Here is a 115,343-nt window from a genome sequence, read left to right as displayed (position 1 = left end):
GGCGCCTCATATGTAGACGCGTACTTTAGTAGCGTCGTGCTTTAACTTGCAGCGTAAGTTTAGCCTGCCTGTACGCGGTAAATCTTGGCCCAATCATCAGGCGGGGTGGTATTCTGCCCGTTATCAACGAGACCGACGATATCGGTGGTACGCAGGAAGATGGCTGTTTCCTGCTCCATCGGTAGCCAGGCAACATCGTTCACAAGCTGTTGCTCGGCCTGCTGGTACGCCTGGAGTCGACCACCTGCATTGGTGAGGCCATCGGCCCGGGTGAGCTGGTCCTGTAACACCTGCTGTTTGGCGGCCGTCGGACCAAAGTTCTGGCCATAGTTCATATTGTTGTTGACTGTGCCCTTCCCAAACTGATAAGAGAGCCAGTCCTGTGGATCAGGATATTCACCAATCCAGGAGAGCGCCCACAACTGTAGCTCCTGGTTATTCATGGATGAGGCCGTTATCTTGTCCAGGAGGGTATTGTAATCCATGGGGTTTGGTTTCACGGAAATATTGAGGACTTTCTGCCATTGCTGAATGGTTGCCTGGATCTCCTGTGCGATGGTAGGAACCCCGGTTGCGTAACTTAGCTCGATATCTGGTAGATCGGAGACGCTGGCAATATTCTCCTCTTTGAGTCCCTCTTTGAGCAAGGTTTGGGCCAGCTTGGGGTTGCCAGAGAGCTTTTGCGTCTGGTCTGGACCAGTGAGTTTCTCATTATATCCGGGCATACCCTGAGGGAGAATATGATTTGTCGGGAGTGCGGTCCCTTTCCAAACGTTTTGCACGATGGCCTGTTTATCAATGGCCAGGGCAAAGGCCTGGCGAATTTTCACGTTATCGAAGGGCTTGGTCAGGTAGTTCATGGTGTAGTAGTTGATCCAGAGCTGTGGAACCTGGTGAAAGTCCTTCTGTTTGCGCGCGTTTTGGTAGTTGGCCAGGGGCACGCTGGCGGTATCGATCTGGCGATTGGTATAGGCTTTATAGGCTTCCTGGGCAGTCTGGTAGAAGCGATAGGTTACTTTTTGTAGCTGGGGCCTGGCATTATAGTAGTGTGTATTGGGGGAGAAGGTAATGGATTGCCCATGTTTATAGTCTGCGACGCGAAATGGACCCGAGACCCCTCCCTGGCTTAAATGGTCAGTAAATTGGGCGCCATACTTTGTGACCATACTTTTTTCAACCACGTAGGCGCAATTCATGCTCAGGCGCGCAAGCAAATACGTGGCGGGCTGCTCTGTCGTAATCATGATGGTATTGGCATCTGGCGTCGTAACGCCTGTGCCGATGATAGATGCACTGCGGCCCGCGATGACCTGGCTTGCACCCTTGATAATATTGAGATATAACGGTGCGACCGTCGATTGGGTCGCGGGGAGCAGCGCTCGGTTGAGGCTGTAGGCGACGTCAGCAGAGGTGAGCGGTGTGCCATCACTAAACGTCAGGTGTGGCTTGAGTTTAAAGGTCCAGGTGAGTCCGTCACTATCGGTCTGCCAGCTCTGGGCGAGCTGAGGTACGACTTCGAGTTTATCGTTGAGCTGTACCAGGCCCGTATAGAGCATCTGGACAGCATGAATTGAGGCATCATCATGCGCCAATGCCGGATCAAGAGTATCAAGATCGGTAATCCCCACCTGAGGAATGACATAGGTCTGCTTGTTCGCAGGAGCCTTGACCATGTGTGGTGAAGCATCCCCAAAGAGACTACACGCGCTGAGTAGGACGAGTAGTAGACAGAGCCCTGGTAGATAGAGGTATTGCCTGGTGAGATCGGTTTTCCTGGTAGGAAACATAAAGCGTGTCTCCTTTAACGCTTGTGATTGTGTGAAAGAGGCTGGACAGCGAAAATAAAGGCATATGGTGCTGGATTGCTCGCAATAAGAGAGGGGCACGGGTATTTAACGCGCGTGCCCCTTATACTCTAATAACGTCGTAGGCATGTCACTTCTCACATACCTGGTCGTAAATTGCTATTCGCTGCGAAAGAGGCTTGCCTCCTCTCCTCTATACAGGAGCTTCTTGGATGCAAGCTCTATGCCTCTACCCGGCTAGAAGCGTACGCTTATCTCGTCGAGAGGCCCCCCAACGATAGCGCGCAAGGCGACATGGAGGAAGGCATCGGCACTGGTTGTCGCCAGCGCTTTAGGCCAGGCCATATATGATTCCGCTGCCGCCTGAACAATCTGCAGGGTGTGTCCCTGATCCCTGGTCGCGTCGATGTGGCCAGCGGCGATTGCGATAGCTCCAAAGAGCGCGCGCGGATCATGACCAACTTTCAGGTAGCGCTGGGAGGTCGCCAGGGCGCCAGCGAAGTCTTTATTTTTGAGCTGCTCCTGAAGGGTCTCAAGCTGAGAGCTGGCGATAAAACCGCCGCCAGGAATGGTACCGGCCGCTGTCGGCTCGGTTTGCTTGAGTGGTGAGCTGGCGATCTCCTGGCGCAACGCGCTGACATAGGCTGCGGAGGTATAGAGCAGGGGCAGAGCCTCTACATCCTGCACGCGGCGCATAACCTGGTGGACGGCGGAGGCGAAGAGTAGGCCATGGGCCGCCTTGATATACTGCTCATGTTCGGCGTTGTCGAGGGTACACAGTAGCTCAGCGGCTGAGAGCGCAATGACCGCAGCCGTGGCGACAGGTGAGGTCTCGCTCTTGATCACCGTGTTGTAGACACCCTGGCAGACCTGGATTGTATCCGAGGTGCTATTGACGAGCTTATAAAGCTCCAGCGCATTCTCATCTTTGGGCGTGGAGAGACGCGTTCGTACACTCTTCATGCTATTTTCGGGCTTGGAGGCAAAATCGCGTACGGTGCGCGCCCAGGCTGGCTCATCGCTGCTTGATTGGAGGGGCAGATGGGGCGCGAGCCAGTGCAAGATGTTGGGAACGCGGTCGCCCCACTCAACGGCATCAAGCAACTGAAAACCACGCACGGCGAAGATGAGTGGGTGCCCACCATGTTGGAAGGTGTCGGCAACGGCCTCAAATGCCCGGACCTCCATCGTGCGGTAATCCGCGCCAGTGCCATAGAGCCCAAAGAGCAGGCGTTCTACGGCCAGGACATCGTTGCTGTGCACTGCTTTGCGCAGAGCCTCGCCAACAGTCGTATTTTCGCCAAGATCGCTGGGGAAGAGTGGCTCAGGATAGTTAGGCTCGACGCCAGCGCCCGCGCGCAAGGCGGTTCTGGCTAACCTGGCCGCCTGGAAAAAGAGCGGCAAGGCACGCTCTTTGACAGGAACAGTCGAGTCCACTGGTTCTGGAAGAAAGTGAATCAGGCGGCTCAGCATGGCCGCGGCAGCCAGCACGGCGGCGGGATGCCCATCGCTGTCCCCGTGAACGGTTATCATACCCAGGCGTCCCAGGAGGACATCGGGTGAGTTGGTGTCATGTAAAATGTCACGCACAGAGGCGATTAATTGTTCTGTATTGCCCTCAATCGCTGCGCTAAGCACGTTTGAGAGGTCTACCCTCATTTCAACTTGTGCCATGGATAAGCTCCTACAAGAAAATATATTTTGTAAAGATAGGTATGATACCTGCATCATAGCATAGCCCATGAGCAATGCTATGGGTATGAGTGCGGCAGGAGGCGGGCTGCCAGAAGCTAGCCCGCGTCCTTTAATTCACGAATGTCTCGCTCAATGCCGGGAATATCTGCGTATTCCTCGTCGAGGAGTTTATATGCTCGACTGAGGTAGAGACCAGAGAGCCTGGCGCCACGCTCGTTTGGCGAGACAGCTGCGGTAACAAGCTCAGAGCCGCGATACTTCTCGGCCAGGGTGCCCGCAATGCGTTGCATCTGCTGCTCTGTCTCGCGTAAGAGTTGCTGATCGTGCCCCTCGATGGCGTACCGGGCTGTCCCAATGAGTTTGCCCAGCTCAGCCAACTTCTGCCTTTCAGGCATGGCATGAAAGACGAGGGAATCGGCATCCAGTTCCTTCACTGAAAACTGTTGCGCCTCGCGTTTCCTGGTCTGGATAGTGGCAATGTACGAGGTGTACAATTGCCCATATTCCTGACATGCCTCGGCCGCCAGGTTCATGCGTGCCATGTCATCCCTGGAACTGACGCTACCAATGTCGCAGAGATCATCATCGCGGTGCTCCGCCAGGAGCTGCATATATTCCAGGGTCTGGCCCTCTTCCGGAATGGGAGGAATCGGCATGCCAGAAACCGTGTCACTGTCTTGCAGCTCCTCCGTAGGGAGATGGGCCGCTAGCAGCGGTGGAATATATTTCGCAATGGACATAGGGATAGGGGGTATGATGCAATAGGTGCAAAAGACATTGCTGGCATCGTTGCGATTGCGCACAACAAAGATGGCATGCCCCTTGGGTGCTTGTGAATTACCGCGTAGGAATTGGATTGCCATAACGATGATTTCCTCCAATACAGGGCAGTCCGTCATGTCGATGCATGTTTCTTGCCCCCCTCTATATCAACTGTTCAACTTCCAGCGTCTGTTCTGTCGTGACAGGATGCCTCTCTATTTTCGCATGATCAGCCCTCTTTGTACAAACTTTTATTTAAGGCCCTTATAAAGTTGCCCAATACGTCGTACCAGGTCTTTATTGGCCTGTATCTCCTCGTTGGTGAGATCCTCACCGCTGGTGGGGATAGCGCTTTCAAAGCCCTGAAGATGCTCGATGATCCCTTGGCTGCCTGCGATACGCGCAAAGTTTTCGACGAGAATACGCGCCTGTTCGTCGTGATCCTGGCGTATATCAGTCAGCGCGGTCAGCGCGTAAAGATCGACATATTGACGCAGGAAGAGGCTCCAATGCTCTGGCTTGCTCAACGTATTCATGACTCGCTCAACCTGGGTGATCGCTTTACTTTCTTCATCGCGAGCACGGTCGAACTCGTTACGTCTAAAGTAGATGCTTGCGCGGGCTGAACGCGTGTCGACCACGCCTAGTGGCTGGCGTGTCTGGTGGTACAGGTGCAGGGCCTCTTCAAAGTCGCTGAGTGCTTCGTCTAGCTCGTCTTTTCCGCGCCTGGCGAGGCCGCGACTCAGGAGTGCATCGGCATGGCCTGGCGTGTGTCCTGCCTGCTTGAAGCGCGTGATTGCGGCCTCGCTATTTTCGCTGGCCTCATCCCAGGCGGATTTGGCGATGCTGACCTGGGCCAGGCCAAGGACCGCTGAGCCATCACCGACGAGGCTCTCCAGGAGCTGGAACTGACGACCAGCTGCGAGCAACGTCTCGGTCGCGGCATCCAGCTCAGCCTCTGCCAACTGTTTCTGCCCTAGACCAAGCAGGGCCTGGGCTGCTACCAGCGGCTCCTGCACATGCTGAGCCTGATTTTTGGCCTGCTCGAAAAACATGCCAGCCTGGGCAAAGTCGCCGCTCGTCAGCGCATATTTTCCCTGGATCAATGTGACCTGGGGCTGGATACGCTGTGCCAGGAGATTTTGTTGTATGGCCTCCTGCGCCCTTTGCAGGCTACGCTCGGCCTCGTGTAGATCACCACCATAGATGGCCACCTGGGCCTCTCCAACTGCGACCTGGGCACGCAGTGTTGCGCTGGCGACCGGGTCGATCTCTTCGCAGCGATTAGAGGCATCAGCATAGGCGCTCTGAGCCTGTTGCAGCTTCCCCATGTGCAGGTAGGTATTGGCGATCCCAACAATGGCACGCCCCTCGACCAGCACATTCTGTAACTTATGAGCCTGCGCCCGTGCATCGTCGAAGGTGGTAAGCGCGCTTTCCGCGAAGCCACGACGATATTGCACCTCACCCAGGCTGGTGGTTGTTTCGGCCTGCCCCACACGGTACGCAATGGCTTTGTAGGTGCGGGCAGCGCGTTCGAGCAGGGAATTGGCGAATGTGAGCTGACCACGGCGGGTATTTACTTCGCCCAGTACACGATTGGCATTGGCGTTGCCCAGGGCGTTGTGCTGTTTGGTGTAGAGATCGAGCGCGGTCTGTGCGCCTGTTAAGGCCTGGTCAACTTCGTTGCGCAGGAGCATCGTCTCGGCCAGGCCCAGGTTGGCGTCGGCCTCGCCCAGCTCATACTCAAGCGCGCTTGATGTTTTGTAGGCCTCAGCGAACAGGTTGGCGGCTGTCTCAAGCTCTTCGCGTTCCAGGTAGATGCGTGCCAGCCCGAGTTGAGCATCAATGGTACCAAAGATATCATTGGTGCCCTGGTAGATATTCAGTGCCTCTTGATAGCCCTTCAGTGCCTCATCAAATTTGCGCTGCATACGCTGGACATCCGCCAGGCTACGACTGGCATCTGCAAGATTGATGCGGTCGTTAGACTCTTTGTAATAGTGGACGGCATCCTGGTAGTGTTCAGCGGCATAGGCGCTATTGCCGCGCTGGAGCTCGATGTGTCCAAGGGCGAGCTCGGTGTTGCCCAGCCCCTGAGGGTATGTATGGGCGCGATAGATCTGTTGTGCCTTCTGATAGGTGTCCTGAGCGCGATCCAGGTGTGCAAGCTGGCGTTCGAGGTGCCCGATAGCGAGTAGACCGCCAGCTTCGCTGAGCGGATGGCCTGAGTCGCGGTAAAATTTGATTGCGCGCTGATAGCTGGTAATGGCCTGTTCCGGGGCATTGTTTTCGCGCTGTACCTCGGCGATGAGCATGCGGCTATCGCCTGCGCGTTTAAACTCTCCAAGGAGGCGAAAGCGTATCTCTGCGTCGCCAAAGGCGTCAGAGGCCTGGTCAAGTTTGCCTTCGTTATATGCTTCCAGCCCTGCTTGCAGACGTTTTTCTGCCTGTTGGCGATCCTTGAGTTGTTTCTCTGTATCCTGTGTAGACATCGTATATCTATTCCTCAGACGGTGAGTCAGTGGATGTAAATTGAATAGGCTTATTTTTCTAGATTCATTGTAGTGCCTGAGGTCCAGAAAGTCAAAAAGTCAAAAAGCTATGAAGCAGGTGACCAGCGCGCAGGAATGTGATAGAATACCTGCTACGATAGTAAAAGAATCAGGCAAGCATTGAGCCGTCTTTTATGTACCGGGTCAAATACGTTGCCGAAGGAGCCGTAAAACCATGAAAGAAGACATCCTCTCGCGTGTAGACCTTTTTTCCACTTTAAATAAGAAAGAGTTGCAAGAGATTGCAAAGAACTGCCAGGAGCGCACATTTAGCGCGGGTTCCACATTATTTTCGCAAGGTGATCCTGGGGTTGCCCTGTATGTATTGACGCAAGGCAATGTGCGTATCAGCCAGGCAAACAATTCCGACCGAGCCGAAGAGGTTATTGGCAGCGCAGGTGTCGGCGAAGTTTTGGGCGAGATGGCACTTCTTGATGAATTGCCACGCTCGGCGACGGTTGTCGCGGCAGAGGATGTGACGGTACTCGTATTGCCCGTGTGGGAGTTCCGAAGTATCTTACGCTCACACCCCGATATTACCTTGAAGTTGTTGGCTGCCCTCAGTCGGCGTCTGCGCAAGGCAGAGGCGCGCCAGCACGATTAAGTGACGCCATTGGGCCAAACTATTTCTAGGAGGTGAAGTGATGGGTCCAGGCAACCACAGGCTGCCTGGACCCATCACTTCACCGTACTCTATAGCTTATTTTTGTCGAGATTGATCCTGCGTATCAGTCTGTGGGGTTGTGTCGCGATGCAACAGCTTTTGCATCTCTTCAAACATTGTTTCTACATCGGTAAATGAGCGATAGACGCTGGCAAAGCGAATATATGCGATTTTATCGAGATGTTGCAGGTGCTCCATAACCAGTTCGCCGATAACGCTACTGGCAACCTCTTGTTTGCCGGAGCGATCAAGCTCCTGTTCAATTTCTTCGACCGCTTTCTCTATTTCGCTAGCTGGTAGCGGTCGTTTTTCACAGGCTTTGCGCAGACCTGCATAAAGTTTTTGTCGGTCGAATGCCTCACGTCGCTGATCGCGTTTGATGACCATCAAAGGTACTTTTTCAACCCGCTCATAGGTGCTGAAACGCCCTTTGCAGTGCTCGCATTCGCGGCGTCGATGAATTGCGTCACCGATGTCACGAGAGTCTTTTACGCGAGATTCGCCACATCCGCAATAAGGACATTTCATGGTATGTCCTCCAATACTATTTTGTGTGTAATAGGCATATTTTATCACAACCTGGCGCATTGGAGGATATGCTTAGGAGACATTCCTTAGCGAGAGCGGGCCGTAGCCAGTTTTTGCAGACGTGTGTCCGCATTTGGCACGTTTGACTCAGTCTGTTCATCAGGTTGCTGCTGTTGTAATTGAGGATGGACCTTCCCCACATAGCCTGAGCGTAAGCGCGAGCCCTCACGCCAGTAGGCATACCAGTAGGGACCATGGCCAGGGCCATTGCGACAGGTGCTGCACGAAGCTTTGCCACATTTACGATACTGCAACTGATAGGTAATATGCTGATCGTTTGGTATAGCTTTCATTGATCAACGCGGCGCTTCACCCCCTGCCACCGGTGCTCCCTCGCACGTAAACGAGAGACATCTCCTCTTGATCGTTGTCTATCAATCTGGCTGGGCGAGCGCCGCCTCTCCTTTCATGACACATAGACCATCGCTATGATGGCACACCTTTTGCCACGTTTCCGAAAAAATCGCCAAATGTGTATGTAAGTCTTTAATATAATAACATCATGCCCTGAACATTGTATGAATTTATGCCGTGCAAATATGAAACATCGTTCATCAAATGTTCTGCGATGGAAACGAATTATAGCATGAGAAAAGTGAAAATATATTAAAAGCCTATAGATGTTTGTTACATTTTTTTTAGCATTGCTCCAGGGGAGGGCGTGAGCGGAAGTTCTCGTGCTTGCGGGGCTCTCGGAATTGAGAAAAGCTACGTTTAGCCTTTTAAAAGGCTCCTTGGTGATTTTGCTGCAATGTGTTTCTTTTCTCTTTGGGAAATGATGTATAATATGTCTGTACATCTACCTTCGGCGAGAATCTTCTGTTCCGTTTGTTGTGTTGTGTTGTAGGATCGGAAAGAGGAAGGACACTATGCAGATCATCATCAAAGGCCGACAGATGCACGTCTCCTCACAGTTGCGCCAGCGTATTGAGCGCAAAATTCAGCGCCTCTCCCGCTTAATTGATGAGGACGTACTTGTGCAAGTTACGGTTGCGGAAGAGCAGACCAAAAGCGCACAGGATCGCTTCTCAGTACAAATCTCCCTTCCCGCACATGGACATGTGCATGCCGCGCGTAGCGAGGAACGCGCCCCCACCGCAAATGCAGCGCTCGATATTGTTATAGATAAAATCGAGTACCAACTTGGTCGTGAAAAAGATCGTTTGACGCGACGTCGCCAGCACCAGACGCCTGGCATCAAGACGCTTGAACTTTCACGTACCGGGCGCCTCTCTTCGCTTGAAGAGGAGCTACACTCTCCTACAGAGGAGCCTGCTATTGACCAGCTCATGATGGAGGAGCAAGAGAACGAGCAGATCTGGTCAAAAATTGTTGAGATCAAGAGCCTACCAACCAGGTCGATGACCGACAAAGAAGTAATTGCGCTGATGGAGAAGGATGGCGCTTCGTACTACCCGTTTTATAATGAGGAGACCAGTAGCGTTAATGTGATGTATCGCCTGGAGCAGGGCGGCTATGGCTTGTTAATTCCAGCTATGGAATAAGGGCTGGTCAGTGCCATATACAAAGGCTTTACATTCATGGGCCAGAAAGCCCCTGTGATGTATCCAGGAGATGAATGGCCCTTCCCTCTTGCTTTTGATGAGAACATCTGATATACTCATCAATACAAATGAAGCTATTGCAAAGAGATTCGTCTTGTAGACGATGAGGCACGATACCCACCTCACGGTTGGTTTAGCTTCATACACCACAAGAAACGTGGTTGGTACCGTAGGGCATGCGGAAACCTGAGAACTTCGGTTCTTGCAACGCTTCTGGACAGGCGGACCTCTACGCTCTGAGGAGCGATCCTCAGAGGGCAAGCCCTCTGGATGAAGGAAGAATCCCCTGGATGTATCCAGGCGGAGTGTCAAAAAATCTACTTTCAACGTACGTTTTCGCGCCTATGGCGCTTACTACTTATCCGAAAACCCTGAGCGCGAAGCGCTAGACACGCAAGTGGCGTTGGGTTTCGGAATAAGATCTTACAAGAGCAAAGGATGTGGGTGTGGTGAGGGGCAATTGCCCCTCACCACACCCACATCCTGTATTTAGCAACCTCGGGTCTCTAGGGAATGTGGACTTCAAATTCCCAGGGAGGCAGAATTGGCGTCTCGAATTGACCAAGGGGATCGGCTGCTCGCACAAGTAGCTGCTTTACCTCTGGCTCTGGGAGCGGGCGGAAGCGCGCACTTCCCTGGTACACGGTATGCTCTGGATCATTGCCCAGGTCTGTGCGGGCCACGATCATGCCCCCACGATCTCCGGCCCACTGCGCGCCAGTGTCGGCATGCAGCGAGAAGATGAGGCGTGGCACAAAGGCGAAGCCAGCAGGGAATGGAGGGCGAATCCAGAGATAATGGATTTCAAAGTGTTGCGCATAATAGCAGAGTTGCTGGAGGAGCAGCGTCATCCCCTGCTGCTTTTGCTCAACTTCGAGCGTGATGACGCGATGTGGCTTATGCTGGGGGGCAGGCGGAGCGCTCTCCTTATCAGGAGTGGGCGTGGTTTGCGGGGCAGCAACGACTACTGGAGGGCGCGAGGCCAGTTCCAGGGCTTGAGGCGAGAATGGAGCAGGGTCCTTCAATATTTCATTACACAATTGTAGGCATTCATCGCAGATGTAGGCTGCTCCAGGTCCTGCGACAAGATGCTTTACCTCTGAGGCATGGCGTCCGCAAAACGAGCAACGCGCCAGAGACCGATCTGTGCTCATAACTCCATCCTTAGTGACGAGGAGAAGCACCTACTCCTGTATATGGGCGCGTATGGTGGCTGCGGCGGCATGATGCAGGCCAAGGCGCTCAAGAATATAGGCGTGGGCTTCCCACTCCAGTCTATCATCCAATGGTGCGAGTTGGAAGGAGGGAGGCGAGAGCGGTTCCTCCTCCATAACTGCCGTCACCATTATTGATTCTCCAGATGTTTCTCCAGACTTTTCAGGGAGAGTCGCCGACGAATAGCCATTGCTCGCGGGAGGAGACTCGGCTACAACGCGGTAATATTCGCCACCATATTTACGTTTGAGTGCCAGTGAGAGTAAATGGTCCGCGAAGTGCGGATTTTTGGGCAGGAGTGAGCCATGCAGATAGGTGCCATAAGCGTTGCGGTAAATGGCTCCCTCGGTATGATCCTCGGCGTTATTGCCAGAGCCTTTGAGTACTTTTCCCAGGGGTTTGGCCGTACCCAGGTAGGTGCGACCACCATGATTCTCAAAGCCCACCAGTGTGGAACCATTCCAATTGAGAGCAATATCGCCAATACAGCGAGGGACGCGTTTCCCCTTGTGCAGGGTCCAGGCATCAAAAACGCCCAGCCCACGCATGTCTGGCCCCTCCGCGGGTCGATAGTAGTGCGCCAGCAGCTGAAAGCCGCCACATACCGCAAGAACAGGCATATCATCTTCTACGGCCGCCCATAAGCCGATGCCTTTGAGATCATAGAGATCCTGGGCAACGGGCGCCTGTTCTTTATCCTGCCCGCCCCCGATAAAGAGCATATCATACTCATCGGGAGCCAGGGCATCTCCAATGCCCAAGCCAACAACGCGAAGTTCAATGCCGCGAGCCTGGCACCGGCGTTGAAGCGTCATAATATTGCCACGGTCACCATACAGATTCAATTGATCTGGATAGAGGTGCCCGAGGGTCAGCGTGAGAGGCTTGACGGAAGCGTGCGTCATGCGTCTCTTCCTTCCCAGTAGCGGGGTGCGAGGCCCTGCTCTTCTAAAAGACGATGAATTTCTAATAATCCGGTATACGTTGGAACTACAAACAATGTCTCCCTCTCGGGTGTTTGCTCCAGGGCAATGCGTATCGCTTGTTGAACACCATAGACACGTGTGGAGGGGCCAGCAGGGTAACTCTCGCTCCCTTCTGCCTGTCCTTTCGCACGTGAGCGTTTGCGCCTGGACATATGTTTCTCACGCTCCGCGCGTAGTGGCGTGGAGGGAATAAGCCGCATCTGCGTTTCGGCGATGCCAGCGTACTTGAGACGGAGCATCAGATCGCGTGCGCGCGTCCCTGAAATGGTGACTGAGGCAACATTGCCCACAGCCCTCTCAAAATCTACGTCCCAGATCCAGGAAATATCTCGCCCGTCCGCGGTGTTATCATTGAGCACAAAGAACACATGTCTCTTATCTGAAGTTGGTAAAGAAGTCACTTCAGTTGGCTTCTCTGGCTGGCTGGATTCAACAGTGGTGCCAGTTGTTGTTTCGCCCGCGTGTGTGGCGTGGGTTATGCTTACCTCAGTAGTAAGTGCCGTATGCTCCTCTTCTCTTGTAGGACTAAAGAGGGTTCTCAGCACCTCATTGAAACCCGTTGGATTTTTGGCAAGCAGCAAGCGAATGGTGCGTCCTTCGACATCAATGCTTTCACCCCGGCCAAAGACCGGCTTGAAGCGTTCAATACCCGTTTGCATAGGTATCCAGGGTAACTTGATGGCCTCGGCAACTGCGATGGCGCCTAGCGTATTATAGATATTGTAAATCCCAGGCAAGGGTACGACAAGTTCATGTTCTATGTCACCAATGGCGATATGTAAACGCTGGCGGTCGAAGCTTTCGGGCTGGATTTTTGTGACCCGTACCTGTGGCTGCGGACGCGACCAGTCCCCATTAGGGCAATGGTAGTGCCCAATATGGCTATAGAAACGTGCGTCATAGACATATTCCTTGCCACACAGGGGGCAGGTGCGGCTATCAATGACCTGGTGTTGCTCATCCTCCTGCTTGTGGCTCAGGTCCAGAGAGAGATCATCAACTCCATAGTACACGACCTGTCCCGCGAAATCTCTTCCCAACTGCGCCGTGGTTGGGTCGTCGGCATTTAAGACCAGGATGGTACTTGTGGGCAGGTTTTGCAGCGTCTTCTGCCACTGACTGGAGATGCTGTCAACCTCGCCATAGCGGTCCAGTTGATCGCGAAAGAGGTTGTTAAAGAGGAGTACACGCGGAGTGATGGCCTGTGTGACCTGGGGGAGCGTGGCCTCATCGACCTCCAGAATGGAGATAGCCTTGCCAGAGCGTTTGAGCTTTCCGCTCGGGAGGGCACGGATGACCAGGGAACTGGCGATGCCGCGCATCAGGTTGGAGCCTTCTTTATTGTGCCAGACGCGCAGGCCCGCATCGCGGATGATGTTCGCGATGAAGCCACTCGTCGTTGTCTTACCATTAGTACCAGTGACAATGATACTGCCATGTTCAAGCTGGGTTGCCAGGTGTTCTACAATACCTGGATACATCCGCTGAGCCACGATGCCAACAATGCTCGTGCCTCCACCGACATGGAGACGGCGACTGAGGGCGCCCGCGGTGCGGCCCGCGACCACGGCCAGTCCTGCGCGTAATTGCTTACCCTGAGACCTGGTTGATAGCTGACTCTGTAGGTTACGCCGGGTCCGGGTAAGCGATGTGCGATTCGCGGTCTCTTCTCTTTCCGATGTGTTCCGCTCCTGTTCCACTGGCTGAGACGATTTATTCTTTCGCATATTCTCCCTCCGAGTCAGCGCTGTGTATTGTATCTTATTTATAGTATGGCTGAATGCAGAATAGCATGTAAGTTCCGTGGGGGTCAAGAGATGGCCCTCTTGCCAGAATGTGGTATGCTTCTTAAGAAAATTTTTGCGGTTACCCGACGATTTTGCTAGTATAGGGTAGCGACTTGTCAGACTATGCTATTCTATGCTTTGGAAATATTCATCAGGTATTTGCGTGTTTCGACTGAAGGAAGATTGTTGTGCATGGTTTATGGTAGTCAAGCTGAGAAATAACGAAGGTCGGGGATAAGGTCGATGGCAAAGAAATTAGTGATTGTAGAGTCGCCAGCCAAGGCAAAGACTATTGAAAAATTCTTGGGGCGAGACTTCGAGGTCCGGGCCTCAATGGGCCATATTGTTGATTTGCCGAAAAAGGGGTTGGGAGTTAATACGCGCAAAGACTTTACGCCCAAGTATGAGGTGATCGAGAAAAAAGACCGCCTGATCGATGAGCTTAAGGCGGCCTCCAAGCGCGCGGATGAAGTGTTCCTTGCGCCCGACCCGGATCGTGAAGGCGAGTTTATTGCCTGGTCACTCCAAAATGTATTGGGCTTGAAAAATCCTCATCGTGCGGTCTTCCATGAAATTACCAAGCGCGCTGTGCAAGAAGCTATCAAGCAGCCGCGCCGTATTAATGAAGATCTGTTTAACGCCCAGCAGGCGCGACGCGTGCTGGATCGCCTGGTCGGGTATAAAATTAGTCCCCTGCTCTGGCGGCGTGTCCAGTCGGGTACCAGTGCTGGCCGTGTCCAGTCAGTCGCCCTGCGCTTGATCTGTGATCGCGAGGCCGAGATTCAGGCCTTTGTGCCTGACGAGTATTGGAGCATTATTGCGACGCTCAGTAAACAGCAGCGTCCCGAGCGTTTCGAAGCATCATTGATCGCGCGCTTAAATGACCTGGAGGCCTTGAATGCCTCTGAGTCGTCAACTGAGGGCGAGGAGAGTCCTGCCGCTGCCAGTGGCAGCAAGGTTGTGAAGAAAGGCCGTATCAAGGTCTCTTCTAAAGAGGAGGCCGATACGATTCTCTCCGATCTCAAGGGCGCGACCTATAGTGTCCTGAAATATGAGGAGCGCGAGCAGCGTCGCCAGCCACCTTTCCCCTATACGACCAGTACTATGCAGCAGGATGCCTCTTCGCGTCTCTATTTTAAGCCGAAGCGGACGATGAGCCTGGCACAGCAGTTGTATGAGGGTATCGAACTGGGCGAGCGTGGGCACCAGGGCTTGATTACCTACATGCGTACAGACTCAACACGTATCTCTGACGAGGCGCAGAAGATGGTGAAGGGCTTTATCTCGCAGGAATACGGTCAGGAGTATGTTGGCGGAGGGCGCACCAGCAAGGCCAAGGCCACAACGCAGGACGCGCACGAAGCCATTCGCCCAACCGATGTCTCGCTGACACCAAAGAGCGTGAAGTCCTACCTCTCGCCCGAGCAGTATAAGCTCTATACGCTGATCTGGAATCGCTTTGTTGCGAGCTTTATGGCTCCCGCCATCTTTGATACCGTGCGTGCGGATATCGGTGCCAGGCAGTACGTCTTCCGCGCGACGGGTTCGAACTTGAAATTTCCGGGCTTCTACGCCGTCTGGCCGCGTGAGGAGGACGAGAAACTCTTGCCAACTATGAAGGTTGGCGAGGACCTGGATTTTCATGGGCTCAAACCGGAGCAGCACTTTACGCAGCCCCCGCCCCGCTTTACCGAAGCTAGCCTGATTAAAGAGCTTGAGGAGCAAGGTATCGGGCGTCCAAGTACCTATGTCCCGATCATTAGTACGCTTCAGGATCGTGGCTATGCGGAACAAGAGCAGCGACGCTTCATGCCGACCTGGTTAGGTGCGACGGTCAATGAGGTGATGAATAAACACTTCCCCGACATTGTCGATACCAACTTTACCGCGGATATGGAGCGTAAACTCGACGATGTAGAGGAGGGACGCCGTTCCTGGATCGAGTTCCTGCGCAACTTCTATGGCGATTTCAAGGTCACCATGGAAAAGGCCGAAGCGGAGATGGATAGGGTGCAGGCCCCGGTTGAGGAGATGGATGAACTCTGCCCCGACTGTGGGCGTCACCTCGTCATTCGTAACGGGCGCTTCGGGCGCTTCATCTCTTGCTCTGGTTTCCCTGAATGCCGCTATCGTCGCTCGTTTGTCAATAAGACTGGGGCGCTCTGTCCCCAGTGTGGTGGCGACCTGGTAGAGCGCAAGACGAAGCAGCGCAAGCGGCTCTTCTACGGGTGCAACAATTACCCAACCTGTAATTTTGCCATCTGGGAGAAACCCGCGCCCAATCCCTGTCCCAACTGCGGTGGCCTGATGGTAATACCGAAGGTTGGCCAGGACCCTGTCTGCTATAACGAGGTCATCCTGCCCCAGCGGAAGACGGAAGAGCAGCCTACACCCGATGGCTCAGCCGCCAAAAAGACGACTGCGACGCGGAGTAAAAAATCGGCTGCCAGTGCGGCCTCGACTGAGGATGAGGCGCAGGCGAGCGCTAATGGCAAGACTGCCACGCGCAAAAAGACCTCGGCGACAACCACCAGGAAAGCTACCAGCACAAGCAAAAAGACGAGTACCACCGCCAGTGTGAAGAAATCACCGGCTAAGAAAGCCACAACCAGGAAAACCGCTGCCAAGAGTACCACGGCCAAGAGTACTACGACCAAGCGTGCCACTGCGGCCAGCAAAAAAACAGCGACCCTCCCCACGGAGTAGCCAATGTATACCACGCCCCCAGGAGCAGGCGGACACCTGCTCCTGGGGGCGCTTTCTTTTTTATAGGCGTGTGGACGGCACTCGTCAGCCTTCCCCCGAGCAGGGTATGCATGACTTTTGTGCGGCCTTGATGGCCATTTTGCCTTTCATACCAGAGATCGCGTAAAAGTGATATAATCACAGAAAGTTGACATATTTTGTGGGATAAGATTCCACCTTTCTGGATGGCATTTTTGTGGAGGACTATTCATGCCCATGCCGCACACCGTAACCTTGATACCGGGGGATGGCACAGGTCCGGAAATTACAACAGCTACAAGGCGCGTGCTCGAGGCCACCGGGATCGAATTTGAGTGGGATGTGCGTCAGGCTGGAAGCGAGATGCTGGAGAAGCAGGGGACGGTTCTGCCTGATGATGTGCTGGAATCGATTAAGCGGACGAAGGTGGGATTAAAGGGGCCAATCACTACCCCTGTGGGGCGCGGTCAACGCAGCGCGAACGTGACGTTGCGCAAGAAGCTAGATCTCTACGCGAACTTGCGGCCCGCCAAGACCTATCCTGGCCTGCGCTCGCGCTATGAGAATATTGATCTCGTCATTGTACGCGAGAATACGGAGGACCTCTACGCGGGTATTGAGTTTCAGCGTGGGACATCACACCAGGAAGAACTATTAGAGCTTATTGAGCGCACCACAGGTCAGAAACTCGATCCCCATTCCGCGTTGAGCATCAAGTATATCTCTGTGCTGGCGACGCGACGCATTGCGCGCTTCGCCTTCGACTATGCGCGTGCCAATGACCGGCGCAAGGTCACGATTGTGCATAAAGCAAACATTATGCGCCTTTCTGATGGCCTCTTTCTCGCGACGGCTCACGAGGTCGCGAAGGAGTATCCCGATATCCAGCACGAGGATCGTATCGTGGATAATATGTGCATGCAACTGGTGCAGAAGCCAGAGATGTATGATGTGCTTGTATTGCCTAACCTGTATGGTGATATTATTTCAGATCTCTCGGCAGGCTTGATTGGTGGCCTGGGAGTGGCTCCTGGGGCGAATATTGGGAGCCAGTACGCGGTGTTTGAGCCGGTACATGGGAGTGCGCCTAAGTACGCGGGTCAGAATAAGGTCAACCCGATGGCGATGATGTTTTCCGGGGTCATGATGTTGCGGCACCTGGGTGAGAAAGAGGCCGCTGTGCGCCTGGAGAAGGCCTTAATGCAGGTGATCGCGGAAGGAAAGTATGTGACCTATGATCTCAAGCCGCGCCCAGACGATCCCACGGCGGTGGGAACATCACAGGTTGCCGACGCCGTCATTGAGCGTTTGCGCCGCCTGTAGAGGTAAATGAGTATGAGACGGCCTGGCGGCCTTCGGCCGCCAGGCCGTCTCATACTCACAACTTTACTGGGCCTGGCTGGATTTGCGCCACTTGTGGCGGGCCTGGATATAGCGAACCGTGCCAGAGCGGGAACGCATCATCACAGAGGAGGTACGTGCGCCCCAGCCGAAATACTGGACGCCATCGAGCAGTTCACCAGTGGTAATGCCTGTGGCCGCGAAGGCCACGTCGTTGCCCTTGACCAGGTCATCAGTGCGGTAGACCTGGCTGAGATCAATACCATCGGCCTTGAGCTTCTCACGCTCCTGGTCGTTGCGTGGCCAGATCTTACACTGAATCTCGCCCCCGATACATTTAATAGCAGCCGCGGCGAGAACCGCTTCAGGCGCGCCACCAATACCCAGCAAGACGTCGATACCGCGGTAATCTTCCATCGCGGCCTGGATGGCGGCGGCGACATCACCATCACCAATAAGGCGAATGCGAGCCCCCACTTCGCGTACCTGGCGAATAATCTCAGAGTGGCGCGGGCGGTCCAGGATGGCCACTGTCAGGTCGTCGATGCGTGCCTCGCGTGCGCGCGCGATCCTGTCCAGGTTGACTGCGACGGGCGCATTGATGTCGATAGCGTTGCGCATGGCGGGTCCGACCGCGATCTTCTCCATGTAGAAGACTCCAGGAGGGGCAGAGTACATCGTGCCACGTTCCGCTGTCGCGACCACGGCCAGGGCGCCAGGCAAACCGAGCGCCAGCAGGCGCGTGCCATCGACGGGATCAACGGCGACATCTACTTCGGGCTTATGCCCATTTCCGACGTGCTCGCCGATGTAGAGCATGGGGGCCTCGTCTTTTTCGCCCTCGCCGATGACGACGACGCCGTCCATATCGACACCATCGACGGCATGACGCATGGCATCGACGGCTGCCTGGTCTACCATCTCTTTATTGCCTTTACCCATCCAGCGACCAGCGCTCAGGGCAGCGGCTTCAGTGACGCGTATCAATTCCATGCCCAGGTTGCGTTCGCGTGTCCCGGACTGTTCAAAACGTTCTTCCAAAGCAATCCTCCTTCTATTGTCAGGTGCTAAAGCGTGACATATCTGGGTTGTGTGCGACAGTGCTCAGCAAGTATAATGGCGCGTACCTGCTCGACAGCTTTGTCTAGATATCCCTGGCGGTTCTCTACGACGTAGTCATAGTGATTGCGTTGTGCCAGTTCTGTTTGAGCATCAAGAAGACGACGTTGTCTCTCATCCTCTGTCTCTGTCTGCCGCCTGGTCAGGCGGTAGGCAAGCTCTTCAAATGAGCCGGGAACCAGAAATAGAAAGATTGCCTCAGAAAGCTTGTGGCGAATGGTTGCCGCTCCCTGAACATCTATCTTGAGCAGGACATCACGCCCTTGACTCAGATGGTCGCGAATCTGTTGCTTGGGTTGTCCGTACCAGTTACCATGTACGTTGGCATACTCAAGTAATTCATCATTGGCTACCAGTTGATCAAATGTGTCTTGGTTCACAAAGTGATAAGGGTTGCCCTCGCTCTCCCCGGCGCGGGGAGCACGTGTGGTAACGGACGCCACCACGTGAAAGTCCATCCCTTGCGCTTTGAGCGCTTGAATAACCGTATCTTTTCCTGTCCCTGAGGGGGCTGAAAGCACAAACAGAAGACCACGTTTATGAGAGGTATCGAGATGTGATTTATCAGATGGTTGAGGTACGGTAGAACCTGTCTCAATATGCATGTTTCTCTTCCCGGCAGATCTGGATGTTTTGAGGGTTGATGTACGAACAGCCAACACTTTGTTATACTGTGGTGCATCAGCGAGCGTATTTTGACAGTGGTGTCTCTACCCCTCTACAATAGCTATTCGGCAAGAGGCGATCACCACTAAAGTGCAACGCTCATTACTACTGATCCGACACCCTGAGCGCGCGGCCGCTTGCCCCCGAATGGGGGTTAGGTGGTTCCCGAATGGGGAAGCGTTAGTCACGCCAGTGACGTTGGGTCTCGGAATAAGAGCTTAGTGATATTGTACAACACGAAGCAGGCTGCACCAAAGCAAAAATGTGCTTGCCTGTTCATTGCTGCTTGCTTGTTTTTACGCGCAGCAAAAGTCTAGATTGGAACGTCTTATGCATGTAGATGCCATGACCCTGGCGGCCGTCGCAGATGAGTGGCGTATGCTGCTGATGGGGGCGCGTATCGATACTATCATTCAGCCTACTGAGTATGCGTTGGCGTTGCAGTGCTATGCCCCCCGTCCCCAGGGGGAGGAGCAGGGAGGCGGACGCAACTATTGGGTCTATTTCTCTGCCCATCCCCAACTGGCGCGTGCGCATATCACGGCGCGTAAACCCCCTCGCATCGCCAGCGAGCCGCCTGCGTTTGTGATGTTGCTGCGCAAATACCTGGAAGGCGCACGTATTGAAGCGGTCAAGCAGCCACGTGGCGAGCGCGTGATTGAGATTATTGCGGGCTATCGCAGCTCGCCCGAGAGCGAGGAGCGTACGCGCTTCCGCCTGATCATTGAGATTATGGGGCGTATCAGTAATATTGTCTTCTGTGACGAGGGGGGGATGATCCTGGGTAGCCTCAAGCGTGTAAGCGCGGAGGTGAACCGCTATCGCGTGATCACGCCGAATGTCCCCTACGTCGCCCCACCACCCCAGCAGCGCACCCTGGCGGGCCAGACGTTGCCGCGCCTCGATCCTTTGACCGTGACGGCGGCCCAACTGGCGATCTGTGCCGCTGAACAGCCAGAAGAGGCGAGTACAGAGCCGCAGAAGAAGCGTAAGAAGGGGCCAGCGAAGGCGACACTCTGGCAATTGCTGACGCGCCACCTGGAGGGATGTAGCCCGCTGCTGGCCCGCGAAATGGTCTACCGGGCGGCAGAGAACGCCGAGCTGCCGGTCGAAGAGGCCAGTGAGGCAACCTGGGAGGAGCTGGCCTGGGTCATTCGTGATCTGTCCTCGCTCTATGAAAGCCATCAGTGGCAGCCGCAACTGGTGGTGCGTGAGAAGGCAGGCGAGGGGCTGGAGGCCCGCGAAGAGGTTCTGGCCTTTGCCGCCTATCAACTGGAGCAATACGCGGCCCGTGAAGATGTCACCTTCCGCTCGTCGCCCTCGATCAATGTCGTGCTGGATGACTATTTCGCGCGCGCCGAGTGGCGGGATGCCATGGATGGGGTACGCTCACCGGTGCGCAAGATACTCCAGACGCAGCGTGATCGCTGTATGCGTAAGGCCGAACTCCTACGCCAGGAGATGGCCTCCTCCGAAGAGGCGGCGCGCTATCGCCTCCAGGGTGAATTGTTGCTGGCCCACCAGCACGAGGTGGTGCAAGGCCAGGTGAATGTCGAGCTGGAGAACTATTTTGAAGAGGATGAGAGCGGGAATGTACCCAGGGTGAGTATGACCCTGGACCCCCGTTTTGATGCTGTAGGCAACGCCAACCGCCTCTTCAACAAGTATCACAAGCTCCGACGCGCCCTGGAACTCCTGCCGGATCAGATCGAGCAGAACAACGCGGAGCTGGCGACCATCGAACAGCTCTTGCTGGATCTCTCGCTGGCTGAAACGCCCCCTGAGGTGGCCCTGGTGAAGGCAGAGGTCCAGGCGGCGGGCTACATTCGTGGAAAGGCTGCCCTGGACAAGAAGGCCTTGAAGGCGGCGAAGAAAGGCAAGCCTGCCAAGGGAGGTAAAGGCGCCAAAGGAAAGACCGCCGCACCCGGTGGCGGTGTGCCGCTCTCTTTCCAGAGCCGCGAAGGCTTTACGCTCCTGGTTGGGAAGAACAGCCGCCAGAACGAGGAGGTCACCTTCCACCAGGCGAGCGGCAATGATGTCTGGCTGCACGCGCGTGGTGTGCCGGGGGCGCATGTCATTGTCAAAGCGGCCGGACGTGAGATCCCACGCAGCACGATTGACCAGGCCGCGAGCCTGGCGGCATATTATAGCCAGGCGCGTGGTATTACCAATGCCCCGGTCGACTACACGTTGCAGCGCCACGTGCGCCATATGAAGGGTGGTGGTCCCGGCATGGTTGTCTATGAGCGTGAGCGAACGCTCTACGTCGATCCTGAAAGCGCTCAGGGATTGCTCGAACGGGTGAAGTGACGAGAGCGCCACATGCAAACGTATTCAGGAACCCGGCATTCATAGGTTCTTCACGGGAGCGCGATTGCGCTCCCGTGAAGAACCTATACCCATCTCCTCGCGATACTTGGTTACGGTACGCCGGGCCATGGGAATACCCTGAGCGGTCATCAAACGAGCCAGCTCATCGTCGCTATAGCGGTGGCGCGCCTCCTCAGAGTGAATCAGTTCGCGTAACATGTCCTTGACTCCCAGCGAGCCATCGAAAAAGTTTGCCAGGGGGAACAGACGCCCATTAGGGAGCAGGGCGTATTTATTAGCTGTCGCGCGGCTGACGGTGCCCTCATCCAGGCTTAAGCGCGTCGCGACCTCTGCGCGTGTGAGTGGCCGGAGGTAGCGCACCCCTTTCTCGATAAATTCGCGCTGGTAGTTGACGACCAGCTCTGCGACGCGGCGCAACGTTTGCCAGCGGCGTTGGACGCAGTCAATAAAGAACTTTGCGCGGTCGTTATGGTAGTGTATGTAGCGTTGCATATCGTTGCTGGGGGCCTCGCTGGTTGGGAGGGGATAGCGTGAGCCAATCGAGAAGTGATAGCGTCTCTCTTCCACCAGCTCAATTTCAAGACCATTCTCTCCCTGGCGAATGATGATGTCAGGACGAATATAACTTGTGCCATGACTTGAGCGTCCATAGCTTTGGGTCACGCTATAGGTCTGTGCCGGATAGGGGTGGAGTGTGGTGCGGATATAGTGATAGGCCTCTTTGACACTCTCCTCGGGAACCTTAAGCTGGCGCGCAATCTCGTGAAACTGGTTATGGGCCAGTTGGTCAAGATAGTGGGTGATCAGCGTCTGGGTTAGGGCGGGTGCATCATCGACCTCTGCCAGGGCCTCCAGTTGTAGGAGAAGGCATTCGCGTAGATCGCGGGCGCCAATTCCCAGTGGTTCGAGTGTCTGAAGCTGTTTGAGGACATAGCTCACGCGCGTTACAGGCACTTCGAGATGGGTAGCGATCTCCTCAATGGAGACCTCCAGGTAGCCTCGCTCATTCAGATTGCCAACAAGCTGCTCGGCGATTAAGGCATCCTCAGGCGCGATCAGTGCCTCTAGCTGTTGCAGGAGGGTCTCGCTCAGGGATTCATTGGTCGCGATCCTTGCCATGGGATCAAAGGCGTCCTCGTCATCAATGGCCACGAAGCCGTAGTTATCAATATCAAAGAAGGTATGTTGTTGATAATTCCAGTGGGCGCTCTCGGGCGAAAGAAGAGGTCCCTCGGTCGTGGTGGAGGGTTGCTCCTGTTGTATGAAGTTGCCACACGCGGCGCATACCTGCCCATACTGGCTATACAGGGGGGTGCCACAGGAGAGGCAGATGCGTTGTTCTTTCACCGAGAGTGCGGGATTCTCTGCCTGTTCCTGACTGACTGCATGTTCAAGCTCTTCAGAAGAGAAATGTAAAATTGTGCTGGATGTGATGAGCTTTGCGTTGACGCGGACGACCTGTTCTGGCCTGGGTGTCGGCTCTAGTCGCATACTCTGCCCTACTTCCCCTCTTACTTCTTATCCGAACACCCTGAGCGCGCTTGTCCCCGAATGGGGGAAGCGCTAGACACGCAAGTGTCGCGCGCCCCCGAATGGGGGTTGGGTTTCGGAATAAGATCTCTGTCCGGCGACGGACGGGACATAGCACGTACCTCTGCGCTTCATTGCGCCCTGGATGGGTAACGGACTGACTGGTTACTTCGCTATGAGATCCATCCCCGGCTGAGTAAAGCCTGGCGTGCGGCCTCTTGTTCCGCAGATTGTTTATTGCGCCCCTGGCCTCGTCCCGCGACCTGTTCACCAAGGAGTACCTCGATAGTAAACTCGCGGTTGTGGGAAGGACCTTCCTGATTGACAAGACGGTAGGATGGGGTAATACCGTCATGAGCCTGCGCAAGTTCTTGAAAGAGCGACTTATTATCCTTAAAGAGGCGATTCCTGACGATAGTGTGAGCCAGAGGTTCAAGACGTTTGAGGAGGAATGTCTGCACTGCATCCAATCCCTGATCGAGATAGATCGCGCCTAGTAGAGCCTCGAACGCTGAGGCAAGGACGCGTTGACCTCCACCGCTATGTTGCTCCCCTTTGCCCATAAGCAGGAAATTGCTCAGGTTAATGTCGCGCGCAAAGTTCGCCAGCGTCTCGGTGCGCACCAGGACTGCACGAGCATCGGTCAATTCGCCCTCCGCCAGGTCGGGAAATGTGCGGTAGAGAAAGTCCGCGCTAATGAGAGCGAGAATGGAGTCTCCCAGAAACTCCAGGCGTTCATTTGAGCTTCTCCCTTCACCCGCTGCCTCATAAATATAGGAGCGATGGGTGAGGGCAAGGGTGAGCAGATTGGGATTATGAAATTGTATATCGAGAATAGCTTCCAACTCTTCGTGCATTCATATACCTCTAGCAACACTTGAGCCTCATCATGCACTTTTGTATCAGTATCGCGACGATGTGCCAGAATGAAACTTTGGGGACCAGGGACTACGATATCCGGGTCCCCTATATAATAAGTTATTCACCGCTGACATTTTAGCGCGTTTTGTGCCAGTTCGCAATGCTGTTCAAGGCACGCTATCCCCATGGTCGTCATCTTAACTATGCTTGTAGTAAGGCTTCTTTGCCTTCTAAAAAGAGCTTTGTATCTACCTGTCTGTATATGACTGATATTGCCATTCTCGATTGCGCGGGAAATTCCTCTTTCACAGAAGTACCTTCGCGCCTGCGGCGCTCAGGGGTAAGGGGTATGGGCGAAAAACGGCAAACATAAGTCATCCCGAATTTTTTGAGGATGAGCTTGCCAAAAAGCCCTCCAGAGAGAAACTTGAGGAAAACACCCTTTACCACCTCAAGAACTCAACTGGAGGGCTCGACATGTCAACGCATTCTCTCATATGGCAAGAGGGTCCGCAAGTGTGGGCCTTTGACCCCGAACTGATGTCAGAGGCGCTCTTACGCCTGTTAGCTAAGCACCTCATGCCCCTGCTCCTGCAGCTGGATGCCCAGCTAGACAAGCGCCTGGTGCGCACCTTTGCGCGGTTGGTGCAAACCATCATCACTTTTCGTGACCGGGTCAATGCCTTGCTCTTGACCGAACTGGGTGAACACCTGGGCTCAGCTCAGCAGACACCCGCTGCTGTCAAGCGCATCAGCCATCTGCTGCGTTCTCCCAAGTGGTCGAGCTCCCTCATCCGTGAGTATCTCTTGCAACGAGCGCACGAGCGCCTTGAGCAGTGGGAAGCCCAGCAGCTCATCGCGCTCCTGGTCTGGGATAGCAGTCAGCAGGAAAAAGCCGAAAGCATCCACAATGAGGAGTACTGCGCAGTGCGCTCGACGAAAGCAGCGCGCTTGAAGCGGATCAAGAAGGGCTTCTACACGCCTCCCAGTGGTCCCGTTTTTGTCCCCGGGCTTCACTGGGAAGGCGTCCTGCTGGTGGGTCTCTCCACCCGTCAGGATCCTCCCCAGGTGGCCGCCATGCGCTGGTGGACGAGCCGGGGAGTGCATGCCTCCTTCCAACGCGATGAACAAGGCAAGCTGCTCGTTGAGCTCAAGGAGCGCTTTGGTCGCCGCGTGATTCATATCTTTGACTCTGGCTTTGCAGGCAGCTTCTGGCTTGGGGTGCTCCTGGGCTTGGAGCTGCGCTTCATCATGCGCTGGAAGAGCAGTTACAAGCTCCTTGATGAGCAGGGGTGTCTGCGCAAAACCTGGGAGATCGCCCGCGGCAAACCGAGTTGGGAGAAGATGGCCATCTGGGATGCGCGCAAGCAGTGCCTCGTGCCAGGAGGGATTGTGGCCTTTCCCGTTCGCCATCCTGACCACCCTGAGCATCCCCTCTGGTTGGTGGTCTGTCGCTCCCAAGATCGTGAGCCCTGGTATCTCTTGACGGCAGAACTTGCCAGCACTCCCACGCAGGCTTGGCCCACCTACTGGGCCTACGCCCGTCGCTGGCAGGTGGAGGAGGAAATCAAGGATCAAAAAAGTGAGCTCGGCTTTGAGAGTCCACGCGTGCAGGCATGGGAGACGCGCGAAAAGCTCTTGCTGATCGCGACGCTGGCCTACGACTTTCTGCTCTCGTTGTTGCATCCCTGGCTTGAGCCGCTGCGAACCTGGTGCATCGAGACCTTTTGTCCGCGCACGGGTCGGCACTTGCGCCTGGTGAAGCATCCCTTCGTGCGGCTGCGAAAGGCCGTACGAGCGCTTTGGCAGGCCTATCCACCCCAGGCGTTGCTCCCTCGGGAGCCCCCTGTGGCCGGGCGCGTCATCGTCACGGAAGAAAAAGCATCCGTCTAAAGCCACAAGCACCTGCGTGCAAGCGTAAGCGGGAAAACGCAGCAGGGGACGCGTTGGCTTCGTATACACAGGGACAAGCCGCCACACGAGATCATGGGGCAAGGCGTGCACAAGCTGTGCTCCCCTGGCCGTGGCACGGGGGAAATGGCAGGCCGGTACCTGTCTCCTGCACAAAGGAAGAGATCCGGGGCCTTCTCCGCACGTGGAGAAGGCCCCGGATCTCTTCCTTTTCCTCAAAATTTGGGATGACTTATGTTTGTGCATATTATTGCCCTCTGGACGATCCAGGAGAGATATGGTACTCTGTACGACGGTGGATTTGAGGAAGCCTGGCAATCGCGTGTAGCATACAGCTATGCGAGGAAAGTCCGAACTCCACAGAGCGGGATGCTGGCTAACGGCCAGTGGGGGTGACCTTAAGGAAAGTGCAACAGAAACATACCGCCTGTGCTCAGCGCATATGTGAGGGCACAGGTAAGGGCGAAATGGTGAGGTAAGAGCTCACCAGCAGCCGGGTGATCGGCTGGCTGGGCAAACCCCATCCGGAGCAAGACCGAGCAGAGGGGATAGTTTCCTCGCACGTCGAGGAGGCTAGCAGGCGGCTCGTCTGTCAACCCTCGGGTTGGTTGCTTGAGATGCTGAGTAATCAGTGTCCCAGATAGATGATTGCCACCCGTGTAATCGAGAGGTTGCGCGGGAACAGAATTCGGCTTATGGCTTCTCTCAACTCCACACGCACAAAACAAGAAGGCAGCGGAGATCATGTCTCCGCTGCTTTTCTTTGCGTTCTAGGAACTATGTATCCGAAATCCTGAGCGCGAAGCGCTTGTCACGAGAGTGACGTTGGGTTTCGGAATAAGAAGGAAGCAAATTTATGATGAAAAGCCGCGCCCTGATCGTAACCAGACCTTTAGCGACTCATACGGTTGTGTTCGAGTAACCAGCGAATAAAGTTGAGGCGCCGACTCTCTTCAAGCATCTCGCGGTACTCAATCTGCTCATCAACATGCTCACGCATGAAGAGGAGCTTACGGGCCTCGGCTTCACTGAAACCGGCAGACAATAGACGCTGAATATCCGAAGCACGTGTGGTGTAGGACTGTTCTGGCATAACATGCTCCCTCAATCAATAAGGACAATGGGACAAACTACGATGGCGAACATTCCTGGTTGGCATCGGCCTCTCTGTTCATATTACATTTCGTCGACCTCATCGAGAGATAAGTGGAACTTAGTGAGGCTAATGATAATAAAAAGAACAATACAACTAGAAAATGTGTACGTATACGAGGGATACCTCATTGTACCACGATTTTGCTTTCTTGTAATAAGACGTTCACAAACCAGTAATTTAGTAATAGCAATTTGTAATAGCAATTTTGAGATCCGTTCCTGGTATTATTTTTTCGCGGATTCTTGAGCGGTTCGGAAGAGGCGGAGGGCGCGTTCAGTCGCCTCCCGTGCCAGCTTATAGGCATGCTGCATCGCATATTCAAGCGTCATGGGGCCATCAGGAATAAGTATCAGGCCGTCTATGCCAAGCTGATAGACCTCTTGATAATTTTCGCCCAGACCACCTGCCAGGACAAGCACTGGGAGATGATAGCGTTTCGCCAGTTGGGCGACCGCACCTACGCTTTTTCCGTATGCTGTTTGTCCATCAAGGCGCCCCTCGGCGGAGATGACAAGGTTCGCAGTGGGGAGACGCTGCTCTAAAGCGACCGCCTCCAGGACAATCTGTGCCCCTGGACGCAAGCGCGCCTTCAAGAAGGCGACCAGCCCCGCGCCCATGCCCCCGGCTGCGCCCGCGCCAGGTAAATCCTTTACTCTGATGCATAGATCACGCTCGATGATCTCCGCATAGTGTGCTAACGCGTCGTCAAGTTCCTCAACCATGGCGGGATCGGCACCCTTCTGTGGACCATAGATCGCTGAGGCCCCCTCTGGCCCACAGAGGGGATTGGTGACATCACAGGCCACATCAAAGGTACATTCCTGTAGGCGCGCATCCAGGTTCTCAATATCAATATGATGTAGCCGCCGAAGTGCAGCTCCGCCATAAGGAAGCTCTTGTCCTTGCCTATCCAGTAAGCGCACGCCCAGGGCCTGAAGCATGCCCGCACCTCCATCGTTGGTGGCGCTTCCCCCCAGACCAATAATAAAATGGCGGCAACCCGCATCGAGGGCTGCACGAACCAGCTCCCCCACACCATAGGTTGTCGTGATGCGTGGATCGCGTGCCTCTGCCGCAACCAGGGGCAGGCCCGCGCTGGCGGCCATCTCTATTACCGCAGTCTCCCCATCGCCCAGTAACGCGTAAAAGGCCTTGACCGGAGCACCCAGTGGACCAGTCACAGTGCGCTCTATGATGCGGCCACCCGTTGCATCGGCCAGCGCCTGGGCTGTGCCCTCGCCACCGTCCGCGATGGGAATAATCTCGATGCTGGCCTGGGGATAGATGGCTTGCGCGCCTTCTGCAATGGCTTGTCCGGCCTCAATAGCGCTCAGGCTCCCTTTAAGGGACTGTGGTGCGATTACAATATGCATTATTTTCTTTCTCCTCTGGTGCCTACCTCGGCTCGTTGCGTGAGAACTGGGGAATGTATTCCCAGAATTTGCATGCACTATGTGTCTGCACTATACTACGAGGTGGTGCAGACACGTCGTTCTGTTGCTAGATGTTAGCTTTCTGGAGATTTCTCATAATGGCGCAAGCATGGTCCTGGAACATTCCTGCTCTCTGTATTCTGCTTCTTCTCACGATATTCTATGTTGTAGGCGTGGTACGTCTACGACGTCTCTCTTTATCTGAAGCGCACGCCTCTCCGGTCAAGGCGCGCCATATCATCTTTTTTGTGCTGGCATTGGCCTGTTCAATCGGAGCGTTCTTTTCGCCCATAGATGCTATCGCGCGTACGCAGCTCTTCTCGGTGCATATGACCCAGGTGGTGATCTTGATCACTCTCTGCTCGCCGCTTTTTATGGCGGCCTGCCCCGAAGAGATGTTGCGTCTCCTGTTCGCATTGCCTCCTATGCGCGTGCTGGCGCGGGTTCTCTTGCGCCCGCTAACGGCTTCGATTCTCTTCAACCTGATCTTCTTATTATGGCATACACCGCTCTTATATAGCAGGAGCGTGACCAGTGCTGGGGTCTACCATGGCTGGTTGACCCTGGTTTTTGTAGCCTCGTTCTTAAACTGGTGGCCCCTCATTGGTCCCATGGTGGGCCAGCGTGCTTTAAGCCTGCCTATGCAGATGTTGTATGTCTTCCTGGATGGGCAGCCAGTCGATATCCTGGCCTTTCTCCTGGTGGTGACCGAGGTCCCAATCTACTCTCACTATATCATCCCCTATCAGCTTGGACTCTCGCCCTTTTCAGACCAGGCTGTAGGCGGCTCGATCTTGCTTATCCCAGGCATTGTCGACTTAATTGTGATGTCGCCGCTCTTTATCCGCTGGCTTAAGACGATCGAGCAGCGCGCGCGCGAGCGGGATCTGCAACGCCAGGCTGAAGAGGAAGAGTTTGAATACGTGGAGGAGTGGGAGGAGGAGGACGAGGATGAAGCTGGAGACGTGGCGCATAGCTCGTCACGCCTAGCGGAGTAAGGGCGTGACGAAAATGACGGCTGTATTTGCAACATGCCTACCGTTGCCTGCGTATGTATGGAGGACACAGGAGATTCCCTTGAGATCATGAGTGTGTCCCCCTATTTTCGTGGAGGATTTGCATGTACCAGGACCCAGCCAGCCAGTCATCGGCGCAAGACATAAATATTCACCATTATGTGACAACAGGTTTCGAACTCCCCAATCATCGCATCGTGCGTACACTTGGGATTGTACGTGGTATCATTGTTCGCTCGCGTAGCGTAATAGGCACCGTTGGCGCCTCCTTTCAGCAGTTAGTTGGTGGAAACATTTCATTATATACGGAGCTTTGCGAGGAGACGCGAAACGATGCCTATGAATTGATGATTCAGCATGCACAACAGGTTGGGGCCAACGCGATTATTGGGGTGCGCTATGACGCGACCGAGATTACGCAGGGGGTAACCGAGGTGCTGTGCTATGGCACAGCGGTAGTGGTAGTATCCCAGGACCAGGGGTAATATGCTGGTTGAGAGAAATAGTGAAGGCCATAAACGAGAGCCCCTTCGAGAAGCAATACTTGGAGGGCTCTCGTTTATGCGTACCATCTATCTAGCGTGCAAAGTGCTGCAGATAGTTGGTCCCGGCTTGATGCTCTTGAGCAGCGCGATATCCTGCTGGTTGAGCGGCTTGAGGCCAGGTTCCAGGTCAGATAACTACTTGTGAAAGTTTGGTAAAGTTCCCGTGTCCCGGTACCGCCGCGCTACGCCAGAGATAGAAATGACCCATGCCAAACGAGTTCCAGAATGGGATCGTTGCGATCAGATCATAATTTCTGGTCGCGATCATCTGTTTTGCAATGAAAGTTGCCTCATACGGATAGTAGTTAAAACTGAGTTCGATAACCGCGAAATAGCGATCTTTGATCGCCTGCGTTAGCGCTGGATCACCGAGGAGAGGCTGAGCACCGGGAGGAGCGTAATAAAAGTAGTTGACGCCGTTCCATTGCCAGGGCTCTGTAATATCTTTCGCATCGTAGCGAGACACTTCAATATCCTCAGCCAACAGGCGTCCACCTCCATCACGGATCTGGGTGTGCAGTTCTCTGCTTAACCCCCCTGTATGAGCCCACTGAGTATAAATGGTCTGGGACTGCTGCGAGCCTAACATAAAGATGAGCAGGATCACTGATAAGCCTACGAGCCAGTGACGACCCTTGACCCGAGCAAAAGAAAAAGAATGCTGTACGTGACCTGATATCCAGGCTAGGGCAAATCCTGCCAGAGGCGCGGCAAAGAATAGACCAAAGGCAAGATGCTTATCGAATGAAACACCTTCTTGCTCGTAGATATGATACGCTGGCACTAGCCAGGACGAACCAAAGAGCAAGAGAGCTGTCAGACGAAACCGCTTATCCATCCGGAAGATAAGCACTAGTGCAACCAGCGCGGCTGCCCAGACAAGACCCCCCATCTGGAGCGCATGTAAAAATAACTCGAGGCGTGGCTTGATAATCTCAGCAACTCGGTTGGTAGTTGTGCCAGAGATGGCGTGAAAAGCCGATTTATCCACAAAGTAATAAGTTGTCACCATGCTGCCAGCCAGAGAAATCAGTGCCAGAACCAGGCGCAGGATCATCCGCCACCAGCCCAGAAAGGCCAGGCTAGTGAAGACGAGAACACCCAGCACTGGTAGCGAAAAGAGCATGGCAGCGTATTTGGTTAGAATTGAGAGCATCAGCAATGGCCCGATGAGTAGTGCCAGCCAGCTATGACGGCTCGTACCTATTTTAATGGCCAGACCAGTCCCCAGGGCGATTAAGAAAAGGCACATGGCATCAAACGTTGCCAGACGACTGAGATAGAGAACGGTCCCCAAAGAGGCGTAGGCAGCCGAAGCAAAGATCGCCGCCGGGCGCTGAAAAAATTTTTTTGTGCAAAAGTAGACGATCGTGTTCACGCCCATCATACAGAAGAGGCTATACGCCCGAGCTAATTCCAGCCCACCGACCTTATCTAATATCCCTCCGATAACTGGATAGACCCATGGATAACCTGAGAAGTAAAAGGCATAGTTCTCAAGCGGAGCCGGGCCACCCATCCAGTAACGGAAAAGTTGCTGCCCCGCATAGATGTAAAGGCCCTCGTCCTGGAAAGCCGTGTTGTGTAACGTTGCCAGCGAAACAATGGCTTGCGTAGCCAGGATGAGAAACAGTGGCCAGGCGGTCGGAGGGGAAAGAGTCCAGGGCTTTTTTCTTGTAATACTTCTGGTTATTGCTTTTGTTGTTGATGTTGATATTACTGCCATATATTGAGACTCCTATACTCCCGCATATCGCTGTTGGAGTTGAGATGCAAGCTGGCTCATCACAGCAAGCGAGTTGGGATCTGAGGTTATCGACCATTGCTTATCTAGAGCCTGGTTCGGCTTAAGGGCGGGAGAAGCATCGTGGTAGATCAATGCATATACCACGTGATTTGTCATCGCGGTAACGCCGATCTCAGAGAGCCAGGTTGATTTCTGGTCGGCCCGTCCAGAGGCGCTCACCTTCAGGATAATCGGTTTGCCGGGAAAGTGCAGGCCCGCCTCTTGTACAAGTGTCTCTGGATCACCCCAGTCAGTCCCAGGATAGTGAATCAGGTCGAGCACAACAGCACTGATGGAGCCCAAAGGTGGCTCATAAATTTGATCATTCAACGGATCAGCTGGCTCCCAGAGCCAAGAAACGTTGTTCGTCCCAAGTTGTTTGAAAAGAGACACAGTATGTAGCCAGGCGGGAGCCACATCCTGCGGGATACTACCGTTGGCGACGGCCGAGGTGAGTGCCCAGTTGCGATCAACTTGGAGCAAAATGGTAATCAAAACCGGCTTATTGTACGCGCGGATGTCCAGAGCCCAGCGAGTAAGGTCGTTGTCGTGCAAGCCATGACTAATGGATAGTAAGCCAGCATCGTTAGTGGGTCTGCCATTGGCCTGAAATCGCCCGAACTGGAGCGTAACCCAGGGAATAGCGTGATGTGCGGCTAGATTGTTGGCCCAAGAAAAATCGAATTTATCGGTCACGCTCTGAGTACGCCCGATGATTGCAAAGTTGGCCTTCAGTTCTTTCTCTGCTGCGGTTGGACGCGTCTTTAAGAGAGAAAATGGCAGGTCTAGCCCGAAATAGGGTGCGCTCCCAGCTGGCAGGACAAGCGGATAAGCCCGTGATGGCGCTCCCATCCAGTGATATGTGCCCGTAAGTAAGAGCAAGCTAGCTAGACCAACCGAAACTACTGCATTGCGTAGCGAACGCAGGCCGCGCGCGCGTTGAGGGACACGAGCAGTATAGGAAAATTGCTCGGATTGAGCAGATCCCGTCGCCCTGCGTTCAGCCCTGTGTTTTCGCCAATCCAGGAGATAAAGCGCGAGGAAACTGAACAACATGATCAGTGTATAGGTGACCCACATCAAGCTGATGAACAGTGCGGTGTAGACTTTTGCCTTGGCTTGCGAAGAATAAGCCAGCGCAGCCAGGCAAAGTACAATGAAAAAGATGTACACCCAGAGATACCTGCTCGCTTTGCTCGAGCGTTTCTTCGAGGTGACGGCGAAACCGACCTTACGTCGAAAGATGACTGTCATCAGGCTCTCGATCAAAACTGGGAAGCTTCCAAAGCCTATGATTATGCCTCGGATACCCGTGATGCCACGGCCAGCATACCAGATCGTCGCAGCACTGACCAGGAAATAGGGCAAGAAATGCAGCAGAAAGGAGTTTAAGGTCGAGCCCTGAACAGCTGGTACGCCCGTAAAAATGAAGAGGATAGGGCAGAGCAGGTAGAGCAGGTCGCGTAAGCCACATAAGTAATGCGTGCAGGCCAGAAAGTATTGCAAACGCTGGCCGATTTGCAAACCATTCTTTTTTGGCAAGAAGAGATCTCGCCAGTGCGTACGTAGGACCCCGATCGTACCTGTCGCCCAGCGGCGCTGCTGTTTCAGATACTCTGATAGATCCATTGGCCCCAGTCCAGTTGCTAGTACATCAGACACATAGACGCTACGCCAGCGCTGATGGAGCGTAATCGAAGCAGCAAAATCTTCCGTCACAGAATCCTGGGGAAGGCCGCCGATTTCATCCAACGCCTGCCCGCGAATCACCACATTGGTGCCGCAGATAAAGGCCGAGTTCCAGGTAGCTTTCCCGGGACAGAGTAGGTTATAAAACAGAGACTGCTGATCGTCAGCCCAGCGGGTTACTGGGTTATCCAGATTGCGATAATATTGGCCAGTCTGCACCCATCCAACCTTTGGATCGGCCAGATTTGGTACCGTTTTGAGCAGGAAATCTTCCGTAGCTACCTGGTCGGCGTCAAAGATCACAACCAACGCATTGCCGGTAGCTCCAACAAGCTGACGAGCATTTTCTATATTTCCAGCTTTGGCTCCTCCGGGCGTCTTACGAGTTACGCACACCACGCCCATTCTAGCGGCCAGTTCTTCAACTGTTTGCCAATCTGGTATTTGTGCGACATAGCCATCGTTGCAGATGACAATGGTTACCTCACCCCAGGGATAGTGCGAAAGATAGTTCTCGCGAGCTGAGAGCGCTCCTCGGATTGTTGGTTCAAGGATAGTCACTCCTTCGTTGACAGTGGGGATAAAGATGAAAATCGGGGCATGGGTCGGATTGACCGCGTAGTTTAATTTAGGCTGAGCACGAGGCCAGAACGTAAACTGCAAGCCCAACGTATGCAGCGCACCCAGGAATTCCGCAAACAAGAGTGGCAGCGCCAACCACCAGCCCGTCCAGTTAATGACCTCAACACGCCAGCTCATATAATCCATAAAGGTGATTGCCATGGATATTCCGAGCAGCATAGTAATCACCTTGTGCAGATCTATTTTTTTGCGCGTATTGGCTGTTATAATACACGCACCCAAAGTCATTGTTGCCAGTACTACCCAGACATTGGGAATCGTATATGCCGTCATATCAAGCGCCATATATCCCACTACTCCTAATGCCATCAGTACCAGCAGAAACGAGATCATCATAAACACCCTGTTCAGCCTGACGATCCTGTTGACACGCTGCCGCGCTGATCGAGGTTTGCGTGCAAGAGTTTTAAGCGGTACTGTGGGCGTCTCAGGCAGAAGTGCAGGTAAGGTTGCCACGACTGGCATCGGCAGCGTTTTCAACTGGTCCACAGACATACGAACATGATTTAGTTTTTTGGTGCTCAGCAACGCCTCTTCTGTCGGTGGAGAAACGAGCGCGTTTAAAACCTGGTCTATGGACGTCAAAGCAGAAGACGAATCCTGCTCCACCTGAGAAAAAGGATAAATCGCTCGGTTTAACAAAAAGAAATTGAACAAAGCCACAAGCGCAAAAACAGTAAGGCTAAAAGGTACCCACGGTTCGACCCCCTCTAAAATAGGCAGCGTGAATGGCTCCCAGAAACCGAACACTATGGGATAGAGGATATAGAGTACCGCCATGACCAGAATGTTGCATAGGACCAATGCGCTGATCTTCCAGATACGCCCGGCAGCTGGAACCTCGCGAAAAAGGCGTGCCATGTGCTTTAAAGTCATGAGTCCCTGACGCAAATCTGCCTTGCTCTGTCCATGTTTGCGCTGCTGAAAATGGTAGGGAACCTCAACTAGATGTTGCCAGGGACAGCGCAGCAGAATCTCCAACAAAATTTTATAACCGATAGGGCGCAAGATCACCTTTTGAAGAATAGATCGTTTGAGCAGAAAACAGCCGCCTAACGGGTCAGAGATGCGAGAAAGCTGCTCGGGAAACAGACTTTTGGCCAGCCACTTGAGCCCAAGCGAAAAGAAGAGGCGACTGAACCCATTCAGACCTCCACTGCTCCCGCCTTTTATATATCGGCTCGCCAACACCAGGTCCACCTGCTGGGCCACCGCTTCCTCGTAAAAAGTGCGCAATAGCTCCGGTGGATGCTGGAAATCTGCGTCAAGCACTGTAATATATTCGGCCTTTGCTAAGTACAAACCCTCTACCACTGCAGTTGCCAGACCTCCCGAGCGTGCTGGCCCAGGTAAACGATGCTCCAACTGGATAAACAGCCTAAGCGAATTCATTGCTTCTGCTGCGTTCCTAATTATCTGTGGCGTATCATCATCGCTATCGTCAACAAAAATCACCTCAACGCTCACATTATCCAGTACTTGCTCCAGAGTTGAGAGCAAAGGGACGACGTTGTCCCGCTCGTTCCTGGTCGGGATTATGATACTCAGGTCATATTTCGCTGAACTATTGACGTGTAAATGAGGGTCGCTGTCACTATGTGGCTCCATTTGAATGTTTTGACTGCTATACATACTATTACTCGGAGTTGTGTTCTTAGACTCTTCCATCTCATCTAATAATTTTCGGCTCGCTATTGTGTGTTCATCATGGCTATCAATCGTCATGTAAAGCTCCACTTTTTTGAAATGCCAGAAAGAAAAGGAGGGCGACAGTACTGGTGAGGAGTCTACAACGATCCCTTCGACTGGAGTATAGTGAAAATGTTGAGGTAAGGATAAGCTGCGAAAGTATCAGAAAAGGGCTCTATCGTATCTTTGATTTTTCATCTCCTGAAAAGCCTTCACTAAAACGCAGGATTTTTTTAGATATCGATGCTCACAAATTGGCTCTATAGGCTGCACGAAAAGCCATCCTCTATTGTGCTTATCTGTACCATTACCCCGAGGGAAATCTCAGTCAAAATTTGCATTTGGTCAGGTAAATATGTACCATTACCCTTACTTTATAGAATTTTTAGAGCCATAGCCATATATTCGTTCAGTGGTTTCTACAAATTCTCTTTACTTACACTCTCTTTATCATCATATGTATTTTCTAATTGCTCATCATTGACGAAGAGGAGATGAGTTGTTTATGAAGCAAAAGTCCGATCCAAAGAAGCTTCTGGCCTTTTGTGTTGCCCTCATAACGTTCGCAAGTAACCTGCTTTTCGCACTTGAAGCAACATTGCACGTATATGCACAGGCCTCACAGATCGCAGGTATTAGTAGCCTGAAGACCTATAGCACTCCCGGCAATGATCCCTGGGGAACAGCATTCGATAGCAAAGGGCGCATCTGGGTGGCGTTGCCAGGTTGTGATATTGGCTCAACCTGTTCCAGCACATCCGCCCCCGGCAAAATCGCGCTCTTTGATCCCTCTACAATGAGTTGGGTCTCGGTGGTCACGCTGCCCACAGGATACGGTCAACCGCTTTTTATTACGGCCGATCCATCTGACAATGTCTGGTTCAGTATGCCGGTGACCAACACGATCGGGGAGTATATTCCTTCAACTACCAGTGTAGCCCAATGGGCTGTGCCAACAGCTGGCTCAGGCCCATGGGGGATCGCATCGGATTCAAAAGGCAAAATCTGGTTTGCCGAACATTATGGCTACAAAATTGGCTCGTTTAATCCTACAACTCAGGCCTTTCAGGAGATTGCTACCCCTGCTACCAATAGCCAGCCATATGGCATTACGGTGGATAATTCCAATAATGTCTGGTTTACTGAAAATGCGGATTCTGTTGCCTTGATTGGAGAATACACCGCTGGCGGAACATTGCTGGAATATAAAATCCGCAACACTGCTACATCTGGTACTGGCCTGACACCTCATTTGATCACCATCGATCCAAATGGCAACCCATGGTGGTCTGAAGGGTGGGTCGGTGGTGTTGGCAGGTTAAATCTTGTCTCCGCTCTGCCTGGCACAAATAACGGTGTGACTGAATACTTTTATCCCCATTGCAATGGGTGCTCGTCGCATACCTCTGGGGTCAGTACTGATACACTGGGCGATGTCTGGATCGATGATTCTATACTCAACCAGTACGGCTACATGCCGCTGAGTGGGGGAGCGTTCTCTCTCTACTACGCCGCTCCCGGCAGTCATCCCCACGATGGCCTGAGAGTCGACTCCCAGAATAGAGCCTGGTTTACAGCAGAGTTTGCGAATACACTCTATCTCGCTATCCCTTCAACTGGCTCATCGACTCCCACTCCCACGCCGACTAGCACGCCTACAGCAACCGCAACAAGCACATCTACACCCACGCCAACCAGTATGCCTACATCCTGGACTACCCAGGCGAGAGACACCTTCCAGCGTGCGAATCAGGGCCTCTGGGGGACGGCGTCGGATGGGCAAACCTGGGGTGGCGACGCGAATGCGCAGAACGCCTTTTCCATCTCCGGGAACGCTGGCCTTGTCACTAATACTGGCAGCAATTCCTACAGCGCGGTTCTCGGGGCGAGCGAGACCAACGCAGAGGTGTACCTGACTGGCTCGCTCAGTGCCTTTAGCAATAGCAACTTTGGCAGTGTCCTGCGCTGGACCGATGGAAATAACTGGTACAAGGCCTATATCGATGGTTCCCAACTGATCATCCAGAAAAAAATCGCTGGTGTAACCACGCTCCTGGCCAGCGTTCCTTTCACGGCCACCGCTGGTACGCTGTATACCATCCACTTCCGCGCTGTTGGCACAACGCTGAGCGCCAACGTCTGGGCCTCATCTGGCAATGAGCCGAGCAGTTGGATGGCAACGGTGACCGACAGTAGCCTGACTTCTGGTTTCTCTGGTCTGCGCGGGCTTACCCAGAGCGGCACGCTGATGGTGACTTCGTTCACCGCCAATGCGCCCTCCAGCACAACCCCAACGCCAACCTCGACACCAGCACCAACGCCTACGGCCACGGTCGGAGTAACTCCAAGCGCTACGCCAACATTTACGCCGACGCCAACCTCGACACCTGGCACGACGGTGGCAACGGATACCTTCCAGCGTACGAATCAGAGCCTTTGGGGGACGGCGTCAGATGGGCAAACCTGGGGTGGCGACGCGAATGCGCAGAACGTCTTTTCCATTTCCGGGAACGCTGGCCTCGTCACTAATACTGGCAGCAATTCCTACAGCGCGGTTCTCGGGGCGAGCGAGACCAACGCAGAGGTGTACCTGACTGGCTCGCTCAGTGCCTTTAGCAATAGCAACTTTGGCAGTGTCCTGCGCTGGACCGATGGAAATAACTGGTACAAGGCCTATATCGATGGTTCCCAACTGATCATCCAGAAAAAAATCGCTGGTGTAACCACGCTCCTGGCCAGCGTTCCTTTCACGGCCACCGCTGGTACGCTGTATACCATCCACTTCCGCGCTGTTGGCACAACCCTGAACGCCAATGTCTGGGCCTCATTCGGTAGCGAGCCGAGCAGTTGGATGGCAACGGTGACCGACAGTAGCCTGACTTCTGGCTACGCTGGTCTGCGTGCGCTTACCCAGAGCGGCACGCTGATGGTGACTTCTTTTGTAGCGAAGCAGGATTAGGGTTCTTCCTTTCTGTTTGGGTACGAAGGATGCGAGCCCACGTTCTTCGTGCCCAAACAGAATAAGATGGCTTGGAGAAAGGGAAAATGATGGTTGTCAGACGGTTTATCTTGAGTGGACTCTGTATCATTGCACTTTTGGCGCTGGCTGCCTGCAACTCTGGTGGAGACAACGGTGCCTCCGCTCAGAGTTCAAGCTCTGCGAACGCTGGAGCAACGAAAACGCCGCTGTTGGTGACACCCAAAAGCAGTAGTGGCAAACCAGGACAGGGGGCGCAAGTGATTGCTACTCCGTCGCCAGTGTCTGGAGGTCCGAAAGGAAGTCAGGAGGTCGTCTTGGGCGATCGCACCCTGATCATTTATAAAGTGAGTAAACAGAAAAGCGCGAATGCGAATTCCACGTTCGTCAAACTGGATCTTGCCATAATGAACGCGAGCGAGAAAGAGATACAGAATCTGCCCGCTTTCTTCCAGTTAATCGGACTCGAAGGAGATATTTTCTCATACCAATACAACAGCACTGATACCTTTTACGGCTCGGTCGCTGTTCACACAACTGCTACTGGTTCGATTGTGTTTCAATTGCCTACAGCAGCCGCTACGGGATTGAATTTACTCTATCGTCCTGAAGTTGCGCAGGAGACGGTGATTGTCCCTTTAACCATCACTTGATGGCTTCTCGCAAAAATGATACGTTCGTATCTCTTCCAGATACCATTGCCCGTTGAGAAGAAAGCGGTTCTTTTGTTACCTTCTTGTTCAGATGGCCAGTAAAAACTGCGGGAAAGGGAAATATTGGGATCTCTATTTGAGCCTCATTTATTTCGGCCACTGATAGCCCGCCTGTGTTTGTGAATAATATGAAGAAAGAGAATACCTGATTATGGTAGCAACACAACCCCATACAGTTACTGATACCATCGCAATTACTCGCACTTTTGATGGCATTGAGGAGGCGGCTCACCGCGTTATCGCTCAGGCAGGTGGTATGGCTTCTGTGGTTAAAGATGCTCATATGGCGATTCTCAAACCCAATTTTGTGGCTGGTCGATCCGCTGAAACGGGTTCTACTACCAGCTTTGCCCTCCTCAAGGCAGTTGCTGAAGAGGTACGTGCCTGCGGAGCTGAACCAGTGCTCTGTGAAACCCCTGGGACCGAGTTTGATCGCGAGGCGACTTATACTATCCTGGGAGTGGAGAAATTCTGTACAGAGAACGGCATCCGCATTGCGCGTGTAGATCCCGAGGGAGGTGAACAGGATTGGCTGACTCTTCATCCTGCTGGCGCCAAACGTCTGCGCCGCTTCCATATCCCTAAGTTTATGCAAGACGCCTGCTTTATTAATCTACCAGTGCTCAAAACCCACGTTGTTTCGGCCATGACCCTGAGTATGAAAAATTCAATGGGCATCCTGCCCCGTCCCGACCGGCGCGCCATGCATACCTTTGGCATCGATCAGTCGATTGTCGATATGAACCTCGGCATCAAGCCCGATCTGATCATTGTCGATGGCAGTGTTGGACAGGATGGCGAGGGGCCGCTCTATGGCGATAAGGCCGATTTGCAAGTCCTGGTAGCCGGACATAATAGCCTGGCCGTCGACCTGGCCTGCTGCAAACTCGTGGGCATTCAGCCGGGCTTGATCCCTCACTTGAGGCTAGCTCTGAAGCAGATGGGCATGCCTGAGTGGCGCGTGGTAGGAGAAGATCCAGGGCTGATCAAGCAGTTCCGCTTGCCAGAGCAAAAGCAACTCTACCGCTTTATATTCTGGCTGATGTATCCCCTGGACTATCCATATACCTGGATCACGGAGCGCGGAAAGCATTTCTGCACAACTCTCTATGGCACAGGCCTGGTTGGCAATCGCCCGCAAATCAAAGTTGACAACTGTACCCACTGCGGCAAATGCGTCGAAGCCTGTCCACTCCCGAATGTGATCAATCTCCAAACATTGAAGGTGAACTACAAGACCTGCCAACGCTGCCTGCTGTGTTTTGAGGCCTGCCCCGAGGACGCGATCAGCGTCAAAGGCTATTCGGGACTCAGAAAAGCCTGAGTTATATCAGTAAACTTCAGACAACTATGAACTTTACAAATCAAAGTATACACGCAATCAACTTGTGGATGCTTTACAAGAGTGGGAGAAATGAAATGAAAATTCTAATGACCGGTGCAACAGGCTTGTTGGGAGGACATCTGGTGCAATCGCTCCAGCAGCGGGGTGAGCAGATTCGCGCGCTGGTGCTGCCGGTGGAAAATGTCTCGAAGTTGGAAGCACAAGGCGTTGAGGTAGTACGCGGCGATGTGACGGATGCCAGTACCCTGACTCCTGCTGTGAAGGACGTCGAGGTTATTATCCACCTCGCGGGTATGATGGGCGTGAATCGTCCTCTGGCGGATTATCGCCTGGTGAACGTGACGGGCACCGAAAATCTCTATCGCGTCGCCCAAGCCGAGGGTGTGCGTCGTTTCGTTCATACGAGCTCACATACGGTCTACGGGCTCGGCCACGGACGCTTTATGACAGAAGAAGATCCGCTGAAACCCGATCCTGATCCTTACGGGATCACCAAAGCGGAAGGCGATCGCTTGCTTCAACGCTTGCAGCAGGATAGCAAGGTAGAGACGGTTATTCTGCGCCCCGGCACATTCTTTGGACCCGGTGACCGCTTGCATTATGGGCGCATGGCGCAACGGGTCAAAGCTGGCAAAGGCGTGATCATTGGACGCGGCAACAACGCGCTGCCTTTCTGCTACGTCACCGATATTGTGCAGGGGTTTCTCCTGGCCACCTATCACAAGAACGCTCCTGGTAATATTTATAACATTACCAATGATCATCCCATGACTCAGTTGGAGATCTTCAATGCCATCGCGGATGATGTCGATGTGCCACATCCGACACGGCGCCTGCCCTATCTCCCCATCTATTACGGCAGCATGGGCGCGGAAATCATCGCTAAGATCACTGGCACCAAACCGATCGTGACCCGTTTAGGCGCGTTGATGTTCGGCTCGGATAACAAACATAGCGTCGAGAAGGCCCGCCGCGAGCTAGGCTACGAACCGGCGGTCCCGCTACGCGACGGTCTGAAACTGGCAGCCGCATGGTTCAACTCAGGCGGTATGGATCAGCCGCTGGTCACACAGGCCAGCCAGTATGCTCCGCTGGGAGGAGCCAGAAACTAAGTGTCCCTGTCTGGAGAGATCCGTATCTATTCTTAAGAAAGCGGAAAGAGTACATATGAAAGCACTCGTAACAGGAGCAGCTGGTTTTCTCGGCGGTCATCTCGTGGAAATGCTGGTCGAACGTGGCGATGAAGTGCGCGCGTTTATTCAGCATGGTCAGGACCCAACATTTTTGCAGACCCTCTCCGGTGTTGAGGTCATTCAGGGCGATTTGACGGATCGTACCTCCCTCAAATGTGCTGTCCAGGGAATACAGCGCGTCTATCACGTGGCAGCTAAAACGGGCCCGTGGGGGCCCGAAGCAGCCTACGAGGCAGTCAATGTCCGGGGCGTGCTTGACCTGATTGCAGCCGCTATGGAGGCTGGGGTACAACGCATTGTGCATACCAGCTCAATTACTGTGTATGGCCATCATCTGCGCGGCGTTATCACCGAGGACAACCCCTATCACGCCGAGGACAACCCCTATAGCCGCACCAAAATCTCCAGTGAGCACCTGATCTTCCAGCGCGTCAAAGAGCACGGTGCGCCCGTCGTGATTATACGTCCCGCATGGATCTACGGGCCGCGTGATACAGCCAGCTTTGGTCGTTTCGTCAAGCTCGTCGAATCCGGCAAAGGCTTCATTCTAGGTAATGGAAGAAATATTGTACCTGTCGTGTATGTACGTGATGTGGCTCAAGGCCTGATCAAAGCCGGAGACGCTGGTAATCATGCCGTTGGACGAGCATATACCATCGCCAATGATCAGCGGGTAACACAGGAGGATTACTTGAACCTCATTGCCGATGAACTCCATGTGCCTCATCTCACGCGTCAATATCCTTATTCAGCCGCGTATTTGGCGGGCAGGATTGCCGAAACAATCTGGAAAGTCAAAGACCCTCAGAGGCAAACACCACCGCCAGTTTCCACCTATGGGATTACCCTCTTAGGCGGGGATCAGCGATTTTCTATTGACCGGGCGCGGCAGGAATTAGGTTATAATCCCGAATTCGATGTAAAACGTGGTGTAGCTGAAGGAGTCGCCTGGTATTTGAACCGGGAAAGTCGCACGACCAGACAAAACGAAGCTGTTTCGTCTGGAACTTGAAACTCACAGTAAGCATGTAGGAAAACTCAAGATACGATAGTACGCTTGATGCGATACCTTTGTCGCTAGTCTTCTTCCCCAGGTTTTAATACACTACGAGAGTGAGAGACAAAATCGTCGCTGAAAATCTTTTTATCTAACCTGTGTTTTGTTGAATGCGCGGGTTGAGCATAGGGTGGGGTCTGCAAATAACTGATTACAGAAGCCGCTGGCTTGCTCTAGATTGTCGTGGATAGAGGCAAACAAGGAATTTGACCAGTTTAACAGGGAGAAAAATATGCTCGAAGTATTGCCTAAAATAGCAAAGATGCAAGCATCGTATGCACTTGGAAAGCCGCTGGCGCTTCCTATGAACTATACTATCAGCGTCAGCTACCGCTGCAATTCACGCTGTAAAACATGTAATGTTTGGCAAAGACCGAATGATGATTTCACGCTGGAAGAATATGAAAAAACATTCGCATCAATTGGCAGAGATGCCTACTGGTTTACGTTCAGCGGTGGTGAACCAACCCTGCGCAAAGATCTGCCAGATATGGTAGCCTCGGCCTATCGCCATTGTCGGCCCGGCATCATTAATATCCCAACTAACGGCATTCAGGACAGTATCATCCCTGGTCGCATCGAACAGGTCTTGCTGGCTGCGCCAACTAGCGAAGTAATTATTAACCTGTCCCTGGATGGCGTGGGCGAAAAGCATGACATCATCCGAGGTGTCAAAGGAAACTTTGAGCGGGCCATGCGCACATATGCAGGTCTGAAGAACTTGAAGGGGCGCTATAAAAACTTCACGCTGGGCGTTCATACGGTTATCTCAAACTTTAATGTGCATGAATTTGAAAATATCTATTCATTTGTGCGCGACGAGCTCAAGCCCGATTCGTTCATCAGCGAAATCGCGGAAGAGCGCGTTGAACTGGACACAGTAGGCATGGGCATTACCCCTCCGATCGAGAAGTATCAGCCGGTGATCGAGCGCTTGCAGCAGGGCATTCGTAATGCTGAGTTCAGCGGCGTCTCCAAGATAACGCAGGCCTTCCGGGACCGCTATTACGATATGGTGAAACGCACTCTGGTTGAGCAGCGCCAGATCATTCCCTGCATGGCTGGTGTGGCATCCGCGCAGATTGCCCCGAACGGTGATGTCTGGACCTGCTGTATCCGTGCGGAGTCGGTTGGCAACCTGCGCGAACACAACTATGATTTCCGCTCGGCCTGGATGACCAGCAAGGCCAATGAGTTGCGCCAGAGCATTAAAGCTGGTGAATGCCATTGCCCTCTAGCTAACGCAGCCTATACCAATATGGTCTGCCATACTCCTACTCTGGCCGGCGTGGCCACACAGGTCGGCAAAGAGATTGTCGCCGAAAGGCTCCCTGGTAGATCTTCCAGCAAACGACGCAGCCTGCCAGTGCTCAGTGCTACCGATACAGCCGTGGCAGTCAGCAGCAACGGCAACGGCCATCGCGCTCCACGTAGCCTGCCGATGCTAAACGCCACTGACGTACAGGATGGGTGTGCCAATGATTAGCGAGAACGCTATTATATCGTGTCTTTTTGAGGATGAATAGTGAGATTTAGAGGCTGAATCATGCAAGACCAGTATGTATTCCAAAATGACGAAACTGCTGGCATGAAACAAGATGAGGACGTGTGCAGTTGTAGTGTCGGTATCATGGCTTACAACGAAGAGGCCAATATCGCCCACACTATCAATCTGGTTCTGGCGCAGCAAGGTCCAGCCCTGCACATCAAAGAAATCATTGTTGTGGCCAGTGGATGCACCGACCGTACTATACCGATTGTCATGGAAATTGCCCGCACAGAGCCACGCGTACACTTGTGTATTCAGGAAAAACGTGAAGGCAAGGCTTCTGCGATCAATCTATTTCTCAAACAGGCAAAATGTAAAATAGTCATTCTAATAGGAGCAGATGTTATTCCAGCTGATGGCGCATTGAATAACCTCTGCGCACCACTCAGAGACACGACTATCGGCATGGTTGGAGGTCGCCCAGTCCCGGTAAATGACCAGGAGACTTTTATGGGCCATGCCGTCCATCTGCTCTGGCGTCTGCACGATCGCATGGCGCGAATCCAGCCGAAGTTGGGCGAAGTAATCGCCTTCAGAAACGTCATTTCGGGCATTCCAACCGGTAGTGCTGTTGACGAAATATCGATACAGGCGCTCATTTCTCAGCTTGGGTATAAGACGATCTACGAGCCTGGTTGTGTTGTCTATAACAAGGGTCCGCTAAATATGTACGATTTTCTAAAACAGCGCCGCCGCATTTACGCGGGTCATTTGCAGGTGCGCGATCAGCAGCATTACGAAGCTTCGACCATGAAAACCGCCTCGATCTTCCGCGAGTTGCTGCGGCATCGCGATTTTACGAGGAGCGGTCCCAAACAGATGCTCTGGACGCTGGGAACAATATGTCTCGAAGGCATGGCTCGTCTGCAAGGTTACTACGACTACCTGCACAAGCGGGAGCATCATATCTGGCAAATGGTGGAATCCACCAAGGACCTGGATGCAGATAAACGCATGTTGCGACGCTTGAGTGACGTTGTGAGTGTGATTATCTTTCGCTTCATTCTAGATGACCCTGAAGGTAACCTCCTGAATCCTGATAGCAATGACCGCGATGCCACAGAGGCGGTACGCAAACTCTTTCCTGTGCTCCGCAGCCAGGTACACTCCGTCGGCAAACTTGCCCTTTCGATCAGCGAAGCTGGTATCCTGACCGCCATTATCCGGGCTGAACAAAGTGAAGTGGAAGAGATCTCCAGGCAGATCCAAGAAATCGTACAAAGCACGCCTGTGCGCATTAGTACACACGGACGAAAGGTCAAGATGATGGCCGTGTATAGCTCTCTGACATTTAAGGGGAAACACAACAATATAACCATAACAAGCCCGCTGGTAACCGAGACACGAATTGCTACGGGTGTGGGCGAAACGATTCTCTAAATAAATAGAAAAGTAGAAGAAACAAAAGGCATGAAGGCGATCTTCGAAGCGCTTGTAGCAGCTTGTGAGCAGAAAGTAAGGAGTACCGTATGACGATCCTGGTGACAGGGGCCACCGGCTTCTTAGGCAGCGCATTGGTGGTCGAATTGATCAAGCGCCAGCAAAAAGTGCGCGTGCTCGTTCGCGATTCCAGGAAAGCGCGTGAGCAATTTGGCGAGAAGGTGGAAATCATATCAGGGGACATTACCAACGCCAGACAGGTGCAGCTGGCGGTTGGAGGCGTTGATACACTTTATCACCTTGCTGGTCGACTCTATCATCCCGCGACTCCGGCAGCGCTCTATTATCAGACGCATGTCGAAGGCACACGCACATTACTCAACGCATGCCAGAGCCAGTCAAGCCTACGAAAGATTGTTCATGTCAGCACTACCGGCGTCCACGGTGTCACCGGGCCAACACCTGCGGCTGAAGATGCTCCTTTGGCGCCTACCAATCCCTATGAGCGTACAAAACTGGAGGGAGAGCAGCTGGCGCTTAAAGTTTTTCAGGAGCAAGGATTGCCGGTCAGCGTCGTTCGGCCGGGGCTGGTCTACGGTCCTGGCGATCTCCACCTGCTCGGTTTTTTTCGCACTATTCAAAAAGGTTTTTTTCGTGTAATTGCTGGCGGGAAATCGTGCCTTCATCCAGTCTATATCGATGACATGGTCTCCGCTTTTTTGCTAAGCGCCGAATCCGAAAAGTCACTCGGGCAGGCCTACAATATCGCTGGTAACCAGGTTGTGAGCATGCACCAGCTGGCGACCGCGATAGCAAAGTCGATGGATCGCAACCTGCCTGGGGGAAGTATTCCGCTCTGGCTGGCTAGGCTGGCCTCAGACATCTTCGCTATTACTCCTGGTTTGCAAGGAGAGAAAGCTCCCCTGACGCGCAGCCGAGTCGAGTTCCTGACGAACAGCCGCGTCTATGACATCAGCCGGGCCAGGGCCGAGTTGGGATACTCCCCCAGAGTGGAACTCGAAGAAGGTCTGAAACAAACTGCTGCCTGGTATGAAAAACACGGTCTTTTAGCAAGCTAAACATTATGTTATCTTGTTTGCATAATGAGAAAGTAGATAGGCATGAAACGTGCGCTAAACTCTCCTGCTGTCAAAGTTATTATTGGTCTCTTGATAGGCGTCGCCTTATTATTGCCAATTTCTCGCTTTGTCAATCTGGCTTCGAGCCTCTACCTGGTTCAGCAGCATATTATGACCCCCGCCGGCATAACCTTCACTCTCCTCTCAGGCGCCTTCTTCATCCTGGCCTTCGCCATTCGCGGCGCGCGTTGGAAACTCTTCCTGAATCCGAATGACCAGGTGAAAACTAGCACGGCTGTGCGCCTGGTCCTGGTGAGTACTTTTATCAACTTCCTGCTGGTGACTGGAAGTGGCGAACTGGCGCGCTCGCTCATTCTCAAGCGCACACACAATATCCCTGTGAGTAGTTCGCTGCCTTCGGTCACCGTGGATCGATCCCTGGACCTGTTGCCTGCACTGATTATTATGATCATTGTGCCATTCCTCGGTCTGCAAATGGATCTCAAACTCTGGGTAATCATGGGCACCGTCGCTGGCGTCTTTGTCGGCCTGGTTGCTTTTGTCGGCCTGACTATCTGGAAGCGTGCAACTGCTATCAAGCTGCTCCATGCCACTTTAGGCTTGCTTCCCAGAAAATTTTCCAGCAAGATCGAGGCCTTCGCAACCAACCTGGTCGACTCATTGATTGTTGCCGCCAGTCGCCCCAGGATCTTTCTCCCCGCAATCTCTCTGACCTGTGTGGCGGTAATTTGTGATGGCCTCTTTGCCATGTTTGTCTTCTGGGCCATTGGCCTGCCAATGTCGTTTGGGGCTGCCATCTTCGGCTATACCGTCTTCAATATGTCCTTCATCCTTCCAACTACACCTGGCCGTGTTGGCAGCAACGAAATTGTGGGCCTGCTGGTCTTTACCGGACTCCTCCATTTCCCCGCTGACAAGGTGACGGCCATGTTTCTTGTTTCTCACCCCTGGTCCGCTGTGCTCATGTGTGTCTCCGGTCTGGTCTGTCTGAAAAGCCTGGGCCTGACCATTTCTGCCGCCTTGAAAATGCGTCCCCAAAATGACTCCCAAGATATCTCACAGGCCTCCTCACCAACTATCTCTTAAGGCGTTTTCAAAGAGAACACCTACGCAGCACCATGGAAAATATCCTTGATGAGGAGGATGAGGAAACAATGAAACTCCCCCCAATCAAAGTCTGAGCGTACACCATTCCGCTTTTCACCAGGGCAATCTCATCTCTCATAAAATGAAGCTGCAATTGCCCTGCTCTTTTCACTAGAATCACGTGTGACCTTCCTTCCCAATCATCGGTTGCCAAAATTCTTTCTACGAGCGTTTCTCATATAGGCAGTTGCCAACCTCATCTCGAAGGCAAATAAGCCGAAAAGGATACCAAATCAACCCCAGTGTAGACGCCACCAAATATGCACCAAAGGTGCACCATAATATAACCCGGAATATGGAAACATTTAAATGGATGTGATATAGTGATAATAGTTTCACGGCAAAAATAACATTAGCCAGAATTCAAGGCAGAGATGCTAAATTGCTGGTATAAGTAGGTGCAAAAGCAAGTGCAAGTAGTACGATGCAATCCTGAAAATGAGGATCGTGCTACAACTGTTCAAAGGGCAATGGTCCTTGATCTAGATTTGCCGAGAATATGAAGTGGCTTCCAATCTGGTGTATCATTGGCGTGATATAATTTGAGAACGAGCTCCCCAGGTCTTTGCCGATCCACGAACTAGAGGGAATGCCAACAAAGCGCGCTTTCCAGCAGCGTCGCCCGGAGATCCGCCGCCTGGATCAGGGCATGCAATATGCGGTAACCCGGTTAGCCTCGTTGTTGCAGAAGCACGGATACGAATCAGTTATAGCAGCATGTGGGAGATCAACTGAAAATGCCTGCCTACATTGATCTCTTTACATGGACCCCTCAAAGAGGAGGACGTCTATCTGCATGAATATGAGGACTTGGAGGATACTAGGACTCATATTGCGCGCTTTCTCGATCTCGTATACGTGCCGAAAAGGGTTTCGCTTAGCGCTCAATTCTCGACTGCCTACTGAGGTTTGAAGCATTGTAGATAGCTGAGTGCCTTGAAACTTGTCTCCTAAACAGTGTCCAAGTTTAGGGATAAAGCACATGTGATGCACACTTATCATAAGCCTGGTGCCAGGGGGGCACATTAACCTCAGAGATAATTTTGGACGCACGACTGATTGCTTTTTGTCTCAGGTTGAGTACGCACCGAAGCGACCACTATGTTTTGTGGAGTGTTCCGCAAATCCTCAGAAAGAACTGGATCTCCATTACCAGACGCTTATGGAACATTAGATTTTGTTTTTGTTTCCCGTTTTTGTCTGCCTTTGTGACTCTGTTTCCTCAGGATGCGAAATAGACCAGAGGCAGTGGTACAAGTAGTACAGTGATATCCAAGTGCGAGGCAGGTACGTGCATATGGAAACGAACTCGATCTACAAGAAGGTATCTGTTCGTTTGGTAGTTGTCGCTGATCATATAATTTTGCGTCAAGGCATACAGAAAATGCTCAACGACAAAAACGACTTTGAAATAGTAGGAGAGACGGAAAATGGGAAGGCCGCGCTCGAACTGGTAGCAGAATTAGCGCCCGATATTGTTTTGATTGATATCTCCATGGAAACCACGAATGGATTAGATATAGCCAAACAATTATTGAGAAAACCTTCAAATGCTCGAATCGTCTTATTCGCTGGTCCTAATGACGAGAAACGGTTGTTTGAAGCCCTGAGTATTGGCGTCCACGGCTATTTGCAAAAAACATTATCAATCGATGATATGCGAGAAGCCTTGCTTGCCATACAAAGCGGTGAACGTGTTGTTGGTAAATCACAGGCTGTGACGCAGATCATAGTTGAATTTCATCGGCTCGCCAAAGAGCAGAATCGCCTGAGTCGAGGACTAAGCTCCATAGAGATCGAACTTATTCATCTAGTCTCTAAAGGGTATACCAATAAAGAAATTGGCCAGCAGCATTTCTGGAGCGAGGTTCAAGTGAAACGGAAAATGCAGGACATTTACCGGAAATTGCAAGTTACTGATCGTGCTCACGCTGTCGCGGAGGCGATGCGCCAGGGTCTGATCTAAAGCAAAGGCCCACCCGCATTTTCCGTGAAAGCTCTATCATACGTAAGAGTCGCGCGTACATAAAGTGTTTTCACCACATGTTTACTGTTGCGAGCCTTATGTCCTCACCTCAGCATTACGCAAAGTGGGGGAGAGCCAGGCAGATCTGCAGCATTTCTTTGCCGCTTGGTTCTTGTTTTGTATTTATCCAACTACTAGAAAGGAAACAGCCATGATAGAATGTCCACAATGCGGAGCAATGAATGAAAATGACGTGAAAAATTGTGCTATGTGCAGGATCAATATATACTGGGCTTTTCAACATTATAATGAACTGTCCACAATACGTGAATCAAGCAAACTCGCTCCGTCTCCCCTGACTCCTTCATTTTTGATTGAGACCAGCAAGAAAGTGGATACCGGCCCAACAGCTGGCTGGCTCTATAAGACAATCAAAAAATTTGGCCTTATAGATGCTGGCAAAAAAGTTTCGACGATGTCATAAACTCACATCAACAATTTTTGAAGGTTACATTTATCACCTCCCGTCCAGGTTGTTACACTTTGCTAGATTCGCAAGCAACCTCATTCCAGGTAAATACAGTTGAGTGAGAAGAGAGATACAATTTTCCTATATCTCTCTTCTCGCTTCACAACGGCAGCAACGTCCCCCCATCTTTCTATGCCAGCTCTGCGACATACTCATGCTCACAAACAAGCTTCTTTTTCTCTTCCCAGAACTTTCCAACAGCTCTATTGGTTTCTCACAAGCCTTGATACCAAAGTATGTTGGCTTGATACATTAGAAAGTTGTAAATGCAGGTATTTCTAGGTACATTTAACAGACAGATACTTCCATTATAATCGTTGTCAGTTACTTGGAATCTGAACAGGACCAGGTTTATCGTGACAAGCAGGAGTTTGAAAAAACAGAAGAATGAACCCTCACGGGCCAGTAAAAGGATATTGATTGTAATCTGGAAACAATGGTCCACCCTACTTTTCACTTTTCTGTCAATTACCCTGCGGAATGTGGCGTTCATGATAAAATTTCGTATTTGTGCATCCGTATGCAGATAAGGAGTCAGGATTGCCATGCGTATCGGAAAATATAAGTTCCATATAGAAGGGACAAACTTAATCCTTACCCACTCAGCAGGAATCAGTTTTGATATGACTCCTGATGAGGTTGCTGGACTCTCAACATTTATCAATATTTACCAGAAAGTAATAGATTTACCTCGATATGAATCAGAGCCGAAATTGAAAGGCACCTTCAAAGAAGAGGTGGAAACTGAATCGAGCAATAATACAAAACCTTAAATTTAGGAAGGATATTGATTAGATATACCAATGCGCATTCAAGAACATATAAAGTTATCAACGGCGGCAGCGCTTGTTGCTTTCCCGTGGCTGAAAAAAGACGGCTGGATTCCGCTGGCATCCAGTGTGCTTATTGATGTTGATCACTATCTCTGGTACTCCGTGACACAACGTACACTCAGTCTGCGAGCCGCAGTGCGTTATTTTGGTCAGGCTGACCCTCCCCAATTGCCACAGGCACGACTCTTGCATCATCCGCTTATCCTGGGTATTCTCTTGGTAGTAGCTGTACGCACCCGCTCAAAGCTTCTCTGGCTAATCCTGGCCGGTTTCCTTTTTCACGTCAGTCTGGACCTGGTCCACGCCACTCAGATGAATAACCTGAAACGTACGCTGAGTGAGCAGGCTCAATCTATTTGCCCCGAATGCGGTCAACACTACGATGGATTGCAATTGCACACGATCCATTTCGCCAGCAATTTGCTCGACCGTTACAATCCTCAGCATTTTATTGTTCTCTGTCCAACATGCCACGAAGAGGCGCATAGCCTCGCACACAAGCCCAAGCTCATTGGCATATCTTAAAGTTATGTCTGACCTCGCTCCAGTTCTATAGAGTTATAGCCAAGTGTTGTGAGAACCCTATAAAAAAGCAACTCCTGCTAGATTTTTTACCTGGCAGGAGTTGCTTTTTTATAGGGTTCTTTAGCGTGCAAAATGGCGCAAGTATTTGACCAGTCCCGGCTTGATGCTCTTAAGCAAGGTGATGTCCTGCTGATTGAGCGGCTTGAGGAGACGTAGTATGCCAATACAGCAGGCGAGGAAGAGCACTCCCGAGATTCCCAGCGAGCCAAGCAGGACCAGGCGGTTACTGGGCTGCCAGAACAGGGTGAGCCAGAGTGTACTGGGAATGGCAGCCAGCACCAGCGAGGCCAGGAAGCGCAGGGTGAAGGCCAGGGGATATTTGCGTGGCAGATCTTTGCGCAGAAAGAAGAGCATCAATAGACCTGTGGCGAGGCGCCCCACGCCATCGGCAATCAGCGCGCCAGCGGCTCCCATATGCAAGAGCCCGATAAGAACCGTGCCCATCACAATGACGATGCCCAACCCTATCCACTGGCTGAGCACGGCCAGTGGGGCCTTTCCGACGACGTAGAGCGTGGGCTGGTGAATATAGGTTCCCAGGACGCGCATCAGCAGGTTGAAGAAGACAAAGATGCCGAGGAGCAGTCCCACATCACTATAGCGATGGGAGTAGAGCGCGGTGGCCAGGTTATTGGCGCTAAAGAGACAGAAAATGAGTCCTGGAGCGGCCAGGAGGGTCTCGATTTTTATTAGGGCCTGCCAGGAGAGGGAGAGACGCTCATGGTTCTTGCCGATGAAGGCCGCCGCCAGGGCCGAGCCTGCGACACCACCAAAACCGGCCACCAGCAAGAGATTTGCGGCATCCGCAAGCTGGAAGGCCAGGTTGAAGTAGCCAATTTCGATTAACCCAACTGCGAAAATTTTCAGCAGATTGATAGAGACCTGCTTGAGGAGCGCGCCCGAAACCAGGTTAGTCAGCCAGGCATTCATCCCAAGGGTGAACAGGGGGCGCAGTGGTTGCTTGTAAATGCTTTTAATGCTGTCAGTAGCGCCTCGCTGGAAGAGGAAGGGTGTCAACCAGATAAGATAGCCTACCATCTGGAGCAGCGAGACGATGCCCAGCATCCACAGCACGCCATTGACTCCCCAGCCCAGTTGGAGCAGGATATAGCCAAAAATCAGCAGCGCTACCTGGACCAGGCTGCCAAGGATAAAGACAATGCGCATGCGCATCAGGCCAGTACAGAGCGCCGTTAACAGGCTGGCGACGCTGCTACCAAAAATATAGATGGTCAAAGGAGCCAGGTTGGTGCGCAAATAGGGGTCGCGCAGGGCCGTGACTGTCCCCTGGCTGCCTGGAATGTGCAATTGATCGATGAGTGTGGCCAGGGCTGGCAGGCTGTAGAGCAAAAGCACGCTCACCACAACCAACACCAGGATACGCAGACCCACAAGACGGCGAATAAGCCAGCCAGCCGAAGCACGCCCATGCTCGGCAAAGACGCGAGGGATATAGGTATAGGTCGCATCTTCAAAGCCGAAAGCCACTATATACAAGATCGTGTTATAGGCCGTGGTAACATCTGCATAAATACCATACTGCTCTTTGGGAAGTTTACTCGTCAAAATAATAGTCAGGAGGAACCACGAAATATAGACCCATAAGCCATAAGCCTGGTTTAAGAGATAACTATTGGGTGTGCGTTGTAGCAAGCTCCTGGCCTCTTCCTCAGTTTGCGCCTGGTGGACGGATGCCAATGGCTGCTCATGTATGGGCGCCTGGCCTATCTGAAGTTCTGCTTGCTCCTCCCGCTGATGAATTTCCTTTTTCGCATTTTGTTCAGAGTGTGTTGCTATGTAGTTTTTTTCTTCCATTGATGTCAATAGCTCATGCTGCGATAATGCGTTTAGACGTATGAGTCGTAAACGTTTGAACGTCGTCTTGTGCATGATCTATTTTATCTCAATTTAAAGATTTGTCTTGCTAACCAGCCCATACTTCCCAATGCCGCGAAGAGTTCCAGCACGCTGACATTTTCGGTTACATGGTCGGTTGAGACAAGATAGAAGATTCCTACTTTTGAGGTCGCGGCAATCAGAAAAAGCCCCAGGCCGATCCAGGCGGGCAGGGTCGCGAAAAGCAAGGCCTTTTGCCAGTTGCGGCAGAGAAAACCAATGATCGCAGGAAGGAGATACAGGAGGGCCGTAATCAGAGGCGCGATGGAGGCCGGAAATGGACCATTGAGTGCCGCCCCACTCGATTGGGGGAGCAAGCGTGTCCATAGCTGCGCCGGAATAAGCGCCAGCGTCACAATAATAGTTTCAAGGACTACACAGGCAATAATGGCTGTGTCTATATATTTTTCTTTACTGATCTTTTGCGCTGCCCTTTTCTCTGGCGCCCTGGTACTGGTGCTAAGCATATAAAGAATCCCTTTCACAGGTGTATTCTGTAATCCGATGCGCACATCTTTGGCATGGCTTCTCGTGCCTGTGGCGCTCGCCTGGGTAGTGGGTGTGGTGCGTGCTGGTGGCAGCACGCACCACACCCACTACCCAAATACATTACATAAGAGGTCAGTTAGTTTTTTGGTAAGGCAAGAAGCCCCATCTGATATTTCATGAGCAAAATACGGCGCACAGAGTCATCGATGTGCTGCTGGGTAATGGTGCCATCATGGAGCGCTTGCTTGATGCCTTCAATCATGGAGGCGACCTGGCTGGCACTGGAGGCACCCATCAGCAGGTCGCAGCCTGCTGCGATGGCCAGAGCGGCTGCCTGAGACTGAGAGACGTAGTTTGTGATGCCTTTCATTGTCAGGCTATCTGTCATAATGACGCCCTTGAAGCCAAATTCATCGCGGAGGATATTCTTGATGACCTTGGGTGAGAGCGTCGAAGGCTGGGTTGGATCGATAGCGTCGAGAATCTCATGGGTGACCATGATGGACTGGACCTTGTTTTGCTTGATCAAGGTGCGGTAGGGCGCCCAATCGACCTGTTCGAGCTCACTCTTCGAGGCGGTAATTTGCGGGATCGCAAAATGAGGATCAGTTGCCGAGCGGCCCAAGCCGGGGAAATGCTTGAGGGTGCCGACGACCTTTCCCCCGCCTGCAAACCATCTAAATATGCGCCAGCCATCTGCGTCACCTGTTCTGGCGTGGTGCCAAAGGTTCGCTGGTCAATGTGCATTTCAGAATAGGGCAGCATATCAACGTCGACGACCGGGGCTAGATTCATATTGATGCCATAGGAGAGCAGGTCCTGGGCGTCCTGCTGGCCCGCTGCTTTGGCCTTGGCAGGGTCATTGGAGGCTCCGATGGTGGCGGCGGAGGGTCGCATTCCATCAAGTTGGGCTAAGCGGTCGACATAGCCGCCTTCCTGATCGATGGAGACGGCCATGGGGATGGTACTATTGCTCTGCATCTGCTGAATGAGCCCCTTGAGCTGGCCTTTATCGATGATGTTGCCATTGGCGTAGAAGATCAGTACCGCCCCTACTCCATACTGGCTGACCATCGTGCTAATGTCTGATGTGTAGGTCGCACCCGTGAATTGCACCAGCATCATTTGACCAATTTTTTGCTCAATCGTCATGTTATGTAGAATTGTGTCAATGTACTGCTGAGGCGTAATGCTTACATGCTGCTGGTTTTTCTGATTGGCCTGTAACTGCTTATTAATAGTGTGGAGTAGGTCAGGGTTATTGGAGCTGACGGGATCTCCGAGCAGTGAGGCCCAGCCCTGGGGACCCGCAAATTGTGCTCCACCCAGGGAGAGCGCATGAAAAAGCACAATGAGTAGCAAAGGGAGGAGGATGGCCACTTTGCGCCAGGAGAGTGTCCCGCCAGATGGAGAGGAGGGAAGGGATGATGTTTTGATGGTTTCCAGGGTCGCGAGTCGCGCTTTATGTTGTGCGGCGGCTACTTTGTCTTTAAAGCGTGAAAGCGCACCGGGGCTTGCCGGGCGAGGAACAACAGGGTAGACATGTGTATCAATTTCATCTGGACCCGGTGCTGGCGGCTGTGTGCCAGCCTGAAAAGTGGGCCGCGTCTGTGAACTGGCATTATTTCTTGTTGGCATTGGTATCCCAGGGGGAGCATGCTTGCGTGACGGCTGTCCCTCTAATGGCCGGGAGTTCATATGAGGCATAAACGGGCGAGCCCTTTCGCTAAAATCTTTTTCTTCGTAAATAGTAGTATATAATACTATAAATATGAGAAGCCCGAAAAAGGTTGCTCTATTATCTCTAACGCGCCTATGCGTCTGATGGTCTCAGCAACATAGAGGACCAGCCCTGTAGACATCGATGTCTAGCATGCGAGTGTAGTGCTATCCCTGAGATGCGCGAGAGATTGCGGAAAGTTAGCTCTTTGTCCCCTATTATAAAGATCGCTCCAGGCGGATATTTGTAACACTCTTTTCATGATAATGCTGGTGACAACGTGTACGTTTGGCAAACTCAGGAAGTGCGACCGGGAGATGCTCGCATTGATGATGATACCACATGGCTGAGCTTCCCTGGCGTGTTTTACCGTAATGGCCTACATGCGTGCTTGTTCAGAATCAAAAACTGGGCTATACTGTTTTTACCATATTGCTACGAAAGGTTTCTGGGTCACTATGCTACAGGAGCAACCATTCGTGCAGCCTCCTTTGCCACGTGGGAGCCGCGAAGCACGTAAGCTCTCCAAGACACGCACGCTACCACAGCGGATATTGAGGAGCCTGCTCTTTGCTTTCGGAGTGTTGCTGGGAGCGGGGCTGGTCCTGGTCCTGGCCCTCTTGCTGCTCAATACCCAGCATCGTCCGGGGGGAGCCAGCATCTCCTCTGCGTTAGCATTGCTTCTGCACGCGCCTCTCTTGCTGATCTTGTTGTGCCTCCTGTTTATAGCAACTTTTGGCAGCACGCTCTTTGGAACGCGTTTATATGCGCTCTGGCGCTATGCCCGCGCCGTGGAGCAGGTCCAGAAACGCTTTCAACTCCTCTACACGCCCCTGGAGGCTATGGCCAACATCCGCCCAACGGCAGAGCAGAACCATCATGAAGTGACGGCACCAACGATTGCGGTGCAGAGCGAACACGTCTCCATTCTCGATCTCTTAGAGCAGAGCTATGCGCATCAATTGATTCTTGGGGTTCCGGGGGCCGGGAAAACAATGGCGTTGCGCGTCTATCAATATCGCGCAGTGACACACCCCTGGCGCCTCATCTTTCGTCGAGGCTATATTCCCGTATTTGTACCTATGAAGAACTATAGTCTCTATCTCAAGCGCTATAGCGAGGTTCCGCAAGAAGCCTGGGTTGATAGCAATATTGGCCTGCTCAGCTTTTTACAGGAGAGCGACCTACCGGGCATGGAGCACCTGGCTCCGTACTTACGCCAGCTCGCGCAGCAGGGACGCCTCCTGCTGCTGTGTGATGGCCTTAATGAGGTGGATAGTAATTACCTGACCTACGTGAGCCACGAAATGGCCGAGCTGATGCTGCACTCAAACAACCGCCTGGTAATGACGTGTCGCGAGATTGATTATCGTGAGCAGCCCGAGTTTATGCGCCTGGTCGCGCGCGGTCAGGCGGCCTGTGCCACTATTTATCCTTTGCAGCCGGAGCAGATCCAGCAATTTATTGAGCGCTATATCGTCGTTCAGGATCAACCCTGGCGCCATACTGCTGGTCAGATTATGCAGGTGATTGATCGTAGCCGCTTGCGCTACCACTGCACCAATCCAATGATGCTCTTTACCCTTATGGAGATCATTGATCAGATAGGTGTCGAGCGTGGGAAGCAGATTGACACGCGTGGTCGTCTCCTGCGCGAATCAGTTGTGCAGCTTGTCGCGCGTGAGCGGCGTCAGGGGCGTTGGCAAGGGAGCGAACTGCGCGAACAACTGGTGATCCGCTTTTTGAGCGTGGTGGCCTGCGCGGCGCGCTGGGCCAATGATCGCAACGCGATTCAGCTCTCGGTTTCGAGCGCCAGTGGGCGCTGGCGCGAGGCTGAACTGGAGGCTTTCGCTGACGAGCTTATTATCTGGCTCAACGAAAATCCTGCCCAGGGTCCCTATCCAGATATTGAGGAGCCTGATGCGCTGGAGGAGATGCGCGACGACCTGCCGCAGCTCTTACAATTCGCGATGACCGCGGACCTGATAGATATCAGCCCTAACGGCGTATTGAGCTTTCGGCATGAGCTGATCGCTGAGTATTTTGTCGCCGAGTACTTCCAGGCGGCTGAGCAGCAGACTACAAAGCCTGAGATCCGCGAGGAACTCCTGGAAAACGTTGGGCGCTGGAGCGAGCCAGTCGCGATCTGGGCGGGCTTGCTGGATGATCCATTGGTGCTGGCCGAGCAGCTCGGCTCGCGTGGCCTGGAGAATCGTGTCCACCTGCTCCAGGCTTTGTCCCTGGCCCTGGTATGTGTTGGCGTGCTCTGGACGCCACCCCAGGCTGATGCCAAGCGCCTGGTGATGCTCCCGCCAAGCGTTGAGGAGGCGCTCTCCATCGCGGTACGCAATCGGGCCGCGCGCGAAGAGTTGGCCCGTATCTTCACGCGTTGCGCTGAGGAGGGAGGGCAGGAGGTCTATCGCTCACTCCTACCACTGATTATGGTGGCGGGTGTTGATGACCTGTTGCTGCTGCTTGATAAGGCTGTGGTTCCAGTCTTGCTGTTTTCTTTCCTGGAAGATGTGGTAGATGATGTGGCTTATGAGGCGCAGGTGAAGCATTTGACCCAGGTGCTAGGTCGCTTTGGAGCCGTTGTGGTCGATCACGCGGTCGAACTCAGTCGCCCCCATGCTGAGCGGAGTACGCGTATGCGTGCCTCCGCGGTCAATATTCTGGGTGGCACCTATCATCCACGCGCTGTTGAACCGCTGATTGAGCGGCTTCAGGATACTGATATCTTTGTGATGCGGCGTGCGACCAATGCTCTCTATCGCCTTGGGCCAGAGTTGACGCTTAAGCGCCTGCTCCAGGTGGTAGAGCAACGCGATGCAACCGTCGCAACGGTCTACATGCATTTAGCGGCCCTGGCCATCTTAGAACGCTTTATGAGTGGTCAGGACGTGCAACGGCGTGTGACGCAAATGCAGTATCTGCGCACTGTAGAAGCGATTGTGCCAATGCTGACCTCTAATTATCAGCAGGAGCCACAGACGCAGCAGCGGGCACGCGATATACTTGTCCGGCAGGCCCTCCAGGAGGAGGGGGCCAGTTCACGCGCTGATCGGGGCGAAAAGGTGATTGATGCCTTGCTCCTGTACCTTCCCTCACAAAATGAGGTGGCGGTGGGGAATGTGGTCCAGGCCTTGCGCGCGATAGGTCCGCTGACAACACCGAAACTGCTGCCGTTCTTGCGCCAGCCCTCTGAGGAGGTGCGCTTACGTGTGCTGGACGTCTTGAAGGAGACACGTGACCTGGAGGCGCTGCCTGACGTGCTGCAACTGCTCGCGGAAGCGGGACCAAGTCTGGCCCGGCGTGTCTCAGAGACACTCTATGCCTATGCTCCTGACAGCATTCCAGGTTTATTGGAAAGTATTCTGCACGCTGCACGTGAGGATAGCGCTGAGCGTGCGGCAAGTATCTTGAAGCTGATCGGTGAACCCGCCATCGCGCCGATGATTGAGGCCCTCTCTCCCATCGTTCCAGGACGCACACGTATCCTGGTGCAGGTCCTGGCTGATATGCATGCGACACAGGCTGTCACGCGCTTTATTGAACTGGTGCAAACTCCCCCTGATGAGCCGTTGCTGACCATTGCGCTGGTACGAGCCCTGGGCCAATTTCGCGAGCAACATGTCGTCTCTCCTCTCTTACAGATGCTGACGAGTACGCATCCGCAAATTCTGGAAGAGGCGATTGAAGCCTTGAGCCAGCTCGGCGAGGTGGCGTTGCCCGCGCTGATCGACGCGCTTGATACGTCTCATTCATCTCAGCAGGTGCAGCGTGTGCAGCGGGCGATCCTGGGTATGAATCCCTTCCCTGGCGAAGAGCTTATCGAGGCCCTTGCGCTCAGCAGCGATAGCCAGGCAAGTGCCTTGCTCACGATCTTTCGTATGCGCGCAGATAAATCGGCGGATGTGCTGGTGCAACATCTGCTCTATCCCGATCAACGCGTCCAGTCCTATCTCTATCAGGCACTGGAGGAGCTACCAGGCGTGGCAGTCGTATCTGCACTAATCAATGGACTGGCCCAGCCAGCATTGCGTGAGCCTCTCTCTCCCCTGCTGCTCAAACATCCCGATGTCGCCATTGCGCGCCTGGTCGAATTGCTAGGAGCGGAAGATCTGGGGGAGGTGGCGGCAGAGCTTTTACCGCGCTTTGGCCCCGGAATTTTGCGCCCCTTAGTGGAAGGCCTGGATGATAGGCGCCAGGTGGCGTGTACACGGGCACAGGAGGTGATCGTGGCTCTTGTGCATCAACATGGCGATACACAGGCAATGCTGACCGCGCTGGTCAAGCTCTTTGCGCTCATTCTTCCTGATCGTGTACGCGAGGTGCTTTTTTATGTCTTGACCAATGAGCTTGCTGCTATCAGTCTGCCTGCTTTATTGGAGGGGCTGGAAACTGCCCAGTTGCTCGAAGGGGTCGCGGAAGCTCTCAAGCGCCTGGTCTACCTTCAGGAACACCGCGAGCGTGTACTTGATAGCCTGGTTGAAGCGCTCAAGGATGACGAGCGCCGGCGAGGGGCTATGCTTACTCTTGTGCAGATTGGCGCACCAGTCGTTCCCAAAATGGGCGAGCTGATTATCTCGCATGACGCGATGCTGGTGCGCGCCTCAAAGGAGGTCTTGCGCGACCTGGGCGTTATCGCTTTGCCTTTTATCATGAGTGCCTTGAGTGATTATACCTCGCTGGAGCGGCGTGAGGCGGCGCTTGAGGTCTTCAATACCATGTCTCCTCAGAATATCAAGGAGCAACTGGTGACGCAGCTTTCGCATGATGATCCCTCTGACATGGGAATGGCTGTCACACTCTTGTTACAGCGCATCATGGGAGAGTCTGACGCTTTCGGTGATCGGGCCATGGTCGCTGATCTGATTGCGCATATCCAGACCCATACGGAGGAGACAACGAACCTGCGTCTACTGGCCCTGCTCTTGTTGCTGGGTGAGCCATTGATCGTTACGCCACTGCTCCAGGCGCTGGATAGCGACCCACGCCAGAGCAAGCTTCTGACGGCCCTCTTTTTACTGCTAGGGAGGTCCGCCCAGGATGAAGCACTCCAGGTGTTTAAGCGAGGAGAGACGGCGCTGGAGTTGCGCGAGGAACTGGCTGCGGTGCTTGGGATGAGTACGATGTCGGGTGTTATTCAGGAATATGCCCAGAGCACGCATCTCTATGGCCCTGGCGCTTCTCGTCCTGGGATGCAGCAAATAGAGCGGCTCTCAGTGGCTTTACGCGCCCTGGGCGGTTTGCTCGCGGGTGGCCAGTGGGATGTGCCGCGTTTACGAGAGTTGCGCGAGCGCATACCCGAGGGCGCGCCAGAGCATGAACTCTTTAGCATACTCCTGGGGGTACGCTATGGTCCCCAGATTCAGCAGCTCAAGCGCGCTTTGCGGGATGAGCAAGAGACGCACGAAAAGCAAATACTTCTGGTTATGCAGCAGGCACAAGTCGAAAAAGAGCGTGCTGATAAGCTTGATAGTCAACTGGAAGAGTTAAAACAGGAGCATACTGAGCGTGAGGGTGACCTTGAACGCGGCAAACGCGAGCGACAGAAAATGCAGGGAAATATTACGCAGTTGACGCGTGAGAATGACTCACTGTCCGCGCGCCTGGAGCAGATGACGCGTGAGCGCGATAGCTTACAGCGTGAGCGCGATACGTTGAGCGGGCAACTGCGAGCATTTACGGGTGAACCCTCCTCATCTGCGGATACCAGGCGCTCAAAGAGGCGTTAACATGTTCTTCACCAAAACGAACAATCGTAAGCGAGCTGGCATACGCCGTTTTTCGATGCTAGAAGGTACGGGTGGATATCGATGCTAATGGCTGGCGAGCGCTATGAGCGCATAGATCTGCTCTATCCGGGGAATATGAGCGAGGTCTGGCTCGCACGCGATATGCGTACGCACCAGGAGGTCGCGCTAAAAATCCTCAAGCCTGTCATTGAGGATGATCAGCTCAATCACAAGGCTCAGGAGCGTTTTCAGCGCGAAATTAAGATCGCCAGGAGTCTGAAGCATCAACATATTCTGCCCTTGCTCGATTCGGGATGGACGCATTATAATCAGCGCAAGGTGCCCTTTCTCATCTCTCCCTATATGCCTGAGCGCTCATTAGCGTATATAGCGAAGAAGCAAGCTCCCTGGCAATACTGGACGTTGGCGCAGACGGGTGATGCGATTATGCAGGCCGCTCAGAGCCTCTGGTATTTGCATACACGTCAGCCTGCGATTATTCATGGCGACGTCAAACCTGGGAATTTTCTTGTGCGCGTGGTGAGGGGTGCCCGACCGACGCAGCGCTGTGTCGAACTCTTCCTCTTCGACTTTGGGATCGCGCATCTCAAAGATGTGTCCGTGGAATACATTGAAGTAAGCGATGTGATTGGCACTTATCAGTATATGGCGCCTGAGCAGGTGAATCAGCGAGCGTATTGTGCTTCAGACCAATATTCGCTGGCGATTATGGCTTGCTGGATGCTGACAGGACGCTTTCCCATCAATGTAGGTGCTAATCCCCTGGCACATGTCGTAGATCCTCCCCTGGCGCCCAGCCAGTTGAACGCTGAACGTATCTTCTCATCCGCGATTGATGCGGTCATCCTTCGCGCGCTCGCGAAGGACCCCGAGCAGCGCTTCCCCACAGTGCTGGCATTTGCCCAATCCTTACAACAGGCGATTGAGCAGCAGGCAAGCGAGGAGACGACAGCGCGAACAATCAGCGTTGACCTGGCGCTAGACGTGCTCCCCGAAGAGCGCTCGCGAGTGCCAGAAGCCACTATGCATCCACGCTATACACTTCCTCCCGAGCAGATGCAGTTCTCACTTGATCCCATCGATATCAGGGAAGGGCTGGTGCTTGACGAGCCAATCGCACCTGCGCCTGTCAAGGCCGCCACTACTTCTGGACGGCGCGAGATCTCTGGTCGCTTATATACCCCACTGGCGCTTCAGACCCTGGCGCAGTTTGATCTTCCGGCACGTTTGCGTATGTTAAGCTGGCAACCTCAGGGGGAGATACTGGCCTGCGCACTCTATGGCGAGCCGCCATGTATCTTGAGCCGTAATGGGCCGGTAGAGCATCTGCCACGTGTCTCGCAGGTGGAAGATACGCATGAACTCTGCTGGTCACCAGATGGGCGTATCCTGGCGTTAAGCAAAGGGGGAGAGGTGCGCTTCTGGGATCGTGTCGAGCAACGTCTGTTACCCCTGGTGATGCGTTTTCAGGCGCGTTCGATTGTGGCCTTCTCCTGGTCATCGACCTGGAATATGGCCCTCTGGGTAGGTGAGCGGGTGGTCTTGTATGCTCTGCCCCTGCACCAGTTGCATATCCCCCAGCCACCACTGCCCGTTACCCTCTCACGCGAGGAAATGAGTGGGAGTGGAGTGCTTTGCTGGTCTCCCGACGGCAAACGCCTTGTAGCCGGGACACGCAGCGGACACCTCATGTGCTGGCGAATCGGGCAACGCATTGAATTTCTCTATGACCAGGTGGATGGCGAAATTGTACGAGGCATAAGCTGGGCGCCTGATAGTTCATTCTATGCCGTGGCTTTTCGTGATAACCGTGTGGAGGGCTGGGAGCGTTCAGGGCAGCAACGGATTTTCCAGTGGAGCAACCTTCCCAGCCTGCCACGTATGGTGAGCATTGCCCCTGATGGGCGTGTTGCCGTCGTGTTGAACTCACAGCGAACGCTTTTTGGTTTTCCGGGCGAACTGGCGCCTCTCTACACCCTGCCCGTGTCCTTTCAAGCCACCTGGTCGCCAACTCGTATCGAGCTTGCCGCGCTGGATGAGGGGAATGATACACGGTTGACCATCTGGGGTGGATAGGGGAAGCAAGGGCATCGCTCCTTGTAACACGCCTCGTGAATTCTGCGTGTCACTACCGTAGAGTGAATAGGTTATGAACTCCTATTGCCTGGCAAGGTGTGATACGAGAAAGGAAGACCCTCATATGGCTGGCCACGAGAAAAAGAGCGATGTGAAGCTTCTAGCTGAGAAGGTTAAAGATATACGTATAGCTATGATGACCACGCAGGAAGCGGATGGCACGTTGCGTAGCCGCCCTATGGCGACCCAGGATGTCGAGTTTGATGGTGATCTCTGGTTTTTCACGTCGTCGGATGCTCCCAAGGTGGGCGAGGTGTCGCAGCATCACCAGGTCAATATCAGCTACTCCAAGCCTGATAATAACCTCTTTGTCTCCGTTTCAGGCGTCGCAGAGCTAGTGCGCGATCATGACAAAATTAAGCACTACTGGCGGCCTTTCTACAAGCCCTGGTTCCCCCAGGGCCTGGATGATCCTACCCTCGCGTTGCTCAAGGTACATGTTGAGGGCGCGGAATACTGGGATGTGCCCTCAGGAAAGATGACCCTGCTCTATAAGTTAACGAAAAAGGCGGCGGGCGCACGGGAAGATATCGGAGAGGATGTAAAGCTCGATATGCGCTAGCATGAGGCAAGGCGTACGCAATGAGCTTTCGCCATTAAGGGGTGTGCGTGGAACATGGGGTCTGGCCCCATGTTCCACGCACACCCCTTAATGGTATTCTCTGCGCAGAAAGTGGTAGAAATGAGAACAGGGCGCAGGCGTAGAGATGATGAGTCAAATAACAAAGGAGAATTTGCGAAAATCGCGGAATAAGTATATACTAGATGTATAGAATACTCTATAATAGGCATGTGTGCAGAAAATTGCCTTGCAAGAAATATGCAACATGAGCCTTTGAGTATAAGATTACTCTTTAGCAAGAGCATATACGGCTCTTTCGTTTTTATTTGGGGCGTTTGTTGGCAGGGCGAGAGTCGGTGTCAGGCTATTTTTATTGGTCTCTGGCAACGACTCCTCCACTGAGATCAGGACGTGGCGTTCTTTGACAGGTGGTTGTGGTGTTTATAACTCTCTTCTTGAAGACACTCTTTACGGCCTCGCCTTCCCTCCTGTTCGGTGGGTTAGTGCTGGTGCAGTATGGGATTGTGATGGCGGTAATATGCCTGTTTGTGCTCTATGTTCGCCGAATGCGCCTGCACGCGGACCAGGTACAGCGGCGCCTGGATGCTCTCCTGGAAGTGTCTCCCGAGGCAATTTCTGTCTATGATAGTACAGGGAGACTGGTACAGTGTAATCGTGCCACGCGTGCTCTATTGCGCTCAAGTCAGTTTGAGCATACCCCAGACGAAGCGCGTGATGAATCAGATCCGCAGGTGACTGGTTTTTCCCAGGCCTACCATCCTCTGAGTCGTGCTTTAAGCGGTGAGGCCGTGGCTGGCTACGAGGTACGTCTCCTGGATGGGCGCCGGCGCGGACAGGTGCTTTCAGTGGCCGGTATACCTATCTCTCAATGTGATGGGAAGATTGAAGGCGCTGTACTGATCGCACAAGATATTTCGGCCTTTCAGGCACTGCGGCGCGAGGCTGTGGCACAGGCGAAAAAGTGCCAGGCATTGCTCAATACTCTCACTGATGCCGCCTATGTATTGGATTGCGAAGGGCATATTATTCAGACGAATATGAGTGCACGCCTGGCTCTCCTGAAAATGGAGGGGGGAGCGTTGAGTAGCGCCTCGCTGGTAATGCCGAGCCTTGAGTGCCAGATCTTAGATCCTCAAGGTGGGTCTCTCTGGCCGGACGCCTTGCCTTTAAAACGGGTACTGCGAGGCGAGGAACTGGTGGATGAGCAAAAAGTTGAGCTTCAGGTGCATGCGCATGGCGTGCCAGATCTCTGGCTCAGTGTGAGTGGTGTGCCCATTATTGGCGATGAAGGGTATATCTGTGGCGCGATTCTCATCGTGCGCGATATTACGCAAGAGCGCTCGCCAGGGTTGCAGGTTGAGTCGTCTTCGCAAACGAACCAGCCAGGTCAGCCTCCTATGGACCAGTTCCTGAGTATTGTTAGCCATGAGTTGCGTACTCCCCTGACAACGATCAGTATGAGCCTGCAATATTCACGCTTACTGTTAAGTAATACGACGCAAACGTTATTAGCCGATGATCCCTTACGTGAGAAACTCCAGGAAATTCACCACTTGTTGGGAAGGGCCGAGCGGCAAGTTGGAGTCCAGAACCGCATCATTAACGATTTGTTCGAGCTTTCTTCTATCCAATCTAGCCATTTTCTTTTGCAGCCAGTGGCATGTGAGCTACAATCGACACTCTCTCTGCTGGTGAGCGACTATCAATCCTCTCATCCCGAGCGTGTCATCACGTTTGTTCCGCCAGTTTCTGCTCAGCCGATACCAACAGTGATTGATGTGGAACGGATCACGCAGGTACTCAATAACTACATGAACAACGCGTGTAAGTATACGCCTCCGGCGACACCAATCGAGGTCTCTGTGGAGGTTATACAGGAGGAAGTGCGTGTTCTGGTGCGAGACGAGGGTCCGGGGCTAACCACTGAGGAGCAAGAGCAGGTATGGAAACTGTTCTATCGCGTCCCGGGCGTTGAGGCCAACGAGGGAGCGAGCAAGGGGGCAGGGCTGGGCCTGTATATTTGCCAGGTGATCGTTGAGCAACATCAGGGGCGGGTTGGTGTTGAGAGTACCCCTGGTGTTGGCTCAATTTTCTGGTTTACCCTGCCGCTGAAGCGAGAGACATGATGATTTTTTCTGAAAACGGTTGCCCTATCTGCTCTGAGTTGTTGAGGAGTGGCCTCCGGCGCGTGTCCTGGAGATCCGGGGTTGTGGACCGGTATACCCCTTGGAGTGCGCAGGGATTGCCTGTGTCGAGGTGGGAGCACGCCAGTAGCGTCGATGCATGGGGATCTCGCCAGGCTGATTTGCTGTACTTGCCACCAGGCCCACAAATTGCAGATGATTGATGGCCTCTTGCAGGGCGCTCAGGCGGGGCGCGTTCAACCCAAGTAGGGGGAGCTGGCGTTGCAGGTACTGCTGAAGCTCGCCCAGCTCGATTCCATCGTGATCGGGGAGCACTTTGAGCACGACTTCGGCCAGCTGCTGTTTTTCGCGCCGCCTGGCAATTTGTTCTGGTGTCTCCTGCGTGTTTGCCTGGTACCTCGGGCGGAAACGCAGCTCAAAGCGACAGACGGGCGCCCCCTGTTTCATACACGTGGTTTCAATAACGCTAACATGTTCGTGAAAGCGCTCGGCTGCGCCCTCGATGGCGCCATGTAGCACTGGACAGAGCTGACGTGGACTATCATAGATGAGCGCAAACTCATTAGGGTGCGTGCCGGCCTCATAGCCAAAGAGCGGAGGTGTCAGAGCTTCGGGAACGCGTCGCATCTGTGCGTGTGCGGTGCGCATGACCAGGAGCAGGTCTTTTCCGCTATGGACACGCGTGAGGAGATAGGCACAGAGATGGCTGGTGAGACCATTCAAAATGAAGTAGCGGCCGTATTCGCGCAAGATGACCTGGGCTGAGAGTCCGGTCAATTCGCAGGCGGCAGCTACGCCCGCTAAGAGATGGGTATCTTCATAGACCTTACTGGCGAGGGGCGCATTAGCACTTGTTTCGCCAATCGCTTCTCTATAAGCTCTGAGGAGTGAGTTGCCAAAGCGGTCCACCAGATACTTCTCCCACGTAACAAAAACCAATCCATGCATGAGTACACCCTTCCAATAGTACAAAGCTAATGCTCTTTAAAAATTTGCTGGCTAACGATTGAGCATGCTCGCTTTCAGATGTAATCTTTAAAAAGCATCAACTATCCAGAACACTTACTCTCTTCGCTTATATCCACGCTTCCTGATTGCAAAATACGAAGTGTTATATAGTCAGTAGGTTGAGTACACAACCTACTGTTTTTCTGCCTGTCCTGAGACTTGTCTAATACAGATTGCTGCTGATGACGTCATACATTGCCTTCCTCCTGGCTGTGTATGTCAATATGCCGATTTAGAATCGTTTCCAGCCTGTGCTTACGCCCGGCCTGATAAAGCCTGCTTGCCAAGAATGTTTTTCTTTGCCTCTGTCGTAAATTTCTTCAACAGTATAACATGTCTGTAATTGAAATAGATATATTGCCGTGATTAGGTGAATAACTTGTAATAAATTAATATGGACTTTACATATATATTTACGTATTTTTAATTATCTTGTATAAGAAGAAGCGAAGAAGAAGAATTAACCTGGTAAAAGCAACTTCTGTCTAGGAGTTTTGTCTTATACAGATGCCTGGGAGGTGAACCAGGGGAAGTCGCGAGAAGTGCAGGCGCGAAAGTTTTTGTTGCCCACTACCAGGTGTCCATCCTTTGTTCAAAGGATCTAGTTGCTTGCCCTAAATAAAAAAGGTCTGTTATACTCTTAGAGAATTGCTAAACAACCTACGCTTTTGTCTTTTTTGTTCTGTGATTCGTGACAAAAATAATATAGTCTCTGGCCGGAGGTTGCTATTTTATGTTAGAGAATGTGGTTCCTAAAACTACCGCTGATGGTCATGTCAACACCATCGGAACCAAATCACACGGCTCATTGGATGCCGATATCATCATTAAAAATGCGCCAGACCCGGTCTTTGTCGCGGATCTGGATGGCAAGATTCTGTTGGCGAACGACGCGGTCTACGAACTGTTAGGCTTTCGCACCGATGAGGTCTTGGAGCAGTCGCTCTCGCGTTTCATCAACCAGGAGGAGACGCGCGAATTTACCGCCGCGTTGCGCGAAGTCATTGAGCGTGGTGTCACGCGTAATGTGCGCCTCAATCCCCTGAGTGCCTCGGGCGAGATCATCTCGACCAGCTTGAACGCCTCGGCCTTGCGCGACGCCGATGGGAAAGTCATCGGAGCGATTGGCATCCTGCGCGATATGCGTGAGCTGGAGCAGGCGCGTGTATATGCCGACAACCTGATCAAGAATGCGCCAGACCCGGTCTTTGTCTCGGACCTGGAGGGCAAAATTTTAACCGCTAATGACGCGGTATATGAGCTACTGGGGTTCCGCACTGACGAGGTGCTGGAGCAGTCGCTCTCGCGTTTTATAAGCGCAGAGGAGACGCGCGAATTTACCGCGGCACTGCGCGAAGTCATTGAGCGTGGTGTGATACGTAACACGCGTCTCAATCCCCTGAGCGCCTCAGGCGAGGTCATCCCTACTAGCTTGAATGCCTCGGCCTTACGTGATGCGGATGGGAAAGTCATCGGCGCGATTGGTATCCTGCGCGATATGCGCGAACTGGATAAGGCCCTGGCCTACTCTGACAGCCTGATTAAGAACGCGCCGGACCCGATCTTTGTCTCGGACCCGGAAGGTAAGATTCAAAAGGCTAACGATGCTGTGTATGAGCTACTGGGTTTCCGCCCGGATGAGGTGCTGGAGCAGTCGCTCTCACGTTTTATAAGTGCGGAGGAGACGCGCGAATTTACCGCCGCCTTACGCGAAGTCATTGAGCGCGGCGTGACGCGTAATGCACGCTTAAATCCCCGCAGTGCCTCCAATGAAGTCATTCCAACGACTCTAAATGCCTCTGCTCTGCGTGATACAGATGGGAATGTCATCGGCGCGATTGGTATCCTGCGCGATATGCGTGCCTATGAAAAGGTCTTGTTTGACTTACAGGAGTCTAAAGCCGAACTGCAAGAGAAAATCCTGGACCTGGAGAAATTTGAGGAAGTGGTCGTTGGTCGCGAACTGAAGATGATCGCACTGGAGAAAGAGATAGAGAACTTGAAGCGCGAAGTAGAGGATCTGCGTCGGGGGCAGGTCGTCAAGCGCGAGCATGATAGCAGAGATAGTCGTAGTCAGGGGGGACGATGGACCTAGCACAGCGGCATGCTATGGACTATACCAACAAAACCGCAAGTTACCGAGAGCAAGTGGCTGAAGCTGAACAACTCAGAGCCGAACTCGCACAACTTCGTAAAGAGCATGAGTGTGTGCTTCGGGAAAAGCAGATGCTGGAGACGCGGGTGCAGAGAAGCGAGGAGCGCCGCCGTGCTTTTGTGCATATTCTCAGTGATGTCAACACCCTCAATCGCAAGCTTGTGGATCAACGCAAGGCCATGATTCATATCCTTGCCGACTATGAGCAGGACCGCCGCCGCATGGTCAAGCAGACCGAGCGACTGGATAACTCACGTCGGGCGCTCCTGCATATTCTTCAGGATTCGCATCAATCAAATTTGCGCCTGGAGAATAGCCGCAAAGCCATGATTCACATCATGAACGACTTGAAAGTAACGACGGAAGCCGTCCAGCATAGTGAGCAGGAGTTACGCGCGAAGCAAGAGCAACTGGTGCAGGCCGGAAAACTGGCAACGCTAGGTGAGCTGACGACCGGGGTCGCGCATGAACTGAATAACCCTTTGAATAATATTGGCCTCTTTGTTGGCAATGCGATTGATCTCATCGAACTGGGCATGGCCGATACCGAGCCTGGACGCATTTTGCAAGAGCTATCGAATGCGATGCAGCAGGTGCGTAAGGCCACTGAGATTATCTCGCACCTGCGTACCTTTGGCCGGGCCGCTTCTGTAAGTCGCGAGACGATCAATGTGACTCAGGTCATCCAGCGCTCCATCTCGCTTATGGGCGAGCAGCTACGTCTGCGCCTGATCGAGGTAAAGATGCAATTCCCCGAGGAAGATATATTTGTGATGGGGAATGCTATTCAGATGGAGCAGGTCTTCATCAATCTCCTGACAAATGCTCGTGATGCCCTGACCAGCGCTCCAACGAAGATTATCTCTATTGAATGCATCAGGCGCGATGAGATGATCGAGATTAGCGTGGCCGATACAGGTCCTGGTATTCCCATTGAGCTGGAGCAGCGTATCTTTGATCCTTTCTTTACCACCAAGGAAGTTGGCGCTGGAACGGGTTTAGGTTTGTCGATCACGTATGGTATTATAAAAGAACATAATGGAGCGATTACCGTACAGAGCCGAATTGGAGAGGGAGCACGTTTCCTGATCCAGCTTCCACTTAAGCCTGATGACGATCCTGAAGAGGTGTAGTTCTTGAAGCAATCTTGCATTCTTTTAGTCGATGATGACACTGCCCTGTTGCAGGCCTTGCCCCAGGCAATCTACCTGCGTATGAAGGATGTCACGGTTGATACCTGTGACTCGGCTCTCGATGCGATTGAGCGAATCTGCTCATGCGAATATGACGCGATTGTGAGTGATATTAAGATGCCGGGTATGGATGGCCTGGCCCTGCTGGGAAAGGTGCAGCAAGTCTCTCCCAATACGCCGGTCCTCTTGATTACGGGCCATGGTGATCATAACCTGGCGATTCAGGCTTTGCGTGGCGGAGCCTATGATTTCATCCAGAAGCCAATTGATCGCGATTATTTTGTCGCTGCGCTCGCACGGGCGATTCAAATACATCAGCTTCGTTACCAGGTGGAGGAACAACAACGCGCGCTAGAATTGCATGCTCGCTCGCTTGAACAGGCGGTAGAGGAGCGCACTCGTGAACTCACAGCTGCAAACTCCGCCAAAGATGAATTCCTGAGCATGGCTTCGCATGAACTAAAAACCCCGCTCTCGAGCCTGAAGGGCATGACGCAGTTGCTGCGTCGTAAACTGGAGCGTACTGGCTCAAATGACGTCCCGAACTTGATTAGCATGGAGAACTCCATCCGGCGCATGGAGGTGTTGGTGAATGACCTGCTCAACATTTCTTTTATTGAGATGGGTGTCTTTGAGCTGCATACCATGCCGTGCAACCTGAATGTGTTGTGTCAGCGCCTGGTAGATGAGTATGTTATCGGTACTAATCCCCAACCTGTCGTAGAACTCCATCTGCCATCTGAGCAGATTGAGGCCAATGTGGATGTGGAACGCCTGGGCCAGGTCGTGATTAACCTGCTTTCTAATGCACGTAAATACTCGAGTGCATCTATTTATATGGCGCTCAGCTATGATGAGACCGAGTGCGCGATCACGGTGCGCGATACCGGGATCGGCATCTCGCCTGAACTCTTGCCCCATATCTTTGATCGCTTCTATCGCGTTCCAGGTGTGGAGGTACAGCGTGGCTCTAGTATTGGCCTGGGCCTGGGCCTCTACATCTCCAATCAGATTGTCGAAAGCCATGGTGGTCGGATTACGGTCGAGAGTATTCCCGATAGCGGGAGTGTATTCTCGGTCCATCTGCCATATCTCTCTGTACTGCCAACTGAAGACAGCGCCGCCGCCGATGATGCATCGTTACCTTCTCAGCCTCATCCATAGCGACGGCGGCGCTCTGCCATTTTAAGCTGAGGTAACTATTTCATGGTCCTCCTTCTTGACCAACTGGCCCTCTCGCATCTCCCAGACTTCGCCACCGAAGCGCTGGATAAACCAGCGGTCATGCGAGATGGCGATGACCGGACCCGGAAAATGCAGGACTGCTTGTTCAAAGGCTTCCAGCACATCGAGACTGATGTAGTTGGTTGGCTCGTCGAGTAGGAGCACGTTAGGGTTCCTGGCCATCAAGCTGGCAATCTCCAATTTACGTCTCTGCCCGATACTTAATTGCCTGACCTTTTTCTGCATATCCTCCAGGCGGAAGAGTCCATACCCGATCAAGCGACTTATAAACTCCCCCTCATAACCTATCTGCCCATAGCGATAGGTCTCGATGACCGTCTTCTCCAGGTCGGGAAGCGCCGGGTCCTGGGGGAGATAGCCCACACGTGCGCCAGGTGCAAGAGAGATCGTACCACCGTCAGGCTGTTCCTCTCCAAGTAGCAACCTGAGCAGCGTCGTTTTTCCCGCTCCATTGGGGCCGGTTAGCATGATGCGCGACCGAGGGGCGAGGTTGAGATGAACATGCTCAAAGACCTGGCGTTCGCCAAAGCCTTTGCGCACATCGGTCATCTGCACCACGGTCTGCGATTGAATGGCCTCTGTGCGAAAGTAGGAGGTGACGCTGAGTAATTCGGGTGGCTTGGGAATCGGATCAGCCTCAATACGCTTCAGACGCTCTTCCGTTTCATGAATGTCACGTGCTACGGCGCTGTCAACGCGCTGCCCCAAAAAGTGCTTGACGAACTTATCGTTATCGCGTGGTGCGCGATTGCTATGCCCGATATGCCTTCCTTTCTCCTTGATGCGCTTGCGCAGCTCTTTGATCTCTTCTTGCTGGCGCAGGTAATCCTCCTCCCACTGCTTGCGCTCCGCCTCGCGTGCCGCGACATAGGCGTCATAATTGCCGGTGTAGGTTTTGAGGTGATGAGAGTTGTCATCGATCTCAAAGATGGCATTGACGGCGCGATTGAGAAACTGGCGATCATGCGAGACGATGAGCGCGGCTCCGTGATAGCTTGAGAGGTAGTTCTCCAACCACTCCATGCTGGCGAAGTCGAGATGGTTAGTCGGTTCATCTAACAAGATGATATCTGGAGAACGTAGCAACAATGCCGCCAGGCCGACACGAGCCTTCTCGCCACCAGAGAGCGTCTCGACCTCCTGGGTGCGCGGAAGGTAGCTCAGGCGCAGGCCCTCCAGGATGCTCTCTATCTTATAGTCAATTTCGTAGCCACCACTGTCTTGAAAGCGCGTTGAGACAAGGGCATATTCCTCCAGGAGCGAGGTGAGTTGCTCAGGGGTGGCCGTGCTCATGACCTCTTCAAGCTCATGCATACGCGCCTCGAGTTGGCGCAGATTTCCTACGGCCTCAAGAATTAAATCCTGTATGCTACGTCCATAGAAGGGGGGCGTGGTCTGGGGCAGATAGCCCACCTCAACGGAGGGAGCATAGACAAAGCTGCCCTCGTCGGCCTCTTCGCTCCCGGTAAGGATACGTAAGAGGGTAGATTTGCCCGCGCCATTGGCACCAACGATGCCCACCCGGTCTCCAGCATTGACTACGCATGAGATTTCGCTGAGTACGGTAATCGCGCCATAGGTTTTAGAGAGATTGCGTACAGTTAATAACATAAAGCTGCACCTCGTAATTCTGGTTGCGGTCGTTTTGCCGCCATGTGTATGTAATGAAGTTGTCTGCGAGGTGCCTGAACGCGCTCAAGGGGTACAAATTGCTAACTGGTTGTGGTTAACATCGTGGGTAGCTTCTAGCGAAGTGATAGCAGAAAGTGGTAGAGCACCTTGTGATGTACCATGAGCACGGCATCAGGCCAGGAGTAACCAGTAACGAGCGCGAGTAAGCATGCATGAGATTTCTGCTAAGCATACTCTGAAGGCGTACGTGGAGGTTACTAGCGGTAGATGTTGCTCATGTCTACAAGTGTGACTCCTTTGATAGAGGTTTTTTACTGTGATGTATCCATCATACAGGATCTCAACAAAGAAGTCAAGCAGTTATGTGGTTGTTGTGGTCCTGAAGGTGCTGTTGGCGCGGACGCGCCAACAGCACCTTCAGGACCACAACAACCACATCTTTTTAACGGGTGCGCGTGGCGACGATGTCGTTGCGCGCGGCCCACATATTGAGATCTTGTTGCTGAATGGCAGCGGCCATGAGATCCGGGAAGAGGTCAGGCGTACAGGCGAACGAGGGAATACCCATGCTCGCCAGGTGGGCGGCATTCGTTTTATCGTAGCCTGGGGCACCATCGTCACTGAGGGCCAGCAGGCAGATGACCTGGACTCCACTGGCGACCAGTTCTGCGGCGCGACGAAGCATCTCGCGCTGGTTTCCGCCCTCATAGAGATCGGTAATCAGCACGAGGATGGTCTGGCTGGGACGACTGATGATTTGCTGGCAATAGGCCAGGGCACGATTGATATCGGTGCCGCCGCCCAGTTGTGTGCCAAAGAGCAGGTCGACCGGGTCTTGCAGGTCTTCGCTGAGATCGACAACGGCGGTGTCGAAGACGACCATGCGTGTACTGACCGCGCGAATGGTTGCCAGGACAGCGCCAAAGATGCCTGAGTAAACGACGGAGGTTGCCATAGAGCCGCTCTGGTCTACGCAGAGGACGATATCGCGCAGGGAAGAGCGTTTATGCCCATGTCCGATCAACTGTTCGGCAATGATGGTCTTCTTCTCTGGCAGGTAGTTTTTCAGGTTGGCGCGGATGGTGCGATGCCAATTGATCTCATTGGCGCGTGGCCGTCGGGTATAGGTGGAGCGATTGAGGCTACCCCGTACCGCCTGTTGCAAGGGATTGGCGAGTTTACGCTCCAGTTCTTCGACGACCTTGCGCACCACTTGCCGCGCCGTATCCTTGGTTTTCTCGGGAATGACGCGACTCAACGAGAGCAGGGAGGCTACGAGATGGACATCCGGCTCAACCTGCTCAAGCATCTCTGGTTCGAGCAGCATGCGTGTAAGGTTGAGCCGTTGAAGCGCGTCCTGCTGCATCACGCGTACGGTCGAGGAGGGGAAGTAGGTACGAATATCGCCCAGCCAGCGGGCTACGTTGGGCGAGGAGCCTCCCAGCCCGCCCGAACGCTGGGCATCGTAGAGGGCTTCGAGCGTTTTATCCATGCCCAGGTCGCGGCCACTCAACATGTCCTGCCCATCTCCTGGCGCACCTCCACCCGCGCCCGCCATTCCTTTCTCAGCCTGCTTGCCTAAAACGAGGCGCCAGCGACGCAGGCGCTCTTGCTCAGTTATGCTCATTGAAGCTTACCCCCATCAGTTGTGCCAGCACGGGCAGAACGCCCTCCGCTCGTTGCTGGTCGAAGCTCACGCCGGTAGATGATGCCGTCATCCCTGCTACCGCGCCGCTCTGGCCCGACATTGTGCGCAGGTGTTTGACCTTTTCGCCCATGGCACGGCGCTCAGGCGGCTCAAATTCGCTGAAGGCGCGGCGTAGGATTGGTAAGAGAGCCTCGAAGGTCTCGCCCGAGAGATCGCTGAGCCAGCTATCCAGGGCGCGCCACAGCTCCTCCTGGTGGAGGACAATAAGCCCGCTGCCCATAAGGACGCCCTCGATCCAGCGCGCGGCTTGAGCCGCTGGTAACGCGGGTGTGAGGGCCAGGCGTGTCTGGCGTTGCAGCTCAGCTCCATCGATGACGTGCTGCTCTAGTAGTAAGCGACAGCTTCGCCCGCGTAGCAGGCCATGTAGATCCTCCTGTTCCATCAAGCGGCGCAGGAGCTTTTGCCAGTCTTGACGCTCCTCTTCCTGGTTGAGCAGGCTGAGGGCCTCTTGAACATGGTTGATGCTTGTGAGCATGCCCCGAGCGGCGTCATCGTCGAGCGAGGAGCAGGCACCTGGTAGACCAACCAGCACGCGCTCGAAGAGGCGTGTGAGAATGGGCTGGACCAGCTCGGCCTGGGTGCCGCGAACATTGCCGTAGCGTGCGATCCGCGCCAGGGGTGGCATGGCATCCATCAAATGGCGTATATCTGCCGATACTGCCGCGCGTTGCTGGATGACTGTAAGCAGGTGCGCAATCGCCTGGGGCAAGGCCGCCAGCATGGCCTGGTCGAGCAGGCTGGTGAGTTGCGGCAGCTCTTGAAGCTCTTCGGCCTGATGCGCGACGAAGGCGCTTGCGGCCTCGAAGACGGTATTTCCCCAGGCGCTGGCTTCAATAAGGGTTACGACAAACTCAACCTGCCATTGTAATTGCCAGTATTCCCAGAAGGTGCCCTGCTTCTGGTTGCCGGTATGCAGAGTTTTGCCCCAGGGAATGTTGAGCAGGGCGAGGCGGTGCAGCAACTGGCTGCGCGCCAGGGCACTCTCTTTGCGCAGGTCCAGCTCCAGGCGTGTACTCTCAGGCGAAGGCGCCATGCGCAACTGGCGCTGTTGCTGCTCCAGGTCGCGCTGAAGCGGGATGGCTGGCGTCTCCTCCGGAACGCGCCCCAGGCGCTCGCCAATTTCGAGCTTCTCGCGAATTAACTGCATGGGTTCTGTGTTGCCATGGCAGAGAACCGTCTGGATGGCCTCGTGTAGCTCGGTGAGGCCGGGCATGGGAAGCTCGCGCAGGGCCGCCAGGGTCTCGCTCAGGCGTACCGCCTCAATGACGCTGGCCGAGGAGGCATCCAGGTCTTCTTTGCGGAGCAAGCGCGCGGCGCGTGTCACCCAGCGTACCACGGCCTGTTCTGGCGTTGTCCAGAGATGCTCGTACCAGCCAGGAGAGGTGATGCCAGCTCCATAGCCGCTGCGATAGGAGAGGCGTGAATTGGTCCAGGGAATCCAGGTGGCCTCAACCTTCAGTTTTTTTAGACCCTTCAGGCGTTTCTGATCCTCGCCAGGTGCGCCGGGGTCGACCAGGACGGGGGCATGCCAGGCCCCACATACGACGGCGATGCGCTGGAAGCCCTCGCGCTGAGCCGTGCGGATGCATTGACGCATATAGGCCTCGCGGAGCGCGTCCTCTTCCCTGGTTTCTCGTCCCTCTCTGAGGGCCGACATGGCTTCAAGAATGGCCGCGAAAATGTCGCGGCTATCGACGCGCTGCTCAATCTGCTGTTCCCACCAGCTTTCATGATCGCTATAGCCTGCGGCTTCGGCAAGCATCCCGAGTGGGTCCTCACGCTCTTCCGTTTGAGGCGCAGGTGCGAGGGTCGCATTGCGTGTCTCCTGACCTGGCTCTGCCTCAGCTCCAGGATGATCGAGCGCTTGCGGCTCCTGCTGCTCCGTTTGTTCAGCCAGGGTCTCTTGTTCGAGGCGTAGCGCCATCTGCATGGCCTGGGGTAGGTCCATAAAGCGCGTTTCTATACCCTGCTCAAAGCTATAGCGGAGCGCCTGCCATTCTGGCGAGAAGGTGGTAAAGGGATAGAAGACGGCACGCTTTGGATGCTCAGGCGCGTAGATGAGGATCGCGACGGGAGGCCGCATCTCCTGGTGCATACATAGCGGAAGCACTTGCTGGGCGTCGGGTGGGCCTTCGACCAGGACGATATCTGGCTGGTACTCTGTGAGCGCCTGGCGCAGGCTGCGTGCGCAGCCTGGCCCATGGTGGCGTATCCCAAAGACTGAAATGCTCACTACAACACCTCGCGACACGCTCGATAGAGGTCCTTCCAACCTTCACGCTCTTTGGCGACTGTTTGCAGGTATTCGAGCCAGACGACACGATCCTGGACCGGGTCTTTGACAATGGCGCCCGTCAGGCCTGCGGCCAGGTCGGCGGCTTTTAGCTCGCCATCGCCGAAATAACCTGCCATCGCCAGTCCGTTGTTGATAACAGAGATGGCCTCCGCCGTTGAGAGCGTGCCACCCGGCGACTTCAGCTTGGTCTGCCCGTCTTCTGTGACGCCATTTCGTAGCTCGCGGAAGATGGTGACGACGCGGCGAATCTCCTCCAGCGCGGGCTTCTCGGCTGGCAGCTCCAGGGCGCGACCCAGGCTGGCGACGCGACGCTCCACGATATTGACCTCGTCGTCCATGCTATCAGGCACGGGGAGAATGACGGTGTTGAAGCGGCGCATGAGTGCGCTGGAGAGCTCGTTGACACCCTTGTCGCGGTTATTGGCGGTCGCGATGACGTTAAAGCCTTTGCGCGCCTGGACCTCTGTGTTGAGCTCGGGTACGGGCAGCGTCTTCTCCGAAAGGATGGTAATCAAGGTATCCTGGACCTCGCTGGGGATGCGTGTGAGCTCTTCAATACGCGCGAGCTTGCCATCTTGCATGGCCTGCATCATGGGGCTGACCACCAGAGCCGCTAGTGAAGGACCTTCAACCAGGAGGCGCGCGTAGTTCCAGCCATAGCGAATGGCGTTCTCATCTGTGCCAGCCGTGCCTTGAATCAGGAGAGCCGAGTCGCCCATGATGGCGGCGCTTAGATGCTCGCTTACCCACGATTTTGCAGTACCAGGAACGCCATAGAGCAATAGTGCGCGGTCAGTGGCGAGTGTAGAGATGGCGATCTCCATCAGGCGGGGGTTGCCAATATACTTTGGCGAGATTTCAAAGCCATTGTCGAGCTTGCCGCCCATGAGGTAGGTGCGTACAGCCCAGGGTGAGAGCTGCCAGTTAGGTGGCCGCTGGCGCGTATCCACTTTAACCAGTTCGGCCAGCTCCTCCGCGTATTGCTGTTCGGCATGCTGGCGTAAAACGCTATTGACCTCGGCGCCTGTGATATGTCCATTCTGTGCAGTATTTTGTGTGCTCGTCATAATTAGCCAATCTCCTCTACTATCATTTTGCGCAGATGCAGTATTTCCAGAAATTGATTTATGCTGTTTTTTGTTTGCTGATGTTCGTAGTAGGTGCTGTATTCATATTTTTCGGGTAGCTCGGGTAAGTCCCAATCCTGCAAGGCCAGTTGAAAGCAAGAGGGAGGGAGAGCCAGGGCTGCTCGAGCCAGGGAAGAGCGTAAGTAATCGAGTCTGGTTTTTCCTGCCTCTGTGTTTATGGGAAAGCTATGCGCAACTTCTCTCGCCCAGTCCAGGTAGAACATGCCGAAGTCGTGACTCCAGGGGCGAGGCAGGACCTGCAGGTCTAGCGTGGAGAGCGCAAAGTCTTGTTGGAACATCTTCTTAAAAAGGCTTTCCGCCTGTGACTGGGGGAGGCAGGAAATAAGTTGTACAGCCACTACATTCAGTTGCCTGCGTCCTTTGCCAGGTTTTTCCTCTTGCCAGAAGGCTAGAAGACTATATATCCAGGCCATATGGCGCGTCCGTACTGCTTGCCTACTAAGAGCTGTGAAGAGCGCATCTTGCCAGGTCTTATTCTCAATGGTCGTTAGTAGCTGATCTGGTGCCAGCGAGAAGCGTTCCTCCCAATAGGCAAAAGGCAGGTGTTCCAGGACGCGCTGGCAGGCATCGTTGATACCGGAGGTGTTTTCTACTTTGTTGATCAGGCCATCACGGACCCAACTCTTATCAAGTGCTTCAGGCCTGTGAATGGAGATTTTTCCGTTCTTGTAGTGGAGTAAGGTATCGGCATGTGTGCGCATGCGCTGCATAAAGGCCGAGCCTGGGAGCATGGCAAGCAGCCGTATTGCGACCAGGCGCACCTGTTCGCTGCGGTCATCGAGCGCTTTCTCCAGAAAATCTTCATCTTCTGGTGAGAGCTTGAGTGCCAGGATTTCGAGGAGTGGTGCGCGGGTATCGGCACGCTCCTTCTTCCAGCTCTGCTGGAGCCATTGCCTCGCCGTATCGGGAGCGAGAAGGCGCTGCTGGCGTAGGGCTTCTACGCGCTGCTTGAGTGTTCCCTCTTGCCATGTGGCTTCGATCTGTTCAGCGGGTATCGCGCCCGCCTCAGTGAACAACTCGTTCACCCAGTTCCACTTTGGGTTGTGCTGGCTCAGCCAGCGCCCGCGTTCACCTAGCAGAGGGAGCGCTTGCTCACGTAGCTCTTTCCCTCTGGTGACGGTTTCCAGAAACGCTGGCAGGAGATCATATGGCACCCGGCAGCGCCGCTCTTGCATATAGCCTAGAGCCTCCTGAAGGAGTGCTGTTTCTTTATGCGCCAGAAGCATCTCAAGAATCTGCGGTCGCTGAAGTGGATGCCAGTCCTGGGACTCAGGTTGCGCGGGTGCAGGCAGTTCAGGCGCGGACTCGGCGAGGTGCCCCGCGTTTTGATAGGCACCCCAGACGGCAGCTGTCAGCAGGAGCTGGCGTTCTTTTCCACCCTCACTGAGTTGACTGCTCAGTTCATCAATTCTGGTACCGGTGGTGAGTGCTGTATCGCCGCTCTGCTCTGTGCCAACGATGGCGGCGGTGATAAAACGTTCCATGTCTACCTCCCCTCCGATAAGCTATAGTAGCGGCCCTCGGCCAGGATGCCAAGCGGGGTCAGCACTTCGCCGTTCCAGATTCCCGCGAAGTGACTGGCATGCCCTCCTGAAAGTGCGAGCAGGCGCCAGTGCTCCCCTTTCGCCAGTGGCAAGGCCTGCCCGGTGTTGTCACACAGTAGCCAGCGTTTCTGATCGAGAACAGGGACGACATCTCGCAGAACGCACAGAAAGGTGTCCTGCCAGGGGTGACGTGCCAGTGTCAGAGCGACTTGATTGAGAAAGGCATCTATCGTCTCTTCTCCAGGCAGCGTGCGCTCAAAGGGGCGAAGTTCTCCCTGTTGCTCGACGATAAGCGCGCGCGAGGGTGCAGCCCCTGGCCAGTACGCTAGCTCGACCGCCTGGCGCATACCAAAGGGATACACACGAGCAAAAGCAGGATTCACTCGTGGCGCGAACTGTATCAGCATGGCTGTACGTTTGCTCCCTTCTCCGTAGAGCCAGGTGCGCTGTGTTGTGCCCTTATCGGTCTCCTCAAGCGTAGAGCCGAGGAAGAGCCAGGTATCGCGTACGTGTTCGCCGCGCGCGAGCACCTCGTCTTCGGTTAGTGCCCACCCCAGTTGCGTACGTACTTCATCTTGTAGATTGGGTTGAAGTGTATCGATATTGCGATATGCCTGACTGAGCAGAGTTAATTGCCCGGATTGTACGAGCAATTTCTCGGTCCAGTCTGGCGAGGCATGAATGCTCTCGCCCAGGCGCCGGATGCGCGTCGCGACGCCTGGAAGCTGGTTATCGACCATCTGCTTCGCCATATCGCTCCAGTAGGTTTCTGGATGCGTCTCGGCGCTGGCCAGGCCGGTACGTACCAGGTCGCTTAACCAGAGATCGAGACGTGCCAGGCCCTGCTCGACTAGCTTCTGCCGCCGCGCGACAGTCTTCTCGGATGGAGCTGTATGTTCTTTAGTTTGCTTGCTTTCTTTGCGTTGTAACGACGCGGCCCGCTTTTCTAGCCAGGCGGTGACCCAATCTGGTGGATCGCCGCTTGTGATCTCCTCACCCATGGTGCTTGTAAGCAGTAGCAGGCCCAGACAATGTTTACAGGGCTGTTTCCGACTGGGGCAACTGCATTGTGCGGTGAGGGTGGAGAGTTCAACCTTGACCTGGTAGAGCGCGCTCCCCTGGCATTCTCCCCAGAGGGCAAGCTCGTTATGACCAAGATTTGCCCAGTGCTTGCGATTACTGAGCTTTCTAGCGTTGGCGAGCGAGGCCGTGTCGGGAGCTATGGCTTTAACCTGTTCGGTGGTGAAATCGAATCCCACGTGTTCTGCTCCCCCATCTAGTAGTTTTTTGTTCTCTATCTAAGTATATGTTCTTGCTGAGGATAGCGAAAGCGGAAACGCCGCCTATGAGACTATATTCCTGTTTACAAGGGGTGTTCTCAGCGTCTACGCCGCTTCGCGAGGAATGATTACTGGAGTGGTGCGCAATGACTGTCATTGCGCACCACTCCAGTAATGAGGGCGATTGCCGCAAGCGCGGGGCTATTATTTGCTGTGTTGAAACCTCTTCCCACTGGAAGACATGGCTACATTAGTAGCTACGCATCAGCACAGCTTGTGTAGTATGGCGCCACAAGTAGGCTCTAATGCCATACTGTTTCCTGTGCCATCCCAAAGGATTGGAGGAATCCCTTTATGTATACAAATAACGAGCATGATTCTGCCAGTCAGCAGCCCGGTGAAGATGTCACGCGTGAAGATATAGCAAATATAGATCGAGCCGCCGAGGCGGCAGGTACCACGCGTGAGAAGGCCGCACGTAACCTGTCTTCTCAAGAGCAGCAGCAGCTAAGCAGGCGCCAGCAGTATAACCAGCAGGCGGCAGAATCAGAGCAGAATCAGGCTGACTTCTATAATGAAAGTAATGACAATACGCCCTTACGCCAGGATGGCTATGAGGAGACCGAGGGGAGTGGCTATGGTGAAACGCAAAACACGATAGGCCAGCCCGCGCAGGAGAATCCAGCACAACAAGGCTATGATCCAGCGCAGAGTGGAACGCAGCCATCCAGGAGAAAGCCTGGAGCGAAGGTTCCCACGCCTGGACGCGAGACGGGGACCGCCTGGGCCGAGAATGAGCAGATATTGCAGGATCCTTAGACGGATCGAAGGCATATTCCAGTAGCTCAACAACCTCTTCTCGCATCCAGTCTGGGCAGGTAAAAAGAGTGTAATAAGGGCAAACCAATATGTCAAGTTTTTTATAACAGGAAGCCTGTGGTGTACCTGTGAGTTGCCTGAGTTAAAAGAAGGAGCCGTGATGATGTCCGAGAAAGCTAAAATTCAACATATCCCGGTCAAAGTCTATCGCACACAAGACCGCTTAATGGTTGCTGCGCCTATGCCAGGCTTACAGCCAGAGGATCTCGGCATCGAGGTCACGACGGATAACCACCTGATATTGCAAGGCGAGATTCGCGGTCTGCTCAAGGATGTCAAAGAATTGGTCATCGATGAGTGGAGCGTGGGTGCCTATCATCGCGAGATCCAACTTCCCGTACCCGTTGATGCGGAGCGAGCCAACGTCTCGTATGGCAATGGCGTGATCGTGGTGGCCTTTATAATCAGCTCGCAAACCGTGCCTGCGCGCCTGACAGTCCAACGTGTCGCGCCCGATCACGGACAGCGCGCAGGCTATACCGGGCATGCCACCTAAATCAAGTAGGGTCCATGCTGGCATGGACTCCGAGCGCAGCGACCTCTCGCCATCTGGGTGTCGGCCTGCGGGCCTCGGAGTCCATGCCAGCATGGACCCTACAAGCAGGACGCCTATACCCGATGCTCTTCTTCAAGCACCCGCTCGTCCGAGTGGGTGGTGTTATAAAGCCCCAGGCTACGCATGCGTTGGCGCTTTTTGAGCCAGGAGACTCCTCCTTGCCCCAGGCGTACGCCTAGCACAATGGCGAAAAGCCCACCAAGCAGGCTGGTCAGTAGATAGAGAAACGCGGGCAGTGTCGCGCCCCCATTGAGGAGATTGAGTGTGCCCAGCGCCAGGCTGCTAAAGGTGGTATACGCCCCCAGAAAGCCCGTAACGAGGAAGAGGCGCCGTGTGGGGCCAAGCAGCATAGTGGTCTCAGCCAGGGTGCTAATCAAGGCGATCAGCAGGGCGCCAGTAATATTTATCAGGAGAATATCAAAGGGCCAGCCTTTCCCCAGTGCTTGCTGGATCGCCAGACTGAGAAGATAGCGTGTCATAGTCCCCAGGAAGCCACCTGTGAGCACGGCTACGAGCTGACGTAACGTCACACGGTTTTTCATGCCAGCCAGCCCCCTATCCCTAATCCAAGGGCCGCCATCCCGAGGCCTAGCAGATAGGTACCTCCCAGGTAGCAGAGCGCGCGGATGCTCTCGCCGCGGCGCAGCAGCAGAAGTGCCTCCCAGTTGAGTGTACTAAATGTCGTATAGCCGCCCAAAAAACCAGTGGCAAGCACGGCTTGCAGTGACGTCGAAAGTGCTTTGTGACTTACGAGCGCGAAAATAAAACTGATCAAAAAAGCCCCACTCAGATTAATACAGAACGTCCCCAGAGGGAAACGCGTGGGAAGCCATGTGGTCACCAGATTACCAAGCAAATAACGCGTAACTGCGCCCAGAGCACCAGCCAGGCTGATGCCCCCGAGCAGCGCCAGCGTGGTCCATGTCATACTTTATTCCTACCCTTCCAATGTATTTTTTAGATACGCTCATCAACTCTTTGGACATTCACTCATTAACTCTTTGGACATTCACTCATTAACTCTTTGGACATCCACTCATCAACTCTTTGGGCATTCACTCATCACACTACTAACCAGGCGAGCGCCGTAGGCGCGAGAAGTCCAGTATTAAGCCCCCAGAAAGCACAAAAAAGACTCCTGATAACGCATACTCAACAAGCATGCGTTATCAGGAGTTATTAGCATCTTTGCGGTTTCGTCAGGTATAGCCAATTCTTCATAAGATAAAAAATCGGTCAGTGAACGTTTCTCTTGAAGAGGCATTCTATGACGTGGTGAACCCCATCACCAATTATTCTATTGCTCTGACTATAGCATAACCACGTGGACCAAGCCAGTTTCTTAGGAGTTGTTGGTAGAGGAAAAGCTGTGACCTGGTTCATTCACAAAATGTGAAGTATCCTCTAGCATGTTTCCCTGCTTTGCGTTATAGTTGCTACAGTTGATTGCTAGCTACCGCGCCCGCCTCTCTGCTTTGACACAGTGGGATGGTGGACGGTTTGTTGGAGGACTTCGAGGACTTCATGGAAGGAGTTTACTTATATGTACTGTGGAAATTGTAGAGCTATCTTGCCGGCCGGAGCTGCAGTGTGCCCTTCTTGCGGTACGCCGGTTCCCTACAATGTGTCTGGAAACGTTGCGCCAACAGTACAGGCACAGCCATCATATCCGCAAGAGACCGCGAACCCCCAGGTTGCGCCAACTGTCTTTGCACAGTCACCTGATCAAGGTCCTGGCGGCCCTTCTGGAGCATATTATAACCAGGGGAACTCAAATCCCAATAATGCAGCCCCACCGCCGCCATCGTATTACAATCCCAATCCAGGGGCGTCACAGCCTGGAATTTCGGGTGCTCAATATAACCAGGTACCCGCGACTCCCAATGTGTCGGGAGCTAATTACAATCCCTATGCTAATAGTGCCCCACCGCCACCAACGCCTTATCCATCTGGTCCGCAGCCCGGTGCTTATCCACAGCCCGGCGGCTATGGGATGCCCCCACAACCGCCTAAGAAGAAGAGCAGTCTTGGTCTAATTCTCGGTATTATCGGAGCTATTGTCCTGTTTGCCTGTATTGGTAGCGCTGTTCTGATTGGTTTGGCCGCTAATGCCGCCAATAAAGGCATTAGCAATGTGCAAGCCACCGCGACCGCGATCTCAAAGGACACGACTCCTACTGACAACGCGACACCTACTACCGATGCTGCCACGCCGACGACCAGCACAGGTGATAATTCTCAATCGCCATCGGGGCGACCGTTCTCACCGCTTGCTCAACAGATTATCACTGATCCAGTAACATCGAGCGCGGTCAATAGCGATACGCTGCCAACGAGTCCTACGAAGTCGTTTACGGCTGGTTCGTATGTCTATGTGACCTTCAAGCTCAAACTGGCTTCAACTGGCTTGAACTTTGATAATGGTGACAAAGCATACGTCGAGGGCCGTTTTTATGCGGACAACGAATTTGGGAAAAACACCATCCTGACAATTGATCGGAATGCCCCCAATGGATATGTAGCTATTCAATACCTGGTAGCTACTCAGGGAGCGGCTGAACTCTACTGGTGCCGCCAGGCCGATTGCAGCGACCGCCAACTCGCCCAGGTCGTCACGTTTACGGTTTCCTAAAACGTTCTCACCTTGCTCGCCTGGCTAACCTTTAACCAAAGAGTGAGTGCGCAACGAGGCGAGAGTGAGTGCGTGGAAAACAGGCAAAGCCTGTTTTCCACGCACTCACTCTTTTTCCCCTTCGCGCCGCAGGCGCGAAGGTTCTTCTGAGAAGGAAAACAGTGGTAAAATAGGGGTATATATTTTTGTCAGCAAAGGAGCCTACATGCAAGCCCTGCTTGGTATTGATCTTGGAACTACAGGCGTGAAAGCCGCTCTGTTCGCGGTTGAAGATGGCCATGTTCTGGCCGACGTCTTCATAGATTACCCTCTCTATCATCCTCAGCCCGGCTGGGCCGAACAGCAGCCCTCTGAGTGGTGGCAGGCGACACTTACAGCCATTCAAGGGTGTTTGGAGCGCGCGAGTGACCTTGGGGTTCGCCCATCCGATATCCGTGGCGTCGGTCTCTCAGGCCAGATGCATGGGGTCGTCCTGCTAGACGAGCAGCAGCAGGTGTTGCGTCCCTGCATCATCTGGGCGGATCAGCGCAGTGATGCTCAGTGTCGCTGGATGACCGAACGTGTAGGCGCTGCCCAGTTGATCTCTTATGTCAGCAATCCCGCGCTCACAGGCTTTACCGCCCCCAAACTCCTCTGGGTACGCGACAACGAGCCAGAAATCTTCGCTCGTGCACGTACACTACTTCTCCCTAAGGACTATATTCGCTACCGCCTGACAGGCGTGCTGGCGATGGAGATCTCGGATGCCGCCGGGACATGTCTGCTGGATGTCAAACAGGGCACATGGTCGCGAGAGGTGTTGAGTGCCATCGAGCTTGATCCCTCTCTCCTGCCGCCCGTTGTCCCGGCTGACGCCGCCAGTGGCTCCATCACCGACGAGGTGCAAGCTCTGACGGGCTTGCCAGCGGGCATACCCGTAGCAGGTGGTGGCGCGGATAACGCCTGTGGTGCGGTCGGCAATGGTATTGTGGAACCCGGCCTGGCCCTGCTCTCAGTTGGGACCAGCGGCATCGTTCTGGCCCACGCAACCTCGCCCCAGGTGGATACCTCGGGTCCAGTTCCTCGTGTGCATACCTTTAACCATGCCGTTCCCGGCGCGTGGTATCTTATGGGGGTCACGCAGGGCGCGGGCCTCTCGCTGCGCTGGGTGCGTGACAACATTGGTCTGCCCGAGCGCGCGCTGGAGCGCTGGACGGGCGTAGATGCCTATGAGACGCTGGCACGCGAGGCTGAATCTGTTCCCGCGGGAAGTGAGGGCCTGATCTTCCTTCCCTATCTGCAAGGTGAGCGTACGCCGCACCTGGACGCCTATGCGCGTGGTGGCTGGATTGGCCTGACCGCCAGCCATGATCGCCGCCACCTCGTGCGCTCAGTGTTGGAGGGCGTCGCCTTTAGCCTGAAGGATTGTATGACAATCATCCGCGAGCAGGGCCTTCCCCTGGAACAGGTACGCGCGACCGGTGGTGGTGCGAAGAGCCCGCTCTGGCGCCAGATCATCGCTGATATTCTGGAGATGGAATTGGTTACAACGAACGCAAGCGAGGGACCTGCGTTTGGCGCTGCCCTGCTGGCTGGCGTCGCCGGTGGCGTCTACGCCTCTGTTCCCGAGGCCTGCGCGCAGACCGTGCGCATCGTGGAGCGCACCGCGCCTAACGCCGCCCTGGCCCCAGCCTACAGACAGGCATATGAGACCTATCGCGCCCTCTATCCCGCGCTCAAGCCTGTGATCAGCAAGCCGCTCTAGGCAAAGTTTTTATTCACAAAAAGGCAGCCGCGTTCTTCTCGTGGCTGCCTTTTGTCATCTCTATCTATTAGCGATGCATTGCCAGAATGATACCCAGGATCGCATTACCTAGCGAGAGCACAAGGCCAATAATCGAAAGCACCAGCCCCCAGGTGGCCATTGTCTTGCGCTGTATGGATTTTCTCCCGAGAGCCGAAAAGATAATACCAGCGATAGCGACAAATAGCCCAATGCATGCAATGAACCATGCGAGCATGCTGATAATGCCTAATACCAATCCAGCAATCGCCATGCCACCACGTGAATCTGGTGCTTGCTGAGGTGGATAGTAGCCCTGTACTGGCGGCTGCATATAGGGGTAGGCCCCTGGATATTGCGGCTGCGGATACTGAGGCTGGTAGTTCTCCACAGGCTGCTGTGGGTACTGAGGCTGGTAGTTCTCCACAGGCTGCTGTGGGTACTGAGGCTGGTAATTGGCACCCGAAGGCTGCGGTGGATACTGGGGTTGGTAATTGGCACCCGAAGGCGGCTGGTAACCAGGTTGGTAGTTCTCCGCAGGCGGCTGGTATTGGGTAGGCGGATACTGATTGGGATCACCAGCTGGATTGTTTTGCGATGGATATGGATTGTATGGATTTTGATCGCTCATAAGAATGAGATCCTCTCCCTGATTCAATGAGTGGCGGCAAAAGGGACCTGCTTGTAAGCAACCTATGCAGTTTTACATTTCCCTTTAGTGCCAGATGATAAAGAGTTAAATAAAAATGCATTGATGCCTATGAATGTAGCAGAGATTCCTTGCAATGTAAAGTTTCTTTCTGCTATTCAATAAGACGGAAAAACTATTCCAGAATACAAGCAAGCCAGAAATGAAGCGAGGGGGTGAGGAATATGAGCTACAATAAAGGCGCAAGCAATAAAAAGAAAAAGTAGTCTTTGAGAAAGAAAAGAGGACAGCTATGAGTTTCGCCGATAGTATCGTTTCCACGGATATTCAGCAGTTGCGCGCGCATATCTTGAGGCATGCCCTCTGGCGGCGTATCGAGGAGGGGACGCTGGAGCCCGAGCGTTTGCGGCTCTTCGCTTTGCAGGACTGGTGGCTGGTGCGTGAAGCCTACCGCCTCGATGCCCTGGCGATTGCCGCTCTCCCTGATCTGGAGATCCAGGATCTATTGATTCGTAAGTTGACGCCCAAAGTGGGCGGCTACAAACTTTTGCTGCGCTTCGGAGAGGCTCTTGGTCTCTCGCGCGCTGATTTTGATGCCGTAGAGCCGCTGGCAGGCTGTATGGCGCTGACCAACTTCTTCTACTGGATGCTGGCCTACGGCGCTCCCGCCGAGAAACTGGCCTCGGTAAGCGCCAGCGAGGATATCTTTGTACAGATCTGCGCTCGCATCGCCCCCGCCTTAATGCGTCACTATAATCTGACTGCTGAACAGGTGGAGTTCTTCTCCGCTCATGACGCGATTGGCGAGCAGGTCACCCCCGTAGATGAAACCCTCCTGGCGCGCTATAACTCGCCCGAAGACCAGCAGCGTATCACCCGCGCCATTCGCCTCAGCCATGAGTACGAGATCATGTTTTATGACACTATTCTGACGGCGAAGATCGGTTCATAAGCGAGTACGAGAGTATATCTTTAGGGACGCGCGCTGAGCGGCCTGCGTATATTGACGTTGAAGCCGCTCGCATGCTACTATGCTAGTGTGAAATTACCTTATATCAGACTGAAAAATCATCCACACGTCAAACGCGGGTGGATGATACATCGCAACCGCAACCGCACTACAAGCACCCTCGCTGCATAAGCCCGGCACGCGCTTACGTGGCTATTGAGGTTGTGCCGCCTGTTGCTATCACACGGTAGTCTTTGTTAGCTACCGTGATAGTGTCGTGTTTTCTGCAGGCGTCATCTCTCTTCTCTACTCACCTGCACATCTCCCTAGTTGCCGGGTATAACGCCCTTTCTCCGTGGCGTTCTCGGCTCTATTCCTATAGACATGCTCTGTTTATAACGTTTTTCTGCCTGGATGCTGCCGCGAAGGGGCACTTTCCTCCTTGCCCTTTATGCTATAGCTTTGCTCATTTTTGGAGCAATTCTCTTGCTGACAACTAATGCTATTTCCATTGGCAGTGTTTCTACACTTATGCTTCTGGATAGCGGTCAGCATGCTTTGATGAATGGAGTCATCGTATGACAATCTCTTCTAAGAATGCTAGGCAGCACCCTTCAATCCCACTCTGGAGAAATCGAGATTATGTTTTGCTTTGGAGTGGACAAACAATCTCAACTATTGGAGGTAGTGTTTCATTATTGGCGTTTCCTCTGTTAGTACTGGCGGTCACTGGCTCAGCCTTACAATCGTCTATCGCTCTGGCCTTGCGCACACTTCCACGAACATTGAGTATGTTTTTTGCCGGAGCGTTAGTGGATCGCTGGGATCGCAAACGTGTTATGATCGCCTGCGATATCGGGCGCGCACTGAGCATTGCAAGCATTCCGCTGGCGCTCGGCCTGGGCCACCTGACCTTCGCACAGCTCTGCTTTAACGCTTTTCTTGAAGGGACGCTACAGAGCTTTTTTGAAGTTGCGTATTCCTCTAGCCTGGGCCAGGTCGTCAGTGGCGAGCAGTTATCCGCAGCCATGGGCCAGGAGGAGGTTGTTGAAGGCATTACAACTCTACTTGGTCCCTCGCTTGCAGGCCTGCTTTACGGCGTGGCGAGTTTGCTGCCCTTTCTCGCTGATGCCATTTCATATACCGCTTCATTTGTGACGCTGTTCTTGATTCGCACACCGTTTCAGCAGGTACGTACAGACGCGCGACGCCACCTGGTTCTTGAGATTCGGGAGGGCTTTGCCTGGATGTGGCGCCAACCAGTATTGCGTACCATGAATCTTGTGAGTAGTGTTGGTGCTCTCATCATACCTGGCAGCACGCTGGTCTTAATCGTACTGGCGAAGCAGCAGCACGCTTCTGACGCTCTGCTTGGCGCTGTGGTGGCGTGTGGTGGTATTGGTGCGCTAATTAGCTCGCTGCTGTCGCCGCTTATCCAGCGAACTCTCCATGTAGGCCGCGCGATACTCATCACACGTTGGGCCTTTGCCTTGCTCTGGCCTCTCTACATGCTCTTGCCGCATTTCTGGTTGCTGGGAATTGTAGAGTTTCTGATTGGCTTTGCGGATCCGATTGAGGATGTCCCCTACTTTAGCTATCGCCTGGCGATTATCCCTGATCACTTGCGTGGTCGTGTGATTAGTGCCTGTCGCCTCTTCACTAGCGTAAGCAATCCCCTTGGCCTGCTCTTGACGGGCTGGTCTTTGGAGCACTGGGGACAGTCCCCACCATCATTATTGCCAGCGTGGTGTTAGGGGCTACCGCCCTGGCCTTCTCCTGCTCCCGAGCAATCCGCCAAGCCCGGCATCCGCAGTCAGAAACATATGCGCCCTCCGGTAAATGAATAATAACCAGGCTGTAATACATGCATGAAGGAGATGACGAGCAACTAGAAAACTGTACGATGAGAGGAAGAAGCGTACGCCTCTTCCTCTTTTATTTTTTATCGTTCACTGTTTGGCTTGGCTTGTTAGTGTTTTATAATAATCGCAGATGTCAGTAAGAACGCATTGTTTGCAGCGAGGACGCTCAAAAACACAAATTCGTTGCCCATGACGAAGCAATGCTTTATGAAAATCATAAATACTGCGAGCATCCTGTGGCAAAAGCGCTTGTAGGAGAGTATGAGCCGTCTCTGCTGATACTCTCTTCCCGATCAAACCGAGCCGGATAGAGGTGCGCGCGACGTGGGCATCAACTGGAAGGATAGGACGCTTACATGAGAAGAGCAAAACGCAGGCCGTCGTTTTCGGCCCTACTCCTTCAAAACGATTGAGCCATGCTACACTCTCTTCAAGAGGTAAGCCGCATAAAAAGTCAAGGTTAAGGCTTCCCCTCTCCTGTGTAATTTGACGGAGTACTGCTTGAATACGAGGCGCTTTCACTTCAGGAAAGTTGACATTCGCAATTGTCTCCTGGACTTCTGGTGTTGGTGCGTCTCGTACTGCTTCCCACGAGCCAAAGTGCTTCAACAGATTCTCATATGCCGCATCTGTTTGCGCGTCATAAGTACGATGCGAAAGGAGGATTTCGACCAGCATACTCATCGGGTCTTTGCTGGAAAAAGGTAACTCCCCGTAAAGCTGCGTTAACCGCTTTGTGACTTCGACCGCTTTCGCAGAAAGGACTGCAATGTCAGCAATCGGATAGCCATAATCTCTGGGATCGCGTGTAGATTGGCTGGTTCGCTTCACACATGTCTCCCCTCTTACTTGAGCACAACTTACACTGTATACCACGAACCCTCATAAAGAAGGGTTCCAAATGGTGAGGCAGGAGGCAAAAGATACAAGTAGAACTGAGTCGCTTTCCTTTAGAGCCAGCGAGGAACACGCTCTTTGTAGCTGATATATTCCGCGCCAAACTTCTTTTCCAGGTACTTTTCTTCTCGTTCAATCACGCCGATACGTATAACACGTAGTAAGGCTGGTAGCAGTAGCAATGGCCAGACGCGATTCATGATGAGCGCGAGTCCAGCATAGAATAAGGTGAAGGCGCTATAGATAGGGTTGCGTGTGAGCCGGTAGGGTCCATGTTGAACGATGGTTGTGGTGGGTCTGGTGGGTTGCAGTGCCGTATCCGCCTTGCGCATCTCGCGTATGGCCATGATGCCTGTGGTCAGGCCGATACCAAGGAAGGCTCCGCCAACGAAGGAGCGTGCCGCGCGTGGAATCAGGCGCAGTGGAAGCCATGAATCCAGGTAGAGACCAAAAAGGAATGTGCCGGCGTAGAGCAGTGGTGGCGGGGCTATGACGTTGGCCTGGTCCTCGTTGTTGCGTTTCATATCATCCATATCCTTCTCCGATTACAAATTGTCCCGTTCTTGCGCACGGGGTCAGTATCTCGCGAGATGTATCTCTTCTCTAGTATGGCACGTATCAAACCTCTACAACGTGACAAGATAAATAGTTTTAGCATGAGAGGTGTTCGTAACGCTTCTTATGGTTCGTTCGTGATGAAGATGGTAGGTTCCGCATAAGAAGGATAGAGGTGTTTGCTAAAGGAGGCTGGTATGACTGATATGGCTTTGGGGCAGGAGGTTGTGCGCCAGAAGTTGGCGGCATTTGAAGAACTGCGACCGGAGTTTGAGCAGTGTTTTCGCTTTGTGCAGGAGGCCCATGGCCAGAAACGCTTTGTCTCCTGCTCTGTCGGAGATATTGTGTACTATTTGCATGCACGCTGGATCTGTGATTGTAAGGGCTATCTTTTAAGTGTGCCTCATTCGCATAAAATATATGAGGGCCGGCGTTGCCTGGAACTGCTGCGCGAATGGCAAGTCAACGGCGATAGCGCCAGTGTAATCGCTTTCTTGCAACGTAAGCTTGACACCCTCCCTTTCTCCGATCTGACGCGTCAGATTGAGCAAGGGCGTTTGCGGCATCAGAATGATGGCCTGGAGAGACGTCTATTGCATGGGCGCACTATTTTACTGAATCGTGGCTTTAATTTGTTTCTCGCGCTTGATCGGTTGTTCTCTCTCTCTCGTGAGGAGCTAAGCGCAGAGGTTCACGCAGCTTGCGAGCGGTATGGACATCTCCCGGAACAGATTGAGCTGCAACTGGCGCTTCTGGATACGCCCCTGTATAGTTATGTTCCTCATCAAGCGCTGGCTTGCTTGAACATGACGCTCATGAATAGGTTTGGAAGCGATGTGCTGGCTCAGGAGGGGAATGCCCCCGGTGAGCGCTCCTGGCGTGTGTTACCCGCGAAGGAGCCGCTGACACCGCCCGCTGAACATCTCTTTCCCGCCTACCAGGACCTGACCCAGACCGGGCATAACAACATCATGCGCCACCGTTTTAATAGCCCTACTCCCTAACGAGTATGAAAAGTGGGGAGTGCAGAGGGGCGTCAGCCCCTCTGCGTCCCTTTCCCCTACCGCCGCAGGCGGTATGAATTCCTTACAAACGAAAAAGTGGGGAGTGCAGAGGGGCGTCAGCCCCTCTGCGTCCCTTTCCCCTACCGCCGCAGGCGGTATGAATTCCTTACAAACGAAAAAGTGGGGAGTGCAGAGGGGCGTCAGCCCCTCTGCATCCCTTTCCCCTACCGCCGCAGGCGGTATGAATCCCTTTCAAACGAATTTGAACAGAGTACTATATGCATATGGCCAGAAGCGAAGCTGCTATCTTCTACGCTTCTTCTTGAGGGTTGGCTGAGGCGCGGGTACGACAACGCCACTGATATCCTCAATCTTGCCATCTTCAATCTCGATGCGCACATCCGCCACCTTCGCTACGCTGCGATCATGACTGACTACGATGACCGTGCGCCCTTGATTCGCCAGGCGCTTTAACAGGTCTATGATGCGCTTGCCATTCTGTGAGTCCAGGTTTCCGGTTGGCTCATCCGCCAGGATGACTTTGGGATCGTTGGCGAGCGCACGAGCGATGGCGACGCGCTGCTTTTGCCCACCAGAGAGCCTGCCAGGGCGATGCCGGTGGCGATTCTCATCGATACCGACCTGGAGCAGGAGTGTCCGCGCTCGCTCACGCATGTCGGCTCGCGATTTTCCTCCCGCCAGCTCCATTGGAAGCATGACATTCTCTAGCGCCGTCAGATTGGGAATCAGGTGAAATGATTGGAAAACGAAGCCCACGTTTTGACGCCTGAACTTATGCTCCTTTGGCCCGGTCAGGCTCATCACATTGATACCATCGACGACCAGCTCTCCTCCAGTTGGCTTATCCAGGCTCCCGAGAATATAGAGTAAAGTCGATTTTCCGCTGCCGCTGGGACCCATGATTGTGACGAATTGCCCCTCCGTAAAGACAAAACTTGCGTCATCTACGGCCTTGATGATCTCACCATACATCTTAAAGTGCTTGCTGAGATGCTCGGCGACAATCGTGACAGTTGGCTCTTTCTGAACGGCTGAATCTTTCTCTAGAACTGCGGGCGTGGCCGCGTCTACAATAGTCTCTTCTCCCATGGTTTTTCCTCGCTTCTCAGACTAGTTGTTGCCTTTTCTCAGCACGACTGCGGGTCGGATGCGCGCGACATAGAGAGCGGGAATGACGCTTGTTAAGATTGCCAGGCCGATTCCCAACCCCATGATGATGAGCAGTGTTTGCCCATTAAGAGTGACCGTTGATAGGTGTATGTCACTGAGCTGCTGCGTTAATCCCTGGCGAAAGCCCTGGAAACCCTGGAAGCCCTGGAACGATGGACCACCCTGTGTGCCTTGTGCCGTCGGAGTTCCTCTCATCATAAATGAGCCTCTGCCAGCTACAGAACCAATATCACTGGATGCTGTGGAGACATCAAACTTCTGTGAGATGATGGGTCCAAGTGTCACGAGAAGCACGGTCGCGACCGCCGATGCCAGGACACTGAGCGCCAAAACTTCTGTCCAGAACTGCCCTATCACCTGCCAGTGTGAGGCACCTATTGCCTTGAGCGTGCCGATTTCCGCAGTGCGCTCGCGAACAATAACGAAGACCGAGAAGATGATAATTGCGGCCGAGGTGGCTATGGCGACGATGAGCGCTAGCTTGATGCTGTTCTGTGCGGTACTGAGCGCACTAATCGCGCTTGAGTACATCCTGTTCTCAGTGACGACGTTGTATTTGCTGCCCAGCGCTGTGCGAATATTGGTTGCAATAGTGTCTACCTGGTCATAGGTCGTGGCGTAGGCTGTAATACTGTCGACGCCACTGATAGCGTAGAGCTTCTGCATGGTTGCTAGAGGCAATGTGAGTGTATTGTTGGCTATTGCTGCATCTGAGGTGTAGAGTCCAATAACTGTGAGCTTGGTGCTTTTGAGTGTAAAGGTTGAACCAACCTTGAGATTATTTGTGTCGGCCAGTGTCTTGCTCATGAGGGCGACGTTTGCTGTAGCATCGCTCGTCTGAAGGCCGCGTCCAGAGGTGATTGTAGGCGTGCCACCCTGGATAGTGAAATGCGTGGAGCCGCTTGAAATACCATAAATTGAGGCTGGAATAGTTCTGCTTTGCCCATTAGGCATCTGGACGCTGGCGGTCTTCAATTCCTGATCGGTGTCATAGCGTCTCAGACTCTCCTCGACACTGGTAACGCCAGAAACCTTTTTGACTTTATCGATAGCGTCAGATGGTATCGGCGTACTCGCGTTTTGTGATTGGAACAGATTGAAGCCGCCATTATTGCCATTCCCACCACTGCCACCGTTGCCACCAGGGAAACCTCTATCATTTCCGTTGTTGTTATTTCCATTATTCTGTGTTTGACTCTGGTTGTCGGTCACATAACTGATGGTAACGCCCGTGCCTACTTCTGAGCGCACTTTGGTAAGTTGCTGCTGCGCGCTGCTGTTGAGGCTGACCATGGCCGCAACAAACATCAAGCTTGCTCCCAACAGCAAGACGATGAGCAGCAGCCGTAGTGGATTCCGCACCACATTTCGCATGCCGCGTAAGACTATGCCCATGCAACTATTACTCCTTCGTTTGGTTCGTCAGCCTGGTGACTGGTTTCAATTTTTTATCAACGATGCCTGCTGGCTTCTTAGCTACGAAGGATAGCGAAATCTTATCAGAGAATCTTCAGAAAAGTGTAAAAGTAGTGTAGGAAATTGTAAAAGAAATTTAAAGCAATCGATGTGTAAGCATTGTAAACACATATTTAGAGGAGAAGAGTAATTAATGTAATGTGTAGAATTCTGTTTCATGATGTGTCTAAGTGTTTATTTAACTGTTAAGGGCCAGGCAGCAAAGGCGGGCACCGCTTTTTAGGATGTATAATGCTTGGTACGAAAAGAGCCATAAACTGAAAAGAGGAGCATGCATGTATTTCTCGCAGGAAGCCTATCGCTGTCGCCTGGAGTGGGGGCGGCGTGGCGTTGCTGAGGCGGCGGCGCGCGGCGACGTACTGGTGATTATTGATGTTCTTAGTTTCTCCAGCGCGACCGTGACCGCCATCGCTCGCGGAGGTCGTATCTACCCCTGTCCTCTTGAGGCCGATACCGCTGAACTGGCGCGGCGTGTGCAGGGTGTGGCGGCGGTCGGGCGACGCAGCGTTCCCCAGGATGGACGCTTTTCGCTGTCGCCAGCGACTATGCTCTCGCTTGAACCGGGAATGTGTGTCGTGCTGGCCTCTCCCAATGGCGCGACTTGTAGCCACTATGGTCGTTCTGTGCCGCATCTACTGGTGGGATCATTGCTCAATGCGCAGGCGGTCGCGGACGCGGTGGCCTCGTTGCTAGCAGAGAGTGAGCAACGCGCGGTGAGCGTTATCGCCTGTGGCGAGCGCTGGCACGAACCCTCGGAGGATGGCACGCTCCGTTTCGCCCTGGAAGATTACCTGGGGGCAGGCGCGATCCTCTCTTCCCTGGATACCTTCTCTCAGTCGCCCGAGGCCCAGGTGTGTGCGGGAGCCTTTCGCCAGGCCAGGGAGCAACTCCCCAAACTCCTCCAGGGATCGTACTCGGGCCAGGAATTGATCCAGGCGGGGTTCCCTCAAGATGCCGAGCATGCAGCCAGGCTGGATCTCTATAGCTGTGTGCCGGTCATGCGTGAGGGCTTTCTCGAACAACTATAATAGTGCGTCAACGGGCCTGCCATACCTGGACATGCCCGTCGAGCAGGCCCGTCGCAACGAACTTACTATCGGGCGACCAGGCCAGGGTCCAGGGGGTCAGACCTTCGGGCAGGTAGGTATAGGTGCTGGCGCTCCTGGTGGGGTCCCAGAGCTTAACGGTATTATCGGCGCTACTGGAGACAATCTGTCTGCCATCGGGTGACCAGGCCACCGATTGAATGACCCCATTGTGCTCCCGGTAGACCTGGCGCGTCTGGCCTGTTGCCGCGTTCCAGACCTGAACCGTCGTGTCGCTACTGCCCGAGACGATGAAGGCGCTATCGTTTGACCAGGCAATGGCTGTTACTTTATTGTCATGCTCGGTATAGATGCTGGCGGCGTGGTCTGCGTCGAGGTCCCAGATATGTACTGTGTGATCCCAGGAGCCAGAGGCTATCTTTCCCCCATCGGGTGACCAGGCGACGCTGTAAACGACATCCTGGTGCCCCCGATAGGTGTAGGCGCTGCGCCCACTCTGGGTGTTCCAGATGTTGACGGTGCCATCGTTGATAGCGGCTGCCAGAAAATCGCTGCCAGGCGACCAGCTCACCTCCCAGATGGTATCGCTGGTATGCCATACCTGGAGTGTACGCAGGCTGTGCGCATCCCAGATACGCACTGTGTTGTCAGAGCCTGCTGAGGCCAGGAATTTTCCATCAGGCGACCAGGCGACGGTCTGAACATTTTTTGTATGTCTGGCATAGACCTGGTCGTTTTGGCCCGTAAAGGCATCCCAGACATGAATATGCCCACCCTTTAAGTCCTGGGGACCCGCGGCTGAGGCGATGCGCGAGCTAGTTGGGGACCAGCTCACACTGCCCACCGATCCTTCTCCACCCAGATAACGATAGCGGAGTGTACCTATGCCTGGATGGGTTTGTGTGGTTGTAGAATGCAGCCAGGTTTGAGCGCGCCGCAAGAGCGTGTCTCGCTGGAAATAAGCGACCGAGCCACCGGCACCCAGGAACAGGGCCGTGGCGCCACACCAGGCCAGTGCACTCCGCCTGCTGTGACGGCGTGGCTGCTCTTGTGGAAAGGGTGTATGGGGAGCAGCGCTTGAATCAACAGGAAAGGTGGTGGCGCCAGCTATGTGCTGTTGTGGACTTGATATGGAACGCCTGTTTTGTGTGCCTGTTGGCTGCGCAAGAATAATAAGGGATTGTTCCGTGGTTCCTTCCCTATTTGAGTCACCCACAAGCAGGCCACATTTGCCACAGAATGTGGCATTGCTATCTACTGCCTCTCCGCATTTTTTGCACGTTCTATGCTCCATAGCCACCCCTCCAAAATCACACGCCGCTTAAAAAACATTTGCTGCTATTGTACTAAAAAAAAGGAATTTTTGAAAGTAGTATACACAAGGAAAAAATATTTGAAAAAAGCGCAGGAGATTTGTTATTCTGTGGATGTACTTCTGATCCGAAAACCCTGAGCGCGAAGCGCTAGGCACGTAAGTGGCGTTGGGTTTCGGAATAAGATCGTATTGTATTCCAGCCAGAATAATAAGGAGTAGCTCGATGAAGACGCATACAGCATACATTTCCTTGCATACGAAAAAGCGCCGGGAGTTTGTACCCTTGACGCAGCAGGTTGAACAGATTATCCGTGAGAGTGGTATTCAAGATGGCCTGGCGCTGGTCACCTCGATGCATATCACCGCGGCGGTCATTATTAATGACTATGAAAGCGGTCTATGGCAGGATATTATGCAGTGGCTAGAAGATATCGCGCCTGCAAAGCCCGATTATCTGCATCATCGCACCGGCGAAGACAACGCGGATGCCCACTTAAAACAACTGCTTCTGCATAACCAGGTCGTGGTCCCCATTACCAATGGCGAGTTTGACTCTGGCCCCTGGGAACAGATCTTCTATGTCGAGTTTGATGGGATGCGCGATAAGCGCGTCCTGGTAAAGGTAATCGGGGAATAGAGGGAGGAAAATAATGGCCCGGCGCTCCTGGCGTACGCCAGGAGCGCCGGGCCATTATTTTCCTCCCTCTACTAGGCCTTTGGTACTAGCTTTAAGGATAGGCAAGGTACGACTTTTTGGCCCTTGTGTTTCTACTCCCTTGTCTGGTATACTTTCTCCTACAAAGGTTAGTGTATTTACAACACCTTTTCTTTTTTGTCCGGCTTATAAGTGTACAAAATACACTTATGAGAAATGAGACTACTTCCTCTCCGAAACCCTGAGCGTTTATCCCCGAATGGGGGCGAAGCGCTAGTCACGCAAGTGACGTTGGATTTCGGAATAAGAGCTTATTCAAAGGAGAATAAGGGGTATGCCTATCCTGGATGGCCAGCCCTTTGCTGCCGCAATTATAGGTGGAGGAATCGCGGGTTTATCACTTGCCCTGCGTCTTCCCGAGACGATGCCTGTGGCCCTGCTTACTAAGGGACAACTTGGCGAGAGTAACACCCGCTATGCGCAGGGTGGGCTTGCGGTTGCCTTGGGGCAGGACGACAGCTCAGAACTACATTTTCAAGATACTATGGCTGCTGGTGCTGGCCTGTGTGATGCGGAGGCGGTACGTATTCTGGTCGAGCAAGGACCAGGGGCGGTGCGCTGGCTCATGCAACAGGGCGTGGAATTTGATCGTGCGCAACCTGGAAGCGATGCCTATACAACCCCTGATGGGTTCTTGCTGGGTCGCGAAGGGGCGCATTGTCGCTGGCGTGTCCTGCATGCCGGTGGCGATGCGACTGGTGCGGAGATCGAGCGCGCTTTAATGAAAGCTGTCCGCCAGCGATCCTCTGTGACTGTGTTTGAAGAGACGTTTGTCGAAGAACTCTTAGTAGAAGATGAGCGCTGTGTGGGTCTGCGGGCCAGCAAACGTGATGGCACGTCCCTGGCTATCTTCGCTCAAGCGACTGTGCTTGCCAGCGGAGGCGCGGGTGGCCTCTGGCTTCATACCTCTAATCCCTCGGGGGCGACGGCTGATGGCCTCTCTCTGGCCTGGCGCGCGGGTGCCGCCCTGGTCGACCTTGAGTTTATGCAGTTTCACCCTACCGTCCTGGTGGTGAATGGCACATCACACCTGATCACGGAGGCGGTCCGTGGTGAAGGCGCCTATTTACGCAATCACGCGGGCGAACGCTTTATGCCACGTTATAGCGAGCAGGAAGAACTTGCTCCACGTGATGTCGTGGCACGCGCCATTCTTAAAGAGATGCTGTTGGAGGAGACGGATTGCCAGTTCCTTGATCTCCGTCACCTGCCGGCTGAGAAGATGCATGCACGCTTCCCCACGATCTCGGCGTTCTGCCGTGAGCATGGGCTGGACCTGGCTCGCGACCTGCTTCCCATCGCTCCCGCGGCGCACTACTGTATGGGGGGCGTGATGGTAGATACATGGGGACGCACCTCTGTGCCTGCCCTCTACGCAGTTGGCGAGGTCTCCTGTACCGGCGTCCATGGCGCGAATCGGCTTGCCAGCAACTCGTTGCTGGAGGGATTGGTCTATGGCCTGCGCATCGCTGACGCGCTTGCCTCAGGTCAGCAATCACATGCACAGCCAGGCCCTCAATCGACGCTGCGTGCCTCCTCGTCGCTGAATGCCTATGCTGAGATCTCACCTGCTGACATACAGTCATTGGGTCTTGCGCATGATATATCGGCCATACAGGTGCGTAGCGAACTGAGGCAGCTCATGTGGCAATATGCCTCACTCTCGCGCAGCCACGACGGGCTGGAGCTGGCTAAAGGACGTGTCCGCTTCTTGCGCTCGCTGGTGGCAAGCAAGGTGGAGGCAGAGGGTCCATCACTGTGGCGTGAAGTGCATAATATGTTGCAGGTCGCTGAACTTGTGATGGTGGCTGCACAAGCGCGCTGTGAGAGCCGTGGTAGCCATTGGCGTCTCGATTATCAGGCAACCGAGGAACGGTTACAGCAGCGCCACTTTGCCTGGCAGCGGCAAGCAGTAGGAGAACAGTCGATCACTCAGATCGTCCAGGAAGGAAGTTGCCCTCATGCATAAAGCTATTCTTGACTTAATTACAGCGGCGCTCGAAGAGGATGGAGCCTATGACGATATCACAACCCTGAGCACCGTCTCGCCTGAGGCGCAGGCAAATGCCCAGATTGTGACGCGCCACGAAGGCGTGATCGCCGGGCTCTCCCTGGTTCCTGAGACCTTTAGCCTGTTTGATAGCCGGGTCTCTGTCGAACTGGTAGTCAAGGATGGCGCTCATGTGCAGGAGGGCGATGTACTGGCGCGTATTCAAGGCCCGGCTCGCTCAGTCTTGAGCGCCGAGCGTGTGGCACTGAACTTCCTGGGACGCCTCTCGGGCATTGCCTCGCTGACTGCGCATTGTGCTCGTGCGCTTGAGGGTACACAGACACGTATCCTGGATACGCGTAAGACTACTCCTGGCCTGCGTCGCCTGGAGAAGGAGGCTGTACGCCTGGGTGGAGGCCAGAACCATCGCTTCGGTTTGAGCGATGGGGTGTTGATTAAAGACAACCATATTAAAGCCGCTGGAGGTGTTGCGCAGGCTGTTACTGCCGCGAGATCTCTTGCTCCTCATTTACTGAAAGTCGAAGTTGAGTGTGAGACGTTGTACGAAGTGCGAGAAGCCTTACAGGCCGACGCCGATGTTATTCTACTAGATAATATGGATGCCGCGCTTATGCGCCAGGCCGTTACCATTATTCGTGAGCAGAGTCCGCGCGTCTTGATCGAGGCCTCGGGCAATATCGGCACCAACACCGAGCGCCTGCTCGAGGTGGCCCATACGGGAGTCGATTTTATCTCCCTGGGCGCCTTGACGCACTCCGCACCCAACTTCGATGTCTCTCTGGAGTTCGCATAGTGATGTAGCTGTCGGTAAAGAGGGGAGGTGCAGGAGGGGAACCCTCCTGCCGGGCGTGGGGTGTCCCCACAAAAATTTTCTCTCTTTACTTAGGAAGCCGGCTACTATTCATGGAGGAGAAGATATATGGCAATCGATACAGCTTGCGCGGAGAGCCAGGAGTCGCGTATCCTGCCGCTGCTCAATCCAAAGACACGTGCCAGGCATGACCTGTCGAAGCGTTCTGACGTCATTCCGACCTTCTACGCCGAGATGGACGGCGACGAACTCGACCGTCGCATCGCCGCGGCCCGGGCCGCCCTGGGCGAGCGCCTGGTTATTCTCGGTCACCATTATCAGCGTGATGAGATTATTAAGTATGCTGATTACCGTGGAGATTCATTTAAACTAGCGCAGCTTGCCGCCGAGCGTCCCGAGGCCGATTATATCGTCTTCTGTGGCGTGCACTTTATGGCTGAGAGCGCCGATGTGCTCAGCGGCCCGAACCAGAAGGTGATTCTGCCCAATCCCGCCGCTGGCTGCTCCATGGCCGATATGGCCAATATTACCGAGGTTGAGGAGTGTTGGGAGACCCTGACCGACGTCCTGGGCGAGGATGCGGGTATCATCCCCGTGACCTACATGAACTCTGCTGCCAATCTGAAGGCTTTCTGTGGGCGCCATGGTGGCATTGTCTGCACCTCGTCGAATGCCCCTGCCGTCATGAAGTGGGCCTTTGAGCAGGGCAAGCGCGTCCTCTTCTTTCCTGATGAGCACCTGGGACGCAACACGGGCCTCAAATTTGGCATTCCCGATGATGAGATGACGATCTGGAATCCGAAGAACCCTATGGCCGAGAACGATGCCGAGGATCGCCTTGAGCGCGCGAAGATCATTCTCTGGAAGGGCTACTGCACCACGCATATGCGCTTCAATGTGCAGCAGATCGAGAAGGCTCGCGCTGACTATCCAGACATTAAGATCATTGTCCATCCCGAGTGCCGCCGCGAGGTCGTTGAGGCCGCGGACCTCTATGGCTCGACAGAGTATATTATTCAGCAGATTGAGAAGGCTCCCGCTGGCACGAAGTGGGGCGTGGCGACAGAGATCAACCTGGTGCACCGCCTGGCGCAGGAGCATCCCGACCAGTTCATCTTCTGCCTCGATCCCATCGTCTGCCCCTGCTCGACGATGTACCGCATCCACCCGGCCTACCTGGCCTGGGTCCTGGAGGGCCTGCTGGATGGCGAGGTTATCAACCAGGTAAGCGTCGATCCCGATACCATTCACTGGGCACGCGTGGCCCTGGAGCGCATGCTGGCGCTCAAAGGCTAACGCTAATACCTGCATAGCTATGACTGAAAAAAACAGGTGTGAGGAGATTGGCGGACATACTCCGCCAATCTCCTCACACCTGTTTTTGGCTTTATATACTCGGGTTGGTGGGATCATTGTAGTCCGGCCCTGTATCCAGGCTTGTGAGCATGACCAGGGAGTTGGCCGGCACCTGGGTTATTAGTTCTCCATTTTTTTGCTGTCTGCTTGCAGCTACGGGTAGCGGAAGTTGTGAGGCGTCGCTCAAACGTGTTTTATCACTGTAGACGTATTGGTGAAAGATGTCTTGTTGGGTGTTCTCTGGCAGCTTGAGTGCGAAGGCCTGGGTTGTGGCCTGGCGATTGAGAAGCATGAGTGTCCAGTAGTGGCGTGCCGGATTGGCTGCACTCGACATCTCTGCCGCCAGCAGGCGCACAGCCATAGGTTGTTCTGGATGGTAAATCGTCGCACCTGGTCGGAGATAGCGGCTGAGCAATGACCAGGAGTAGAACCAGGGGCGTGGTAGTGGCTCTGTGCTGATATTCCACATGCCCCAGACTTTGTTGTGCATGGCATCGTCCAGATTCCAGGCGGCGCCTCCAGACATACCGGCTCGAGCCAATTGTATGGCGTAATCAGCCATCTCCAATCCATATTGATACGTCTTTACCTGGTGCTGGTTGTCGCCGGGGCCACTCTGATAACCCCATCCCATCTCGCCCAGGAGGAGCAGTTTTTGTTGCGCTGGATCAGCGCTCTTGAAGCGCTCCACGATTGGACGGAATATGCTTTCAACCTGCCCATGCTGAATGTCACAACAGGTTCTGACATAGTTATGCCATTCATACGCTCCAGTTTGCTTGTTCGAAGGGAGCGTACTATTGGTAATCCAGCCGTTGGTATTTGCGGTATCTGGACCAATGATCTCTACCTCGTTTGTGAGTTGATGGTGCTCCAGGGCGGTGTATAACTGCTGATTGAAGGCTTCCCAATCTTGAAATGAAGGAAGTTTGGTATCGGGTTCATTGACGCCGTTGGTATAGCGAATATTGTTGTACCCACGTTCATGGATCAGGTAGTGGAGTAAATCGCTCAGGGCAGTGGCATACTGGTTTGTATGGTAATCCCAGGGCTTCAGATCCCATGTTCCCATGGTGAGCGGAATATTGTGCGCCCGTGCATAATCGAGAATAGGGTACCAGGCTAGCATACTGGACGAATTGAAGGAATAGCGTCCTACAACCCCTTCTGGACAAAACCATTGAACATCGATCATGCTGCGTATCCATGCCGGGCGCATATAATCAAGACGGGTATAGAGCATGTCCCATTGTGTCTGTGAGAGTTGAAGTGGTTGAATATCGTTAGTTTCGGCATCCCATTCAATGCCAAAGCCCAGCCAGGGCGTGCGTGTCGCGTCAGTAGACCAGATGTTGATTGGTGTGACACTCCGCATCGGCTAAAGCCGAGCAGCTTCTGACACTGTGCCGTAGTCGGGTTCGTGAGACAGGTGGCGTAGCCGCTACTCAAAGTGAACCCGTAGTTGGGACGCAATATCTGGGAGAGGCGCGCCCATCCGGCGCCTTCTCCCCCGGGCGGTGCCATGCCCGTTGGCATGATCTCCACGCCTGGCCGCAGGGAGAGATGGTCCCATCTGGCGTTTGGCATCCTGGGAGATCCCAACACCTGAGTCTTTCGACTCCCTCTTCGCACGTTGCGAACGAGCATGAGGCTTTTCCTTCAAAGGTTCTTGCATACGTTCGATCAAACGTTGTCCGATTCTCAAACTGGCATTTCTGTCGGCATGATCGCGCATCTGGCATTGTGAGCACAGACAGAGCGCGGCGCCGGGCGTGTATCCCTCAACCGGCTCCCCCTCATTGTAGCGAATGACAGGCGCGTGACAGCGATGGCATTCCCGACTCGTATTGCGCGGATTGACGCGGCACGTGATGATACCGCCTGCATGCCAGGCTTTGTACTTTGCGTACTTGAAGATGCGCCCTTTCATCCAGTATGCGCGTTTCAGGTTGCTGCGGCGCGAATACCTCCCTTTTTGCGGGCGCAGGTTGCCTAGATGCTCGAAGACCAGGATGCTCGCCTTGTGCTCGCTCGCGAACAGGACAATGCGAGCGCTCACCAGGTGCGCGATCTGTTCGTCCACATGCCTGATCTTCGCCCAGAGATCGGCATTGTCCTGTTCGTTTTCCGCGATGAGACCAGTCTGTGATCGGTTGCGTGCAATGCGTCCAAGCAGGTGTTTCCTACAGCCCGATACCGCTGCGCCATTTCCGATGAAGGAAGTAGCCAGGATGGTGCCGTCACCTGTCTGGATGCTGCACACAGCGAGATGCTTGTCGAGATTGAGATCCACCGCGCAGAGACGTGTCTGGGCGGTGGTGAGTTGCTCTGCGCTCTTTGCGGGAGCCTCGAAGGTCTTTTCAATGGGAGTATGTAACCACCAGCGATCCCCCTTGCGAACAAGCTGTGGACTGCCCATCGCGTACCCATCGGAGAGATCGCGACCCAGGAGGTGGACTTTGAGCCAGGACCAGCACGAGCCGGTCCAGACTTTGAGCACGATACCATGCCTATGACGCTCACGCCAGAGGCTTGCGTAGAAGGGAACTGACTTGTTCCATGATCGGGGTGGGACTGGAGGTCGCTCCTTGAATGGCTTCTGCTTCCCTCCCGATCGCGTTTGTTTGGCTTCGTGTTTCTGCTTTCGTGCTCGCCATGTTTTGAGCGAGGAGGAAAATGCGCGGGCCGAACCAAGGGCCGCATTGATGGCGGCACGTCTGAACATCGCCGGAATATCTGGCGCGAGGTCGGTGAGTGGCATGATCGGATGGGGGTTCGCACCCGTTGCATGCGTGAGTTGCTCCAGGGCCGTGAGGGCCTGCTTATTTTTGAGGGCAAGAAGACCTTCGTGTGCCTGGATACAGTCGAAATAAAAAGCGACGACACGATTGAAGAGGACCTGGTTTGCCGCGAAGTAGGCAGCATACTGCGGCGGATAGTGCAACGCCTGCCTGATGGTTTTCGTGGCTTTTGCCATGTTTCAGTACCTCCTCTCACAAAATATGTGCTCTCTCTCGTAGAGGATACTCTGCTGATCTGAAATTGTCAAACATGTGTTCTATTCGTGCTAGGCCTGACAAGGGCTCAAGCCCAATAATACGCCTCACCACGGTCTAAAGAACCGTGGCTTGCGGCGGGCTAAAGCCCTCTCCTGTCAAAGGGAAGCTCTAAGGTGGTCACTTCGTCACCTCCGGCGGCGGCTTACTGAAACGGTCGTCTTTCGTGCCGTACAGCGTCACCCCAATGGGGCTGCCCTCCGTGCCTATGGTGACATCAAGCCATCCAGGTACTGCTAATTTACGGGGTCGATCAATGCGGGGTTGTCGTGGCAGTCGCATGTCGGGTCGGTACAGAACTGCCGTGCCTCGGTGTGTACTGGCTCGTTCAGTACAGGTATCACCGGAATAAAGTTATCTGCATAAGGTTGCATCAATACATCTCGCTTGACAACGGGGTGCTCATGTGGCATGAATTTACATGAGAAACCCCTGGAACTATGGACTAGCGGGACAATCTCAAAACCGGCTCTCCAGGCTGTCTCCGTGGTGAGGCTGCCTTTTATTGTGGTACACTAACCATAGTTTTGATTTTGCTTTGAATTGAGGTCGCTATGAGTAATACAGAGGTTAAGGAGTTACAACCTGCTCCTGATTTTACCCTTCCTGCCATCGGCAATGACGACGTCGTAAAAGACGGCCAGGTACAACTAAGCACCCTGAAAAATCACGTTACGGTGCTTTATTTCTATCCAAAAGATAATACGCCGGGCTGTACTGCCGAAGCGTGCTCGTTTCGGGACGCTAATCACGAAATGCAGAGACGCGGCGCTGTGGTGCTTGGTGTAAGTGCCGATGATCTTTCATCGCATCAGAAGTTTGCGGAAAAGTACAGTTTGTCCTTCCCACTGCTCGCTGATGCTGACACCAAGGTCTCACAGCTCTATGGCGTGTGGAAAGAAAAGAACATGTATGGCAAAAAATACATGGGTGTCAACCGTGAAACCTTCCTCATTGATAAAGAGGGAATTGTGCGCAAGATCTGGCACAAAGTCAAGGCAGACGGCCATGCCCAAGAGGTTTTGGATGCTATCGAATCCTTAGGACTTTAATCGGGCTATGAAATAACCAGGAAGACGATACTCCAGGCTGTACTGTGGAAGCTTGCTCGTTCCGCGATGCCAACCATCTGCTGCAACAGCGTGGAGTTGTGGTCCTGGGCATCAGCAAGGATAACGTGAAGTCACATCAGAAGTTTGCTGAGAAGTTCGGCCTGCCCTTCCCACTGCTCTCTGACACCGAGACCCAGGTAGCCCAAAGCTATGATGTCTATAAAGAGAAGAGCATGTACGGCAAGAAATACATGGGCGTCGAGCGCGCCACCTTCTTGATCGATAAAGAAGGCGTCATTCGCAAGATCTGGCCCAAGGTAAAGCCCGACAATCACGCCAACGAAGTGCTCGAGGCAGTGGAAGCCCTCCAGCTCTAAACATGCTGCCAGCCTTGGCTCCTTACACTTGTCTAGCCTTGGCTCCTTACACTTGTCTTTAGAGTGAGGTGTGTGCGTGGGAAACAGGGCATGCCCTGTTTCCCACGCACACACCTCACTCCTTGAGCGCCGCAGGCGCGAAAGATAGACATGAACTGCTTGTCTCATGGCATTGCCTTCTTGCAGAGGGCGTAGTATGATTAATAGCGAAGCTAGCAGATGTGCGGGAAAGGAAGCGGATTTTTGAGCGAAGCATTACCCCAGGCCTTGCCGAAAATCATACTCTATACAAAAGCAGGCTGCCATCTCTGTGATGAGGCCCGCGACATATTAGATGAGATCGCGTCCGAGGTCGAGTTCCTATTAGACGAGGTCGATATTCGTAGCGATATGGCGCTCTTTGAGGCGTATCGCTACCGTATCCCCGTTGTGGTACGTGATGAAACTATTCTCGCCGAGGGGCGTATAGAGTATGAGACACTGGCGAGCGCCTTTGGCGTGTAGCGTTATAGAAGAAGGGCAAGCGAAGGTTAAAGCATCATGGCAACATCTTCTCTGCATACAACTGGGCGCGGTAAACAGCAGCTACCATTGAGGCCGGGCCAGCTTTCCCGACCAGCTCGCAAGCAGCCGCGTATCATTCAATCCCTGTCGGACTTCTCTAATAAGATGGGAGATTTTCTCACTGAGCACTGGGCGACGATTGTTACCGTCGGTCTGGGAATACTTGTTTTTGCTGCCATCTCTGTTCCCTTCCTCTCCTACCTGGGACTGGATGTCCTCTCTAAGCCCATTTTCTACACGCTGCACCTTGTCTGCGCACAGATTCCCTCGCACTCCTTCTACATTTTTGGTCATCAGCTTGGCATGTGCGCACGCAACTTTTCAATCTATACCTCGATGTTCATTGGCAGCCTGATCTTTACCCTCTCCAAGAAGCGCATACCCGGCATTCCCTGGTGGTTCTGGGTGATCCTGATGCTCCCCATCGCCTGGGATGGGCTAACGCAGATGTTCGGTCTACGCGAAAGCACCTGGCAACTCCGTCTGCTGACAGGCACGCTCTTTGGCCTCGGCAATGTCTGGTTCGCTCTCCCCATGATGCAAAAGAGCCTCACCCTGCCCGTAGCCCCTCCCTATCCCACTAGAATACCGGGCCAGGAGAGCACGGTCCAAGCCTCTTCTCAGAATGCGTAAAAGGAGAGAGGGGTAATAACTCACGAAGAGCAATGCCCTGGTCTTTGCGAGCTGCGCTCGCAAAGACCAGGGCATTGCTCTTCGTGAGTTATACATACTACCCAAGCAAAGTATAATGCGCTATAATCATGCACAGACACCAATCATTTTCTAAAGACAAAACCTCCTGCATAACGTAAAGAGCGCGTGGAAGATAGTAGTAAAGATGTCTGAGCACACAACACAAGAAACCACATTCGCCGTTACGACGCTTGGCTGTAAGGTAAATCAGGCCGATAGCGAGGCCATTGGCGAGCAGATGAGCACTGCTGGCTTTATTCAGCGTGACTTTGACGAGGCCGCCGATATCTATATTGTCAACACCTGCACTGTGACGCATCTGGGCGACCGCAGCTCGCGCCAGCTTATCGCACAGGCCCAGCGCCGCCATCCAGATGCCTTTCTCGTGGTCACCGGCTGTTATGCCGAGTTGAATCCGCAGGGCGTGGCCGCGCTCCCCGGCGTCGATATGGTGATTGGCAACACCGGCAAAGACTCGCTGGTCGAGACCATTAAGCAGCGCTATGAGTCCATGACAAGCCAGGTTGCTTCTGTAGAGCCAGAAGAGCCAGAGGTGCCCACTCCTCCTATAGATGAGACGTCTGCGCGCCGCGCTCTGCCCGTCCTGCCGCTGGATACGCAGCATATCGGGAGCGATAATGCCCTGGACTTCCTACCGGCAGAGCCTGAGCCAGCGCCTGAAAATCCCTCCAGCCTCTCGCCCTTTACGGATAATACGCAGACCACGGAACAGGCCAACGCGCGCATCTTCTCGCGTACCCGTGTGCAGATGAAGGTCCAGGACGGCTGTAATAATCGCTGTACCTACTGCATCGTTCCCTACGTACGTGGCAACTCGCGCAGCCGGACCATCGCCTCTGTCGTGGAGCATGTGCAGCGCAAGGCGCGCGCGGGCTACCAGGAGATCGTGCTGACTGGTATTCACCTGGGCGACTACCATCCCGCCGGGGATGAGCAGAAGGATCTGGGTGACCTGATCGCGACCCTTCTGCGTGAGACCGATATGCCCCGCATCCGTGTCTCTTCACTGGAGCCTGAGGATTTCCGCCTGGAGTGGCTGGACCTCTGGCAGGACCCGCGTATGTGTCGCCACTTCCACCTGCCCATGCAGAGCGGCTCCGATACCATCCTGCGTCGCATGGCTCGCCGCTATAACAGCGCCCGCTATCGTGAGATCATTCTGACCGCCAAGCAGCGCATCCCGGGTGTGGCCATCAGTACCGATATCATTACGGGCTTCCCTGGCGAGACTGACGAGGACTTTGAGCTGACCTATCAGCTTGCGCAAGAGCTGGAGTTCGCCAAGACGCATGTCTTCCGCTTCTCCGCCCGCCAGGGAACCGCAGCCGCACGCATGCGTGGACAGATTAAGGATGTGGTCAAGAAGGAGCGTAGTGCTCGCCTGCTTACCCTGAATGAGGAACATAGCCGTCAGTTCCGCCAGCAGTTCCTGGGCCAGACCGTGGATGTGCTGATCGAGCAGTCCAAGCACGGTTACTGGGAGGGTCTCACAGATAACTACCTGCGTGTTGAACTGCATGATCTCCCCAATCCCGAGAGTGCCTGGCAGCATAAGCTGGTCACTGCGCGTCTCTCGCATCTGGTTGATGATGGCATCCATGGCGCATATGTGGCGCACTAAAGGCCTGCCCTATACTCAACAAGCTCGACGGCTGACATGGCTGCTACCCTTGTTCTGCCTGCTCTTATGGTTGCTGCCTGCCTGTAGCAATTTTACCCAGGATAACCAGGCAGGTAGCAGTAACGGGACGCAGGATGCTCCGCCCCTGACCCTCTCTACCTCGGGACGTTTTCGTGAATATACGATGCCCCGAGCTCATAGTGGTCTGATGCGGCCCGCTGTCGACTCACAGGGCCATGTCTGGTTCTCCGAGATGTCGCGTGGCTACCTGGCGGTCCTTGATTCCCGAACGCGCTCTCTTCAACAAATGACGCCGCCCGAGAGTGCGGGTGGTCTGATGGGGGTCACGGTTGCTCCCGACGATACGATCTGGTTCGCCGAGGAGTACGGCAACTTTATCGGACACTACGATCCCCGCTCGGGACAGTTTAAAAACTACCATCTGCCGACCTTGAGCATTCCCGATCCCCAGGATGCGCAGAAGAAGTTGACTCTCTCTTCGGCCCCCAACGAGATCGTCTTCGACGCCCATGGCAACGCCTGGTTTACCGAGTTGAATGCCGACTCCGTTGGCATGCTAAATCCGAAAACGGGCGAGGTCCAGCAGTATCCGCTCTCTGCTCAGCCCAGCGTGCAGAAGCTCAATCCCTACGGCCTGGCGCTGGACCGCCAGGGCATGATCTGGATAACATTATCGAGCTCCGCCCAGCTTGCGCGCCTCGATCCCGCCAGTGGCAAGGTGCAGCTCTACCCTCTGCCAGATCCTCAACTCTACTTGATGCAGGTCACCAGCGACCGCCAGGGCAATATCTGGGCTACCGGCTTCAACAAGCTCCAGTTGTTGAAGTTTGAGCCAGCCAGCACACGCTTTACCTCGTACCCGGTCTCCTCGAAGAAGAGTCAGGAGACGGATGGGACGGTCTATGATGTCGTGGCGCTGAGCAACGGCGATGTCTGGATGAGCGTGCCTTCTGAGAACGCCCTGGCCCGTCTCGACGCGAAGTCGCATGCGCTCACCTTCACGCCGCTTCCAACGAGCGGTGCCTATCCGCTCGGTCTCGCCCTCTCCAGCGACAACACGCAACTCTGGTTTACTGAGAGTGCCAGTGACAAAATAGGCTCCTATCAATTAGGATAGCGTACATAATTCATTATTTTGGTCGGATTAGAAAGACAAATGTGATGCTTTCACCTCTTGCTGGCTTGAGAAAAACCGTCCTGGGCTTCCCTCAAGCTTTCTGGTTCTTATGGGGCGGAACGTTACTCAATCGTGTGGGAATGCTTGTTCTCCCTTTTCTTGCTATCTATCTCACATCTGAACGCCATCTTGCGCCCCAGGTCGTCGGACTGATCGTGGCCCTTCCAGGGCTAGGAGGTATTCTGGCCTCGCTTCTGATGAGCCTTCTCGCCGACCGTTTGTCGCGTAAATTTATCTTTGTCGCCAGCCTCTCCGTGTCTGCATGCTTTTTGCTGACTATTCCTTTTCTCTCCTCTCTTCTCTGGTTAGCAGGAATGGTGCTATTCTGGAGCATCGCCAGTGAAGCTCAGCGGCCTCTTGCTGGTATGTTAGTGATGGACCTGGTCTCACAGAAGCAGCGGCGGCAGGCCATCTCTGTGTTACGTCTGGCAATAAATGTTGGGAGCATGGTGAGTGCGTCGATTGGTGGACTTATCGCCTCTCAGGCTTTCCTTCCCCTCTTTGGCGCAGATGCAGGGACAACGTTGCTCTTTGCACTCTTCATGCTTCTCCTCTTTCCTCGTCCCGTGTCTCCTCTGCCAAAAGTTCAGGCATCGCGTCCATCTCTGGCTCTGTTCGCGCCTTTTAGAGACCGGGCATTTCGTCGCATCTGGCTTGTAGGTTTCTTCACCACTATGGTTTTGAGCCAGCAAACAACAACCTTTGCTGTGTATCTTACGAAGCTGGGTGGAAGTCCAGCGTTCTATGGTGGGTTGATGGCGGCAGGAAGCTTTTTAGTGATTCTCCTGGAAGTTCCTTTGACTGCTTTCTTTCAGCGTGTTCAATCTGGCCGCGTTATGGCGCTGGGAAGTCTTATCTTAGCTCTCGCGGCGGGAACATGTAGCCTGGTTGCTGGGCCTTACTGGTTGGCACTCCCGCTTCTTGCTTTTGTCTTTGGAAACATGCTTTTCTCGCCTCCTTACGATACGATTGGAGCTGATCTCGCACCAGTTGAGCAGCGAGGAACTTATATGAGCTTCCTATGGATTGCGACAGGCCTGGGGTTTGCTCTCGGACCAGTTCTTGGTGGAGTATTACTCTCCTATTCACCGCTGCTTTGCTGGAGTATTGTAGGTGGTATTGGTCTTTTAGCTGTTGCTCTTGCTTGGAACATTGGATCCGTATCCCATGATGCATAAGATTTTGATAAACCCCTCAGGAATAGAAGGAGCGCGTCCTGGCATGCCAGGACGCGCTCCTTCTATTCCTGAGGACTGCTATTGAAGGTACTTCGCGAACCAGCTCTGGATGTGGCGCAGGCGCTCCTGGCGTGAGCGTGGATGCCCCCCACGCGAGAGACCGTGGCTCTGCCCTTCAAAGCGTACCAGTCGCACTTCGCGTCCCATATATTTGAGCGCGGCGAAGAGCTGTTCCCCCTGCTCGATGTTACAGCGCAGGTCCTGGTCGCTGTGGATGATGAGGAGCGGCGTACGAATATTCTGCACATACTTGATGGGCGACATATTCATATACTTCTCCAGGTCCTCCCAGGGCGTGGTATCCAGGTTGTCATAGCTCAGATCCCAGCCGATATCGCTTGTGCCAAACATGGTCGCCATGTTGCTGACGCAGCGGTCGGTGATCGCGACCTTAAAGCGGTTGTTGTGGCTGATCAGCCAGTTGGTCATAAAGCCGCCATAGCTGCCCCCAGTAACGCCCATGCGCTCAGTGTCGATATAGCCGCGCTGCACAACCTCGGCGACGCCGTTCATGATATCGATGGGATCCTTCTCGCCCCAGGCCCCGCGTACAGCATGCGCGAACTCAAAGCCATAGCCGCAGCTACCGCGAGGATTGGTATAGAGGACGACATACCCCTCGGCGACGAGAAGCTGCATCTCGTGGAAGAAGCCATAGCCATACTGCGTTTGCGGCCCGCCATGAATCTCCAGGACCAGGGGATACTTCTTTGAGGGATCAAAGTTGTGCGGCTTTAAGACCCAGCCATCCATAGGCCAGCCATCAGCCCCCTCATAGGTGAAGTGCTCTGGCGTTGCCAGCTGGAGCTCATTGAGCAGGGCATCGTTGAAGCCGGTAATCTTGCGCAGTTCGCCATTGGTCTCGGCTGAGCGTACGAAGATCTCCTGTGGGTGCGTGGCGTCGGCAACATTCATCGCGAAGGTTTGCTTGCTGTGATCGATGCTAAAGTCGCGTACATGCACATTACCAGGGGTGACCGTCGGTGGCTCTTTGCCCGCGCCATTGGTGGTGGAGATGGCATAGATACGCGAGGCGCCCCGGCGCGAGGAGAGGACATAGAGCGTCTTGCCATCAGCTGACCAGGCAGGCTGCGGCATCAGATGCTCGTCGCCAACGTCGCTATTGGTGAATTCGAGGGCCGTTCCCTCAAACTCGGGCGTCAGGTTCTTCGGCTCGCCTTTCTCTGCGCTGGCGGCGATGGTGTAGAGATAGGCATGCCCTGCCGAACCAACTTTCTTTGACGCGATAAAGGCGATCTGCTGCCCATCGGCTGACCAGGAGGGTGAGGAACATCCCATGCTGCCATCGGTCAGGACGCGTGGCTCACCCACAACCTTGTTATCCTGAAGCGCGAGCACATAGACATCTGCTCCAGGAAGGCGCCAGCGCTCCTCGTTGCGGTCAGAGGTGAAGGCGATCTGCTTTCCATCAGGTGACCAGGCAGCATCGCCATCGTTCCAATCGCCATCCGTCAACTGCTGTGGCT

Annotated in this window: 85 protein-coding genes, 1 other RNA gene, 1 pseudogene and 1 riboswitch (1 of these 88 only partly in view); of the genes and pseudogenes, 48 read left to right on the top strand and 39 right to left on the bottom strand. The window is 53.8% G+C overall.

From position 1 onward, the window contains the following. Nucleotides 1–59 precede the first annotated feature (59 nt). The 4 genes from KTE_RS05715 to KTE_RS05700 form a co-directional block, all read right to left on the bottom strand. Complete coding sequence (locus KTE_RS05715) at nucleotides 60–1,787, bottom strand: ABC transporter substrate-binding protein (protein WP_201379420.1); 1,728 nt, start codon at nucleotides 1,785–1,787, stop codon at nucleotides 60–62. 255 nt (nucleotides 1,788–2,042) lie between these two features. Beyond that, nucleotides 2,043–3,479 (bottom strand): hypothetical protein, encoded by a 1,437-nt coding sequence (locus KTE_RS05710; protein ID WP_201379418.1) that lies wholly within the window; start codon nucleotides 3,477–3,479, stop codon nucleotides 2,043–2,045. Between the two features lie 116 nt (nucleotides 3,480–3,595). Beyond that, nucleotides 3,596–4,363: a hypothetical protein gene (locus tag KTE_RS05705; RefSeq protein WP_201379416.1), complete on the bottom strand. Its 768-nt coding sequence runs from the start codon at nucleotides 4,361–4,363 to the stop codon at nucleotides 3,596–3,598. A gap of 150 nt (nucleotides 4,364–4,513) precedes the next feature. Then, a complete protein-coding gene (locus KTE_RS05700) occupies nucleotides 4,514–6,757 on the bottom strand; it encodes a tetratricopeptide repeat protein (protein ID WP_201379414.1) in 2,244 nt (747 codons plus the stop codon). Nucleotides 6,758–6,992: 235 nt separating this feature from the next. Here KTE_RS05700 and KTE_RS05695 point away from each other — a divergent pair, with 235 nt between their 5' ends. After that, nucleotides 6,993–7,421: a Crp/Fnr family transcriptional regulator gene (locus tag KTE_RS05695; protein WP_201379412.1), complete on the top strand. Its 429-nt coding sequence runs from the start codon at nucleotides 6,993–6,995 to the stop codon at nucleotides 7,419–7,421. Nucleotides 7,422–7,517: 96 nt separating this feature from the next. Here KTE_RS05695 and nrdR read toward each other — a convergent pair whose 3' ends face one another. Both nrdR and KTE_RS05685 read right to left on the bottom strand, forming a co-directional pair. After that, the gene (gene nrdR / locus KTE_RS05690; protein WP_201386983.1) at nucleotides 7,518–8,009 is read right to left on the bottom strand and encodes a transcriptional regulator NrdR; all 492 of its coding nucleotides are present in this window, start codon (nucleotides 8,007–8,009) and stop codon (nucleotides 7,518–7,520) included. A gap of 86 nt (nucleotides 8,010–8,095) precedes the next feature. Continuing rightward, nucleotides 8,096–8,362 carry a DUF6788 family protein gene (locus KTE_RS05685; RefSeq protein ID WP_201379410.1) on the bottom strand — a complete coding sequence of 89 codons (267 nt, stop codon included), beginning with the start codon at nucleotides 8,360–8,362 and terminating at the stop codon, nucleotides 8,096–8,098. Nucleotides 8,363–8,938: 576 nt separating this feature from the next. On the opposite strand from KTE_RS05685, the gene hpf reads away from it, so the two are divergent. Next, the gene (gene hpf, locus KTE_RS05680) at nucleotides 8,939–9,574 is read left to right on the top strand and encodes a ribosome hibernation-promoting factor, HPF/YfiA family (RefSeq protein WP_201379408.1); all 636 of its coding nucleotides are present in this window, start codon (nucleotides 8,939–8,941) and stop codon (nucleotides 9,572–9,574) included. A 566-nt stretch (nucleotides 9,575–10,140) separates the two neighbouring features. Here the strand turns inward: hpf and KTE_RS05675 are convergent. The 3 genes from KTE_RS05675 to KTE_RS05665 are packed head-to-tail and all read right to left on the bottom strand — an operon-like array spanning nucleotide 10,141 to nucleotide 13,562. Next, nucleotides 10,141–10,788 carry a ClpX C4-type zinc finger protein gene (locus tag KTE_RS05675; protein WP_201379406.1) on the bottom strand — a complete coding sequence of 216 codons (648 nt, stop codon included), beginning with the start codon at nucleotides 10,786–10,788 and terminating at the stop codon, nucleotides 10,141–10,143. A 30-nt stretch (nucleotides 10,789–10,818) separates the two neighbouring features. Then, nucleotides 10,819–11,754 (bottom strand): type 1 glutamine amidotransferase, encoded by a 936-nt coding sequence (locus KTE_RS05670; protein ID WP_201379404.1) that lies wholly within the window; start codon nucleotides 11,752–11,754, stop codon nucleotides 10,819–10,821. Continuing rightward, a complete protein-coding gene (locus KTE_RS05665; protein WP_201379402.1) occupies nucleotides 11,751–13,562 on the bottom strand; it encodes a MurT ligase domain-containing protein in 1,812 nt (603 codons plus the stop codon). Before KTE_RS05665 ends, KTE_RS05670 begins: the two co-directional genes overlap by 4 nt. Before the next feature lie 303 nt (nucleotides 13,563–13,865). Here KTE_RS05665 and topA point away from each other — a divergent pair, with 303 nt between their 5' ends. Continuing rightward, nucleotides 13,866–16,328 carry a type I DNA topoisomerase gene (gene topA, locus KTE_RS05660; RefSeq protein WP_201379401.1) on the top strand — a complete coding sequence of 821 codons (2,463 nt, stop codon included), beginning with the start codon at nucleotides 13,866–13,868 and terminating at the stop codon, nucleotides 16,326–16,328. 255 nt (nucleotides 16,329–16,583) lie between these two features. After that, complete coding sequence (locus KTE_RS05655; RefSeq protein ID WP_374226800.1) at nucleotides 16,584–17,669, top strand: isocitrate/isopropylmalate dehydrogenase family protein; 1,086 nt, start codon at nucleotides 16,584–16,586, stop codon at nucleotides 17,667–17,669. Between the two features lie 63 nt (nucleotides 17,670–17,732). On the opposite strand, the gene glpX is transcribed toward KTE_RS05655, so the two are convergent. Beyond that, entirely contained in the window at nucleotides 17,733–18,728 is a 996-nt protein-coding gene (glpX, locus tag KTE_RS05650) for a class II fructose-bisphosphatase (RefSeq protein WP_007905936.1), read from the bottom strand. 26 nt (nucleotides 18,729–18,754) lie between these two features. Next, nucleotides 18,755–19,411, bottom strand: a complete 657-nt coding sequence (gene gmk / locus KTE_RS05645; RefSeq protein WP_201379399.1) for a guanylate kinase — start codon at nucleotides 19,409–19,411, stop codon at nucleotides 18,755–18,757. 391 nt (nucleotides 19,412–19,802) lie between these two features. Here gmk and KTE_RS05640 point away from each other — a divergent pair, with 391 nt between their 5' ends. Next, the gene (locus KTE_RS05640) at nucleotides 19,803–21,782 is read left to right on the top strand and encodes an NFACT family protein (RefSeq protein ID WP_201379398.1); all 1,980 of its coding nucleotides are present in this window, start codon (nucleotides 19,803–19,805) and stop codon (nucleotides 21,780–21,782) included. Between the two features lie 39 nt (nucleotides 21,783–21,821). Here KTE_RS05640 and rpoN read toward each other — a convergent pair whose 3' ends face one another. Further along, the gene (gene rpoN / locus KTE_RS05635; protein WP_201379397.1) at nucleotides 21,822–23,294 is read right to left on the bottom strand and encodes an RNA polymerase factor sigma-54; all 1,473 of its coding nucleotides are present in this window, start codon (nucleotides 23,292–23,294) and stop codon (nucleotides 21,822–21,824) included. Nucleotides 23,295–23,506: 212 nt separating this feature from the next. Next, entirely contained in the window at nucleotides 23,507–24,190 is a 684-nt protein-coding gene (gene rnc, locus KTE_RS05630) for a ribonuclease III (RefSeq protein ID WP_007905931.1), read from the bottom strand. A 481-nt stretch (nucleotides 24,191–24,671) separates the two neighbouring features. Between rnc and KTE_RS05625 the strand changes: the two genes are divergently transcribed. Beyond that, the gene (locus tag KTE_RS05625) at nucleotides 24,672–26,087 is read left to right on the top strand and encodes a hypothetical protein (RefSeq protein ID WP_201379395.1); all 1,416 of its coding nucleotides are present in this window, start codon (nucleotides 24,672–24,674) and stop codon (nucleotides 26,085–26,087) included. Between the two features lie 320 nt (nucleotides 26,088–26,407). Further along, nucleotides 26,408–26,817: RNase P RNA component class A (rnpB, locus tag KTE_RS05620), an RNA gene on the top strand. A 180-nt stretch (nucleotides 26,818–26,997) separates the two neighbouring features. Here the strand turns inward: rnpB and KTE_RS05615 are convergent. Together KTE_RS05615 and KTE_RS05610 are read right to left on the bottom strand one after the other, a co-directional pair. Further along, nucleotides 26,998–27,198, bottom strand: a complete 201-nt coding sequence (locus KTE_RS05615) for a hypothetical protein (protein ID WP_201371606.1) — start codon at nucleotides 27,196–27,198, stop codon at nucleotides 26,998–27,000. 287 nt (nucleotides 27,199–27,485) lie between these two features. Continuing rightward, nucleotides 27,486–28,634: a glycerate kinase gene (locus KTE_RS05610; RefSeq protein ID WP_201379393.1), complete on the bottom strand. Its 1,149-nt coding sequence runs from the start codon at nucleotides 28,632–28,634 to the stop codon at nucleotides 27,486–27,488. A gap of 158 nt (nucleotides 28,635–28,792) precedes the next feature. Between KTE_RS05610 and KTE_RS05605 the strand changes: the two genes are divergently transcribed. Both KTE_RS05605 and KTE_RS05600 read left to right on the top strand, forming a co-directional pair. Continuing rightward, a complete protein-coding gene (locus KTE_RS05605) occupies nucleotides 28,793–29,692 on the top strand; it encodes a cytochrome c oxidase assembly protein (RefSeq protein WP_201379391.1) in 900 nt (299 codons plus the stop codon). 122 nt (nucleotides 29,693–29,814) lie between these two features. Next, on the top strand, nucleotides 29,815–30,195 hold the full coding sequence (locus tag KTE_RS05600) for a YbjQ family protein (RefSeq protein ID WP_201371609.1): 381 nt from the start codon (nucleotides 29,815–29,817) through the stop codon (nucleotides 30,193–30,195). 187 nt (nucleotides 30,196–30,382) lie between these two features. Here KTE_RS05600 and KTE_RS05595 read toward each other — a convergent pair whose 3' ends face one another. Next, a complete protein-coding gene (locus KTE_RS05595) occupies nucleotides 30,383–31,981 on the bottom strand; it encodes a glycosyltransferase family 39 protein (protein WP_201379389.1) in 1,599 nt (532 codons plus the stop codon). 12 nt (nucleotides 31,982–31,993) lie between these two features. Further along, complete coding sequence (locus KTE_RS05590) at nucleotides 31,994–36,097, bottom strand: glycosyltransferase (protein ID WP_201379386.1); 4,104 nt, start codon at nucleotides 36,095–36,097, stop codon at nucleotides 31,994–31,996. Nucleotides 36,098–36,566: 469 nt separating this feature from the next. Here KTE_RS05590 and KTE_RS05585 point away from each other — a divergent pair, with 469 nt between their 5' ends. The 13 genes from KTE_RS05585 (at nucleotide 36,567) to KTE_RS05525 (ending at nucleotide 52,374) form a co-directional block, all read left to right on the top strand. Further along, nucleotides 36,567–39,020: a hypothetical protein gene (locus tag KTE_RS05585; RefSeq protein ID WP_201379384.1), complete on the top strand. Its 2,454-nt coding sequence runs from the start codon at nucleotides 36,567–36,569 to the stop codon at nucleotides 39,018–39,020. Nucleotides 39,021–39,106: 86 nt separating this feature from the next. After that, nucleotides 39,107–39,691 (top strand): DUF4352 domain-containing protein, encoded by a 585-nt coding sequence (locus KTE_RS05580; RefSeq protein WP_201379383.1) that lies wholly within the window; start codon nucleotides 39,107–39,109, stop codon nucleotides 39,689–39,691. A 211-nt stretch (nucleotides 39,692–39,902) separates the two neighbouring features. Continuing rightward, nucleotides 39,903–41,075: a DUF362 domain-containing protein gene (locus KTE_RS05575; protein WP_201371615.1), complete on the top strand. Its 1,173-nt coding sequence runs from the start codon at nucleotides 39,903–39,905 to the stop codon at nucleotides 41,073–41,075. A gap of 95 nt (nucleotides 41,076–41,170) precedes the next feature. After that, on the top strand, nucleotides 41,171–42,208 hold the full coding sequence (locus KTE_RS05570) for an NAD(P)-dependent oxidoreductase (RefSeq protein ID WP_201379381.1): 1,038 nt from the start codon (nucleotides 41,171–41,173) through the stop codon (nucleotides 42,206–42,208). Between the two features lie 55 nt (nucleotides 42,209–42,263). After that, entirely contained in the window at nucleotides 42,264–43,301 is a 1,038-nt protein-coding gene (locus tag KTE_RS05565) for an NAD(P)-dependent oxidoreductase (RefSeq protein WP_201371617.1), read from the top strand. A gap of 277 nt (nucleotides 43,302–43,578) precedes the next feature. Further along, nucleotides 43,579–44,832, top strand: coding sequence for a radical SAM protein (locus KTE_RS05560; RefSeq protein WP_201371618.1), 1,254 nt, complete (start codon nucleotides 43,579–43,581; stop codon nucleotides 44,830–44,832). A 102-nt stretch (nucleotides 44,833–44,934) separates the two neighbouring features. Further along, nucleotides 44,935–46,275 (top strand): glycosyltransferase family 2 protein, encoded by a 1,341-nt coding sequence (locus tag KTE_RS05555; RefSeq protein ID WP_201371619.1) that lies wholly within the window; start codon nucleotides 44,935–44,937, stop codon nucleotides 46,273–46,275. An 89-nt stretch (nucleotides 46,276–46,364) separates the two neighbouring features. Beyond that, nucleotides 46,365–47,354, top strand: coding sequence for an NAD(P)-dependent oxidoreductase (locus KTE_RS05550; protein ID WP_201379378.1), 990 nt, complete (start codon nucleotides 46,365–46,367; stop codon nucleotides 47,352–47,354). 42 nt (nucleotides 47,355–47,396) lie between these two features. Continuing rightward, nucleotides 47,397–48,461, top strand: coding sequence for a lysylphosphatidylglycerol synthase transmembrane domain-containing protein (locus KTE_RS05545; protein WP_201371621.1), 1,065 nt, complete (start codon nucleotides 47,397–47,399; stop codon nucleotides 48,459–48,461). A 1,357-nt stretch (nucleotides 48,462–49,818) separates the two neighbouring features. Continuing rightward, entirely contained in the window at nucleotides 49,819–50,487 is a 669-nt protein-coding gene (locus KTE_RS05540) for a response regulator transcription factor (RefSeq protein ID WP_201371622.1), read from the top strand. Nucleotides 50,488–50,698: 211 nt separating this feature from the next. After that, on the top strand, nucleotides 50,699–50,971 hold the full coding sequence (locus tag KTE_RS05535; protein ID WP_201371623.1) for a hypothetical protein: 273 nt from the start codon (nucleotides 50,699–50,701) through the stop codon (nucleotides 50,969–50,971). 590 nt (nucleotides 50,972–51,561) lie between these two features. Then, complete coding sequence (locus KTE_RS05530) at nucleotides 51,562–51,789, top strand: hypothetical protein (RefSeq protein ID WP_201379376.1); 228 nt, start codon at nucleotides 51,562–51,564, stop codon at nucleotides 51,787–51,789. 30 nt (nucleotides 51,790–51,819) lie between these two features. Next, nucleotides 51,820–52,374: a hypothetical protein gene (locus KTE_RS05525; protein ID WP_201371625.1), complete on the top strand. Its 555-nt coding sequence runs from the start codon at nucleotides 51,820–51,822 to the stop codon at nucleotides 52,372–52,374. A 120-nt stretch (nucleotides 52,375–52,494) separates the two neighbouring features. On the opposite strand, the gene KTE_RS05520 is transcribed toward KTE_RS05525, so the two are convergent. From KTE_RS05520 to KTE_RS48770, 4 genes are all read right to left on the bottom strand, one after another. Further along, on the bottom strand, nucleotides 52,495–54,249 hold the full coding sequence (locus tag KTE_RS05520) for a lipopolysaccharide biosynthesis protein (protein WP_201379374.1): 1,755 nt from the start codon (nucleotides 54,247–54,249) through the stop codon (nucleotides 52,495–52,497). Between the two features lie 83 nt (nucleotides 54,250–54,332). Beyond that, the gene (locus KTE_RS05515) at nucleotides 54,333–54,914 is read right to left on the bottom strand and encodes a hypothetical protein (protein ID WP_201379372.1); all 582 of its coding nucleotides are present in this window, start codon (nucleotides 54,912–54,914) and stop codon (nucleotides 54,333–54,335) included. A gap of 41 nt (nucleotides 54,915–54,955) precedes the next feature. Then, a complete protein-coding gene (locus tag KTE_RS48775) occupies nucleotides 54,956–55,444 on the bottom strand; it encodes a glycoside hydrolase family 3 N-terminal domain-containing protein (RefSeq protein WP_201379370.1) in 489 nt (162 codons plus the stop codon). Continuing rightward, nucleotides 55,345–56,526: a glycoside hydrolase family 3 protein gene (locus KTE_RS48770; RefSeq protein ID WP_201379368.1), complete on the bottom strand. Its 1,182-nt coding sequence runs from the start codon at nucleotides 56,524–56,526 to the stop codon at nucleotides 55,345–55,347. Before KTE_RS48770 ends, KTE_RS48775 begins: the two co-directional genes overlap by 100 nt. Nucleotides 56,527–56,997: 471 nt before the next feature. On the opposite strand from KTE_RS48770, the gene KTE_RS05500 reads away from it, so the two are divergent. The 4 genes from KTE_RS05500 (at nucleotide 56,998) to KTE_RS05485 (ending at nucleotide 67,143) form a co-directional block, all read left to right on the top strand. Further along, nucleotides 56,998–62,277: a HEAT repeat domain-containing protein gene (locus KTE_RS05500; RefSeq protein WP_201379366.1), complete on the top strand. Its 5,280-nt coding sequence runs from the start codon at nucleotides 56,998–57,000 to the stop codon at nucleotides 62,275–62,277. 81 nt (nucleotides 62,278–62,358) lie between these two features. After that, nucleotides 62,359–64,374, top strand: a complete 2,016-nt coding sequence (locus KTE_RS05495) for a WD40 repeat domain-containing serine/threonine protein kinase (protein WP_201379364.1) — start codon at nucleotides 62,359–62,361, stop codon at nucleotides 64,372–64,374. 124 nt (nucleotides 64,375–64,498) lie between these two features. Next, on the top strand, nucleotides 64,499–64,996 hold the full coding sequence (locus tag KTE_RS05490; RefSeq protein ID WP_201379363.1) for a pyridoxamine 5'-phosphate oxidase family protein: 498 nt from the start codon (nucleotides 64,499–64,501) through the stop codon (nucleotides 64,994–64,996). Between the two features lie 437 nt (nucleotides 64,997–65,433). Next, complete coding sequence (locus KTE_RS05485) at nucleotides 65,434–67,143, top strand: ATP-binding protein (protein ID WP_201379362.1); 1,710 nt, start codon at nucleotides 65,434–65,436, stop codon at nucleotides 67,141–67,143. Between the two features lie 24 nt (nucleotides 67,144–67,167). On the opposite strand, the gene KTE_RS05480 is transcribed toward KTE_RS05485, so the two are convergent. Beyond that, complete coding sequence (locus KTE_RS05480; protein ID WP_201379361.1) at nucleotides 67,168–68,109, bottom strand: heme NO-binding domain-containing protein; 942 nt, start codon at nucleotides 68,107–68,109, stop codon at nucleotides 67,168–67,170. 793 nt (nucleotides 68,110–68,902) lie between these two features. Here KTE_RS05480 and KTE_RS05475 point away from each other — a divergent pair. From KTE_RS05475 to KTE_RS05465, 3 genes are read left to right on the top strand one after another with little or no spacing between them, the layout of a single operon-like run. After that, nucleotides 68,903–70,264: a PAS domain-containing protein gene (locus KTE_RS05475; RefSeq protein ID WP_201371635.1), complete on the top strand. Its 1,362-nt coding sequence runs from the start codon at nucleotides 68,903–68,905 to the stop codon at nucleotides 70,262–70,264. Next, on the top strand, nucleotides 70,255–71,457 hold the full coding sequence (locus KTE_RS05470; RefSeq protein ID WP_201379360.1) for a sensor histidine kinase: 1,203 nt from the start codon (nucleotides 70,255–70,257) through the stop codon (nucleotides 71,455–71,457). Before KTE_RS05475 ends, KTE_RS05470 begins: the two co-directional genes overlap by 10 nt. Nucleotides 71,458–71,460: 3 nt before the next feature. Continuing rightward, nucleotides 71,461–72,681 (top strand): response regulator, encoded by a 1,221-nt coding sequence (locus tag KTE_RS05465; protein WP_201379359.1) that lies wholly within the window; start codon nucleotides 71,461–71,463, stop codon nucleotides 72,679–72,681. Nucleotides 72,682–72,702: 21 nt separating this feature from the next. Here the strand turns inward: KTE_RS05465 and abc-f are convergent, their stop codons facing one another. From abc-f to KTE_RS05435, 6 genes are all read right to left on the bottom strand, one after another. After that, nucleotides 72,703–74,373 (bottom strand): ribosomal protection-like ABC-F family protein, encoded by a 1,671-nt coding sequence (abc-f, locus tag KTE_RS05460; RefSeq protein WP_201379358.1) that lies wholly within the window; start codon nucleotides 74,371–74,373, stop codon nucleotides 72,703–72,705. 463 nt (nucleotides 74,374–74,836) lie between these two features. After that, on the bottom strand, nucleotides 74,837–76,021 hold the full coding sequence (locus tag KTE_RS05455) for a VWA domain-containing protein (RefSeq protein ID WP_201379356.1): 1,185 nt from the start codon (nucleotides 76,019–76,021) through the stop codon (nucleotides 74,837–74,839). Further along, nucleotides 76,008–78,335 carry a DUF5682 family protein gene (locus tag KTE_RS05450; RefSeq protein ID WP_201379354.1) on the bottom strand — a complete coding sequence of 776 codons (2,328 nt, stop codon included), beginning with the start codon at nucleotides 78,333–78,335 and terminating at the stop codon, nucleotides 76,008–76,010. The genes KTE_RS05455 and KTE_RS05450 overlap by 14 nt, the downstream gene beginning before the upstream one ends. Then, nucleotides 78,335–79,465: an AAA family ATPase gene (locus tag KTE_RS05445; protein ID WP_201379352.1), complete on the bottom strand. Its 1,131-nt coding sequence runs from the start codon at nucleotides 79,463–79,465 to the stop codon at nucleotides 78,335–78,337. Before KTE_RS05445 ends, KTE_RS05450 begins: the two co-directional genes overlap by 1 nt. A 2-nt stretch (nucleotides 79,466–79,467) precedes the next feature. Continuing rightward, complete coding sequence (locus KTE_RS05440; RefSeq protein WP_201379350.1) at nucleotides 79,468–81,030, bottom strand: DUF5691 domain-containing protein; 1,563 nt, start codon at nucleotides 81,028–81,030, stop codon at nucleotides 79,468–79,470. Nucleotides 81,031–81,032: 2 nt separating this feature from the next. Continuing rightward, nucleotides 81,033–82,349: an SWIM zinc finger domain-containing protein gene (locus KTE_RS05435; protein ID WP_201379348.1), complete on the bottom strand. Its 1,317-nt coding sequence runs from the start codon at nucleotides 82,347–82,349 to the stop codon at nucleotides 81,033–81,035. A 375-nt stretch (nucleotides 82,350–82,724) separates the two neighbouring features. Here KTE_RS05435 and KTE_RS05430 point away from each other — a divergent pair, with 375 nt between their 5' ends. Together KTE_RS05430 and KTE_RS05425 are read left to right on the top strand one after the other, a co-directional pair. Next, a complete protein-coding gene (locus tag KTE_RS05430; RefSeq protein ID WP_201379346.1) occupies nucleotides 82,725–83,189 on the top strand; it encodes a hypothetical protein in 465 nt (154 codons plus the stop codon). Nucleotides 83,190–83,349: 160 nt separating this feature from the next. Further along, nucleotides 83,350–83,745, top strand: coding sequence for an Hsp20/alpha crystallin family protein (locus tag KTE_RS05425; RefSeq protein ID WP_201379344.1), 396 nt, complete (start codon nucleotides 83,350–83,352; stop codon nucleotides 83,743–83,745). A 113-nt stretch (nucleotides 83,746–83,858) separates the two neighbouring features. Here the strand turns inward: KTE_RS05425 and KTE_RS05420 are convergent, their stop codons facing one another. Both KTE_RS05420 and crcB read right to left on the bottom strand, forming a co-directional pair. Continuing rightward, nucleotides 83,859–84,347, bottom strand: a complete 489-nt coding sequence (locus KTE_RS05420; protein WP_201379342.1) for a CrcB family protein — start codon at nucleotides 84,345–84,347, stop codon at nucleotides 83,859–83,861. Next, nucleotides 84,344–84,733, bottom strand: a complete 390-nt coding sequence (gene crcB / locus KTE_RS05415; protein WP_201379340.1) for a fluoride efflux transporter CrcB — start codon at nucleotides 84,731–84,733, stop codon at nucleotides 84,344–84,346. The genes KTE_RS05420 and crcB overlap by 4 nt, the downstream gene beginning before the upstream one ends. 235 nt (nucleotides 84,734–84,968) lie before the next feature. Then, a riboswitch (Fluoride riboswitch) is annotated at nucleotides 84,969–85,104 on the bottom strand. A 244-nt stretch (nucleotides 85,105–85,348) separates the two neighbouring features. Here crcB and KTE_RS05410 point away from each other — a divergent pair. Both KTE_RS05410 and xylB read left to right on the top strand, forming a co-directional pair. Continuing rightward, entirely contained in the window at nucleotides 85,349–86,437 is a 1,089-nt protein-coding gene (locus KTE_RS05410) for a zinc ribbon domain-containing protein (protein ID WP_201379338.1), read from the top strand. A 205-nt stretch (nucleotides 86,438–86,642) separates the two neighbouring features. Further along, nucleotides 86,643–88,181: a xylulokinase gene (gene xylB, locus KTE_RS05405; protein WP_201379336.1), complete on the top strand. Its 1,539-nt coding sequence runs from the start codon at nucleotides 86,643–86,645 to the stop codon at nucleotides 88,179–88,181. A 67-nt stretch (nucleotides 88,182–88,248) separates the two neighbouring features. On the opposite strand, the gene KTE_RS05400 is transcribed toward xylB, so the two are convergent. Continuing rightward, a complete protein-coding gene (locus KTE_RS05400; protein WP_201387278.1) occupies nucleotides 88,249–88,830 on the bottom strand; it encodes a DUF4190 domain-containing protein in 582 nt (193 codons plus the stop codon). A gap of 310 nt (nucleotides 88,831–89,140) precedes the next feature. Here KTE_RS05400 and KTE_RS05395 point away from each other — a divergent pair, with 310 nt between their 5' ends. Both KTE_RS05395 and KTE_RS05390 read left to right on the top strand, forming a co-directional pair. After that, nucleotides 89,141–89,800 (top strand): TenA family transcriptional regulator, encoded by a 660-nt coding sequence (locus KTE_RS05395; protein WP_201379334.1) that lies wholly within the window; start codon nucleotides 89,141–89,143, stop codon nucleotides 89,798–89,800. A 575-nt stretch (nucleotides 89,801–90,375) separates the two neighbouring features. After that, complete coding sequence (locus KTE_RS05390; protein ID WP_201379332.1) at nucleotides 90,376–91,551, top strand: MFS transporter; 1,176 nt, start codon at nucleotides 90,376–90,378, stop codon at nucleotides 91,549–91,551. 195 nt (nucleotides 91,552–91,746) lie between these two features. Here KTE_RS05390 and nth read toward each other — a convergent pair whose 3' ends face one another. Both nth and KTE_RS05380 read right to left on the bottom strand, forming a co-directional pair. Beyond that, on the bottom strand, nucleotides 91,747–92,490 hold the full coding sequence (gene nth / locus KTE_RS05385) for an endonuclease III (RefSeq protein WP_201379330.1): 744 nt from the start codon (nucleotides 92,488–92,490) through the stop codon (nucleotides 91,747–91,749). A 119-nt stretch (nucleotides 92,491–92,609) separates the two neighbouring features. Next, nucleotides 92,610–93,080 (bottom strand): isoprenylcysteine carboxylmethyltransferase family protein, encoded by a 471-nt coding sequence (locus KTE_RS05380; RefSeq protein WP_201379328.1) that lies wholly within the window; start codon nucleotides 93,078–93,080, stop codon nucleotides 92,610–92,612. A gap of 228 nt (nucleotides 93,081–93,308) precedes the next feature. Here KTE_RS05380 and KTE_RS05375 point away from each other — a divergent pair, with 228 nt between their 5' ends. Beyond that, nucleotides 93,309–94,115 (top strand): hypothetical protein, encoded by an 807-nt coding sequence (locus tag KTE_RS05375; RefSeq protein WP_201379326.1) that lies wholly within the window; start codon nucleotides 93,309–93,311, stop codon nucleotides 94,113–94,115. A gap of 303 nt (nucleotides 94,116–94,418) precedes the next feature. Here the strand turns inward: KTE_RS05375 and KTE_RS05370 are convergent, their stop codons facing one another. Both KTE_RS05370 and KTE_RS05365 read right to left on the bottom strand, forming a co-directional pair. Further along, entirely contained in the window at nucleotides 94,419–95,225 is an 807-nt protein-coding gene (locus KTE_RS05370; protein ID WP_201379323.1) for an ABC transporter ATP-binding protein, read from the bottom strand. A 21-nt stretch (nucleotides 95,226–95,246) separates the two neighbouring features. Beyond that, complete coding sequence (locus KTE_RS05365; RefSeq protein WP_201379312.1) at nucleotides 95,247–96,701, bottom strand: ABC transporter permease; 1,455 nt, start codon at nucleotides 96,699–96,701, stop codon at nucleotides 95,247–95,249. A gap of 356 nt (nucleotides 96,702–97,057) precedes the next feature. Between KTE_RS05365 and KTE_RS05360 the strand changes: the two genes are divergently transcribed. Beyond that, nucleotides 97,058–97,810, top strand: coding sequence for a 2-phosphosulfolactate phosphatase (locus tag KTE_RS05360; RefSeq protein ID WP_201379302.1), 753 nt, complete (start codon nucleotides 97,058–97,060; stop codon nucleotides 97,808–97,810). 7 nt (nucleotides 97,811–97,817) lie between these two features. Here the strand turns inward: KTE_RS05360 and KTE_RS05355 are convergent, their stop codons facing one another. Further along, on the bottom strand, nucleotides 97,818–99,122 hold the full coding sequence (locus KTE_RS05355) for a hypothetical protein (RefSeq protein ID WP_201379300.1): 1,305 nt from the start codon (nucleotides 99,120–99,122) through the stop codon (nucleotides 97,818–97,820). A gap of 244 nt (nucleotides 99,123–99,366) precedes the next feature. Between KTE_RS05355 and KTE_RS05350 the strand changes: the two genes are divergently transcribed. From KTE_RS05350 to nadA, 4 genes are all read left to right on the top strand, one after another. Beyond that, entirely contained in the window at nucleotides 99,367–99,780 is a 414-nt protein-coding gene (locus tag KTE_RS05350; RefSeq protein WP_201379298.1) for a secondary thiamine-phosphate synthase enzyme YjbQ, read from the top strand. A 352-nt stretch (nucleotides 99,781–100,132) separates the two neighbouring features. Then, nucleotides 100,133–101,827, top strand: coding sequence for an L-aspartate oxidase (nadB, locus tag KTE_RS05345; RefSeq protein WP_201379296.1), 1,695 nt, complete (start codon nucleotides 100,133–100,135; stop codon nucleotides 101,825–101,827). Next, entirely contained in the window at nucleotides 101,820–102,662 is an 843-nt protein-coding gene (nadC, locus tag KTE_RS05340) for a carboxylating nicotinate-nucleotide diphosphorylase (RefSeq protein ID WP_201379294.1), read from the top strand. The genes nadB and nadC overlap by 8 nt, the downstream gene beginning before the upstream one ends. Before the next feature lie 126 nt (nucleotides 102,663–102,788). Beyond that, a complete protein-coding gene (nadA, locus tag KTE_RS05335; protein WP_201379292.1) occupies nucleotides 102,789–103,976 on the top strand; it encodes a quinolinate synthase NadA in 1,188 nt (395 codons plus the stop codon). A gap of 91 nt (nucleotides 103,977–104,067) precedes the next feature. Here the strand turns inward: nadA and KTE_RS05330 are convergent, their stop codons facing one another. Together KTE_RS05330 and KTE_RS05325 are read right to left on the bottom strand one after the other, a co-directional pair. Continuing rightward, nucleotides 104,068–105,411 (bottom strand): hypothetical protein, encoded by a 1,344-nt coding sequence (locus KTE_RS05330; protein ID WP_201379290.1) that lies wholly within the window; start codon nucleotides 105,409–105,411, stop codon nucleotides 104,068–104,070. A 66-nt stretch (nucleotides 105,412–105,477) separates the two neighbouring features. After that, the gene (locus tag KTE_RS05325) at nucleotides 105,478–107,013 is read right to left on the bottom strand and encodes a zinc ribbon domain-containing protein (RefSeq protein ID WP_201379288.1); all 1,536 of its coding nucleotides are present in this window, start codon (nucleotides 107,011–107,013) and stop codon (nucleotides 105,478–105,480) included. A gap of 633 nt (nucleotides 107,014–107,646) precedes the next feature. On the opposite strand from KTE_RS05325, the gene bcp reads away from it, so the two are divergent. From bcp to KTE_RS05290, 7 genes and pseudogenes are all read left to right on the top strand, one after another. Then, the gene (gene bcp / locus KTE_RS05320) at nucleotides 107,647–108,144 is read left to right on the top strand and encodes a thioredoxin-dependent thiol peroxidase (protein WP_201379286.1); all 498 of its coding nucleotides are present in this window, start codon (nucleotides 107,647–107,649) and stop codon (nucleotides 108,142–108,144) included. Between the two features lie 32 nt (nucleotides 108,145–108,176). Then, nucleotides 108,177–108,521 (top strand): annotated as a pseudogene (locus tag KTE_RS05315) (peroxiredoxin); the annotation flags it as partial. Between the two features lie 243 nt (nucleotides 108,522–108,764). Then, nucleotides 108,765–109,025, top strand: coding sequence for a glutaredoxin family protein (locus tag KTE_RS05310; RefSeq protein ID WP_201379284.1), 261 nt, complete (start codon nucleotides 108,765–108,767; stop codon nucleotides 109,023–109,025). Nucleotides 109,026–109,061: 36 nt separating this feature from the next. Further along, nucleotides 109,062–109,718: a DUF2085 domain-containing protein gene (locus tag KTE_RS05305; RefSeq protein ID WP_201379282.1), complete on the top strand. Its 657-nt coding sequence runs from the start codon at nucleotides 109,062–109,064 to the stop codon at nucleotides 109,716–109,718. Nucleotides 109,719–109,923: 205 nt separating this feature from the next. Further along, nucleotides 109,924–111,420, top strand: a complete 1,497-nt coding sequence (gene mtaB / locus KTE_RS05300) for a tRNA (N(6)-L-threonylcarbamoyladenosine(37)-C(2))-methylthiotransferase MtaB (RefSeq protein WP_201379280.1) — start codon at nucleotides 109,924–109,926, stop codon at nucleotides 111,418–111,420. Continuing rightward, a complete protein-coding gene (locus KTE_RS05295) occupies nucleotides 111,407–112,558 on the top strand; it encodes an SMP-30/gluconolactonase/LRE family protein (protein ID WP_201379278.1) in 1,152 nt (383 codons plus the stop codon). Before mtaB ends, KTE_RS05295 begins: the two co-directional genes overlap by 14 nt. Before the next feature lie 44 nt (nucleotides 112,559–112,602). Further along, nucleotides 112,603–113,796, top strand: a complete 1,194-nt coding sequence (locus KTE_RS05290; protein ID WP_201379276.1) for an MFS transporter — start codon at nucleotides 112,603–112,605, stop codon at nucleotides 113,794–113,796. 78 nt (nucleotides 113,797–113,874) lie between these two features. Here the strand turns inward: KTE_RS05290 and KTE_RS05285 are convergent, their stop codons facing one another. After that, on the bottom strand, nucleotides 113,875–115,343 hold the 3' portion of the coding sequence (locus KTE_RS05285; protein WP_201379274.1) for a S9 family peptidase. It continues 583 nt past the right edge of the window; only the last 1,469 of its 2,052 coding nucleotides appear in the window; its start codon lies off the right edge, out of view; the stop codon is at nucleotides 113,875–113,877.

Source organism: Ktedonobacter sp. SOSP1-85 (assembly GCF_016587415.1).
Taxonomy (GTDB): Bacteria; Chloroflexota; Ktedonobacteria; order Ktedonobacterales; family Ktedonobacteraceae; genus Ktedonobacter.
Note: the sequence above shows the minus strand (reverse complement) of the source record. Positions and strands in the feature narration are given on the sequence as shown.

Excerpts from the sequence above, each read along its gene's own strand:
- KTE_RS05715 (WP_201379420.1), bottom strand. The coding sequence starts at position 1,787 with ATGTTTCCTACCAGGAAAACCGATCTCACCAGGCAATACCTCTATCTA.
- KTE_RS05710 (WP_201379418.1), bottom strand. The coding sequence starts at position 3,479 with ATGGCACAAGTTGAAATGAGGGTAGACCTCTCAAACGTGCTTAGCGCA.
- KTE_RS05705 (WP_201379416.1), bottom strand. The coding sequence starts at position 4,363 with ATGGCAATCCAATTCCTACGCGGTAATTCACAAGCACCCAAGGGGCAT.
- KTE_RS05700 (WP_201379414.1), bottom strand. The coding sequence starts at position 6,757 with ATGTCTACACAGGATACAGAGAAACAACTCAAGGATCGCCAACAGGCA.
- KTE_RS05695 (WP_201379412.1), top strand. The coding sequence starts at position 6,993 with ATGAAAGAAGACATCCTCTCGCGTGTAGACCTTTTTTCCACTTTAAAT.
- nrdR (WP_201386983.1), bottom strand. The coding sequence starts at position 8,009 with ATGAAATGTCCTTATTGCGGATGTGGCGAATCTCGCGTAAAAGACTCT.
- KTE_RS05685 (WP_201379410.1), bottom strand. The coding sequence starts at position 8,362 with ATGAAAGCTATACCAAACGATCAGCATATTACCTATCAGTTGCAGTAT.
- hpf (WP_201379408.1), top strand. The coding sequence starts at position 8,939 with ATGCAGATCATCATCAAAGGCCGACAGATGCACGTCTCCTCACAGTTG.
- KTE_RS05675 (WP_201379406.1), bottom strand. The coding sequence starts at position 10,788 with ATGAGCACAGATCGGTCTCTGGCGCGTTGCTCGTTTTGCGGACGCCAT.
- KTE_RS05670 (WP_201379404.1), bottom strand. The coding sequence starts at position 11,754 with ATGACGCACGCTTCCGTCAAGCCTCTCACGCTGACCCTCGGGCACCTC.
- KTE_RS05665 (WP_201379402.1), bottom strand. The coding sequence starts at position 13,562 with ATGCGAAAGAATAAATCGTCTCAGCCAGTGGAACAGGAGCGGAACACA.
- topA (WP_201379401.1), top strand. The coding sequence starts at position 13,866 with ATGGCAAAGAAATTAGTGATTGTAGAGTCGCCAGCCAAGGCAAAGACT.
- KTE_RS05655 (WP_374226800.1), top strand. The coding sequence starts at position 16,584 with ATGCCGCACACCGTAACCTTGATACCGGGGGATGGCACAGGTCCGGAA.
- gmk (WP_201379399.1), bottom strand. The coding sequence starts at position 19,411 with ATGCATATTGAGACAGGTTCTACCGTACCTCAACCATCTGATAAATCA.
- KTE_RS05640 (WP_201379398.1), top strand. The coding sequence starts at position 19,803 with ATGCATGTAGATGCCATGACCCTGGCGGCCGTCGCAGATGAGTGGCGT.
- rpoN (WP_201379397.1), bottom strand. The coding sequence starts at position 23,294 with ATGCGACTAGAGCCGACACCCAGGCCAGAACAGGTCGTCCGCGTCAAC.
- rnc (WP_007905931.1), bottom strand. The coding sequence starts at position 24,190 with ATGCACGAAGAGTTGGAAGCTATTCTCGATATACAATTTCATAATCCC.
- KTE_RS05625 (WP_201379395.1), top strand. The coding sequence starts at position 24,672 with ATGTCAACGCATTCTCTCATATGGCAAGAGGGTCCGCAAGTGTGGGCC.
- KTE_RS05615 (WP_201371606.1), bottom strand. The coding sequence starts at position 27,198 with ATGCCAGAACAGTCCTACACCACACGTGCTTCGGATATTCAGCGTCTA.
- KTE_RS05610 (WP_201379393.1), bottom strand. The coding sequence starts at position 28,634 with ATGCATATTGTAATCGCACCACAGTCCCTTAAAGGGAGCCTGAGCGCT.
- KTE_RS05605 (WP_201379391.1), top strand. The coding sequence starts at position 28,793 with ATGGCGCAAGCATGGTCCTGGAACATTCCTGCTCTCTGTATTCTGCTT.
- KTE_RS05600 (WP_201371609.1), top strand. The coding sequence starts at position 29,815 with ATGTACCAGGACCCAGCCAGCCAGTCATCGGCGCAAGACATAAATATT.
- KTE_RS05595 (WP_201379389.1), bottom strand. The coding sequence starts at position 31,981 with ATGGCAGTAATATCAACATCAACAACAAAAGCAATAACCAGAAGTATT.
- KTE_RS05590 (WP_201379386.1), bottom strand. The coding sequence starts at position 36,097 with ATGACGATTGATAGCCATGATGAACACACAATAGCGAGCCGAAAATTA.
- KTE_RS05585 (WP_201379384.1), top strand. The coding sequence starts at position 36,567 with ATGAAGCAAAAGTCCGATCCAAAGAAGCTTCTGGCCTTTTGTGTTGCC.
- KTE_RS05580 (WP_201379383.1), top strand. The coding sequence starts at position 39,107 with ATGATGGTTGTCAGACGGTTTATCTTGAGTGGACTCTGTATCATTGCA.
- KTE_RS05575 (WP_201371615.1), top strand. The coding sequence starts at position 39,903 with ATGGTAGCAACACAACCCCATACAGTTACTGATACCATCGCAATTACT.
- KTE_RS05570 (WP_201379381.1), top strand. The coding sequence starts at position 41,171 with ATGAAAATTCTAATGACCGGTGCAACAGGCTTGTTGGGAGGACATCTG.
- KTE_RS05565 (WP_201371617.1), top strand. The coding sequence starts at position 42,264 with ATGAAAGCACTCGTAACAGGAGCAGCTGGTTTTCTCGGCGGTCATCTC.
- KTE_RS05560 (WP_201371618.1), top strand. The coding sequence starts at position 43,579 with ATGCTCGAAGTATTGCCTAAAATAGCAAAGATGCAAGCATCGTATGCA.
- KTE_RS05555 (WP_201371619.1), top strand. The coding sequence starts at position 44,935 with ATGAAACAAGATGAGGACGTGTGCAGTTGTAGTGTCGGTATCATGGCT.
- KTE_RS05550 (WP_201379378.1), top strand. The coding sequence starts at position 46,365 with ATGACGATCCTGGTGACAGGGGCCACCGGCTTCTTAGGCAGCGCATTG.
- KTE_RS05545 (WP_201371621.1), top strand. The coding sequence starts at position 47,397 with ATGAAACGTGCGCTAAACTCTCCTGCTGTCAAAGTTATTATTGGTCTC.
- KTE_RS05540 (WP_201371622.1), top strand. The coding sequence starts at position 49,819 with ATGGAAACGAACTCGATCTACAAGAAGGTATCTGTTCGTTTGGTAGTT.
- KTE_RS05535 (WP_201371623.1), top strand. The coding sequence starts at position 50,699 with ATGATAGAATGTCCACAATGCGGAGCAATGAATGAAAATGACGTGAAA.
- KTE_RS05530 (WP_201379376.1), top strand. The coding sequence starts at position 51,562 with ATGCGTATCGGAAAATATAAGTTCCATATAGAAGGGACAAACTTAATC.
- KTE_RS05525 (WP_201371625.1), top strand. The coding sequence starts at position 51,820 with ATGCGCATTCAAGAACATATAAAGTTATCAACGGCGGCAGCGCTTGTT.
- KTE_RS05520 (WP_201379374.1), bottom strand. The coding sequence starts at position 54,249 with ATGGAAGAAAAAAACTACATAGCAACACACTCTGAACAAAATGCGAAA.
- KTE_RS48770 (WP_201379368.1), bottom strand. The coding sequence starts at position 56,526 with ATGCCTCATATGAACTCCCGGCCATTAGAGGGACAGCCGTCACGCAAG.
- KTE_RS05500 (WP_201379366.1), top strand. The coding sequence starts at position 56,998 with ATGCTACAGGAGCAACCATTCGTGCAGCCTCCTTTGCCACGTGGGAGC.
- KTE_RS05495 (WP_201379364.1), top strand. The coding sequence starts at position 62,359 with ATGCTAATGGCTGGCGAGCGCTATGAGCGCATAGATCTGCTCTATCCG.
- KTE_RS05490 (WP_201379363.1), top strand. The coding sequence starts at position 64,499 with ATGGCTGGCCACGAGAAAAAGAGCGATGTGAAGCTTCTAGCTGAGAAG.
- KTE_RS05480 (WP_201379361.1), bottom strand. The coding sequence starts at position 68,109 with ATGCATGGATTGGTTTTTGTTACGTGGGAGAAGTATCTGGTGGACCGC.
- KTE_RS05475 (WP_201371635.1), top strand. The coding sequence starts at position 68,903 with ATGTTAGAGAATGTGGTTCCTAAAACTACCGCTGATGGTCATGTCAAC.
- KTE_RS05470 (WP_201379360.1), top strand. The coding sequence starts at position 70,255 with ATGGACCTAGCACAGCGGCATGCTATGGACTATACCAACAAAACCGCA.
- abc-f (WP_201379358.1), bottom strand. The coding sequence starts at position 74,373 with ATGTTATTAACTGTACGCAATCTCTCTAAAACCTATGGCGCGATTACC.
- KTE_RS05455 (WP_201379356.1), bottom strand. The coding sequence starts at position 76,021 with ATGAGCATAACTGAGCAAGAGCGCCTGCGTCGCTGGCGCCTCGTTTTA.
- KTE_RS05445 (WP_201379352.1), bottom strand. The coding sequence starts at position 79,465 with ATGACGAGCACACAAAATACTGCACAGAATGGACATATCACAGGCGCC.
- KTE_RS05440 (WP_201379350.1), bottom strand. The coding sequence starts at position 81,030 with ATGGAACGTTTTATCACCGCCGCCATCGTTGGCACAGAGCAGAGCGGC.
- KTE_RS05430 (WP_201379346.1), top strand. The coding sequence starts at position 82,725 with ATGTATACAAATAACGAGCATGATTCTGCCAGTCAGCAGCCCGGTGAA.
- KTE_RS05425 (WP_201379344.1), top strand. The coding sequence starts at position 83,350 with ATGATGTCCGAGAAAGCTAAAATTCAACATATCCCGGTCAAAGTCTAT.
- KTE_RS05420 (WP_201379342.1), bottom strand. The coding sequence starts at position 84,347 with ATGAAAAACCGTGTGACGTTACGTCAGCTCGTAGCCGTGCTCACAGGT.
- crcB (WP_201379340.1), bottom strand. The coding sequence starts at position 84,733 with ATGACATGGACCACGCTGGCGCTGCTCGGGGGCATCAGCCTGGCTGGT.
- KTE_RS05410 (WP_201379338.1), top strand. The coding sequence starts at position 85,349 with ATGTACTGTGGAAATTGTAGAGCTATCTTGCCGGCCGGAGCTGCAGTG.
- xylB (WP_201379336.1), top strand. The coding sequence starts at position 86,643 with ATGCAAGCCCTGCTTGGTATTGATCTTGGAACTACAGGCGTGAAAGCC.
- KTE_RS05400 (WP_201387278.1), bottom strand. The coding sequence starts at position 88,830 with ATGAGCGATCAAAATCCATACAATCCATATCCATCGCAAAACAATCCA.
- KTE_RS05395 (WP_201379334.1), top strand. The coding sequence starts at position 89,141 with ATGAGTTTCGCCGATAGTATCGTTTCCACGGATATTCAGCAGTTGCGC.
- KTE_RS05390 (WP_201379332.1), top strand. The coding sequence starts at position 90,376 with ATGACAATCTCTTCTAAGAATGCTAGGCAGCACCCTTCAATCCCACTC.
- KTE_RS05380 (WP_201379328.1), bottom strand. The coding sequence starts at position 93,080 with ATGAAACGCAACAACGAGGACCAGGCCAACGTCATAGCCCCGCCACCA.
- KTE_RS05375 (WP_201379326.1), top strand. The coding sequence starts at position 93,309 with ATGACTGATATGGCTTTGGGGCAGGAGGTTGTGCGCCAGAAGTTGGCG.
- KTE_RS05370 (WP_201379323.1), bottom strand. The coding sequence starts at position 95,225 with ATGGGAGAAGAGACTATTGTAGACGCGGCCACGCCCGCAGTTCTAGAG.
- KTE_RS05365 (WP_201379312.1), bottom strand. The coding sequence starts at position 96,701 with ATGGGCATAGTCTTACGCGGCATGCGAAATGTGGTGCGGAATCCACTA.
- KTE_RS05360 (WP_201379302.1), top strand. The coding sequence starts at position 97,058 with ATGTATTTCTCGCAGGAAGCCTATCGCTGTCGCCTGGAGTGGGGGCGG.
- KTE_RS05355 (WP_201379300.1), bottom strand. The coding sequence starts at position 99,122 with ATGGAGCATAGAACGTGCAAAAAATGCGGAGAGGCAGTAGATAGCAAT.
- KTE_RS05350 (WP_201379298.1), top strand. The coding sequence starts at position 99,367 with ATGAAGACGCATACAGCATACATTTCCTTGCATACGAAAAAGCGCCGG.
- nadB (WP_201379296.1), top strand. The coding sequence starts at position 100,133 with ATGCCTATCCTGGATGGCCAGCCCTTTGCTGCCGCAATTATAGGTGGA.
- nadC (WP_201379294.1), top strand. The coding sequence starts at position 101,820 with ATGCATAAAGCTATTCTTGACTTAATTACAGCGGCGCTCGAAGAGGAT.
- nadA (WP_201379292.1), top strand. The coding sequence starts at position 102,789 with ATGGCAATCGATACAGCTTGCGCGGAGAGCCAGGAGTCGCGTATCCTG.
- KTE_RS05330 (WP_201379290.1), bottom strand. The coding sequence starts at position 105,411 with ATGCGGAGTGTCACACCAATCAACATCTGGTCTACTGACGCGACACGC.
- KTE_RS05325 (WP_201379288.1), bottom strand. The coding sequence starts at position 107,013 with ATGGCAAAAGCCACGAAAACCATCAGGCAGGCGTTGCACTATCCGCCG.
- bcp (WP_201379286.1), top strand. The coding sequence starts at position 107,647 with ATGAGTAATACAGAGGTTAAGGAGTTACAACCTGCTCCTGATTTTACC.
- KTE_RS05305 (WP_201379282.1), top strand. The coding sequence starts at position 109,062 with ATGGCAACATCTTCTCTGCATACAACTGGGCGCGGTAAACAGCAGCTA.
- mtaB (WP_201379280.1), top strand. The coding sequence starts at position 109,924 with ATGTCTGAGCACACAACACAAGAAACCACATTCGCCGTTACGACGCTT.
- KTE_RS05295 (WP_201379278.1), top strand. The coding sequence starts at position 111,407 with ATGTGGCGCACTAAAGGCCTGCCCTATACTCAACAAGCTCGACGGCTG.
- KTE_RS05290 (WP_201379276.1), top strand. The coding sequence starts at position 112,603 with ATGCTTTCACCTCTTGCTGGCTTGAGAAAAACCGTCCTGGGCTTCCCT.